Genomic DNA, 103861 nt, shown 5'->3' with positions numbered 1-103861 from the left:
TACGGCTACCACAACCCACAAGCCCTCATCACCATGGCCATGCTCCGCCGAGGAGGCCTCTGCCCACCCCTACCCGGACGACCATGAACCCACGACAACGTCAGTAGACCCCAAAAAGCGATAACAAGGGGCCCTTCCTTACAGCAGGACCAGGTCGTCGCGGTGGACGACCTCGCGCTCGTAGGCCGGGCCGAGGGTGGCCGCCAGCTCCGGGGTGGACCGGCCGAGCAGCCCGGGCAGTTCATGAGCGTCGTAGTTCACCAGCCCGCGGGCCACCGGCGCGCCCGCCGTGTCCACCAGGTCAACGGGGTCGCCCGCGGTGAACGCGCCGTCCACCGCGGTGATCCCGGCCGGCAGCAGCGATTTGCGGCGGCGCACCACCGCCTGCACGGCGCCGGCGTCCAGGTGCAGCCGCCCGCGCGGCGCGGTCGCATGGGCCAGCCAGAACAGCCGGGCCGCCGGCCGCCGTTCCGCCGGGTGGAACAGGGTGCCGACGGGCTCGCCGGCCAGCGCGGCCGCGGCCAGCGGCGCCGCGGTGAGCACGACCGGGATGCCGAACCCGGTGGCGATCCGCGCCGCCTCCACCTTGGTGACCATGCCCCCGGTGCCGACGCCGGCCCGGCCGGTCCCGCCGATCCGCACCTGGGCCAGGTCGCTGTCGTCCCGGATGTCGGCGATCCGCCTGCTGTCCGGCCAGGCCGGATCGCCGGTCCACAGCGCGTCCACGTCGGACAGCAGGACCAGCAGGTCGGCCTGGATGAGCGCCGCCACGAGGGCCGCGAGCCGATCGTTGTCGCCGAACCGGATCTCGTCGGTGGCCACCGTGTCGTTCTCGTTGACGATCGGCACGGCGCCCAGGTCGAGCAGCTTGCGCAGGGTGCGGTACGCGTTGCGGTAGTGCGCGCGCCGGGTCACGTCGTCCACGGTCAGCAGCACCTGGCCAACCGTGTGCCCGTGCCGGCCGAAGCTGTCCGCGTACCGGCCGATGAGCAGGCCCTGGCCGACGCTGGCCGCCGCCTGCTGGCTGGCCAGGTCGCGCGGCCGGCGGGTCAGTCCGAGCGGGGCCAGCCCGGCGGCGATCGCGCCGGAGGAGACCAGCACCACCTCGCCGCCGCGCGCCCGGGCATCGGCCAGGGCGGCGGTCAGCCGGTCCACGAGGGCGGCGTCCAAACCGCCGCCCCGGGCGGTCAGCGAGGACGAGCCCACCTTCACCACGACCCGCCGGGCGCCGGTCACCACGTCACGCACCCGCCCATTCTGGTACGGGCGTTCCGATCCGGCCCGGGTGCTTCCCATATCCTGGCTCGATGTGACCCCCGAGGAGTACGTCGAGCAGGTGCTGAGCCTCGTCGAGCGGATCCCGCCGGGGCGGGTCATGTCGTACGGGGCCATCGCCGACCAGCTGGCCGAGCGGTCCGGCCGGGAGTCGGCCCGGCTGGTGGGCACGATCATGGCCCGGCACGGTGGCGGGGTGCCGTGGCACCGCGTGGTCAACTCGGCCGGCCGGCTGCCGCCGGGACACGAGCGGCGGGCCCGGGAGCGGCTGGTCGCCGAGGGCACGCCGCTGCGCGGCGACCGGGTCGACATGTCCCGCGCCGCCTGGACACCCGGGCTTTCGGACGATCCAGCCGGGCCAGAAGACGCCAGCCACCCCATCCGGTCGCGGTGAGGTGGCTGGCGTATCCGTGGCGTCGCGGGCTCAGCTGGCGACGGCCGGTTCCCGGCTGCCGTCGAGCGGCTCGCCGGTCCGGTCCGGAACGGCACCCCGGCCGGTCATCCGGGCGATGAGCCGGTCGAGCGAGTACGGGCCGCCGCCGAAGACCGTGATGATCAGGAACGACCAGCAGAACATCGCGGCCAGCTCGCCGCCGTTGCGGATGGGCAGCAGCGCCTTCTCCTGGTGTACGGAGAAGTACGCGTAGGCCATGGAGCCGGAGGCGATCAGCGCGGCGGGCCGGGTCGCCAGGCCGACCAGCACCAGAGCGCCGGCGATGAGCTGGATCAGGGCGGCGTACCAGCCGGGCCAGGTGCCGGCCGGGACGGAGTGGCCGGTGCCCTGGTTGCCGCCGAGCACGCCGAAGATGCTGGCGATCCCGTGGCACAGGAACAGGAGCCCCGCCACGGCCCGGAACAGGGAGAGCACGGCGGCGTTCAGTTGAGGAGGCATCGACATCGACCTACCAAAACGGGGAAGTCAGGTGACGTTCATCGATGAACGTCGATAGATGACCCGGATCCTAGGGTAGGCATTCAAGGAAATCAATATATGTGCTTCGATGGTCCGGATGCTGGTAACGATCGGTTGCTCAGCGCTCAGTCGCGCACCGCGTCGTGGTGGGACCGGTCGCGGCCGCCACGCCGGACGCCGTTCCGGCGCTGCGTGGCGGCCTCGTACAGCACCACGGTGGCGGCCGTGGCCGCGTTGAGCGAGCTGGCGGCCCCGGTGATCGGGATCCGGACCAGGTCGTCGCAGGCCGCCCGCCACCCGGCGCTCAGCCCGTGCGTCTCGTTGCCGATCAGGACGACGAGCGGGCCGGTCAGGTCCGCCGTCGCGGCCTCGGTGTCGCCGTGCTCGTCGGTGCCGACGATCCGCAGTGGCACGCCCCGGCCGCGCAGCGTGGCCACCCAGTCCAGCACCTCCGCCGGACCGTCGACCCGCACGGTCGGCATCGCGAACAGCGAACCGGTGCTGGCCCGTACGGTCTTGGGGTCGTACGGGTCGGCCGCGTGCCCGGTCACCACCACTCCGGACGCCCCGAACGCGTCGGCGGACCTGATCACGGTGCCCAGGTTGCCCGGTGTGGTGGGCCGGTCGAAGACCACCACCAGGGCGTCCGGGCGCACCGGTATCCGGTCCAGCCGGTCGGCGGGCATCCCGACGACGGCCACCAGCTCCGGCGGCCCCTCCGCCTTGCCGCCCAGCTCGGCGAGCAGCTCCGGGGCCATCGCCACCCGGGTGGCCGTCGGCACCCGGTCGAGGAGATCGCGGGCCCAGCCCGACAGCGGCCCGGTCCCGGCGTACAGCAGCGCCGAGACGCGCCAGCCGTGCTCGACGGCCAGCGTGATGGGGCGGACGCCCTGCACCAGGAACTCGCCGCTCCGGTGCCGCTTGGTGCGGTTGCCGAGCAGCGCCTGCCACTGCTGGAAGCTGGCGTTCCGACTGGTGACCCGGACGGTTCTGGACACGCGCTGCGGGTTCCCTCTGCTCGGCATGGCTGTCCCGGCCATGCTAATCGGTTGCCCGCTGCCGACTCCGCGGCGAGGATGCCTGGCACCACCAAGGCGGACGGCGGGAGACCCGACATGGACATCCGGAGGGCCGTCCCGGCGGACGCGGCCGGGATGGTGGCGGTACGCGCGACGGTCGCCCCGTACCTGGTCCGGGGGGTCGAATCGACCCGCCGGATGCTGGCCGAGCCGGCCCCGGGCGAGGACGCCGCCGTGTTCGTCGCGGTGACCACCGACGAGCCGGCGGCCCGCGCGGAGCCGGCGGCGCGCGCGGAGCCGACGGCCCGCGCGGAGCCGGCTGCGCGTGCGGAGGCGGCGGCCCGCGACGAGGCGGCCCGCCGGGCGCCGGCGGCGGGCGGTGCGCTGGTGGCCGGCGGTGTGCTGGTGGCGACGGCCTCCGCGCACCGCGTCGCCACGAGCGCGGCGGGCGACCTCGGTGGGGTGGCCGTCCTGGTGCGACCCGACCACCGTGGCCGGGGCATCGGCGCCGAGCTGCTCTCGGCCGCGCTCGACCACCTGCGCGGCCTCGGCCTGCGCCGGGCCCGCGCCTTCGCCCAGACCGGGTCGGTGGACTTCGCCCGCCGGCACGGCTTCGAGCCGAGCCGGGAGGTCCGGTTTGCCGGACTGTCGCTGCGCCCCGCGCCGGCCGCCCCGTCGCCACCGGCCGGGGTACGCCTGGCCCCGCTCACCGGCTGGGATCCGGCCGAGTTCTTCCCGCCGTACCGGGCCGCCGCGGCCGACGAGCCCGGTGACGAGCCGATCGACGCGCTCGACTACGCCGGCTGGCGGTTCGACGTGTGGGACGAGGTCGACCTGGCCCGGGACCTGAGCGTGGTGGCCACCGTCGACGGCGCGGTGGCGGCGTTCACCCTGGTCCGCCGGGACGGCGCGCGGATCTGGTCGGACATGACCGCGACCGTCCCGGCGTACCGGGGTCGGGGGCTCGCGGGCCTGGTGAAGCGGGCGGCCCTGCACCGGGCGGCCGGCGCCGGCGTGGCGATGGCCTACACCGCGAACGACGAGGCGAACGCGCCGATGCTGGCGGTCAACCGCCGGCTCGGCTACCGCCGGGTCGCCGCCCAGTGGTCCTGCCTGGCCGACCTGCGCTGAGGCCGCGCGGCGACCGGCCGGCGGTCCCGGGCGGGACCGCCGGCCGGCGGGGTGATCGGTCAGTCGAACCGGACGGGCGTTACGACGTCGCTGTCCGCCGGGTTCAGGTCCTTCCACAATCGGGCGCTGCTGTCGAATCTCTCTGCCATGACGCGCACCTTGAGGCCGCCCGCCGGCGGCGGATCCTGGTAGGTGACCGGGAAGGTGTACGAACGCTGCTCGCCGGCGGCCAGCTTCGGCAGCACGCAGGTGGGTACGTGATCGATAATCTTCGGCAACGTGCCGCAGGCCGACCACGCGCCGCCGTCGGGCTTGCCCCAGTCGGCCGTGGCCGATTCGCTGGACAGGTCCAGCACGACGTAATCGGCGTCCAGCGGACCCTTGTTGGTCACGGTGATGGCCAGCGAGCCGTGCCGCTTCCCGTCGGTGTCCGGCGGGCCGTACGCCAGCGGGCCGGCGGTGACCACGAGGTCGGTGAGCCGGGTGTCCGGCCCCCAGCCGGTCGGCCCGGCGGTCTGCCGGAAGCCGTGCCCGGTCCAGCCGTACGTCCGCCACTGCTTGCGGGCCCAGTATTCCGGCGTGCTGCAGCAGGGCTGGAGGTCGGCCACCTGCACCCGGAGCGAGCCGGGGCCGTTGTCGGCCACCGCGGTGATCCAGGCGATCTCGTTGGGCGCGGGGTCGAGCGTCTCGGTGCGGGCCACCTGGCCGAGCGTCACGACGTTCCCGTCGGAGTCCCGGTCGAGGGCCACCACCTGCTGGTACGCGGCCTCGCCCGGGCGGCAGCCGACCGTGACCACCGTCTCCTGCGCCCCGTCGGCGTCGACGTCGGCGTACAGCAGGTCCATCAGCTCGATCCGGCCGATGGATTGGCCGGCGATGACCCGCACGTGCCGGGTCGCGCAGTTGGCGTAGGCCGCCCGCGCCGGCCACGGCGGAAGGTCGAGCCGGGTCCGCAGCAGCTGCGCGCGCCCGATCCGGCCGTCCGGCGCGGGCGGCTCGCTGGTGGGAGCGGCGGACGGGCTGCCGCTGGTCGGGCCGGCGGACGGGGTCGGTGAGCCGGTGGTCGCGGTCGGCGCCGGGGTGGCGGTGCCGGCCGGCGTCGGTGCCGCCTTGTGGTCCAGCGCCGCGTACGCGGCCACCGGCCCCACCACCAGGGCCAGGCCCGTCGCGGCGGCAACCGCCATGACGGTACGCCGGCGGCGGCGGACGGTACGCCGGACCGCGTCGGGCCCGGCCGGCGCGACGCACGGCAGCACGGCCGCGCGGAACGCCTCGAATTCGGCGTCGAGCGGTGCGGTCGGCTCAGGCATGACGCTGCTCCTCGGTGTGCTCCGTCAGTTGCGCGGCGAGCGCCGCCCGGCCGCGGTGCAACCACGACTTCACGGTGCCCTCGGCCACCCCCTCCTGCAGGGCGATCTCCGCGACCGGAATGTCGGCCAGGTGGTGCAGGACGACGGCGCGCCGGTGGTTGGCCGGCAGGGTGGCCAGCGCGGTGGCCAGCGCCACCCGGTCGGGCGTCGGGCCGGCCACGTGTTCCTCGCGCTGCCGGCGCAGGTAGTTCTGCGCGGTTCGCAACCGCCGCCAGCGGCTGGTGGCGAGGTTCCAGGCGACCCGGCGGACCCAGGCCACCGGATCGTCGAAGCCGACCACGGCCGACCAGCGGGCGAACGCCCGGCAGAACGCCTCCTGCGCCAGGTCCTGGGCCTGCTGCAGGTCGCCCGTGTAGCCGTAGAGCTGCACGGTCAGCGACCGGAAATGGGCATGGTAGAACTCGTCGAACGAGATCTCCGGGGCTCTCGCCGGTTGTGCCGGGAGGTGGTCCAGCGCCGGCGGGTCGCCGGCGCTGGGTGGACCACCGCGGTCCCGGTCTGCTGTCACCGTCACACTGCCTCCCCCGTTGCGGCCGGGCCGATGCCCGGACATCCGTTAACACGCCTCGGGCTCACATCCAGTTGCGCCGATCCGGCCGTCGCGGGGTGGGTTAGGGTCGGGTAACGGACAGCGGGAGGGGGCGGCGGGGGTGCAGTTGCCGGAGGTGCTCGGCGAGCCGATCCGGTTCGTGCTGAACTGGGGTCGGCGCTACTCACTCTGGGTGTTCAACTTCGGGCTGGCCTGCTGCGCCATCGAGTTCATCGCCACCAGCATGGGCCGGCACGACTTCATCCGGCTCGGCGTGATCCCGTTCGCCCACGGTCCCCGGCAGGCCGATCTCATGGTGGTCTCCGGGACGGTCACCGACAAGATGGCGCCGGCCATCAAGCGGCTGTACGACCAGATGCCGGAGCCGAAGTACGTGATCTCGTTCGGCGCCTGCTCCAACTGCGGCGGCCCGTACTGGGACTCCTACTCGGTGACCAAGGGCGTCGACCAGATCATCCCGGTCGACGTGTACGTGCCGGGCTGCCCGCCCCGCCCGGAGGCCCTGCTGCACGGCATCCTGCGGCTGCAGGACAAGATCGCCGCCGAACGGTCCGGTCCCGGCGGGGTGTCCCGGCCGGACCCGCTGGCCGCGCCGGCCGGCGAGGTGCCGGCGCCGCCGGCCGGCGGCCTCACCGCCCCCCTCGTACGCCCGCCCGAGGCGTAAGGAAGGGCCCCTTCTTATCGTTTCCGGTATAGGAAGGGCCCCTTCTTAACGGCCCGCCGGCGTGACGGCCCGCCGGCGTGACGGCCCGCCGGCGTGACGGCGCCGGCGTGACGGGCCGCCGGCGTGACGGCGGCTCGGTGCGGCGCGGCGGGCTCAGGCCGTGAAGTCGAGGACCACCTTGATGTCGCCGTCGGCGTGCTCGTACGCCGCGGCGAAGTCGGCGACCGGGACCCGGCGGGTGATGAGCGAGGACAGCCAGCCCGGGTCGGCCTTGCTGAGCGCCTCGGCGGCCAGCTGCCAGTGCCGCCGGTTGGCGTTGACCGAGCCGAAGACCACGTTGTTCTCCAGCACCAGCGCGCGGTTCAGCGCTCCCGCGTCGAAGTCGATGCTGCGGCCGCCGCTGGAGACGCCGGTCAGGCAGACGATGCCGTTGTTGCCGGCCCGGCACATGCTGTCCAGCACCAGGGCCGGCGCCCCGGTGCACTCGACCACGATGTCCGGCTCGAAGTCCAGGTCGGCGAGGTCGGAATGGTAGGACCCACCGAGCGCCCGCACCAGGCCCGGCTTCGGCCCTCCGGTGACCCGGTCCAGCACGTGTACGTCGTACCCCCGCTGGGCGGCGAGCAGCGCGGCCAGCAGCCCGATCGGGCCGGCGCCGGTCACCAGCACGGTCCGCGGCTCCCAGGTGGCGCGCCGGCCGATCCGTTCGATGTGGTCCCATGCCTTGGCCACCACGCTGGTCGGCTCGAGCAGCACGCCGACCTGCTCCAGCGCCGGGTCCAGCGGCACCGCGTACGACGGCTCGATCCGCCACCGTTCGCGGGCGAAGCCGGGCAGCCCCTTGATGCCGTGCTCGGTGTAGCGACCGTTGCGGCACATGTCCCACTCGCCGACCGCGCAGTTGGGGCAGGGCACCGGGTCGGCGTGCCGGACGATGCCGGCCACCAGGTCACCGGGGCGCAGCGTGCCGGTGGAGTCCTCCAGCACCCGGCCCAACGACTCGTGGCCGAGCACCAGCACGTCGCTGCCCGGCTGGGCCTCGCCGTACTGGCCGTCGATGATCTCGTGGTCGGTGCCGCAGATGCCGACGGCCAGCGCCTCGACGAGCACGGCGCCCTCCCGCGGGTCTGGCTCGGGGAATTCCTCGTCGAGCCGCAGCGAGTGGGCCGTACCCGGGGTGATCGTGATGGCGCGCACGCCGTCATCTTTCCCGCGTACCGCGCGCTTCACCCCTCCAATGTCCAATTAACCACCGTGGCGGGCAAAGAACAAGACTTGATCTTGGCGGCCCGGCGGCGCACCCTCGGGCCATGACCTGGGACCCCTTCGGCACCCTCGGCAACGCGCTCTGGATCGGCGGCGGCCAGTGGGCCGGCAAATCGACAGTGGCCAACCTGCTCGCCCACCGGCACGGCCTCACGGCGTACCACTATGACTACGCCGACGCGCGCGGCCGGGAGGACCGGCGGATCGCCCGGGCGGTACGCGCCGGCACCACCTTCGCCCGCGACTTCGAGGCCATGTTCGTGACCGGCCCCCCCGAGAGGATGGCCGCGGACGTGCTGGCCGACTTCGCCGCCGGCTTCGAGTGGGTGCTGGACGATTTGCGGGCGCTCGTCTCCGGCCGGCCGATCCTGGCCGAGGGCTATGGGCTGCGGCCGGAACTCGTGGTGCCGGCCGTCGCGCCGCCCGGACGGATGGTGGTCATGGTGCCCACGCCCGAGTTCCAGCTGCGGCAGGCCCGCGAGCTGCCCCGCGCCGGCGCCATCTCGGCACCCACCAGCGACCCCGAGCGGGCGCAGCGCAACCGGCTGGCCCGGGATCGGCTGCTGGCGCAGGACGCGGCGCGCTCCGCGCGGGCGCTGGGCGTGCCGGTGATCGAGGTGGACGGGGAGCGGTCCGTGGAGCAGATCGCGGACGAGGTGGCGAAGCTCTTCGGGCCTTGGCTGCCCGCGCTCGACGGGCCCTAGGATCGACGCATGACCCCGGACGAGATCGGCGAACGGCTGGTCGCGGCGCTCGCCGCGCCGGAGGGGACGACCCGCGCCGGTACGTCCGGTGGCCAGGCGTACGCGCGCGCCACCGTGGACGTACCGGTGGATCGGTGGCGGGCGGCCCTGCTGGCCGCCCGGGACTCGCCCGAGCTGGGCTTCGACTATTTCGACTGGCTGTCCGCCGTGGACGAGCTGGCGGACGGGTTCGACGTGGTGGTCCACCTGTGGTCGACCCGGCACCGGCACGGGCTGCTGATCCGGACCCGGGTGCCCCGGGAGGCGCCCGAGGTGCCGTCCGTGCTGGACGTCTACCCGGGCGCCGACTGGCACGAGCGGGAGACGTACGAGATGTTCGGGATCGGCTTCACCGGCCGGCCCGCGCCGGCGCCGCTGCTGCTGCCGCCGGAGTTCGAGGGCCACCCGCTGCGCAAGGAGTTCGTGCTGGCGTCCCGGGTGGCGAAGCCGTGGCCGGGCGCCAAGGAGCCCGGCGAGTCGGAGGCCGGGGTGGCCCGCCGGCAGCCGATGCGGCCGCCGGGCGTACCGGCGCCGGGCGAGTGGGGGCTGCCCGCCGCGCCGGCCGGCCCGGCCCGACGGCCCGGCGCCGCCCGTCCGGACCGGCCCGCCCGTCCCGGCCCGGCGGACCGGGCGGTACGCCCCGAGCGGCCGACCCGGGCCGACCGGCCAGTGCCGCCCGGCGGCGACGTGGCGGTCAACCCGGCTGGCGCGCCCGCGGACCCGTCGGCGCCCACGACCGGGCCGGCCGGCGCCTCCGGCGCGTCGGCGACCCCGGCCGAGCCGCCGTCCGCGGGCGAGCCGCCGTCCGCCGATCCGGGCGGATCGGCCGACCGGGGGGAGCGGTCCTGATGCCGGCTTGGCTGGAACTGGCGCTGCGGGTGGTGTGCGTGCTGGCGGCGTTCCTGACCCTGCCGCTGGTGGTGGGGCAGGCCGAGCACAAGGTGATGGCGCACATGCAGGGCCGGCTCGGTCCGATGTACGCGGGCGCCTTCCACGGCTGGGCGCAGCTCATCGCCGACGGCGTCAAGTTCGTGCAGAAGGAGGACGTCACGCCCGACGGCGCGGACCGGCCGGTGTTCCGGCTGGCGCCGGTGATCGCGCTGCTGCCGTACCTGCTGGCGTTGCTGGTGATCCCGCTCGGGCCGCACGGTCTGGTCGCTCAGCCGCTCGACGTGGGGCTGTTCTTCGTGCTGGCCGTGGTGGGCATCGGCGTGGTCGCCGTGCTCATGTCGGCCTGGGCCTCGGCCAACAAGTACAGCCTGCTGGGCGGCCTGCGCGGGGCCGCGCAGCTGCTCGGGTACGAGTTGCCGCTGGTGCTCGCGGCCGCGAGCGTGGCCATGGCCGCCGGCACGCTGAGCCTGCCCGGCATCGTCGAGGCGTGGCGGCCGTGGTGGCTGCTCTGGCAGGCCCCGGCCCTGGTGGTGTTCTTCGTGGCCGGGCTGGCGGAGATCCGCCGGCCGCCGTTCGACATGCCGATCGCCGACTCGGAGCTCGTGTTCGGCTACCTGACCGAGTACACCGGTCTGCGCTTCGCCTTCTTCCTGCTCGCCGAGTACGTCGGGATCGTGGTCATCGCGGCGCTCACCACCGTGCTGTTCCTGGGCGGCTGGCGGGGACCGTTCGGGGACGACTACCTCGGTTGGCTGTGGACGCTGTTGAAGCTGTTTGCGGTGGCCTTCGTGATCATCTGGTTCCGGGTCTCCTACCCCCGGCTGCGCGAGGACCAGCTGCAGCGGCTGTGCTGGCTGGTGCTCGTGCCGCTGTCGCTGGGCCAGCTCGTGCTCACGGCGGCGGTCCGGATCGCGTTGTAGGCCGCCGTCGGTGGCTCGGCTCGGCGTCGATCCGGCCGCTCCGGGGCAGCGGCCGGCGCACTAGGCTGCTCGCCGTGCTGGACGCGGAGACGGTGGGTCGCCGGTTGGTGGCCGACGTGTGGAACGGCGGGCGCGAGGAGTCGGCGTACGAGCTGATCGGGCCCGACTGCCCCGGCCTTGGTGGGGTTGGCCCGGAGGCCACCCTGGCCTGGCACCGGGACCGCCGGGGCGCGTTCCCGGACCTGCGTTACAAGCTGGTCGACGTGGTGGCCTCGGCCGATCGCGTGGCGCTGCGCTGGCGGGCCGCCGGCACCCAGCGCGGCCGGTTCGGACCGGTGCCGCCCACCGGTCGGCTGGTGAGCTATTCGGGCGCCACGTTCCTGCGCCTCGACGGGGACGGCCGGATCAGCGACGTGTGGAGCGTCAACGAGCTGTTCCAGGTGCTCCAGCAGCTTGGCGTGGAGATGCTCCCGCCCGCGTGACCGCCGCCCCCGACGCGACGAGCCCATCGAGGGCCCGTCGAGCACGGCTACAGGTGCCGGGGCCGGAGCCGGGCGATCGACAGGTTCATCGGGAACGGCTCACCGGTGTCGACGAACTTGGTCCACCGCCCGGTCTGCGTGTACAGCTCATCGACCGGATCCAACTTGTGGGTGTAGACGACCACTTCGCCGTCCTCGATCTCGATCCGCCAGTAGAACGGGATGCCCACCTTGGCGTAGAGGCCGGGCTTCGTGAGCCGGTCCATGGCCTGGGAGCCCTCGGAGACGATCTCGACGGCCAGCACCACCTCATGCGGTTCGAACTTCGCCGGTCGCCGTTCGGCGGCTACCGCGGTGACCACCAGCACGTCGGGAATGAAGGAGCGCTTGCGACTGATCCTTATCTCGACGGCCTGACCGACGGCAAGGTCGTCGGGACAGTCCTCTTCCAGGGCCACCATCAGGCGGCCTGCGATTATCTGGTGAACCATGGTGGGGGAGGGGGACACGAGCAGCACTCCATCGAGTAGTTCCCGGCGGCGGCCGTCCTCCGGCAGCGCGTCCAGGTCATCGGTGGTCCAGCCGCCATCCGGCGGCGGGTCACCTTGCAACGCGGCGGTCATCGGTCGGTCCTTCCCGGTGTGCTCGTTCTCCCCGCCCGCCAGCGTACCGCCGGCAACCGGCGGGGGGTGGTCGCGCGCGCCGCGCGGAGAGGGCAGGATGAACGGCATGGGTGTGCCGGGAGAAGGACTCGCGAAGGGGCTGGGGATCACGCTGAAGACGATGGTCCGGCCATCGCACACCCAGCAGTACCCGGACGTGCAGCCCGAGCTTCCGCCCCGGTCGCGCGGCGTGATCGCGCTACTGGAGGAGAACTGCACGGTCTGCATGCTCTGCGCCCGGGAGTGCCCGGACTGGTGCATCTACATCGACTCGCACAAGGAGGAGGTCGAGGTCCCCGGGGCCGCCCGGTCCCGCCAGCGCAACGTGCTGGACCGGTTCGACATCGACTTCTCGCTCTGCATGTACTGCGGCATCTGCATCGAGGTGTGCCCGTTCGACGCGCTCTACTGGTCACCGGAGTTCGAGTACGCCGAGTACGACATCCGCGACCTGCTGCACGACAAGGACCACCTGGGCGAGTGGATGGCCACCGTGCCGCCCCCGCCGGCGCACGACCGCAACGGCGAGCCGGCCAAGGAGGAGACCGCGGCCGCGCGCAAGGCCACCGGCCCGGCCCGGCCCGCCGCCGGGGGGAGGGCCACCGCCGGGGGCAGGACCGCAGACCCGTCCCGGCCCGCGACCGATCCGGCCACCCCGGCCGTACGCCCCGAGCGGCCGGCCGACCCGGACGGCGCCGGATGACCGGCTCGGACGTCCTGCTGCTGGCCCTCGGCCTCGTGGCGGTCGGCGCGGGCGCCCTGGTGGTGACCACCCGGCACCTGGTCCGGGCCGGCCTGCACCTGGTCGTCTGCCTGGGCGCGGTGGCCGGCCTCTACCTGGTGCTCGGCGCCGAGCTGGTGGCCTGGGTGCAGGTGCTCATCTATGTGGGCGCCATCGTGGTGCTGCTGCTGTTCGCCGCCATGCTGACCCGGGCCCCGATCGGCGCGTCGACCGAGCATGACCGGCCCGGCTGGGCCGCCGCCCTGGTGGGCGGGGGCGCCGGGCTGGGCCTGACCGGGCTGCTGATCGACGCGTACCGCTGGTCCAGCGTGCCCCGCCCGGTGGCCGGCACCGCCGAGCGGCTCGGCGCGGAGATCTTCCGTGGCTGGGTGCTGCCGTTCGAGGTGCTCTCCGTGCTGCTGCTGGCCGCCCTCGTGGGCGCCATCGTGGTGTCCCGGCCCGAGATCGGCCGCCACCGGTGAGGCCCGTCATCCCGTACGTCACGGCCGCCCTGCTGTTCGGGCTGGGCGCGTACGGGGTGCTGCGCCGGCGCAACGCGGTGCTGCTGCTGATGGCGGTCGAGCTGCTGCTGAACGGGGTCAACCTGATCCTCGTCACCGCCGACACCACGGTCCGGGCCGCCGTGCCGGCCGGCGGGCAGGTGTTCACGCTGTTCGTGATCGTGCTGGCCGCCGCGGAGGTCGGGGTGGGGCTGGCCATCGTGCTGCAGCTCTACCGGCTGCGCGCCGACGTGGCGGTCGACTCGGTGCGCCTGGACGGCCCGCCGCCGGACGTGGTCGCCCTGCCGGACGGCGACGCCCTGCCGGACGGCGATGCCCTGCCGTCGGGCGACGCGGCGCCGGTCGGGGACGCGGTCCCGGGCCGGGGCTGGCCGCCCGGCCCCGACTCGCCGCCGGGCGGCGGGACGTCGACCGGGCAGGTGCGGCGGTGAACCGCTCGGTGCTGCTCGGCGCGCTGCTGCCCGGCGTGCCGTTCGCGGTGGCGCTGGCCGGGTTCCTGCTGCCGCCGTCGCCCCGGGGCCTGCCGACGGGCTCGGTCGTGGCCCGGTCCCGGACCGTGCCGGTGGTCCTGGGCGTTGCCGGCGCGGCGGTGGCGCTGGTGGCCTCGGTGGCGCTGCTGGCCACCGTCGGCGCCGGGGTGGACGCCGGCACCCGGTGGATCGACCTGGGTGGCCTCGCCGTGACCCTCGGACTCCGGCTCGACCCGGCCGCCGCGCTGGTGGCGGTGGCGGTGTCGGCCGTGGCGCTGGCCGTGCAGGTCTACTCGCCCGCCTACCTGCGTCGGGACGCCGAGGGCGACGTGGACCACCGGTACGCCCCGTACGCGGCCCAGGTGAGCCTGTTCACCGCGGCCATGCTGCTGGTGGTGGTGGCCGGCGACCTGGTCATGCTGCTGGTCGGTTGGGAGGTGATGGGCCTCTGCTCCTACCTGCTCATCGCGCACGACCGGCGGCTGCCGGAGGCGCCCGCCGCGGCCGTGAAGGCGTTCCTGGTCACCCGGGTGGGCGACGTCGGGTTCCTGCTCGGCATCGCGCTGCTCGGGGTGGGCGCCGGCAGCTTCCGGATCGCCGACGTGCTGGCGCACGACTACTCCGCCGGCACGCTCACCGCGGCCTGCCTGCTCCTGCTGGCCGGCGTGGCCGGCAAGAGCGCCCAGTTCCCGCTGCACACCTGGCTGCCGGACGCGATGGCCGGCCCCACGCCGATCTCCGCGCTGATCCACGCGGCCACCATGGTGGCGGCCGGGATCTACGTGGTGACCCGCCTCTACCCGCTGTTCCTGGCCGCGCCCGTGACGCTCGCCGTGCTGGGGGTGATGGCCGCCGCGACGCTGCTGCTGGGCGCGCTGGCGGCCACCGCGCAGGACGACCTCAAGCGGGTGCTGGCCTGGTCCACCGTCTCGCAGATCGGCTACATGGCCGGCGCGCTCGCCGTCGGCTCGCCGGCCGCGGCGCTGTTCCACCTGCTCACCCACGCGGCGTTCAAGGCGCTGCTGTTCCTCGGCGCCGGCGCGGTGATCCACGCGGTGGGCAGCACGCTGCTGCCGGCCATGGGCGGGCTGCGCCGGAACATGCCGGCGACGTTCTGGGCGATGGCGGTGGGTCTCGGCGCGCTGGCCGGGCTGCCGCCGCTGTCCGGCTTCTGGAGCAAGGACGGCATCCTGGTGGTCGCCCAGGACGCGGCCCTGCACGGCGCCGGGCCGGCGGCCGCCTGGGTCGGCTGGCTGGTCTGGCTGGCCGGGCTCGTCGGCGTCGCGGTGACCGCCTGGTACGCCACCCGGCTGCTGCTGCTCACCTTCGCGGGCGACAATCGCAGCCCGGCCGCGCACCCGCATGACCCGCCGCCGTCGATGCGCTGGCCGATCCTGCTGCTCGCGGTGCCGGCCGCGCTGCTCGGGCTGGCCGGCTTCGCCGGTGGGTTCCGCGACCGGCTCACCGGCTCGGCCACCCTCGCCGGCACCGGCCCGGCCGTCCCGGCCGCGCCGGTCGGCCGGGCCGAGCTGATCCACGTCGGGCCGGGGCTGCTGCTGCCGCTGGCGCTGCTCGTGATCGGGGCGGCGGCCGCCGGTGCGGCCTGGCGACGCGACCGGTCCGGCGATCCGGCCGCGACCCTGGGCCCGCTCCGGTCGCTGTTCGCAACCGGCTTCCGGCTCGACGACGTCCAGCACGCCCTCGTGGTACGTCCGGTCCGGGCGCTCGCCCGGGCGGTGCGCCGCGCCGACGAGGGCGTGGTGGACGGCGCGGTCGAGGGGACCGGGCGGGTCGCGCTCCGCTTCGGCGGCCGGCTGGGCGCGCTGCACCGGGCCGGCCTGCCCCGGGCCGCCACGGCCGTGCTGGCCGGCGCGCTGCTGCTCGCCCTCTTCGCCGCCACCCTGGGCGCCGCCGCATGACCGCACCCGAAGGAAGGGCCCCTTCTTATCGTTGCCGGTATAGGAAGGGCCCCCTCTTAACACCTCCACCTCCCGGGAGCGGGTCATGATCGGCGGCGGGCAGGTGGGGCTGGTGGCCGTGCTCGCGGTGCCGGCGCTCGGCGCGGCCGTGCTGGCACTGCTGCCGGCCCGGGCCGACCGGGCCGCCCGGGGGGTCGGTACGGCCTTCGCGGCGGTCACCTTCGGCATCACGGTGCTGCTCGGGGCACGCGGTCCGGTGGTCACCGACGGCAGGCTGCTGGGCCCGCAGGACCCGGTGGGCTGGTTCAGGTACGGCAGCGGCGCCGGGCCGCCCGCCGTGTTGCCCTGGCACCAGCTCGATCTGCCCTGGGTGCCCGCCCTCCAGCTCCGGTTCCATCTGGGCGTGGACGGGATCTCGTACCCGCTGGTGGTCCTCACCGGGCTGCTCACCCTGCTCTGCTGCGCGTACACCATGTCGAAGGCGCCGGGCGGCCGGTCCGGGCGGTCGCTGGTGGCGCTGCTGCTGGTCGTGGAGGTCGGCATCCTCGGCACCTTCCTCGCCCTCGACCTGGTCCTGTTCTTCCTGTTCTTCGAGGTCGTGCTGCTGCCGATGTACGCGGTCATCGCCGGGTGGGGCGGCGACGACGCCGGCATGCCGCGCCGGTACGCCGACTACCTGCCGTCGCCCTCGGGCGTCGGGGTGGCCGTCCCGAGCGGCGCGGCCCGGGCCGCGGCGCGCAAGTTCGCGCTGTACACGCTGTTCGGCTCGGTGCTGCTGCTGGTCGGCGTGTTCACCGTGGTGGCCGCCGCCGGCACCGCCGACATCGTGACGCTGACCGGCGGGTCGGGGCTGTCCCACGGCGTCCAGCTGGCCGCGTTCACGCTCTTCGCGCTGGCCTTCGCGGTGAAGAGCCCGCTGTGGCCGCTGCACAGCTGGCTGCCCGACGCGCACACCCAGGCGCCCACCGTGGGCAGCGTCATCCTGGCCGGGGTCCTGCTCAAGATGGGGACGTACGGGCTGATCCGGATCGGCGTGGGGGTGACCCCGCAGGGGGTCCGGTGGGCCGGGCCGGTGCTCGCGGTGCTCGCGGTGGCCGCGATCGGCGTGGGTTCGCTGGTCTGCCTCGCGCAGTACGAGCTGAAGCGGCTCATCGCGTACTCCAGCGTCGGGCACATGGGCTTCGTGCTGCTGGGCATCGCCACCGGAACGGCCACCGGGATCTCGGCCGCGCTGATCGGCAACGTGGCGCACGGGGTCATCACCGGCCTGCTGTTCTTCCTGGCCGGCGGCATCAAGGACCGCACGCACACCGGCGACCTGGCCGAGCTGGGCGGGCTGCGCGAGACCAACCCCCGGCTGGCCGGCCTGCTCGGGTTCGCCGCCGTGGCCTCGCTCGGCCTGCCCGGGCTGGCCGGCTTCTGGGGCGAGGCCTTCGCCGTCTTCGCGGCCGTCCGCCGGGGCGGCCCGTTCTGGCTCACCCTCGCGGTGCTGGCCGCGATCGGCGGCGCGCTCACCGCCGCGTACTTCCTCCGGCTGCTGCGCCGGGTCAGCCACGGCACCGCCACCCCGGTGGTCGCCGGGCTCGGCCCCGGGGTGGCCGCGGTGGAGTGGCTGGCCTGGGCCCCGCTGGTGCTGCTGGCGCTGGCGGTCGGGCTGGTCCCGGCCCTCGTGCTCGGAATGGCCGGCGACCCGGTCCGGGCCCTCCTCTCGGCGGTGTCACCATGACCGTCGACCACCTGGCGCTGCTGCCCGCGTACCTGGCGGCCGGCACCGCGGTGCTGGTGCTGCTGGTCGACCTGGCGGTCGACCGGTGGGGCGCCACCGTGCTGGCGGCGGCGGCCGGCGCGGTGGCCACGGCGGCGGCGGCGCCGCTGGCCGGGCGCGGCGCCGACCGCCGTACGTTCTGCGCCGGCGACGCCTGCTCGTACCTGTTCACCGGCCGCTCGGCGCTGGTGGCGACGCTGTTCGCGATGCTCACCCTCGGGGTGCTCGCGCTTTCCGTGCCGCTGCTGCGCGCCGGGGCGGTGCCGGCGGGGGAGTACTGCTTCCTGCTCGCCTGCTCGATGACCGGCGGCGTGGCGCTGGGCGCGGCCGGCGACCTGATCACCCTGATCGTGGCGCTGGAGACGCTCACCCTGCCGCTGTACGTGCTGGTGGCCGCCCGCCGGACCATCCGGGCCGGCGCCGAGGCGGCGGTGACGTTCTTCGTGGTGAGCGTCGTGGCCACCGCCGTGACGCTGCTCGGCGCCGCGCTGCTGTACGCCGGCACGGGCCGGATCCACCTGAACGGGCTCGCCGCGGCGCTCGACCCCGGCGGCGCGGCGCCCCGGCTGCCGCTCACCACGGTCGCGGTCGCGCTGGTGGTGCTGGGGCTGGCCTTCAAGGTGGCCGCCGTGCCGTTCCACGCCTGGGCGCCGTCCACCTACGACGGCGCGCCGCTGCCGATCGCCGGCTACCTCTCCACCGCCTCCAAGCTGGGTGGCGCCGTGGCGCTGCTGGCGGTCGCCGCCAACGCCTGGCCGGGGGGCGTCGCCGGGCCCGCGCTGCCGGTCCGGATCACCGGACCGGTGCTGGCCGTGCTGGCGGTGCTGACCATGACCGTGGGCAACCTGGTAGCGCTCCGGCAGACCCGGATGGTGCGGCTGCTGGCCTGGTCCTCGGTCTCCCAGGCCGGCTATTTCCTCGCCCCGCTCGGTGCGCTCGCCGTGCACCGGGACGCCGGTGCCGGGTCCGCGCTCGGCGGGGCCGTCCTGGCGTACGTGGTCTTCTACGTGCTGCTGGAGTTCGCGGCGTTCGCCGCCGTGGTGGCGCTGCGGCCGGCCGACGCCGATGGCGGCCCGATCGCCGGCTACCGTGGCGCGGCCCGGCGGCACCCGCTGATCGGTGCGGCCTTCGTGCTGGCCCTCGTGGGACTGGCCGGCCTGCCGCCCGGGCTGGCCGGCCTGTTCGCCAAGGTGGTGGTGGTCCGGTCGCTGCTGGTGGGTGGCGCCGGCTGGCTGGCCGTCGTGGTGGCGCTGAACGCGGTCGTCGGGCTCGCCTTCTACCTGCGGGTGGCCGCCACCCTCTACTCGCCCCTCCCGGTCGATGCTCCGGCGGGCGCCGCCGCGGGCTGGTTCCGGCCGGGCCGCGTCGAGCCGACCGGCGCGTCCGCGGCGGTGGGTGCGTCTGAGCCGGCCGCGGCGGTGGGTGCGTCTGAGTCGGCCGCGGGGGTGGGTGCGTCTGAGCCGGCCGCGGCGGCGGTGCTGCACGCGCCGGCACGGTCGGTGGTCGTGGCGCTGATGATCGCCACCGTTGTCGCGGTGGTCATCGGCTTCGCGCCGCAACTGGTGCTGGACGTCGTCGCCCGCTAGCGGCCCGTCAAACCACCGTCGTTCAGCCATTTCTCAGCTATATCCGGATGATGGACGGGTAGCCGGGTGTTGCACCGGTTGGCGGGCCGGCCTTCGGTCCGCGCACCGAAGGAGTGATCGTGCACAGCCATCGAAACGGTCTCAAAACGGCCGCTTTGCTCGGCCTGCTCACCGCGTTGATCCTCGGCGTCGGTTACTGGTTCGGCGGCAGCGCCGGCCTGGTCATCGCCGTCGGAATCTCACTGGTCATGAACGCCGTGACCTACTTTTTCTCGGACAAGCTGGCGCTGCGCTCGATGGGGGCCCAGCCGGTGAGCGAGGCACAGTTCCCCGCGCTCTACCAGATGGTCCGGGAGCTGTCGACGGCCGCCAACCAGCCCATGCCGCGGCTGTACGTCAGCCCGACCATGCAGCCCAACGCCTTCGCCACCGGTCGGAACCCGGCCAACGCGGCCGTCTGCGTGACGCAGGGCATCACCCAGATCCTGGATCAGCGCGAGCTGCGTGGGGTGATCGGGCACGAGCTGTCGCACGTCTACAACCGGGACATCCTGATCTCCAGCGTGGCCGCCGGGCTGGCCGGGATCATCACGGCGCTCGCCCAGCTCATGTGGTTCATCCCGCTCGGCGGTGGCAGCAACGACGATGACGGTCCGAACCCCGCCGTCCTGCTGGCCATGCTGATCCTCGGCCCGATCGCCGCGACGGTCATCCAGCTGGCGATCAGCCGGAGCCGGGAATACCAGGCCGACGCCTCCGGCGCCGAGCTGACCCGGGACCCGATGGCGCTGGCCAGCGCCCTTCGCAAGATCCATATGGGTACCCAGCGGCTGCCGCTGCCGGCCGACCGGCAGCTCACCAGCACCGCGCACCTGATGATCGACAACCCGTTCCGGGGTGGCGGTCTCGCGGCCATCTTCTCCACCCACCCGCCCATGGAGGAGCGGGTACGGCGGCTGGAGCAACTGGCCGGCAACAACGGCCCCATCCAGTACCTGCGCTGAGCCGCCCTGCCCCGCCGGCCGACCGGGCCGGCGGGGCAGCGCCGCGCCGGGGGCGCCAAGCCAGCGCCGTGCCGGGGGCGCCAAGCCAGCGCTGTGCCGGGGCGCCAAGCCAGCGCTGTGCCGGGGGACACGTGTTCATCGGGTGGAAAGTCGGCTGACCGGTTGTCCACCCGGCGTTAGGGTCGAGGCAGATCCCCGATCCTTACCCGGAGGCTTCGCCGTGGCCGCGTTCCGTCCGTACCTCGACGTCTGGCGCATTCCCGGCGCGCCGATGCTGCTGGTCGTCGGCATCGTGGCCCGGCTGGGCATCGGGATGACGCCGCTGGCCCTGCTGCTGGTCGTGGCGGACGTCACCGGCCGGTACTCCCTCGCGGCGGTGGCCGGCGGCTGCTACGCGCTGGCCGGCGCGGCGCTCAGCCCCATCGCCGGCCGCATCGCGGACCGGACCGGCCCGACGCCGGTGCTGCTGGTGACCGGGGTGGCCCACCCGCTGGCGCTGGTCGGCCTGCTGGCGGCCAGCCGGGGCGGCGCGGGCGCCGCCGGGCTCATCGACGTGGCCGCCGCGCTGGCCGGGTCCACCTTCCCGCCGCTCACCGCCGCCATCCGGGGCGCCTGGAACGGCCTCACCGAGCCCCGCACCGGCCGGTCCGGGCTGCGCAACGCCGCCATCGCCGCCGAGACGTCGCTGTTCGAGCTGGTCTTCGTGCTCGGCCCGCTGCTGGTGGCCGGCTTCGTGCTGGTCGCGGACGCGTCGGCCGCGCTGCTCGGCGCGGCCGCGGTCACCCTGGTCGGCACGCTCGGGGTGGCGCTCGGCCGGGCCATGCGGGGCTGGCGGCCGCAGCCCGGGGACGCCCGCGCGAAGGGCCTCGGCCCGCTGCGCATCCCCGGCTTTTCGGCGCTGCTGGTCTGCGTGGCGGGGCTCGGCATCGCGTTCGGCGCCGCCGGCGTCACCGTGCCCGCCTTCGCGGACGCGCACTCCGGCGGCGACGGCGAGAGCCTGGCCGGGGTGCTGCTCGGGATCTGGGGCGTGGGCAGCGCCCTCGGCGGGCTCTGGTTCGGCACCCGGCCCGCCGCGGCCAACATGACCCGCCGGTTCGGCTGGCTGCTCGGGGCCGTGGCGGCCACCTTTGCCGTATTTGCCCTGATGCCGGGACCGCTGGCCCTCGGGCTCGCGCTGGCGGTCGGCGGCGGAGCGATCGCGCCCGCGCTCACCCTGGAGAACAACCTGGTCGGCCGGATCACCCCGGGCAGCATGCTGAACGAGGCGTACACCTGGGTGGTGACCGTGTCGGTCGGCGCGAGCGCGGGCGGCGGCGCCCTGGCCGGGGTGGTCGTGGACCGGCCCGGCGGCGTCCCGTGGGCGTTCCTGCTCGCCGGCGCCGCGGTCGCCGTCGCGGCCGGGGTGGCCGCGCGGCCAGCGGGTCCGATCGCCCGGGCCGAGGAAACCGCGACGGTACGCCAGGAGCGGGCGCTCGCCACCGACCGCGCCTAGGTTGCGGCAGGCTTTTCGGAGGCACGCCCGGCGTTCCCGGCGTACCTCCGAGCCGCCGGTCAGCGGTAGTTGGTGAACTGCAGGGCCACGTCGAAGTCGGCGCCCTTGAGCAGCGCGATGACGGCCTGCAGGTCGTCCTTCTTCTTTCCGGTCACCCGGAGCTGGTCGCCCTGGATCTGCGCCTGGACCCCCTTCGGCCCCTCGTCCCGGATCTTCTTGCTGATCTCCTTGGCCTTGTCGGACGCGATGCCCTGGATGACCTTGCAGTCGATCCGGTAGACCTTGCCGGACTGGCGCGGCTCGCCGCAGTCCAGCGACTTCAGCGAGATGGTCCGCTTGACCACCTTCTCCTTGAAGACGTCCAGCGCGGCCTTGGCCCGCTCCTCCGTTTCGGCCTGGATGGTGATGGCCTCCTCGCCGGCCCAGGAGATCTGCGCGCCGGTACCCCGGAAGTCGAAGCGCGAACCCAGTTCCTTCTCGGCCTGGCGCAGGGCGTTGTCCATCTCCTGCCGGTCGACCTTGCTCACGATGTCGAACGACGGGTTCGCTGCCATGATCATGCTCCCGGAGTCGGTGTCTGGGTGGGTCTACGGCCGCCCCGCGGGCGGCACATCCAGCCGACGGTACCCGGTTGCGCCGGCGGCGGGGACAACCGCTATTCTTGCTGTCGCCGCCGCGCCTTGGCGTGGTGGCACGCCCTGGCGGGTTGCCCGAGCGGCCAATGGGAGCGGACTGTAAATCCGTCGCGAAAGCTACGAAGGTTCGAATCCTTCACCCGCCACCAGGTGCGGCTGCGGCCCCGGATCGGCACCAGATGCCGACCGGGGCCGTTGCCGTCGGCCTACGAATTCCGGTATCTCTCTCGGCGGGTCCCGGCGAATGCCGCCACCCGCCCCGAGCGTCCACTCACGGTTGCCGAGCCGTGCCGTCCGAAGCCTCGAAGCTGGGTAAAGACAACGTTGTGCCGCGGTCACTCGTCTTCCTCAATGCGCGGCACCGATGCGAGCCGCCCGGCGGGGGGAGACACATGAGGAAAGCGACCACGGACCGGTCCCGGTCGCGCGGCCGTGCCCTGCTGCCGCTGCTGGCCCTGTTGCTGGGCGCGGCCGTCGGCGGCTGTTCGCGACCGGCGGCGGAGCACCGGGCAGCCGGCGACCGGGCGGCGCCGGCGGTGCGCCAGCCACCGACCCCGGTCGGCGGCCAACCGGCCACCGGCGAGCGGGAAGCGCCGGCGGTTCCGGCCGCCGCGGCGGCCGGGCCGGCGCGGCCCGAGCCGGCCCGACCGGCCCCGGCTCGGCCGGACCCCGCTTGGCCGGAGGTCGGGCGGCCGGAACTGGCCCGGCCGGGACCGGCCCGGTACGCGCCGGTGGCGATCAGCTATCCGGCCGCCGGCGGGAACCGGTGGCACGGCGCCGGCCCGGAGTCGCCGGCCGGGCCGGGCCGGGGGCGGCTGCTGCGCTACCGGGTGCTGGTCGAGCAGGACATCCGCGGCCTGACCGTGGCGGACTTCGCGGCCGAGGTGGCCGGCGCGCTGCACGACCCGCAGGGCTGGACGGCGGGGGGCCGGCTACGGCTGCTGCGGGTCGGCTGGAACCAACCGGCCGACTTCACCATCTTTCTGGTCACCCCCGGCACCCGGGACCGGTTGTGCCGGGGCGCCCCCGACGGGTACACCTCCTGCCGCAACCGGGACCGGGTGGTGTTGAACGTGGCCCGCTGGATGAAGGGGGTGCCGGGCTACGGGGCCGACCTGGCCACCTACCGGCGATACATGATCAATCACGAGGTCGGGCACCGCCTCGGCCTGGGCCACGAGCGGTGCCCGGGACCCAACCGGCCGGCGCCGGTGATGCAGCAACAGACGCTGGGCCTGCACGGGTGCGTCGCGAACGCCACGCCGTACCAGCACGGTGCGCGCTACTCCGGGCCGTCCGGCGTGTACGACGATCCGGTCCCGCCCCGCGACCGCGGCCAGGCCGGTTGACGGGCGTCAGTCGTGCCGGGTGCTGGGGTCCAGGCGCAGCCGGGCCAGGAAGTCGCTGCAGGCGCCGGCCTCGGTGGGGAACACCTTGAGGTTCGCCTTGGTGCCGGAGTCGCTGTAGTAGACCTCCCAGCCGGCCGGCGCGTGGTCGATCACGTAGCAGTGGCCCACGCCCTCCCCGCCGTACAGCCGGTAGCACTCGGGCCGGAAGCCCTCCTCGGGAAGGAGCGTCTCCAGGTCGGCGCGCGTCTGGGCGTCCGGATCCACCATGCGGGTCATCATGCCGGCTGATCGGCGCGGCCGCTCGCCGGCCACACCGGCGAGGGTTCGACCGGCTGCCCGATTTCTACCAAAGGCGCACTGGGTCCGCACCGTCGTTCATGAAAGGATTTGACGGCGTTGCGACCCTTTAAGCTTCTTGTTACTTAGATGTGATCTTGCTGTTTGGCCAACCGTCCGCTAAGCCGAATTTAAAGGTAATGGGTCCGGCTGGGGGATACCGTACCTGCCGAACGGGCTGAAGTCTCCGCCATGACTGCGAAGCAGGGCCGCTCCGGCTTTGCGGCGCGTTTCCACTGTGGCACCATCATGGAACCTCCACCGTGTGTTCCACACCCTCGCTCAGCACCTTGATAGGAGCCATCGATGTGTACTCGACGGCTTAGCCGAATCCTCGGCGTCACCATGGCACTCGCGGTAATCGTGGCATTGGCCGCCTTTGCGACGGATACGCCAATGCTGCTCGGGATCGACTGGAGCGCCAGCTTCGGCGCCCTACTCATCCCGTAACCCTCGATCTGGCTCAGCCGGCGGACGTGGACGGGCCCCGGCAGACGGGAGGCCGATGCGAGCCCGTACGTCGTCGCGGCGGAAGTCGGACCTTGCCTGGCTGATCACTGGCCCGCTCGCGGTCGTGGCCGTGCTGGCCTGCGTCCTGCTCGGCGTGCTCAACCCCGCACCGTCCGAGTACTGGACGCAGTCGACCTTGGCCACCCACCTGATCCTGCTGCTCGGGCTTCTGACCGCGCTGGTGCTGGCCGGCATTCCGACGCTCAACCTCGTCGTCCGGCGGCAGGCAGTCACCATCTCCATCACCGAGATCCCGATCGTCGTCGCGCTGCACTATCTGCCGGCGCTGCTGGTCGTGGTGCTGGTCATGTGCGCGACCCTGATGATTCAGCTCCGCCGGCGGATGAGCCGGGTAAAGCTGTGGTTCAACGTCGCCCACTCGGCGGCGGCCATCTCGCTGGCCGGCCTCGTGCTGACCGGATTGCCAGGGCACTCGGGCGTCGGTCCGGTCGCCTGGGGCGTGCTCTGCGTGGCGCTGGCCGTCTACGAGCTGGTGAGTCTCTCGGCCGTCTGCGGCGTGATCAGTCTCGTGCAGGGCTGGCAGGCCGGCCGGGAGGTGCTCGGCTCGGCCCGGCTGGTGCTGGTCACCACGGGGCTCAACACCGCCGTCGGCCTCGTCATCCTGCTGGCCGTTGATGCCACCTGGTGGTCGCTGCTGCCGCTCGCGGCGCTGGCCGCGGCCCTGGGACTCGTCTACCGCTCGTACGCGATGTCGCTGCGGCAGCACCGCACGCTCGAGAACATGTACGAGCTGACCCGGGTGATGACCGAGCGGGGCCAGGACGGCACGCTGGTCGACGCCATGCTCGGCCGGGTTCGTGCGCTCATGCAGGCCGAGTACGCGACGCTGTGGCTGCCTGCCCAGGGTCGCCACCCGGAGGTGCTGCTGTCGGCCCGGGTGGACGATTCGGGGCTGCTGGACGTGGCGCCGATCCCGCCGACCGTGCGGGAGTTGGCCATCCGCGAGCGGCGCACCCTGGCCATCGGCAGCCGGCTGGCCGACGAGGACGGGCTCCGGACCCGGCTGCGCGGCACCGGTGTCAAGGACGCCCTCGTGGTGCCATTGCGGTCGGGCTCGGCGGTGATCGGCACGCTGGAGGTGGTCAACGGGCTCAGCGAGATCGGGCACTTCCGCCCCGGTGACGTGCCCGTCTTCGAGACGGTGGCCGCGCACACGGCGGTGGCGCCGGAGAACTCCCGCCTGGTCGACCGGCTGCGCTTCGACGCGTACCACGATGGGTTGACCAAGCTGCCGAACCGCCGGCGGATGACCGCGGCGCTCGGGGACGCCGTGCAGGTCCGGGCCCCCGGCGAGGTGGTGGCCATCCTGCTGTTTGACGTGAACGACCTGCGCCGGGTCAACGAGACGCTCGGGCACGCGGCCGGCGACCAGGTGCTGGTCGAGGTGGCCGACCGGCTGCGCGGCTCCGCGCCGGCGTCGGCGCTCGTCGGGCGGATCGGCGGCGACGAGTTCCTGGTGCTGCTGCGGCTCGCCGACACGGACGCCGCGCTGGAACTGGCGGGGCGGCTGCGCGAGCAGATCCGGGACCAGATGGTCTTCGGCGAGCTGACCCTGGACGTCGACACGGTGGTGGGGGTGGCGCTGCATCCGGATCACGGTGACGACCCGCACGCTCTTCTGCAGCGGGTCGACCTGGCCGCCACCGCCGCCAAGGCGGTGCCCGGCGGGATCCAGCTGTTCAGTCCGGTGCTGGAGTCCCGGTCGATGCACCGGCTCAGCCTGGCCACCGACCTGCGCCGCGCGCTCGACCAGGATGAGCTGGAGGTCTACTTCCAGCCCAAGGTGACGCTGCACGACCGGCGGCTCGTCGGGGTGGAGTGCCTGGCCCGCTGGGAACACCCCGCGCACGGCGCGGTGGCGCCGGAGGACTTCGTGACGGTGGCCGAGCACACCGGCCAGCTCGGCCGGCTCACCGAGGTGGTGCTCCGGGAGGGGCTGCGGCGCAGCCGGGATTGGCCGCAGGGGCGGCAGCCGCTCAACATCGCGGTCAACGTGGCCGCGCGTACGCTGGCCGACCCGCAGTTCCCGGCCCTGGTGGACGGCCTGCTGGCCGAGTACGGCGTGCCGGCCGAGCGGCTCACCCTGGAGGTACGCGAGTCCGGCGTGCTGGACGGCACCGAGCGGCCGCTGCCGATCCTGCACCGGCTGCGCGAGATCGGGGTGCGGCTCTCGGTGGACGACTTCGGCACCGGCTACGCCTCGCTGTCCTACCTGCGGCGGCTGCCGGTGCACGAGGTCAAGGTGGACCGGTCGTTCGTGCAGGGGATGGCGACCGACCCGGTGGACCTGGCCATCGTGAATGCCGTGGTGACGCTCTCCCAGCAGTTCGGGCTCGCCGTGGTGGCCGAGGGCGTGGAGAGCGAGCTGACGCTCGAGCTGCTGCAGGACATCGGCTGCCAGATAGCCCAGGGCTTCCTGTTCAGCCGGCCGCTGCCGTACGAGCGGCTGGCGGCCTGGGTGGAGGCCCAGGCCGAGCCGGAGCCGCTGACCGCCGCGGACGTTCGCCGGCTGCGCGCGGTGCCCTGACCGGGCCTGACGGTGCGCCGGGAAACGAGCCGGTCATCCGGTTGACGACCCGCTGTCCGGGGTCGGCCCGGCGTGCCGGGGATCCGATTTCACCTCCGGCGCGGCGCCGTGTACTCTTACCTCTGCGCGTCTCCCGGGAGATCGCGCAGGCCCCCTTAGCTCAGTCGGCAGAGCGTCTCCATGGTAAGGAGAAGGTCTACGGTTCGATTCCGTAAGGGGGCTCAGAGGGTTCAGTCGGACCCGCTCACGGCGGTGTAGCTCAGATGGCAGAGCAAGCGGCTCATAATCGCTGTGTCGCCGGTTCAAGTCCGGCCACCGCTACTCTCGGGCGCCGGGCCTATCCCGGCGGATTCCACCGCTCGGACCGCGAGGCCCCGGGCGGCCCGATGCGGCGGGCGCCACAGGCGCCCGCTTTGCGTGTCCGCGTGACTCTCGGCTACGCTGGCACGCCGTAGTAAATACCGTTAGCGAGGAAGGCGCCCCGCCGTGGCCAAGGCGACCGACATCCGTCCAAAGATCACTTTGGCGTGCGTGGAGTGCAAGGAGCGCAACTACATCACGCGCAAGAACCGCCGGAACGACCCGGACCGCATCGAGCTGAAGAAGTTCTGCCCCCGGGACGGCAAGCACACCCTGCACCGCGAGACCCGCTGACGCCGCGCCGGCCCCAGGCCGGCTCCGCAGCCTACGAACGCCGCCCCCGGCACGCGCCCGGGGCGGCGTTCGGCGTGTCCGGCGCCCGTGTAGGTTCGCGGTCATGCCCTTGGACCCTTCCTTCGCCGGGCGGAGCTACCCGCCCACCGCGCCCTATCAGGTGGGCCGGGAGAAGATCCGCGAGTTCGCGGTGGCGATCGGCGCCACCGATCCGGCCTACCATGATCCGGAGGCCGCCCGGGCGCTCGGCCATCCCGACGTGGTGGCGCCGCCGACCTTCCCGTTCGTGGTGTCGATGGCATCCGGGAACCAGGTCGTCGAGGACGCGGAGCTGGGCGTGGACTACAGCCGGGTGGTGCACGGGGACCAGCGGTTCGCCTACACCCGCCCGATCGTGGCGGGCGACGAGCTGGTGTGCGCCAGCACCATCGAGGAGATCACCAGCCGCGGCGGGCACGACTTCCTGACCACCCGCACCGAGATCACCACGGTGACCGGCGAGCCGGTGGTCACCGCCTGGTCCAAGCTCGTCGTCCGCGGGGAGGGCTGAGATGGACCTGTCGCCCAGGACGTACCGGATCACCCGGGCCGACCTCGTCCGTTACGCGGGCGCCTCGGGGGATTTCAACCCGATCCACTGGAGCGAGCGGTTCGCCACCGGGGTCGGCCTGCCGGGCGTGATCGCCCACGGCATGTTCACGATGGCGCTGGTCGGCCGCGCCGTCACCGAGTGGGCGGGCGCGCCGGACGCGGTGCTGGACTTCAACGTCCGGTTCACCCGGCCGGTGGCGGTGCCCGACGACGACGAGGGCACCGAGATCCAGGTGAGCGCCACCGTGCGCGAGGTCACCGAGGACGGCCGGACGGTGCTGGACCTGAGCGCCACCTGCCGGGGCGAGAAGGTGCTGGCCCAGGCCCGGGCGACGGTGCGTGCCCGGGGCTGAGCGATCGCGGTCGACGCCGGCGCGGCGGGGACACGCGGGGATCGGCGGAGGTACCGGTTGGGAAACTCGTGCCCTTACCCGTACACTGGTCCGCCGTGGGGTAAGCGACCCCCGCTCAGGCGTGCGTGCCCGGGTGGGGTGGCTGACCCGCACAGGGGTGTAGCTCAATTGGCAGAGCAGCGGTCTCCAAAACCGCAGGCTGCAGGTTCAAGTCCTGTCACCCCTGCGCCTGGGGCCTGACCGTTCCGTGGGGTCGGAGTTCCGCCGGCTGTCGTCGGGACGGCGTTCGACAAGCAGGGTGCGTCGCCGACGTACCAAACCATCACCCCGCGACGGAGGGCGAAGTGGCCGACAGCAATCGGCGTGGCGAGAACGCCGCGGACGATCGTGACGACCAGGTGACCGACGACGTCGTCGAGGGCGACGAGACGGACGACCTCGACGAGGAGCCGGTTTCCCGGGGTGGCACGGCCACCCGATCCCGCAAGCGGGCCGGTTCGGCCGACAGCCGGCCAAAGGCCCGGCCGGACACCGACCGGGTGGGAATCTTCGGCCGCCTGGCCCGGTTCTTCCGTGAGGTGGTCGCCGAACTCCGTAAGGTCATCTGGCCGACCCGGAGCGAGCTGCTGACCTACACCGCGGTGGTGGTGGTCTTCGTGGCCGTGATCCTGGCCATCGTGACGGGCCTGGACTTCGCCTTCGGCAGGGGCGTCCTCTGGGTCTTCGGCGACTGAGCGCCGATCCAGCTGACAGTGACGGAAGTGAGCAAGCGTGCCTGAATACGACGAGACCGCCCAGCCGACCGACGAGCAGTCTCCGGTGGCGACGGCGGCCGATGAGGAGTCGGTCGGGGCCGCCAGCGAGCCGGACGTCGCGACCGCTCCGGAGGTTGACGAGGAGTACGACCCGGTGGCCGAGCTGCGGCAGAAGCTGCGCTACGCCCCGGGCGACTGGTATGTCGTGCACTCCTACGCCGGCTACGAGAACAAGGTGAAGACCAACCTCGAGACCCGGATCACGAGCCTCGACATGGAGGAGTACATCTTCCAGGTCGAGGTGCCGACCCGCGAAGAGGTCGAGGTCAAGAACGGCAAGCGCCTCCAGGTGCAGAACAAGGTCTTCCCGGGCTACATCCTGGTCCGGATGGACCTCACCGCGGAGTCCTACTCCTGCGTCCGGAACACCCCCGGGGTCACCGGCTTCGTGGGCGCCACCGACCGGGCCGACCGGCCGGCGCCGCTGTCGCTGGACGAGGTGCTCAAGTGGCTCGTCCCCGCGGTGCAGACAGCCGAGCAGAAGAAGGCGAAGCCGGAGGTCAAGGTCCTCGACTTCGAGGTCGGCGACTCGGTCACCGTCACGGACGGCGCGTTCGCCTCGCTGCCCGCGACGATCTCCGAGATCAACGCGGACCAGCAGAAGCTCAAGGTCCTGGTGTCGATCTTCGGCCGGGAGACGCCGGTCGAGCTGAACTTCAACCAGGTCGCCAAGATCTGACGCCGGCGCCGGGTCCGTCGTACGCGCCGTCGAGCCGGTGCGTACGGCCGCTCCGGCGGGTACGGCGGGCCTCGGCGGATCGGCCGTCGTCGGGCTGCGCTACCCTAGAACGTCGCCCGCGACACGGTTGACCGTGCCCGTCGCCGGCGGCATCAGGTGCACATCCACCAGATCAAGCCCAGGAAGAGACATGCCTCCCAAGAAGAAGCTCGTCAAGACGTTCACGCTGCAGCTGCCGGCGGGCCAGGCCACCCCGGCGCCGCCGGTCGGCCCCGCGCTCGGCCAGCACGGCGTGAACATCATGGAGTTCTGCAAGCAGTACAACGGGCAGACCGAGTCGCAGCGCGGTGACATCGTTCCCGCCGAGATCAGCGTGTACGAGGACCGGACCTTCACCTTCGTGCTGAAGACCCCGCCGGCCGCCCGCCTGCTGATCAAGGCCGCCGGCGTGGCCAAGGGCTCCGGCGTGCCGCAGAGCGACAAGGTCGGCGCCGTGACCCGGGCGCAGCTGCGGGAGATCGCCGAGAAGAAGATGGCCGATCTCAACGCCAACGACCTGGACCAGGCCGAGAAGATCATCGCGGGCACCGCCCGGTCCATGGGCATCACCGTCAAGGACTGAATTTCCCCATCCGTGGGAGGGCGCGCACCGGCGCGACCCGCCAGACACCACAGGAGCACGAGCACATGCAGCGCAGCAAGAACTACCGCAAGGCCGCCGAGGCCATCGACAAGAGCCGGCTGTACACGCCGGTCGAGGCCGTGAAGCTGGCCAAGGAGACCACCAACGCCAAGTTCGACGCCACGGTCGAGGTCGCCATGCGCCTCGGCGTCGACCCGCGTAAGGCGGACCAGATGGTCCGGGGCACGGTCAACCTGCCGCACGGCACCGGCAAGACCGCTCGCGTCATCGTCTTCGCGGCCGGCGCCAAGGCCGACGAGGCCGTGGCCGCCGGCGCCGACGAGGTCGGCACGGACGAGCTGGTCGCCCGGATCCAGGGCGGTTGGCTGGACTTCGACGCGGCCATCGCCACGCCGGACCAGATGGCCAAGATCGGTCGGATCGCGCGGATCCTGGGCCCGCGCGGTCTCATGCCGAACCCGAAGACCGGCACGGTGACCATGGACGTCACCAAGGCCGTGCAGGACATCAAGGGCGGCAAGATCACCTTCCGGGTGGACAAGCACTCGAACCTGCACCTGATCATCGGCAAGGCCTCGTTCTCGGAGAACCAGCTGGTGGACAACTACGCGGCCGTTCTCGACGAGGTGCTGCGGGTCAAGCCGTCCGCGGCCAAGGGCAAGTACCTCCGGAAGGTCACCCTCACCACCACCATGGGCCCGGGCGTACCGGTCGACCCCAACGTGGTGAAGAACGTGCAGGAGAACGCCGCGGCCTGAGCCGCCGGCGGTAACGACACCCGGACCGGGGCGCCCCTCGTGGGGCGCCCCGGTCCGTCGTCACATGGCAGGCTTACCGGCATGCGGTTACAGGACGTCTGGCTCCGGTACGACCGCCGCGGCCCCTGGGTGCTGCGCGACGTTTGCGTCCAGATGGGACCGGGCGAGGCCGCCATCGTGCTGGGCCGCAACGGGGCCGGCAAGTCGACCCTGCTGCAGCTGGCCGCCGGGGTGTTCCGGCCGGGCCGCGGCGCCGTGCTGGACCGGCCGGACCGGGTGGGTTGGGTGCCGGAGCGCTTCCCGGCCGACCAGCCGTTCACGATCCGGCAGTACCTCACCGGGATGGGCCGGATGGCCGGCCTCACCGCTTCGGCCGTTCCGGCCGCCGTGGACCGCTGGGTCGAGCGGCTGGGCCTGGCGGCGTACCGGGAGGTCCCGCTGCCGCAGCTGTCCAAGGGCACCGCGCAGAAGGTCGGGCTGGCGCAGGCTTTGCTCGTACCCCCGGGTCTGCTGGTCCTCGACGAGCCGTGGGAAGGCCTCGACGCCGAGTCCCGGGAGCTGGTGCCGGAACTCGTCACCGAGGTGCTGACCGGCGGCGGCAGCGTGCTGGTGAGCGATCACCGCGGCGAGACGGCGCGGCTGCCGGGCGCGCTGCGCTGGCTGGTGGCCGACGGCACGGTCCGACCGGCGGACGCGGCCGCCCCGGCGCCGCCCCCGGCGGCGTCTGCCGGGTCGCCGGCGGTGGCGGCCGCGGGGTCTCCGTCTGCGGGGTCGTCGGCGGCGTCTGCCGGGGCGCCGGTGGCGGCTGCGGGGTCGCCGGCGGTGGCTGCGGGGTCGCCGGCGGCGGAGCCCGGCGGCGTGTCGGTGGTCGAGGTGGTGGTGCCGACCGCGCGGGTCGGGGGCACCGTGGCGGCCCTCCGCGCCGCCGGCCACGAGATCCGTCGGGTACGCGAGGAGTCCGCCCGGTGATTCCCCTGCTGCTGATGCGCCTGACCGGCTTCGTCCGGACCGGCCGGGCACTGGCGCCGCTGCTCGCTGGGCTGCTGATCCTCGGGGTGCTCAACGGCGGCGGCCGGTCCCAGGCCGGCGAGGCGTACGCGGTCTCCTCCGTGGTGCTGTTCCCGGTGCTGGCCTGGCAGGCCAAGCTGCTGCTGGACATCGAGCCGGACGTGCAGCGCCGGCTCGCGGTGGTGTCGCTGGGGCGTCGGCGGGAGGCGGCCGCCGGCCTGCTGGCGGCGGTGCTGGTGGGCCTGGTCACCGTGCTGCTGGCCCTGTCGGTGCCCTGGCTGCTGGGCGGGGTGCGGATGCCGTACCGGGCCGCCGACGCGCCGCTGGGCGTGCAACTGGCAGTGGGCGGCTGGGCCCACCTGATCACCCTGCCGGCCGCGGTGGCCCTGGGCGCCCTGGCCAGCCGGGCCGCCACCCGGTCGGTCACGTACGGGCTGGCCGTGCTGGCCTCCGGCGTGGTGGGCGCCATCGTGCTGAGCCTGCCGGCGTCGCCGCTGGCCTGGCTGGCGCCGCCGCTGATGTCCGCGGCCCGGCTCGCGGCTGGCCCGGCGGGCGGACCCGACGCCGCCCGGGTGGTGTTGCTCAGCGTCCAGGCAGTGATCTGGGCCACAGCGGCGCTGACCGGCTACGCCGCGCTGCGCCGCCACCGCCCGTGACATAGCACACGCTCCGGCCCCGCCGACCCGTTAGGAAGGGCCCCTTCCTATACAAAAAGCGATAACAGGGGGCCCTTCCCAACCGGGGGATTTGGCGGGCGCGCGGCGGGGCGCGTACTCTTGCGGCGAAGTTCCACCCAGAGACCGCTGGTCACCGTGCTCCGGCACGGTCGAAGGCCCCGCCACGGGGCGGCCCGCGCAGGGCGGTAAGCGAACACCGGCAGTGCGCATGGTCCGCCGACCATGTCCAGCGGCCCGATCCGACGATCGCGCCCGGCGCCGCCGCCCTCGCCCCGTGCGCCCTGCGCCGGGGCGTTTTCCGTTGTGCGGCTCTCGACCTCCGCGTCCGGGCAGACCCGGTGCGGAGGCCAGCATGACGCAACGAGAGAGGAGGGACATGGCGGACAAGCCGGTTCGGGCCGACAAGGCCACGGCCGTCGCCGAGCTCACCGATCGTTTCCGGGACGCCGGCGCCACCGTGCTGACCGAATACCGCGGTCTGTCGGTCGCCCAGCTGACCCAGCTGCGGCGCTCACTCGGCCGCGAGACGTCGTACACGGTCGCGAAGAACACGCTGGCCAAGCGTGCGGCCACCGACGCGGGCATCGACGGCCTCGACGAGCTGTTCACCGGTCCTACCGCGCTCACCTTCGTCGGCGGCGACGTCGTCGAGGCGGCGAAGGGCCTGCGCGATTTCGCCAAGGCCAACCCGCAGCTCGTGATCAAGGGCGGTGTGTTCGAGGGCCGAGCGATCTCGGCCTCCGAGGTCACCAGGCTCGCCGATCTGGAGTCCCGCGAGGTGCTGCTGGCCAAGCTGGCCGGCGCCATGAAGGGCAACCTGAGCAAGGCCGCGGCCCTGTTCCAGGCCCCCCTGGCGAAGACCGCCCGCCTGGCGGCCGCCCTGCAGGACAAGCGTGCGGAGGGTCAGCCGGCCGAGCAGGCCACCGAGGGTGCCGAGCAGGCGCCCGAGGGCCAGCCTGCGGAGTAGGCGCCCGAGCAAGAGCCAGCCGAGCGCGCCGCCCGACGCGGGACGCTCGCACATCACCCAGCTACAAGATCTTTAGGAAAGGACGCCAGACATGGCGAAGCTCAGCACCGACGAGCTGCTCGACGCGTTCAAGGAGATGACGCTGATCGAGCTGTCGGACTTCGTGAAGCAGTTCGAGGAGACCTTCGAGGTCACCGCGGCTGCCCCGGTGGCCATGGCCGCCGCGGGTGGCGGAGGCGCCGCGCCGGCCGAGGCCGAGCCGGAGAAGGACGAGTTCGACGTCGTCCTCGACGCCGCCGGTGGCAAGAAGATCCAGGTCATCAAGGTCGTGCGCGAGCTGACCGGCCTGGGCCTCAAGGAGGCCAAGGACCTGGTCGAGGCCGCTCCGAAGGCCGTCCTGGAGAAGGCCAACAAGGAGACCGCCGACAAGGCCAAGGCCAAGCTCGAGGCCGAGGGCGCTCAGGTCAGCGTGAAGTAAGTTCCGCGACCGGCCGGTCTGGGCGTACGCTCCCGGCCGCCGTCGCTCGACGGGCGGCGATCCCCACGGGGGTCGCCGCCCGTCGGCGTCCCAGGGTCCCCGCGCGGCCGACGGCCGGCGTCCCAGGGTCTCGCGGCCGGCGTCGCGGGGTCCCCGCGCGGCCGACGCCGCCGGGCCCGCGTCCGGTCGGCGGACGACGTCGCCGGGTCTCGCGCGCGGCCGACGGCCGAAAGACGGGCCGGACAACCGGCTCGGGCCTTGACGCGGCCCGCGAGGGCAGGCACGCTGACATCAGCAAGACCTTCCGCGCTTGCGACAGCCACCCACTGGGTAATGGCAGCGGCACCGGAGGCGCCCGGCTGGCGCGCCGGTCGGGTGGCTCGCGGGAAGCGTGCGAGAGACGTGCCAGGCGCTCGTTCAGAGCGTCCAGCGACCCAGGTCGCGGCACGTCCGCACCGCAATGCCGTGGCGGGCTGGACAGCGGTTAGCCGCTCGGCTACACTGCTAGTTTGCGCTGCCTTCCGACTTGACCCCTGCTCGGAATGTCCGAATTTGGGCGTTTGGAGTGGGGCCATTGGAGTGCACGCGTACCAGCCGTTCTGCAGCACCGGTCCTCGGAAGGACGCATCTTGGCAGCTTCCCGCCCTGCGAAGACCAGTCGTACGTCGAGCGCTTTCGCTCCCCGCCGAGTTTCCTTCGGCAGGATCACGGAAAACCTCGAGGTCCCCAACCTCCTCGCCATCCAGACCGAGTCCTTTGACTGGCTGGTCGGCAACGAGGCATGGCAGGGCCGATCGACGGACGACCCGCACGCCCGCTCGGGTCTCGCGGAGATCCTCGAAGAGATCAGTCCCATCGAGGACTTCTCCGGCACCATGTCACTGTCCTTCTCCGCCCCGCGCTTCGACGAGGTCAAGGCCTCGATCGAGGAGTGCAAGGAGAAGGACCTGACCTACTGTGCCCCGCTGTTCGTCACGGCGGAGTTCACCAACAACACCACCGGCGAGATCAAGAGCCAGACGGTGTTCATGGGTGACTTCCCGATGATGACGCCCAAGGGCACGTTCATCATCAATGGCACCGAGCGCGTCGTGGTCAGCCAGCTCGTCCGGTCTCCGGGCGTCTACTTCGACAAGCAGCCGGACAAGACCTCCGACCGCGATCTCTCCAGCGTCAAGGTGATCCCCAGCCGGGGCGCCTGGCTGGAGTTCGACATTGACAAGCGCGACACCGTCGGCGTCCGCATCGACCGCAAGCGCCGCCAGGCCGTCACCGTTCTGCTCAAGGCCATCGGATGGTCCAACGAGCAGATCCGGGAGCGGTTCGGGTGGTCCGAGCTGATGATGACCACCCTGGAGAAGGACCACATCGCCGGGGCGGACGAGGCGCTGCTCGACATCTACCGCAAGCTCCGGCCGGGCGAGCCCCCCACCCGGGAGAACGCCCAGACCCTGCTGGACAACCTGTTCTTCAACCCGAAGCGGTACGACCTGGCCAAGGTCGGCCGGTACAAGTTCAACAAGAAGCTCGAGATCAACGTCCCGATCACCACGGGCACGCTGACCGAGGACGACATCGTCGCCACCGTGGAATACCTCTGCCGGCTGCACGCCGGTGAGGACAGCTACGAGGCCGACGACATCGACCACTTCGGCAACCGTCGCCTGCGCACGGTCGGCGAGCTCATCCAGAACCAGGTCCGGGTCGGCCTGTCCCGGATGGAGCGGGTCGTCCGCGAGCGGATGACCACGCAGGACGTCGAGGCCATCACGCCGCAGACCCTGATCAACATCCGCCCGGTGGTGGCGGCGATCAAGGAGTTCTTCGGCACCTCGCAGCTGTCGCAGTTCATGGACCAGACCAACCCGCTCGCGGGTCTGACCCACCGGCGCCGGCTCTCGGCGCTCGGCCCGGGCGGTCTGTCCCGAGAGCGCGCCGGCATGGAGGTCCGGGACGTCCACCCGTCGCACTACGGCCGGATGTGCCCGATCGAGACGCCGGAAGGCCCGAACATCGGCCTCATCGGCGCCCTGTCGGCGTACGCCCGGGTCAACCCGTTCGGCTTCATCGAGACGCCGTACCGCAAGGTCGTCGAGGGTCGGGTCACCGACCAGATCGACTACCTGACGGCCGACGAGGAGGACCGGTTCGTCAAGGCCCAGGCCAACGCGCCGCTGCGGGCCGACGGAACGTTCGCCGAGGACCGGGTGCTGGTCCGCCGGAAGGGCGGCGAGACCGAGGACGTGGCGCCGAACGCCGTGGACTACATGGACGTCTCGCCGCGGCAGATGGTGTCGGTGGCGACCGCCATGATCCCGTTCCTCGAGCACGACGACGCCAACCGGGCCCTGATGGGCGCGAACATGCAGCGTCAGGCCGTACCGCTGGTCAAGGCCGAGTCGCCGCTGGTCGGCACGGGCATGGAATACCGTGCCGCGGTCGACGCCGGTGACGTCGTGGTGGCCGAGGTCGGCGGCGTGGTCGAGGACCTGTGCGCCGACTACATCACCGTGCACCAGGACGACGGCCACCGCCGGACCTACCTCCTGCACAAGTTCCGCCGGTCGAACGCGGGCTCCTGCGTCAACCAGAAGCCCGTGGTGTTCGAGGGCGACCGCGTCGAGGCCGGCCAGGTCATCGCCGACGGTCCGTGCACCGACGAGGGCGAGATGGCGCTCGGGCGCAACCTGCTCGTGGCCTTCATGACCTGGGAGGGGCACAACTACGAGGACGCCATCATCCTGTCCCAGCGACTGGTGCAGCAGGACGTCCTCACCTCGATCCACATCGAGGAGCACGAGGTCGACGCCCGGGACACCAAGCTGGGCCCGGAGGAGATCACCCGCGACATCCCGAACGTCAGCGAGGAGATGCTCGCCGACCTGGACGAGCGGGGAATCATCCGGATCGGCGCCGAGGTGGTGCCGGGCGACATCCTGGTCGGCAAGGTCACCCCGAAGGGTGAAACCGAGCTGACCCCGGAGGAGCGGCTGCTCCGCGCGATCTTCGGTGAGAAGGCGCGCGAGGTCCGCGACACCTCGCTCAAGGTTCCGCACGGCGAGAACGGCACGGTCATCGGTGTCCGTACCTTCTCCCGCGAGGACGGCGACGAGCTGCCGCCGGGCGTCAACGAGCTGGTCCGGGTGTACGTCGCCCAGAAGCGCAAGATCCAGGACGGTGACAAGCTCGCGGGCCGGCACGGCAACAAGGGCGTCATCTCCAAGATCCTGCCGGTCGAGGACATGCCGTTCCTCGAGGACGGCACTCCGGTGGACATCGTGCTCAACCCGCTGGGTGTGCCGAGCCGGATGAACATCGGCCAGGTTTTGGAGACCCACCTCGGGTGGGTGGCCAAGACCGGGTGGAAGGTCGAGGGCGAGGACACCGACTGGAAGAAGTCGCTCCGGTCGATCGGCGCGGACACCTCGGAGCCGGACACCAACGTGGCCACGCCGGTCTTCGACGGGGCCAAGGAGGAGGAGATCCACGGTCTGCTGGCGTCGACCCTGCCCAACCGGGACGGCAACCAGATGATCGGGTCGACCGGTAAGGCGTGGCTGTTCGACGGCCGGTCCGGTGAGCCGCTGCCGGACGCGATCGCGGTCGGCTACATCTACATCCTCAAGCTGAACCACCTGGTCGACGACAAGATCCACGCTCGGTCGACCGGCCCGTACTCGATGATCACGCAGCAGCCGCTGGGTGGTAAGGCGCAGTTCGGTGGCCAGCGGTTCGGTGAGATGGAGTGCTGGGCCATGCAGGCCTACGGCGCGGCCTACGCGCTGCAGGAGTTGCTGACCATCAAGTCCGACGACGTTCTCGGCCGGGTGAAGGTCTACGAGGCCATCGTCAAGGGCGAGAACATCCCCGAACCGGGAATCCCGGAGTCGTTCAAGGTGCTGCTCAAGGAGCTGCAGTCGCTGTGCCTCAACGTCGAGGTGCTGTCCAGTGACGGCGTGGCCCTGGAAATGCGCGAGACCGACGACGAGGTCTTCCGGGCCGCCGAGGAACTCGGCATCGACCTGTCCCGTCGCCCGAACGAGGGCGTCAGCAGCGTCGAAGAGATTTGATGTTGTGTTGACGGGGGCGGGCCTGGCGTCCGCCCCCGTCCACCAGCCGAGTGAGCCTGATAGATATACGAGACGACAGAGGGACACATAACGTGCTCGACGTCAATTTCTTCGACGAGTTGCGCATCGGTCTGGCGACCGCTGACGACATCCGGCAGTGGTCGCACGGCGAGGTCAAGAAGCCTGAGACGATCAACTACCGCACCCTGAAGCCGGAAAAGGACGGGCTCTTCTGCGAGAAGATCTTCGGTCCGCAGCGGGACTGGGAGTGCTACTGCGGCAAGTACAAGCGGGTCCGGTTCAAGGGCATCATCTGTGAGCGCTGCGGCGTCGAGGTGACCCGGTCCAAGGTCCGCCGCGAGCGGATGGGCCACATCGAGCTGGCCGCGCCGGTCACGCACATCTGGTACTTCAAGGGTGTGCCGAGCCGGCTGGGCTACCTGCTCGACCTGGCGCCCAAGGACCTCGAAAAGATCATTTACTTCGCCTCGTACGTGGTCACCGGGGTGGACGTCGAGGCGCGTCACCGCGACCTGTCCACGATCGAGAACGAGATCCTGGCCGAGAAGCGGCAGGCGGAGAACAGCCGCGACTCGGAGATCGAGAAGCGCGCCGCCAAGCTGGAGGCCGACCTCGCCGACCTGGAGTCGGAGGGCGCCAAGGCCGACGTCCGCCGCAAGGTCAAGGAGGGCGGCGAGCGGGAGATGCGCCAGATCCGCGATCGGGCGCAGCGCGAGATCGACCGCCTGGACGAGGTGCTGGACACCTTCCGCAAGCTGGAGCCGAAGCAGCTGGTCACCGACGAGCTGCTCTACCGGGAGCTGCGCGACCGGTTCGGCGAGTACTTCACCGGCGGCATGGGCGCCGAGGCGATCAAGGCCCTCGTTCAGCACATGGACCTGGACGCCGAGGCCGACAACCTGCGGGAGATCATCCGGTCCGGCAAGGGCCAGCGGAAGATCCGGGCGCTCAAGCGGCTCAAGGTCGTGGCGGCGTTCCAGAACACCCGCAACTCACCGCTGGGCATGGTGCTCGACTGCGTACCGGTGATCCCGCCGGACCTGCGGCCGATGGTCCAGCTCGATGGTGGCCGCTTCGCCACCAGCGACCTGAACGACCTCTACCGTCGCGTGATCAACCGGAACAACCGGCTCAAGCGGCTGATCGACCTCGGCGCGCCCGAGATCATCGTCAACAACGAGAAGCGGATGCTGCAGGAGGCCGTCGACGCGCTGTTCGACAACGGCCGCCGCGGCCGGCCGGTCACCGGCCCGGGTAACCGCCCGCTGAAGTCGCTGTCCGACATGCTCAAGGGCAAGCAGGGCCGGTTCCGGCAGAACCTGCTCGGCAAGCGCGTCGACTACTCCGGCCGTTCGGTCATCGTGGTCGGCCCGCGGCTCAAGCTGCACCAGTGCGGCCTGCCCAAGCAGATGGCGCTGGAGCTGTTCAAGCCGTTCGTGATGAAGCGGCTGGTCGATCTGAACCACGCGCAGAACATCAAGTCGGCCAAGCGCATGGTCGAGCGGCAGCGGCCGGTCGTGTGGGACGTGCTCGAAGAGGTCATCACCGAGCATCCGGTGCTGCTCAACCGGGCGCCGACCCTGCACCGTCTGGGCATCCAGGCGTTCGAGCCGCAGCTGGTCGAGGGCAAGGCCATCCAGATCCACCCGCTGGTCTGCACGGCGTTCAACGCCGACTTCGACGGTGACCAGATGGCGGTGCACGTGCCGCTGTCCGCCGAGGCGCAGGCCGAGGCGCGGATCCTGATGCTGTCCTCGAACAACATCCTCAAGCCGGCCGACGGCAAGCCGGTGACCATGCCCACCCAGGACATGGTGATCGGGCTCTACCACCTGACGCACCTCACGCCGGGTGGCAAGGGCGAGGGTCGGGCGTTCAGCTCCGACGCCGAGGCGCGGATGGCGTTCGACGCCGGCGAGCTGGACCTGCAGGCGCCGGTCAAGATCCGCCTGCGGGACATCGAGGGCGAGGGCGTGGACAACGGCCGGGGCGCCGCGCAGTGGACCGCTCCCGAGGGCTGGGCCCCGGGTGAGCCGCTGACCGTGGAGACCACCCTGGGTCGGGTGCTGTTCAACGAGACCCTGCCCAAGGGCTACCGGTTCGTGAACTACGAGATCCGCAAGGGTCAGCTCTCGGCGATCGTCAACGACCTCGCCGAGCGGTTCCCGAAGGTCGCGCTGGCGGCGACGCTGGACGGCCTCAAGGAGGCGGGCTTCCACTGGGCCACCTGGTCCGGCGTCACCATCGGCATGGGCGACGTCATCGCTCCGCCGCGCAAGCGGGAGATCCTGGAGCGGTACGAGAAGGAAGCCGACCGGATCGACAAGCAGTACCAGCGTGGTCTGATGACCGCCGAGGAGCGTCGCGGCGAGCTCATCGAGATCTGGACCAAGGCCACCAACGAGGTGGCCAAGGAGATGGACACCGCGCTGCCGCAGGAGAACCCGCTGTGGAAGATGATCAACTCGGGTGCCCGCGGTAACCTGCTGCAGCTCCGGCAGATCGCGGCGATCCGTGGTCTGGTGGCCAACCCGAAGGGCGAGATCATCCCGCGGCCGATCAAGGCCAGCTACCGGGAGGGTCTGTCCGTGCTGGAGTACTTCATCTCCACGCACGGCGCCCGGAAGGGTCTCGCCGACACGGCACTGCGGACCGCCGACTCGGGTTACCTGACCCGTCGTCTGGTGGACGTCTCGCAGGACGTGATCATCCGCGAGGAGGACTGCGGCACCGACCGGGCCATCCCGATGCAGATCGGCGAGTACGTCGACGGCAAGCTCGTGGTGCACGAGCACGCCGAGACCGGCGTGCACGCCCGGACGCTCGCGGACGACATCAAGGGCCCGGACGGCACCGTGGTGGCCGAGCGGGGCGTGGACATCAACTCGATCATTGTCGACCGGATCGTGGCGGCCGGCGTCGAGACGGTGCGCGTCCGCAGCGTGCTGACCTGCGAGTCCAAGCTGGGCGTCTGTGGCGCCTGCTACGGGCGGTCGCTGCCGACCGGCAAGACCGTGGACGTCGGCGAGGCGGTCGGCATCATCGCCGCCCAGTCGATCGGTGAGCCGGGCACGCAGCTGACGATGCGTACCTTCCACACCGGTGGCGTCGCGGGTGAGGACATCACTCAGGGTCTGCCCCGGGTCCAGGAGATCTTCGAGGCCCGTATCCCGAAGGGCAAGGCGCCGATCGCCGACACCCCGGGCCGGGTGCGGATCGAGGACGGCGAGCGGTCGCGGAAGATCATCGTGGTGCCGGACGACGGCAGCGACGAGATCGTCTACGACAAGATCTCCAAGCGGGTCCGGCTGCGGGCCCACGACGGCGATCACGTGGACGTCGGGGAGAAGCTCACCGAGGGCACCATCGACCCGCACGAGCTGCTGCGCATCCTCGGCCCGCGGGCCGTCCAGGTCCACCTGACCCAGGAGGTCCAGGAGGTCTACCGGTCGCAGGGTGTGCTCATCCACGACAAGCACATCGAGATCATCATCCGCCAGATGCTCAAGCGGGTGACGGTCATCGACTCCGGCTCGAGCGAGTTCCTGCCGGGTGTGCTGGTCGACCGGGCGGTCTTCGAGTCGGAGAACCGGCGGCTGGTGTCCGAGGGCGGCGAGCCCGCGGCCGGTCGTCCGCAGCTGATGGGCATCACGAAGGCGTCGCTCGCGACCGACTCGTGGCTGTCGGCGGCCTCCTTCCAGGAGACCACGCGGGTGCTCACCGACGCGGCGATCAACGCCCGGAGCGACTCGCTGATCGGTCTCAAGGAGAACGTCATCATCGGAAAGCTCATCCCGGCCGGTACGGGCATCAGCAAGTACCGCAACATCCGGGTGGAGCCGACCGAGGAGGCGAAGGCCAAGGTCTACTCGATGACCGGCTACCCGGAGACCGACTACGGGTTCGGGCCGGCCAGCGGGCAGGCAGTGCCGCTGGACGACTTCGACTTCGGGTCGTACCGCTAAGCACGGAACACGGACGCCAGGCGTCCCGTCCGCCGTCACCACGACGGCGGGTGGGGCGCCTGGCGCCTTTTTGTAGGCTGGCGGCGTGCAGAGCATCCCCGGGCCGGGAACGGCCTGGCCGCGTCACCCGCTGGACCCGGATCCGGTCCGGTCCACCAAGGCGCCCACCGTGCTGGCGCTCGGCCTGGTCGCCATGCTCACCGGCCTGTTCGTCGGCGGCGTGGTGCCGGCCACCCTCGCCCTGCTGCTGGCCCGCCAGGCCCGCCGCCAGGCGTACGCCTCGGGCGGCTACCTGACCGGCGCGGCGCTGCTGCGCCGGGGCGAGCGGTTCGCCTGGATCGGGTTGGTGCTCGCCGCCACTGCGGTGGCGGCCGCGCTCATCCTCGGAGTGCTGCACGTGGTCGACGCGGGCGGCCGGGACTACGGTCCGGCCGTCAACTGAGCCGGGCGCCCGCCCTCGGCGAGCCGGCGCCGGCGGTAACCTGAACCCGAATATCGGGCCGGGCAGGGGAGGATCGTTGGCGCAGGACGATCGGCAGGACCCCCCGCCGGAACCCAGCCCGTGGGCTCGCCCGGATCCCAGCCAGCTCGCGGAGCGCCCGACCGACCAGGGCGGGCCACCGTCGGTCCGGCCGGCGGCCCCGCCGGCGTACGGTCCCGGTCCGGGCTACGGCTCGGGTCCGGCGTACGGTCCCGGCCCCGGCTCGGGTGGGGCGTATGGCCACGGTCCCGGCCCGGCGTACGGTCCTGCTCCGGCGTACGGTCCCGGCCCGGCGTATGGTCCTGGCCCGGCGTATGGTCCCCGTCCGGCGTTCGGTCCTGGCCCGGCGTACGGTCCCGGCCCGGCGTATGGTCCCGGTCCGGCGTACGGTCCCGGCCCGGGTTACGGCCCGGCGGCGCCGTTCGGGCAGCCCGGCCACGGCGCGACGATGGCGCCGGCCGGCGGGATCATGGCACCGGCCGGCGGGCCGCTGCCGCCGCGGGTGCCGCCACCGCCGGCAGAGGCGGTCCGGCCGCCGCGCCGGGTCGATCCGGTGCCCGGTACGCCGTTCGGAGTCGTTCAGTTGGATGTGCCGCCCGTCACATCCGGGCCGGCGATCGGCTCCCTGCTGGCCGGGATCGGCTCGATCCTGGTGGCGTTGCTGGTCGGCTGCTTCGGTCTGAGTGGCGCCCGCGCCGGCTGGGGCGCCTGGGCGGCGGGGGCCTTCGCGGTGCTGAGCGCGCTGGCCGGGCTGGCCGGGATCGTGCTGGGGCTGGTGGGGCGCCGGCAGATCGGTCGGCCGGCCGACCCGCCGGCGGTCCGGTTCACCGGTCGCGGCCTGGCGGTGGCCGGCATCAGCTGCGGCGCGGCCGGCCTGGGCCTGACCGTGTTGGCCTTCATCGCCAGCCTCGTGGCCACCTTCGCCTGAGCCCACCCCTTTGCCCCCTTGCCGGCGTGCGGGTTGTGGGCGTGCCGGCGTACCGGCGTGCCGGCGTGCGGGCGTGCGGGCGTGCGGGCGTGCGGGCGGCTTCTCCCGGCTGGACGGCGCCCGCCGTACGACCCGGGCCCCGCGCCGGGGAACGCGGACCTCTTGATCAAGGCGGTCGGGAGGTGGGGCCGGGGTTGATTCGCCCGGTTGGGCGGCGTGCCGGGTTGAGCGTTACAATTGGGAACTGGAGCCGCCCATGATGGGGTTGGCACGGCGATCCGGGCCGGACGAGAGCAATCGCACACTCTCCCCGGGCATCCCGTTTTGACCTGTGCCCGTCGGATGGGTACGCTTTTCCTGCGCTCGGGTTCGCCCGAGCAATTCGCGCGTGCGCTCGTGCCGGCAAGACCGCCACGCCGCAGGCGGCGCGCGACAGCCACAAGGACGCGCGCCGGTGGGCGCGCCGAGAAGATCCCGAGCAGGTGCGAACGTGTGAGGGAACCGTGGACCGGGCGACACGCCCGACCGCGGGTGCCGGGACCGCCGCCTCGGGGGTCTCGGTTCGGAATGTAGGAGGGTCCACCCCGGACGGGGTGACCAAGGCAGCACGGCGCGGCCACCGCGGTGGCCGAAGGGAGCGGAGAAACCCGGTGCCAACGATCCAGCAGCTGGTCCGCAAGGGCCGCCAGGCAAAGACGACGAAGACCAAGACGCCGGCGCTGAAGGGCAGCCCGCAGCGGCGCGGCGTGTGCACGCGCGTTTACACCACCACCCCGAAGAAGCCCAACTCGGCGCTGCGCAAGGTCGCTCGTGTCAAGCTGAGCAGCCAGATCGAGGTGACCGCGTACATCCCGGGCGTGGGGCACAACCTGCAGGAGCACTCGATCGTGCTCGTCCGCGGTGGCCGGGTGAAGGACCTCCCCGGCGTGCGTTACAAGATCGTTCGCGGCTCGCTCGACACCCAGGGTGTCCGCAACCGCAAGCAGGCCCGCAGCCGCTACGGCGCCAAGAAGGAGAAGAGCTGACATGCCGCGTAAGGGCCCCGCTCCGCGCCGACCGCTGGTCGCTGATCCGGTGTACAACTCGCCGCTGGTCACCCAGCTGGTGAACAAGGTTCTCCTTCGTGGCAAGCGCCAGCTCGCCGAGAAGATCGTCTACGCCGCCCTCGAGGGTTGCCGGGAGAAGTCCGGCACCGACCCGGTCGTCACCCTCAAGCGCGCGATGGACAACGTGAAGCCGACCCTCGAGGTCCGCAGCCGCCGCGTCGGTGGCGCGACGTACCAGGTCCCGGTCGAGGTCCGGCCGGCCCGCGCCACCACTCTGGGGCTGCGCTGGCTGATCTCCTACTCCCGGGCCCGCCGCGAAAAGACCATGGTCGAGCGCCTGATGAACGAGCTGCTCGACGCGAGCAACGGCCTCGGCGCCGCCGTGAAGCGACGCGAGGACACGCACAAGATGGCCGAGTCCAACAAGGCCTTCGCGCACTACCGCTGGTGAAACCAGTTCTCGAGACGACGATAAGTAGGGATTGAAGTGGCCGCCGCAGACGCGCTCGCCAAGGTACGCAACATCGGCATCATGGCGCACATCGATGCCGGTAAGACCACCACCACTGAGCGGATCCTGTTCTACACCGGCATCACCTACAAGATCGGTGAGGTCCACGAGGGCGCCGCCGTCATGGACTGGATGGAGCAGGAGCAGGAGCGGGGGATCACCATCACCTCCGCCGCCACCAAGTGTGAGTGGAAGGGCCACACGATCCAGATCATCGACACGCCCGGCCACGTCGACTTCACGGTCGAGGTCGAGCGGTCGTTGCGGGTGCTGGACGGCGCGGTCGCGGTCTACGACGGCGTTGCCGGCGTGGAGCCGCAGACCGAGAACGTCTGGCGGCAGGCGGACAAGTACAACGTCCCCCGGATGTGCTTCGTCAACAAGCTCGACCGGACGGGCGCGGACTTCTTCCGCTGCGTGCAGATGATGATCGACCGGCTGAACGCCACCCCGCTGGTGCTGCAGGTGCCGATCGGGCTCGAGTCCGAGCACATCGGTGTCGTCGACCTGATCGGGATGCGTGCCCTCACCTGGCGCGGCGAGACCGCCAAGGGCGAGGACTACGCGGTCGAGGAGGTGCCGGCCGACCTGGCCGACAGCGCCGCCGAGTGGCGCGAGAAGCTGATCGAGACGCTCGCCGACGTGGACGACTCGATCATGGAGAAGTACCTCGAGGGCGAGGAGATCTCGGTCGACGAGATCAAGGCGGCCATCCGCCGGGCGACCATCGCCGGCAAGGCCAACCCGGTGCTCTGCGGCTCGGCGTTCAAGAACAAGGGCGTCCAGCCGATGCTCGACGCGGTCATCGACTTCCTGCCCTCGCCGCTGGACATCCCGGCCATCGAGGGTACGGCGACCGACGGCGAGACGCCGATGCAGCGGAAGCCGTCCCCGCAGGAGCCGTTCTCCGGTCTCGCGTTCAAGATCCAGACCGACAAGCACCTCGGCAAGCTCACCTACGTCCGGGTCTACTCCGGCGTGGTCGAGACCGGGACCCAGGTGGTCAACTCCACCAAGGACCGCAAGGAGCGGGTCGGCAAGATCTACCAGATGCACGCGAACAAGCGTGAGGAGCGCGGCAGCGCCCAGGCCGGCGACATCATCGCCGTCCAGGGTCTGAAGCAGACCACCACCGGTGACACCCTCTGCGACCCGGCGAACCCGGTGATCCTGGAGTCGATGACCTTCCCTGAGCCGGTCATCGAGGTGGCGATCGAGCCCAAGACCAAGGCCGACCAGGAGAAGCTCAGCACCGCCATCCAGCGGCTCGCCGAGGAGGACCCGACGTTCCGGGTCAAGCTCGACGACCAGACCGGTCAGACGGTCATCTCCGGCATGGGCGAGCTGCACCTGGACATCCTGGTCGACCGGATGCGCCGCGAGTTCAACGTCGAGGCCAACATCGGTAAGCCGCAGGTGGCGTACCGCGAGACCATCCGCCGCAAGGTGGAGAAGGTCGAGTACACCCACAAGAAGCAGACCGGTGGTTCGGGCCAGTACGCGCGGGTGATCGTCAACCTGGAGCCGCTGCCCATGGGCAACGACTCGCCGACGTACGAGTTCGCCAACGAGGTCACCGGTGGCCGCGTGCCGCGGGAGTTCATCCCGTCGGTGGACGCCGGCGCCCAGGACGCCATGCAGTACGGCATCCTGGCCGGCTTCCCGCTGGTCGGCGTGAAGCTGACGCTGACGGACGGCCAGTACCACGAGGTCGACTCGTCGGAGATGGCGTTCAAGATCGCCGGTTCGATGGTGCTCAAGGATGCGGCCCGCAAGGCCGACCCGGCGCTGCTCGAGCCGATGATGGCGGTCGAGGTCACCACGCCCGAGGAGAACATGGGCGACGTGATCGGGGACCTGAACTCCCGCCGCGGCATCATCCAGGCGATGGAGGAGCGCAGTGGCGCCCGCGTCGTCCGGGCCCTGGTGCCGCTGTCCGAGATGTTCGGCTACGTCGGCGACCTGCGGTCGAAGACCCAGGGCCGGGCGAGCTACAGCATGCAGTTCGACTCCTACGCCGAGGTTCCGGCCAACGTGGCGAAGGAGATCATCGCGAAGGCGACCGGCGAGTGAGCCTCCGGGCGTCACTCGCGGGTTCACCGGGTCGGTGATACCGCACTGGTCGCGGGCGGGTAACCTCGCCCGCGACCGGAGCCAGTGCTTGCCGGTCCGTCAGGGCCGGAAGGGCTGTCGACAGAGTCCCAACGCCGAACGGCGGCCGGGCGTACGAACCAAGAAGTCCTTGAGGAGGACACCAAGTGGCGAAGGCGAAGTTCGAGCGGACTAAGCCGCACGTCAACATCGGCACCATTGGTCACATCGACCACGGTAAGACGACGCTGACGGCGGCCATCACCAAGGTCCTGCACGACAAGTACCCGGACATCAACCCGTACACGCCGTTCGACGAGATCGACAAGGCGCCGGAGGAGAAGGCCCGGGGCATCACGATCTCGATCGCGCACGTCGAGTACCAGACCGAGGCGCGGCACTACGCGCACGTGGACTGCCCCGGTCACGCCGACTACATCAAGAACATGATCACCGGTGCCGCGCAGATGGACGGCGCGATCCTGGTGGTGGCGGCGACCGACGGCCCGATGCCGCAGACCCGTGAGCACGTGCTGCTGGCCCGCCAGGTCGGCGTGCCGTACATCGTGGTGGCGCTGAACAAGAGCGACATGGTGGACGACGAGGAGCTCCTCGAGCTCGTCGAGCTTGAGGTCCGCGAGCTGCTCTCGTCGCAGGAGTACCCGGGCGACGACCTGCCGGTCGTGCGCGTCTCGGCGCTGAAGGCGCTCGAGGGCGACCCGGAGTGGACCGAGCGGCTCATGGAGCTGATGAACGCGGTCGACACCGCGATTCCGCAGCCCGAGCGGGAGACCGAGAAGCCGTTCCTCATGCCGATCGAGGACGTCTTCACGATCACCGGTCGCGGCACGGTCGTCACCGGCCGCGCCGAGCGGGGCATCCTCAAGCCGAACGAGGAGGTGGAGCTCGTCGGCATCCGCGAGAAGTCGATGAAGACCACCTGCACCGGCATCGAGATGTTCCGCAAGCTGCTCGACGAGGCCCGCGCGGGCGAGAACGTCGGTCTGCTGCTGCGTGGCGTGAAGCGCGAGGACGTCGAGCGCGGCATGGTGGTCGTCAAGCCGGGCACCACCACCCCGCACACGGAGTTCGAGGCGACGGTCTACATCCTCTCCAAGGAGGAGGGCGGCCGCCACACCCCGTTCTTCCAGAACTACCGTCCGCAGTTCTACTTCCGGACCACCGACGTCACCGGTGTCGTCACGCTGCCCGAGGGCACCGAGATGGTCATGCCGGGCGACAACACCTCGATGAGCGTCAAGCTCATCCAGCCGATCGCGATGGAGGAAAACCTCAAGTTCGCGATCCGTGAGGGTGGCCGGACGGTCGGCGCGGGCCGCGTCACCAAGATTGTCAAGTGAGCAAGGTAACCCCGATTAGCGCTGCCGTGCGGTAGTACGGCATACTGGTCAGGTTGCGTAAGCGACGGGTGGTTGGCTGCCCAGGTGGCCAACCACCCTCGCTCGGCGTCCGGGTTCAGGCACGAGGTTCCCGGCGCTCCCGACCCCAAGCTCGGGCCTCGGGCCGCTCCACGGAGCGGCCGGCGGGCCGCGGTGCACCGGGCCGCCCATGGCGGTGGGCCGGAACCGATCGCGAATATCCGGCATTGCCGGAGTGCGAAGCAAGGACGCGACACGCCCGACCGCGGGGGTCGGCGGAGCGGGGTCCGGCCAGCAGGCGGACGCTCGCACAACAGCGGCATCGAGAGAAGGAACAGAAGCCACCATGGCGGGACAGAAGATCCGCATCCGGCTCAAGGCCTATGACCACGAGGTCGTCGACTCCTCGGCGCGGAAGATCGTCGAGACGGTGACGCGTACCGGGGCGCAGGTCGCGGGCCCGGTGCCGCTGCCCACGGAGATCAACCGTTTCTGCGTGATCCGTTCGCCGCACAAGTACAAGGACTCGCGCGAGCACTTCGAGATGCGCACGCACAAGCGTCTGATCGACATCATCGACCCGACCCCCAAGACGGTCGACTCGCTCATGCGCCTCGACCTTCCGGCTGGCGTCGACATCGAGATCAAGCTGTAGGGACCGGACTAATGGACAGGCAAGTAAAGGGCATCCTGGGCGCCAAGCTCGGCATGACCCAGCTCTGGGACAACAACCGCGTTGTTCCGGTGACCGTGGTGCAGGCCGGCCCGTGCGTCGTGACCCAGGTCCGTACCGCCGACAAGGACGGCTACTCCGCGGTCCAGTTGGCGTACGGCGCGATCGACCCGCGGAAGGTCAACAAGCCGGAGGCCGGGCACTTCGCGAAGTCGGGAGTCGCTCCGCGCCGGCACATCGTCGAGCTGCGGACCACCGACGCCAGCGAGTACGAGCTGGGCCAGGAGGTCACCGTCGAGGCCTTCGAGCCGGGCGGCGCCATCGACGTGACCGGCCGGACCAAGGGCAAGGGCTTCGCCGGTGTGATGAAGCGGCACGGCTTCCACGGCCTGCGCGCGAGCCACGGCGTGGAGCGCAAGCACCGCTCGCCGGGCTCCATCGGCGGCTGCGCCACCCCGGGTCGCGTCTTCAAGGGTATGAAGATGGCCGGCCGGATGGGTCGCGTCCGCTTCACCGTGCAGAACCTGCGGATCCAGGCGGTCGACCCCGAGAACAACCTGATCCTGGTCCGGGGCGCGATCCCCGGCCCCAAGGGCGCCATGGTGCTGGTCCGCTCGGCGGCCAAGGCCCAGGTTAAGAAGGGCGGTGCGAGCAAGTGACCAGCGTTGACGTGCTGAACGCCGAGGGCGCCAAGAGCGGCTCGGTCGAGCTGCCGGCGGACATCTTCGACGTGCAGGCCAACATGCCGCTGATGCACCAGGTCGTGGTGGCCCAGCTGGCCGCCGCGCGGCAGGGCACGCACAAGGTGAAGACCCGCGGTGAGGTTTCCGGCGGCGGCGTCAAGCCGTACAAGCAGAAGGGCACCGGTCGGGCCCGGCAGGGCTCGATCCGCGCGCCGCAGTTCGCCGGCGGTGGCGTCGTGCACGGTCCCGTGCCGCGCGACTACAGCCAGCGGACCCCGAAGAAGATGAAGGCGGCGGCCCTGCGCGGCGCCCTCTCCGACCGGGCCCGCGCGGGCCAGGTGCACGTGGTGGAGGCGTTCGTGAGCGGCGAGAAGCCGTCGACGAAGGGCGCCCTGACCATGCTGCGCAAGGCCACCGAGGCCCGGCGGGTGCTGGTCGTGCTGAGCAGCGTCGACGAGCTGAACTGGCTGTCGCTGCGGAACGAGCCGTCGGTGCACCTGATCGAGGCGGGCCAGCTCAACACGTACGACGTGCTGGTGGCCGACGACGTGGTCTTCACCAGGGACGCGCTGGACGAGTTCCTCGGCGTCCCGGCCGAGACCGCTGAGGAGGATGGCAAGTGACGACCATCGCGGACCCGCGCGACATCATCGTGGCGCCGGTCGTCTCGGAGAAGAGCTACAGCGAGCTGAACCGCAACTGGTACACCTTCCTGGTGCACCCGGACGCCAACAAGACCGAGATCAAGATCGCCATCCAGCAGATCTTCGACGTCCGCGTCCTGACGGTGAACACCCTCAACCGCGAGGGCAAGCGCAAGCGGAGCCGCACCGGCTTCGGCAAGCGCAAGAACACCAAGCGGGCGATGGTGAAGCTGGCTGACGGAGACCGTATCGAGGCCTTCGGCGGCCCGGTCAGCTGAGGGGTATAGACAATGGCTATCCGTAAGTACAAGCCGACCACGCCGGGCCGCCGCGGCTCCAGCGTCGCCGACTTCGCCGAGATCACCCGGTCCACGCCGGAGAAGTCGCTGCTCGCGCCGCTGCCCAAGAAGGGCGGCCGGAACGTGCACGGCCGGATCACCGCTCGACACCAGGGCGGCGGTCACAAGCGGCAGTACCGGATCATCGACTTCAAGCGGGTCGACAAGGACGGTGTGCCGGCCAAGGTCGCGCACATCGAGTACGACCCGAACCGGACCGCCCGGATCGCGCTGCTGCACTACGTCGACGGCGAGAAGCGGTACATCCTCGCCCCGCGTGACCTGAAGCAGGGCGACGCGGTGGAGTCGGGCCCGAGCGCCGACATCAAGCCGGGCAACAACCTGCCGCTGCGCAACATCCCGGTGGGTACCACCATCCACGGCGTGGAGCTGCGCCCGGGCGGCGGGGCCAAGCTGGCCCGCTCGGCCGGCGTCGGCATCCAGCTGCTGGGCCGGGAGGGCGCGTACGCCACCCTCCGGATGCCCTCCGGCGAGATCCGCCGGGTCGACGTGCGCTGCCGGGCCACCGTCGGCGAGATCGGCAACGCCGACCAGTCGAACATCAACTGGGGCAAGGCCGGCCGGATGCGGTGGAAGGGCAAGCGCCCGACCGTCCGTGGTGTGGCCATGAACCCGGTCGACCACCCGCACGGTGGTGGTGAGGGCAAGACCTCCGGTGGTCGCCACCCGGTGAACCCGCAGGGCAAGCCCGAGGGTCGTACCCGGCGCAAGGGTCAGCCGAGCGACCGGATGATCGTCCGCCGCCGCTACGCCACGCGTAAGCGCGGCTGAGGGAGATAAGAGATGCCTCGCAGCCTGAAGAAGGGCCCGTTCATCGACGACCACCTGCTCAAGAAGGTGGAGACGCAGAACGACAAGGGCTCGAAGAACGTCATCAAGACCTGGTCGCGGCGCTCGACGATCATCCCGGAGATGCTCGGGCACACGATCGCCGTGCACGACGGCCGCAAGCACGTCCCGGTGTTCGTCACCGAGGCCATGGTCGGGCACAAGCTCGGCGAGTTCGCGCTGACCCGGACGTTCAAGGGTCACGAGAAGGACGACCGCAAGAGCCGTCGGCGCTGACGCCGCGGGCATACGGATAGAGGAACAAGGGGTTACAGCGATGCCAGTTAAGGGCGACGCTCCGGTGCTTCCGGGCGCGCGGGCGGTTGCGCGGTACGTGCGCATCTCGCCGACCAAGGCGCGCCGGGTGGTCAACCTCGTCCGCGGTCTGCCCGCGAAGGAGGCGCTCACGGTGCTCCAGTTCGCGCCGCAGTCCGCCAGTGAGCAGGTGTACAAGGTGCTCGCGAGCGCGATCGCCAACGCGGAGAACAACGAGCGGCTGGACCCCGATGCCCTGCTCGTCAGCGAGGCGTTCGTCGACGAGGGTCCGACCATGAAGCGGTTCCAGCCGCGGGCGCAGGGCCGGGCGTACCGGATCCGCAAGCGGACCTGCCACATCACGGTCGCGGTCGAGGCCGTCGCGCCGCAGGCGCCGGCCAAGAAGGCCGCGCCGGCGAAGAAGGCCGCCGCCAAGAAGGCCCAGCCGGCGCAGCAGGCTCAGCCGGCTGCCGCGCCCGAGCAGGCCACGGACGCGCAGACGCAGAGCAACACGGAAGGTGCCGAGTAATGGGTCAGAAGGTCCACCCGCACGGGTTCCGGCTCGGCATCTCGACCGACTGGAAGTCCCGCTGGTTCGCGGACAAGCTCTACAAGGACTACATCGGCGAGGACGTCAAGATCCGCCGGATGATGTCCAAGGGCCTGGAGCGGGCCGGCATCTCCAAGGTCGACATCGAGCGGACCCGCGACCGGGTCCGGGTCGACATCCACACCGCACGGCCGGGCATCGTCATCGGCCGTAAGGGCGCGGAGGCCGACCGGATCCGGGGCGAGCTCGAGAAGCTGACCGGCAAGCAGGTCCAGCTCAACATCCTCGAGGTGAAGAGCCCGGAGTCGGACGCGCAGCTCGTCGCGCAGGGCGTGGCCGAGCAGCTGTCCAGCCGGGTGAGCTTCCGGCGGGCGATGCGCAAGGCCATGCAGTCGGCCATGAAGAACCCGGTCTGCAAGGGCATCCGGGTGCAGGTTTCCGGCCGCCTGGGCGGCGCGGAGATGAGCCGTACGGAGTTCTACCGCGAGGGTCGGGTTCCGCTGCACACGCTGCGGGCGAACATCGAGTACGGCTTCTTCGAGGCGCGTACCACGTTCGGCCGGATCGGCGTGAAGGTGTGGATCTACAAGGGCGACGCCGTACCCGGTCGGGAGGCCCCGGCCGAGACCGGTCCGGCGCGGCCGCGCCGCGACCGCGGTGACCGGCCCGATCGTCCGCGTCGTGGCCGTTCCGGCTCGTCCGGTACGACCGCGGGCGGCACCGAGGCCGGGCGGGCCGCCGCGGCCGCGCGGGGTGGCGACGCCCCGGCGCGGGGTGGCGACACTCCCACCGCTGAGTCGGTCGACAGCGCTGCCGTGGCCGCTGCTCCGGCTCCGGCAGAACAGCAGCAGGAGGGCTGAAGAAATGCTGATGCCGCGCAAGCCCCCGAAGGGCTTCCGCAAGCCGCACCACCCCGGCCGCAGTGGCGCGTCGAAGGGCGGCAACCGGGTGGTCTTCGGCGAGTTCGGGATCCAGGCGCTTGAGCCCGCCTACGTGACGAACCGGCAGATCGAGTCGGCCCGTATCGCCATGACCCGCCACATCAAGCGTGGCGGCAAGGTGTGGATCCAGGTGTTCCCGGACCAGGCGCTGACCAAGAAGCCGGCCGAGACCCGGATGGGTTCCGGCAAGGGCTCGCCCGAGTGGTGGGTGGCCAACGTGAAGCCGGGTCGCATCCTGTTCGAGATGTCGTTCCCGAACGAGCAGATCGCGCGAGAGGCGATGCGTCGCGCGATCCACAAGCTCCCGATGAAGTGCCGCATTGTTACGCGCGAAGTGGGTGAATCCTGATGGCAGCGGGCGTTAAGGCCGGTGAGCTGCGCGAACTCTCCGAGGAGGAGTTGGTCGCTCGGCTGCGGGAGGCCAAGGCGGAGCTGTTCAACCTCCGCGTGCAGGGTGCGACCGGTCAGCTGGACAACAACCGCCGGCTGCAGGTCATCCGGCGGGACATCGCCCGGATCTACACGATCATGCGTGAGCGTGAGCTTGGGCTTTCGGCCGCGCCGACTGAGGTGACTGGATCATGAGCGAGAACACTGAGAACACCGCTGTGGTGCGGGGCCGGCGCAAGGTGCGCGAGGGCCTCGTGGTCAGCGACAAGATGGAAAAGACCGTGGTCGTCGAGGTCGAGGACCGCGTCAAGCACGCGCTGTACGGCAAGGTCATGCGCCGTACGAGCAAGCTGAAGGCGCACGACGAGCAGAACTCGGCCGGCATCGGCGACCGGGTGCTGATCATGGAGACCCGCCCGCTGTCCGCCACCAAGCGGTGGCGGATCGTGGAGATTCTCGAGAAGGCCAAGTAAGAGCGCGCATCAGCAGGCTCATCGGTTCCGCCAAGCTCGACCGGCGCCGCCGGTCGAGAACTGGCAGACATAGGAGATAGACGTGATTCAGCAGGAGTCGCGACTGCGCGTCGCCGACAACACGGGTGCCCGGGAGATCCTGTGCATCCGGGTGCTCGGCGGCTCCGGTCGGCGCTACGCGAGCATCGGCGATGTCATCGTGGCCACGGTCAAGGACGCCATCCCGGGCGCGGGCGTTAAGAAGGGCGACGTCGTCAAGGCCGTCGTCGTCCGCACCGCCAAGGAGAAGCGGCGCCCGGACGGCTCGTACATTCGCTTCGACGAGAACGCGGCCGTCATCATCAAGGATGGCGGGGACCCCCGCGGCACCCGCATCTTCGGCCCGGTGGGCCGGGAGCTGCGGGACAAGCGGTTCATGAAGATCATTTCTCTCGCTCCGGAGGTGTTGTGACCGTGAAGATTCGTAAGGGCGACACGGTCGTCGTCATCGCCGGCAAGGACAAGGGCGCCAAGGGCAAGGTCATCGCGGCCTACCCGCGGCAGGACAAGGTCCTGGTCGAGGGCGTGAACCGGGTCAAGAAGCACACCCGCATCACCACCACCCAGCGTGGCGCGAAGACCGGTGGCATCGTCACCCAGGAGGCCCCGATCCACGTCTCGAACGTGATGATCCTGGACTCCGACGGCAAGCCGACCCGGGTCGGCTACCGGTTCGACGACAACGGCCAGAAGGTCCGCATCGCGCGTAGCACCGGTAAGGACCTGTGATGACCACGGCTACCGAAACCAAGACCATGCCGCGGCTCAAGGAGCGGTACCGCAACGAGGTCGTGGCCAAGCTGCGCGAGCAGCGCGAGTACGCGAACCCCATGCAGGTGCCCGGCCTCGTGAAGATCGTCGTCAACATGGGTGTCGGCGAGGCCGCCCGGGACGCCAAGCTGATCGACGGCGCCGTCCGGGACCTGGCCACCATCACCGGGCAGAAGCCGCAGGTACGTCGGGCCACCAAGTCCATCGCGCAGTTCAAGCTGCGGGAGGGCATGCCGATCGGTGCGAAGGTGACCCTGCGCGGCGACCGGATGTGGGAGTTCCTCGACCGGCTGCTGTCGATCGCGCTGCCGCGTATCCGCGACTTCCGCGGGTTGGACGGGCGCAAGCTGGACGGCAATGGCAACTACACGTTCGGCCTGACCGAGCAGTCGGTGTTCCACGAGATCGACCAGGACCGGATCGATCGCCAGCGGGGCATGGACATCACGGTGGTCACGACCGCCAAGACCGACGATGAGGGCCGGGCGCTGCTCAAGCTCCTGGGCTTCCCGTTCAAGGAGAACTGAGCCATGGCCAAGAAGGCGCTGATCCTCAAGGCGGCCGCGAAGCCGAAGTTCTCGGTTCGCGCCTACACCCGCTGCCAGCGGTGCGGGCGTCCGAAGGCGGTCTACCGCAAGTTCGGGCTCTGCCGGGTCTGCATCCGGGAGATGGCCCACCGCGGTGAGCTGCCGGGTGTCTCCAAGGCTTCCTGGTAACGCCGAGTCCGCAAGTTGACGCTGTAACACCTCTTCGCCGTAGGCCCACCGGCGCAACGCCCGGGAACCCCGGCGAGAAAGGCTGACGAAATCCATGACGATGACCGACCCGATCGCAGACATGCTCACGCGTCTGCGTAACGCCAACCAGGCGTACCACGACCGGGTGACGATGCCCTACTCGAAGCTCAAGGCGAACATCGCCGAGGTGCTCAAGTCCGAGGGGTACATCAGCACCTGGGCCGTCGAGGAGCCCGCAGAGGGTGTCGTCGGCAAGCGACTGATCGTCGAGCTGAAGTACGGCCAGAACCGCGAGCGGAGCCTGGCCGGCATCAAGCGCGTGTCCAAGCCCGGTCTCCGGGTGTACGCCAAGTCGGATGAGCTCCCGCGGGTGCTCGGTGGGCTGGGCGTCGCGATCATTTCGACGTCCCAGGGGCTGCTGACCGATCGGCAGGCCCGCAAGCGGAGCGTTGGCGGGGAAGTCCTCGCCTTCGTCTGGTAACGGGAGACTGGTAGAAATGTCGCGTATTGGACGTAGGTCGATCCCGGTACCCGCCGGCGTCGACGTCACGATCGAGGGCCAGACCGTCAAGGTCAAGGGCCCCAAGGGCGAGCTGTCGCACACGTTGCCCGGCCCGATCTCCGCCGAGCGGGGTGAGGACGGCACGCTGTCGGTGAACCGGCCGGACGACGAGCGCCGCTCCAAGGAGCTGCACGGGCTGAGCCGCACCCTGGTGGCCAACATGATCGTCGGGGTGACCGAGGGGTACCGCAAGACCCTCGAGATCTCCGGCACCGGTTACCGGGTCACGGCCCGGGGCAAGGACCTCGAGTTCGCCCTCGGTTTCTCGCACCCGGTGACGGTCCCCGCGCCGGACGGCATCACCTTCACGGTGGAGCGTCCCACGCTGTTCCACATCGCCGGGATCAACAAGTGGCAGGTCGGCGAGGTCGCTGCCAACATCAGGAAGATCCGCCCGCCGGAGCCGTACAAGGGCAAGGGCGTCAAGTACCAGGGCGAGGTCATCCGCCGCAAGGCCGGAAAGGCAGGTAAGAAGTGAGCGCGACCCTGCTCAAGCGCCGTCGCGGCGTCGCCGCCAAGCGCGCCGTCGGGCGGGCTCGTCGGCACTTCCGCGTGCGCAAGAACGTCAGCGGTACGGCCGAGCGTCCGCGTCTGGTCGTCACCCGCTCGCTGCGGCACATCACGGTCCAGGTCGTGGACGACACCAAGGGGCACACCCTGGCGTCCGCCTCGACCATGGACGCGTCGCTGCGCGGCGCCGAGGGCGACAAGAGCGCCCTCGCCGGTAAGGTCGGTGCGCTGCTGGCCGAGCGGGCCAAGGCAGCCGGTGTCGAGAAGGTCGTCTTCGACCGCGGTGGCAACCGGTACGCGGGGCGGATCGCCGCGCTTGCCGACGCCGCCCGCGAAGCCGGGCTCAAGTTCTAGTAACCCCGTCACGAGAGAGAAGGAAGGCTGCTGATGCCAGGTCAACAGCGCCGTGGCGGCGGGTCCGGTGGCAACGAGGGTGGTCGCCGCGACAACCGCCGTGAGGGCGGCCGCGGAAACGCGCCCGTCGAGAAGACGCCGCACCTCGAGCGGGTCGTCGCGATCAACCGGGTCGCGAAGGTCGTCAAGGGTGGTCGTCGGTTCAGCTTCACCGCCCTGGTGATCGTCGGCGACGGCGAGGGCACCGTGGGCGTGGGCTACGGAAAGGCCAAGGAGGTGCCCGCGGCCATCGCCAAGGGTGTCGAGGAGGCCAAGAAGCACTTCTTCAAGGTGCCGCGGATCGCTTCGTCGATCCCGCACCCGGTGCAGGGCGAGGACGCCGCGGGCGTCGTGCTGCTCAAGCCGGCCAGCGCCGGTACGGGCGTCATCGCCGGTGGCCCGGTGCGCGCCGTGCTGGAGTGCGCGGGCATCCACGACGTGCTCTCCAAGAGCCTCGGCTCGTCCAACCCGATCAACATCGTGCACGCGACCGTCGCGGCCCTGAAGGGTCTCGAGTCGCCGGAGGACGTCGCCAAGCGGCGCGGCCTGCCGGTCGAGGACGTCGCACCGGCCGCGATGCTCGCGTCGCGGGCGGGGGTGGCGTCCTGATGGCACGGCTCAAGGTCACCCAGCTCCGGTCCGAGATCGGGGCCAAGCGCAACCAGCGTGAGTCGCTGCGGTCGCTCGGCCTCAAGCGGATCAACGACGTGGTGGTCAAGGAGGACCGTCCCGAAATTCGGGGCATGATCTTCGCTGTGAACCACCTCGTGAAGGTCGAGGAGGTCGACTGATGACCATCAAGGTTCACCACCTGCGCCCGGCGCCGGGGGCCAAGACCGAGAAGACCCGGGTGGGTCGCGGTGAGGGCTCCAAGGGCAAGACCGCCGGTCGCGGCACGAAGGGCTCGAAGGCGCGGCGGAACATCCCCGCCGGTTTCGAGGGTGGGCAGATGCCGATCCACATGCGGCTGCCCAAGATGAAGGGTTTCCGGAACAAGTTCAAGGTGGTCTTCCAGGTGGTCAACCTGGACCGGCTCGCCGAGCTGTTCCCGAACGGCGGCCAGGTCGGGCCGGCCGAGCTGGTCGAGGCGGGCGCGGTCCGCAAGGGCCACCCGGTCAAGGTGCTCGGCACCGGCGACCTCGGCGGGGTCGCGATCCAGCTGTCGGCGCACGCGTTCAGCGCGTCGGCCAAGGAGAAGATCGCCGCCGCCGGTGGCTCGGCCACCGAGCTGTAGGACGTACCGTCGTCGTGGCGCCCGCTCAGTTTTCGCTGGCGGGCGCCGCGACGTCTGACCGGGATGGCGGCCCGGCCTGGGCGCGTCGTCCGGGGCCTGCCGGCCGGCCTTGTGACATAGGACCTGATGTATGTTGCCGGGCACACCTGCCCGCAGCCGCAAGGGACTGTTAGAGTCCGAATCCCAGCCATGGATATCGGGTAGTCGCCCGACAACCGCCCCGTCCCGCCACAAAGCACCGGCGGGCCGCTTCGCGCAGGAGGAAGAAGTTGCTCTCCGCCTTTGTCAGTGCGTTCAGGACGCCTGACCTGCGCAAGAAGCTGCTGTTCACGGTCGCCATCATCGCGGTCTACCGGCTCGGGGCCACGCTGCCCAGCCCCGGCGTCTCGTACGGCAACGTGCAGAAGTGCCTGGACGCGACGAAGTCCGCCGACCAGACCGGCTTCGTGACGCTGCTGAACCTCTTCTCCGGTGGGGCGCTGCTGCACCTGTCGGTCTTCGCGCTGGGCATCATGCCCTACATCACCGCCTCGATCATCCTGCAGCTGCTCACCGTGGTGATTCCGCGGTTGGAGCAGCTCCGCAAGGAGGGCCAGGCCGGTCAGGCGAAGATCACCCAGTACACCCGGTACCTCACCCTGGCCCTGGGCATCCTGCAGGCCTCGGCGTTCGTGGCGCTGGCCCGCTCGGGTCAGCTGTTCAACGGCCTCTGCGACCAGTACCAGATCATCCCGGACGGCAAGGGCCTGCCCACCTGGCTCACCCTGGCCACGCTGGTGATCACCATGACCGCCGGCACCGGGGTGGTCATGTGGCTCGGCGAGCTCATCACGGACCGCGGCGTCGGCAACGGCATGTCCGTGCTGATCTTCACCTCGATCACCGCCCGCCTCCCCGGTGAGGGCTGGCAGATCAAGCAGTCCAAGGGCTGGGGCTGGTTCCTGCTGGTGCTCGCCCTGGTGATCGTGATCATCACGCTGGTCGTCTTCATCGAGCAGGCGCAGCGCCGGATCCCGGTGCAGTACGCCAAGCGGATGATCGGCCGGCGGATGTACGGCGGCACCTCCACGTACATCCCGCTGAAGGTGAACCAGGCCGGTGTCATCCCGGTCATCTTCGCCTCGTCGCTGCTCTACCTGCCGCAGTTGATCCTGCAGTTCTTCGACCGGAACAACCTGCACGGCTGGCAGCTCTGGGTGCAGAACAACCTGGCCAAGCCCCAGGCCGTCACCTACATCACGGTCTACTTCCTGCTGATCATCTTTTTCACGTACTTCTACGTCTCGATCACGTTCAACCCGACCGAGGTCGCGGACAACATGAAGAAGTACGGCGGCTTCGTCCCGGGCATCCGACCGGGCAAGCCCACGGCGGAATACCTCGACTTCATCCTCAGCCGGATCACCCTGCCGGGCGCGCTCTACCTGGGCCTCATCTCGATCCTGCCGAACTTCTTCTTCATCTGGCTGGACACGCAGCAGTACCAGAACTTCCCGTTCGGAGGTACGGCAGTGCTGATCATGGTTGGTGTCGGTCTGGAGACCGTGAAGCAGATCGAGAGCCAACTCATGCAGCGCAACTACGAAGGGTTCCTCCGGTAGATGCGACTCGTTCTGGTTGGTCCCCCCGGGGCGGGAAAGGGGACCCAGGCCGAGTTCATCGCCGCCCACCTGGCCGTGCCCAAGATTTCGACCGGAGACATCTTCCGGGCGAACGTCTCGCAGGGCACGCCGCTGGGTGTCGAGGCCAAGCGCTACATGGACGCCGGCAAGCTGGTTCCGGACGAGGTGACCATCAACATGGTCCGGGACCGGCTGGCCGAGCCGGACGCCGGTGAGGGCTTCCTGCTGGACGGCTTTCCCCGGACGACCCCGCAGGCGGCGGCGCTGGACAAGCTGCTGGCCGACCTCGGTACGGCGCTCGACCTCGTGATGGAGCTCGTGGTCGACGACGACGAGGTCATCCGGCGGCTCTCGGGCCGGCGCACCTGCCGGGGCTGCGGCAAGATCTGGCACATCGAGTTCGACGCCCCGAGCCGGTCCGGGCTGTGCGACCGGTGCGGCGCCGACCTGTTCCAGCGCGACGACGACAAGCCGGAGACCATCGCCGAGCGACTGCGGGAGTACGGCGCCAAGACGGCGCCGCTGGTGGACTACTACGGCGCCCAGGGCAAGCTCGTGGGCATCGACGCGACCGGGCCGGTGGAGGACGTCACGGTCCGCGCGATCGACGCGCTGCGCTCGTACGGGGGATAGGCTCGAACAACCGGCCGGTGGCGACCCCGGTCGCCGGCTGCCCCGCGAACGAGCGACGAAAGGCAGAGAAGCACATGCGCCGTCAGCAGCTGGACATCCAGCTGAAGACCCCGGAGCAGATCGGCAAGATGCGCGCGGCCGGCCTGGTGGTGGCCGCGGCGCTGGCCGCGATGCGGGACGCCGTCCGCCCCGGCGTCAGCACGGCGGATCTGGACGCGATCGCCGAGTCGGTGATCCGGGAGGCCGGCGGCGTGCCGTCGTTCCTGGGCTACCACGGCTATCCGGCGTCGATCTGCTCCTCGGTCAACGAGCAGGTGGTGCACGCCATCCCGTCGCCCCGGCAGCAACTGGCCGAGGGTGACCTCATCTCGATCGACTGCGGCGCGGTGCTGGACGGTTGGCACGGCGACGCCGCCATCACGGTCGGGGTGGGGGAGGTGGACCCCAAGCTGCTCCGGATGGCCGAGGTGGCGCAGGACGCGATGTGGGCGGGCATCACCGCCGCGGCGCGCGGGACGGCCGCCGGCACCGGCCGGCTCACCGACATCTCGCACGCGGTGGAGACCGCGGTCCGCGCCGGCGGCCGGTACGGCATCGTCGACGGGTACGGCGGGCACGGCATCGGCACCGAGATGCACCAGGATCCGCACGTGCTCAACCACGGCCGGCCGGGGCGAGGACCGCGGCTCGTACCCGGGATGGCCCTCGCCATCGAGCCGATGATCACGATGGGCTCGCCGCGCACGGCGGAGCTGTCCGACGGCTGGACGGTGGTCACCCGGGACGGCTCGGTGGCCGCGCACGTCGAGCACTCGATCGCGCTGCTCTCCGACGGCGTCTGGGTGCTCACGGCCGTGGACGGCGGCCGCGGCCGGCTGGGCGACCTGGTCACGGCCCGCCAGCCGGTCTCCTCGCCCTCCTGACCGATTCACTTCCGACCCCCCGGTGCGGCCACCCGCCCGCCGCCGTGGCCACGCCCTCCGGGTGCTGCCACGCCCCCCGGCGTTGCCCACGCTCTGTCGGCGGGAACGACTCCCCGCGGGCCCGCACCGGCCGCCGCCGGCGCGGCCCGGCCACTCGCGCCCGGTGGCGCCCTGGTGGCATGCTCGACGGTATGAATTCGCGTTCCGACATGCGGGCCTCGGACGCCGACCGCGAGGCCGTCGCCGAGCAGCTGCGGGGCGCCCTCAACGAGGGCCGGCTCGACCTGCGTGAGTACGACGAGCGCCTGCAGCGGACGTACGCGGCGCGCACCTACGGGGACCTGGACGGCCTGCTCACCGACCTGCCCGGGACGGTGCCGCCGCAGCGGTCCCAGGTGGCGCGCCCCCAGCCGCCCGAGCCGCCGGCCCCGGCCGCCCCGGAGGGCGATGCCGGCACCCGGCAGGCCGCCACCCGCGGGTGGCTGCTGGCCACCTGGAGCAGCTACTTCAGTGTGGTGGGGATCACCTCGGCCATCTGGCTGGTGTCCTGCATCGCGTCCGGCCATCTGCACTACTACTGGCCCGTCTGGGTGGCCGGCCCCTGGGGGGTCGTGCTGCTGATCTCGACGATCACCGGCCTGCTCGGCGGCGCGCCGCAGCGGCACTGGGGCCATCAGGCTCACCGGGATGCCTGGCAGGCCCGCAACGCCGCCCGGTACGCCACCCGGGAGGCCCGGTACGCCGCCCGGGACGCCCGCCGGCGCGCCCGGGGCCGCTAGCCCGCCCCGGGCCGCCGCGCCGAGCCCGGCGGCCCGCCCCGCCGAGCCTGCCGGCCCGGCCCGTCGGCTCGCCGGCCCGCCCCGCCGCCGATGCGTGACCCGCCCGGCGGCCCGGGCCGCGGGCCAGACGGGCGTGACGCAGCCGACCGGGGGCCTCGGTTTGGAGTCGACCCTGCGGCGGCGTACACTGGCTATTCGGCGCGCAGCGTCCACTCCGGCATGCCCATCCAGCGCTTCGATGGATGCCGGAGCCGCGGCTGGCCCGGGCTCCTCGGCCCGGGAAATGGCGTTGTGAGCCATCCCGAGACACCGACGTCAGGACAGCGGAGGACATGCCGAAAAAAGACGGAGCCATCGAGATCGAAGGTCGGGTCATCGAGCCCCTCCCGAACGCGATGTTCCGGGTGGAGCTGGCCAACGGCCACAAGGTGCTGGCTCACATCAGCGGCAAGATGCGGCAGCACTACATCCGCATCCTGCCCGAGGACCGGGTCGTCGTCGAGTTGTCGCCATACGACCTGACCCGCGGGCGCATCGTCTACCGCTACAAGTAAACCGATCCTGATGACGGCCGGGACGTCCCGTGTCCGTCCTTGAGAACCGGCGGCGCACCGCGTCGTCGGCGCGATGGAAAGTAAGGCACACCGTGAAGGTCAAGCCGAGCGTCAAGCGGATCTGCAACAAGTGCCGGGTGATCCGCCGGCATGGCCGGGTCATGGTCATCTGCACCGACCCGCGCCACAAGCAGCGCCAGGGCTGACACCAGTCCCAGCCGCAGCAGACCGCATCACAACACAAGCTCGTCCCAGCCACGGGCACCGAGGCGCCGTTCGTACTCGTTGTCGTGGCCGACCCCCGGTCGGAGGCCGGGGCCCGTTCGGGCAACGGCCGTTCCAGGTCGTGGCGCTGACCAGCGCCCACCAGGGATGGCCGGAACGGGGTGGGTCGGGTCCAGACCTCCGCGACACAGAGGAGTACGCCCACACATGGCACGTCTAGCCGGCGTGGACCTCCCCCGCGACAAGCGGATGGAGATCGCGCTCACGTACATCTTCGGGATCGGCCGCACCCGCGCGGTCGAGATGCTGACCGCCACCGGCATCTCGCTGGACAAGCGGGCCCGCGACCTCACCGACGAAGAACTGCTGCAGCTGCGGAATCACATCGAGGGCAACTACAAGGTCGAGGGTGACCTGCGCCGCGAGGTCGCCGCGGACATCCGCCGGAAGGTGGAGATCGGCTGCTATGCGGGCATCCGGCACCGCCGTGGACTGCCCGTCCGAGGCCAGCGCACGCGCACCAACGCGCGCACCCGCAAGGGCCCGAAGCGGACGGTCGCCGGCAAGAAGAAGGCCGGCAAGAAGTAATCCCGGTCTCATGCCGGACAGCCGCGATTTTTCATAGGAGCGCACACACTCATGCCACCGAAGGCTCGCGCCGGAGCCGCCGTAAAGAAGGTTCGGCGCAAGGAACGCAAGAACGTCGCCCACGGGCAGGCGCACATCAAGAGCACCTTCAACAACACCATCGTGTCCATCACGGACCCGACCGGTGCGGTCATCTCCTGGGCCTCCGCCGGCCAGGTTGGCTTCAAGGGCTCCCGCAAGTCGACTCCGTTCGCCGCGCAGCTGGCCGCCGAGGCCGCCGCGCGTCGGGCCATGGAGCACGGCATGCGCAAGGTCGACGTGTTCGTCAAGGGCCCCGGCTCCGGCCGGGAGACCGCCATCCGTTCGCTGCAGGCCGTCGGGCTGGAGGTCGGGCAGATCTCCGACGTCACCCCGCAGCCGCACAACGGGTGCCGTCCGCCGAAGCGTCGTCGGGTCTGAGAGGTTAGGAAGAGATGGCTCGTTACACTGGCCCCGATTGCCGTCGTTGCCGTCGGGAGAAGATGAAGCTGTTCCTCAAGGGCAGCAAGTGCGATGGCCCGAAGTGCCCGTTCGAGTCCCGGCCGTTCCCGCCCGGGCAGCACGGCCGCGGCCGCACCAAGGAAACCGAATACCTGCTCCAGCTTCGCGAGAAGCAGAAGGCCCGCCGCGTGTACGGCGTGCTGGAGAAGCAGTTCCGGGGTTACTACGAGGAGGCCGTGGCCAAGCAGGCCAAGACCGGTGAGGTCCTCCTGCAGATCCTCGAGTCGCGGCTCGACAACGTGGTCTACCGGGCCGGGTTGGCGAAGTCCCGGGACCACGCCCGGCAGCTGGTCAAGCACGGTCACCTGACCGTGAACGGCCAGAAGGTCGACATCCCCTCGTACCGCGTCAAGGAGCACGACATCGTCGAGGTCCGTGGCAAGTCCAAGGAGATGACGCCGTTCGTCGTGGCGCAGGCCGAGGCCGGTTCCCGGCCCGTGCCGGCCTGGCTGGAAATGATCCCCAGCCAGCTCAAGGTTCTGGTCCACTCGCTCCCGGCCCGCCAGGTCATCGACACCCAGGTCCAGGAGCAGCTGATCGTCGAGCTCTACTCGAAGTAGCGCTCGGGGCGTGGGGCGGCGGTCACCGCCGCCCCACGTCAACGCCGCCGGCTCGCCGGCGGCTCGCACGCCAGTTTGGGCATCAAATAGCGGGTGCCCCGAACGAAAAGAGAAGTCATGCTCATCAGTCAGCGGCCCTCGTTGTCCGAGGAGTCCATCAGCGAGACCCGCTCCCGGTTCGCCATCGAGCCGCTCGAGCCGGGATTCGGCTACACCCTGGGGAACTCGCTCCGGCGTACCCTGCTCTCCTCGATCCCGGGCGCGGCGGTCACCTCGATCAAGATCGACGGTGTGCTGCACGAGTTCACCACGATCCCGGGCGTCAAGGAGGACGTGGTCGAGCTCGTCATGAACATCAAGGAGCTGTGCGTCAGCTCCGAGCACGACGAGCCGGTCAGCATGTACCTGCGCAAGCAGGGCCCGGGCGACGTCACCGCGGGTGACATCCAGCCGCCGGCCGGGGTCTCGGTGCACAACCCGGACCTCAAGCTCGCCACCCTGAACGGCAAGGGCCGGCTCGACATGGAGCTGACCGTCGAGCGGGGTCGCGGGTACGTCACGGCCGCGCAGAACAAGCAGGCGGGCGCCGAGATCGGCCGGATCCCGGTGGACTCGATCTACTCGCCGGTGCTCAAGGTCACGTACCGCGTCGAGGCCACCCGTGTCGAGCAGCGTACGGACTTCGACCGGCTGGTCATCGACGTCGAGACCAAGGCGTCCATCGGCCCGCGTACGGCGCTGGCGTCCGCCGGCTCGACCCTGGTCGAGCTGTTCGGCCTGGCCCGCGAGCTGGACGAGACGGCCGAGGGCATCGACATCGGCCCTTCGCCGCAGGACGCTCAGCTGGCCGCCGATCTGGCGCTGCCGATCGAGGAGCTGGACCTCACCGTCCGCTCCTACAACTGCCTCAAGCGCGAGGGCATCAACACCGTTGGTGAGCTCATCGGGCGGACCGAGGCCGACCTCCTCGACATCCGGAACTTCGGTCAGAAGTCGATCGACGAGGTCAAGATGAAGCTGGCCGGGATGGGTCTGGGGCTGAAGGACTCGGCTCCGAACTTCGACCCGGCGCAGGTCGTGGACACCTTCGGCGAGGCCGACTACGACACCGACGACTACCGCGAGACCGAGCAGCTCTAGTCCGGCTGCCGCCACCACTGAGGAGCACCAAGAATGCCCACGCCCACCAAGGGCCCCCGCCTCGGCGGCAGCCCCGCGCACGAGCGGCTGATGCTGGCGAACCTGGCCACCGCGCTGTTCCAGCACGGCAAGATCCAGACCACCGAGACGAAGGCCAAGCGGCTCCGTCCCCTCGCCGAGCAGCTGATCACGAAGGCCAAGCGGGGCGACCTCGCCGCGCGTCGTCGGGTGCTGGCCGTCGTGCGGGACAAGGACGTGGTCTACGCGCTGTTCGACCAGATCGCGCCGCGGTACGCCAACCGCAACGGCGGCTACACCCGGATCGTAAAGACCGGTCCGCGCAAGGGTGACGCCGCTCCGATGGCGATCATCGAGCTGGTCGAGGAGTTGGCCGTCGCGGCGCCGGCCAAGTCGACCCGGAAGGCGACGGCCCGCAAGGCCGCGCAGCAGGACAAGGTCGAGGCGCTGGCGCCCGAGGAGCAGCCGCCGTCGTCGGCCGCCGAGGCCGCCGCCGCGGACCAGGACGCCGAGGCGCCCGAGTCGGTCTCCGGCGACACGGCCGCGGCCCGCGAGGACGCCGACGAGGCCGACACCAGCAAGTCCTGACCTCGCGTACGCCCCGGCGGCGCGCGTGACGAACCGGGCCCGGCACCCCTCACGGGTGCCGGGCCCGACCCGTCCCGGCCCGATGGGCATCGACGTGGTGCGGCCGCGCAAAACACCGGCGGTGAGGGAGAAACGAGCGTGGAGCGGATCCGGGTGCGGCTGGATGTGGCGTACGACGGGGGTGGGTTCTCCGGGTGGGCCGTGCAGCCGGGGCGGCGTACGGTGGCGGGCGCACTCGTCGAGGCGCTGGACCGGCTCCTCGGGCCCGGCGCCGCCACCGGCCTCACGGTGGCCGGCCGGACGGACGCGGGGGTGCACGCCACCGGCCAGGTGTGCCACGTCGACCTCGCCGACGCCGCCTGGGCGCCGGTGGCCGGCACGCTGCTCCGCCGGCTCAACGCCGTGCTGCCGACCGACGTCCGGGTCCGGGCCGTGGCCGCGGTGCCGGCCGACTTCGACGCCCGGTTCTCCGCCACCTTCCGCCGGTACGAGTACCGGGTGACCGACGCGGCGTTCGGCGCCGACCCGCTGCGCCGGCACGAGGTGCTGGCCTGGCCGCGTCCCCTCTACCTGGCGGCACTGACCGAGGCGGCGCGCGGGTTGCTGGGTGAGCACGACTACGCGGCGTACTGCCGGCGCAAGGAGCACGCCACCACCGTCCGGGAGCTGACCCGGCTCGACTGGCGGCGCGACCCCGACGGCCTGCTCGTCGGCACCGTCCAGGCCGACGCGTTCTGTCAGTCGATGGTGCGTAGCCTGGTGGGCGCCATGCTGATGGCCGGCGACGGGCGGCGACCCACCGACTGGCCGGGCTCGCTGCTGCGCCGGCGGGAACGGGCCGGCGAGGTGCCGGTGGTCCCGCCGCACGGCCTCACCCTGGTCGCCGTCGGCTATCCGGACGACCCGACGGAGTACGCCCGCCGGGCCGACGCCACCCGCCGGCTGCGGCTGCCGGCCGAGGCCTGAGGGGAGCAGACGATGACCGCCGACCACTACTTCAGCGCCGAGCCGGGCTCACCGGCCCGGGAGCGGGAGGTCGAGTTCCGGGTCGCGGGGCGGGACTACACGCTGACCACCGCGGCCGGGGTCTTCTCCGCCGACCGGCTCGACCCGGGCACCGCCGTACTGCTGCGCAAGGCCGACCTGCCCGGGCCCGGCGCGGCCGGTCCGTTCCTGGACCTGGGCTGCGGGTACGGCCCGATCGCCTGCGTGCTGGCCGGCGCGGCGACCGCGGCCACCGTCTGGGCGGTGGACGTCAACGCCCGGGCCCGGGAGCTGGCCGCCGGCAACGCCCGCCGGCTGGGCCTCGCCGACCGCGTCCGGGTGGCGGACCCCGACGACGTCCCCGCCGGGATCGAATTCGCCGAGATCTGGTCCAACCCGCCCATCCACGTCGGCAAGGCGGAGCTGCACGCGCTGCTGCGGCGCTGGCTGCCCCGGCTCGCGCCGGACGGGGTGGCCTGGCTGGTGGTCGGCCGCAACCTCGGCGGTGATTCGCTGCACCGCTGGTTGGTCGAGCAGGGCTGGACGGTCGAGCGCCGGGCCAGCCAGAAGGGCTTCCGGGTGCTGCGCGTCGCGCGGTAGCGGTCGATGACCCCGCCCGGTAGCGGTCGGTAATTGGGTGGGCGGTGCCCCGCCTTCTCGGGCACCATTCCGGCGTGGGTTACATCGACGTGGCCGGGGTCGGGCATGTGCTGCCGGACGGCCGGGAGCTGTTCGCCGACGTCTCGTTCCGGGTGGGCGAGGGCGCCAAGGTCGCCCTGGTCGGCCCGAACGGCGCCGGCAAGACCACCCTGTTGCGCATGATCGCGGCCGACCTGCCGGTGCGGACCGGCGCCATCGCCCGGTCCGGCGGGCTGGGCGTGATGCGGCAGTTCATCGGCATGATCGGCGACGAGACCACGCTGCACGACCTGGCGCTCAGCCTCGCCGACCCGGCCCTGCGGGCCGCCGGCGAGCGGCTGACCGGGACCGAACGGGCGCTCCAGCAGGCCGAGCGCCGCGGCAAGTACAGCACCGCGGCCGGCAGGGCCCAGCTCGGGTACGCCGACGCGCTGGCGGCCTGGGGCGAGGCCGGCGGGTACGACGCCGAGGTGCTGTTCGACACGGTGGCCACCATCGTCCTCGACCTGTCCTGGGAGGACTGCCGGGACCGGCCGGTGCGTACCCTCTCCGGCGGCCAGCAGAAGCGCTTCGCCCTGGAGCTGCTGCTGCGCGGCGCCGACGAGGTGCTGCTGCTGGACGAGCCGGACAACTTCCTCGACGTACCGGGGAAGCGTTGGCTGGAACGGCGGCTGCGGGAGTCGACCAAGTCGGTGCTGTACGTCTCGCACGACCGGGAGCTGCTGGCCCAGTCCAGCGAGCGGGTGGTGACCGTGGAGGGCGGTTCCGCCTGGATCCACCCGGGTAGCTTCGCCGGCTGGCACGCGGCCCGGGTGGCCCGGCACGCCAGGCTGGACGAGCAGCGCCGGCGCTGGGACGAGGAGCACCAGAAGCTGCGCGAGCTGATGCTCATGTACAAGCAGAAGGCCGCGTACAACTCCGACATGGCCTCCCGCTACCAGTCGGCGCAGACCCGGTTGCGCAAGTTCGAGGAGGCCGGGCAGCCGCCCGTACCCCCGAAGGACCAGGACATCCGGATGCGCCTGCGCGGCGGTCGTACCGGCAAGCGCGCGGTGGTCTGCGAGCAGCTCGAGCTCGACGGCCTGACGTACCCGTTCGACCTGGAGCTCTGGTATGGCGACCGGCTCGCGGTGCTGGGCGCCAACGGCACCGGCAAGTCGCACTTCCTGCGGCTGCTGGCCCGCGGCGGCAGCGACCCGGACCCGGCCAACGAGCCGGTGGATGCGGGCGGGGCGCTGATGCCGGTGGCGCACGACGGCGTCGCCCGGCTCGGCGCCCGGGTCCGGCCCGGGCACTTCTCGCAGACCCACGACCGACCGGAGCTGATGACGAAGACGCTGGTCGACGTGCTCTGGCGGGGGGACGAGCACCGCGCCGGGATGGACCGGCACGCGGCCATGGCCGCGTTGAGCCGGTACGAACTGGCCGGCCAGGGCGATCAGCTGTTCGGCTCGCTCAGCGGCGGGCAGCAGGCGCGGTTCCTGGTGTTGCTGCTGGAGCTGTCCGGGGCCACCCTGCTGCTGCTCGACGAGCCCACCGACAACCTGGACCTGGCCTCGGCCGAGGCGCTGGAGGCCGGTCTCGCGGCGTTCGAGGGCACGGTGGTGGCGGTGACCCACGACCGGTGGTTCACCCGGTCCTTCGACCGGTTCCTGCTGTTCGCCGGCGACGGTGAGGTGAAGGAGACGGTCGAGCCGGTCTGGGACGTCGGATGAGCCGCGCGGCCCCGGTGCCGGCGGATCCGATGGCGGCGGGACCGGTTCCGGCGGACCTGCCGGAGCGGCTCTGCGCGGTCGGTGGCGTGGTGGCGGTGGCCCTCGGCGGCAGCCGGGCGCGCGGTCGGCACCGGCCGGACTCGGACTGGGATCTGGGCCTCTACTACCGGGGCGCGTTGGACGTGCCGGCGCTGCGGGCCGTCGCGGCGTCCGTGGCGGACCGTCCGGCCGAGCTGACCGAGCCCGGCGGCTGGGGGCCGTGGGTGAACGGCGGCGGCTGGCTGCGGATCGGCGGCGCGGCGGTGGACCTGATCTACCGGGATCTGGACCGGGTGCGCCGGGTGTGGGCGGACTGCCGGGCCGGCCGGTACGAGGTGGGCCAGCAGGCCGGGCACCCCCTCGGCTTCTACTCGTCCGCCTATCCCGGCGAGGTGGCGCTGTGCCGGGTGCTGGCCGACCCGACCGGTGAGTTGGCGGCGCTGCGTGCCGAGACGGCCGCGTACCCGCCGGCCCTGGCCGACGCGCTGGAGCGCGGCGGGTGGGAGGCCGGGTTCCTGCTCGACATCGCCGGCAAGGGCGCCCGGGCCGGCGACGCGGCGTACGTGGCCGGCTGCCTGTTCCGGGCGGTGGGCGTGCTGGCCCAGGTGCTGCATGCCCGGGCCGGCAGGTGGGTGATCAACGAGAAGGGCATGGTCGCCGGCGCGGGCACGCTGCCCGGCTCGCCAGCCGACTTCACGGTCGAGGTGGACCGGCTGCTCGGCGCGGCCGGTCGTACCCCCGAGGAACTGGCCGCGACGATCGCCCGGGCCCGGCGCCTGGTCCGCGCGGTCCTGCCGTAACCACGCGGTTGCGGACCTGGCCCCCCGCGCGCCGCGGTGGCGGGCGGCGCGGCGGCGGGCGGCGGGCGGCGGGCGGCGCGGCGGACCTTGGCGCGCGCCGTCGCCCGGCGGCCACCGCGGACCCGGGCATAGGGTTGATCGCGTGACTGAAATGACCTATCGCCGGCTGGGCGACTCGGGGCTCGTGGTGTCCGTGGTCGGTATCGGCTGCAACAACTTCGGCCGGAAGCTCGACACGGACGGCACCCGGGCCGTGGTGGACGCCGCGCTGGACGCCGGGATCAACTTCTTCGACACGGCCGACATCTACGGTGAGCCGCACGGCGCCTCCGAGGAACAGCTCGGGGCGGCGCTGCGCGGACGCCGGGACGACGTGGTGGTGGCCACGAAGTTCGGCATGGACATGTCCGGGATGAACGGTCCGGACCACGGCGCCCGGGGAGCCCGCCGGTACATCGCCCGCGCGGTGGAGGCGTCGCTGCGTCGGCTCGGCACCGACCACATCGATCTCTACCAGATGCACGAGCCCGATCCCGGTACGCCGATCGACGAGACCCTGGCCGCGCTGGACAACCTGGTGCGCGCCGGCAAGGTCCGCTACCTCGGCAACTCCAACTTCGCCGGCTGGCAGATCGCGGACGCCGACTGGACGGCCCGGTCCGGTGGCTACACCCCGTTCATCAGCGCGCAGAACCACTACAGCCTGGTCGAGCGCGCCGTCGAGACCGAGGTGAGCCCGGCCTGCGAGCGGTTCGGGCTCGGCCTGCTGCCCTTCTTCCCGCTCGCGAACGGCCTGCTCACCGGCAAGTACCGCCGCGGTGAGACGCCGCCTGCGGGCAGCCGGTTGGCCGGTGGCGGCCGGTACGCCGAGCGGTTCGCGGCGGCGCCGTGGGACACCATCGAGGGCATCGAGAAGTACGCGGCCGAGCGCGACCTCTCGATGCTCCAGGTCGCCATCGGCGGGCTGGCCGCGCAACCGGCCGTCACCTCGGTGATCGCCGGCGCCACCACGCCGGAGCAGGTCCGGGCGAACGCCTCGGCCGGCACCTGGGCGCCCGACGAGGAGGATCTCGCCGCGCTGCGCGAGCTTCTCTGACTCGGCTCGCCGCTCGGTCATCGGCGCTAACCTTGGTGGGGGCTTTTGCCCGTTAAGGGGGATATTGCCGATGGCCGAGCCGTTCGTCATCGACGGGGTGTGCCACCCGTACAACCTGGCGCCGGAGAACCAGCGCGGTGACTTCGGTCGGGCGTACACGAACGTGCTCTGGAGCTTTCACGACATCGTCAACCCGCACCGCCGGATGGACCGCGCCACCTGGGAACGGGACTGGCAGGTGGAGGAGTTCCTGCGCACCATGCTCCTGGAGAGCGACACGGACATGGTGTGCGTGCACTCGATCCCGGTGTTCGACGCGTACCACGACGGCCTGGTCTCGGTGGCCAAGGGGGCCGAGCTGAAGCGGCGCTGGCCGGACCGGGTGCTCTGGTACGGCACCGCCGACATCTTCCAGGGCCTTCCGGCGCTGGAGTCGCTCCGTCACCAGGTCACCGAGCTGGGCGCGGACGGCATCAAGCTCTATCCGGCGCAGTACTACGCCGGGCGCACCCGGTACTGGCGGTTGGACGACTACACGGTGGCGTACCCGGTGCTCGAACTGGCGATGGAACTCGGCGTCCGCAACGTGGCGGTGCACAAGGCGCTGCCCATCGGACCGATCGCCACCGACTCGATGCGGATCGACGACATCGGGCACGCGGCCGCGGCGTTTCCGGAGATCAACTTTCAGATCGTGCACGCCGGCAGCATGTTCCTGGATGAGACGAAGATGCTGCTGCTGAACCACCCGAACGTGTTCGCCACGCTCGAGGTGTCCTTCCTGTTCTGCCTGCTCGACCCGCCCGGGTTCGCGCAGCTGATGGGGGAGCTGCTGGCCTACGGCGGGCCGGAGAAGGTGATCTACGCCTCCGCCGCGGTCAATCCGCACCCGCGCCCCCTGCTGGAGGCGTTTGCGGGGTTCGCCATGCCATCGGAGAGCCGCATTCAGCTCACCCCCGAGATCCGCGCGGCGATCCTGGGCGGGAACCTGGCCCGGCTGCACGGGATCGATGTCGAACAGCGCCGCGCCGAGCTGGCCGGCGACGGTTTCGCGCGGGAGCGGGAGCGCCACGGGCTCCGACCGTCCTGGAGCGAGCGCCTGGGGGTGCCGGCATGACCGCCGAGGACCCACCGGCAGCGGGACCGCTGCCGGGGTCGCTCGGGGCCGACTCTTCGTCGGCCCAGCTCTCCGCGGAGGAGCGGGTCCGCGTCGCGTTGCGCACCGTGGTCGACCCGTGCCTGTACGCCGCCGGCCACGACCTGTCCATCGTCGACCTCGGACTGGTCCGGGGAGTAGACGTGAGCGACGGCGTCGCGACGGTGCGCCTCACGTTCACCGAGCCGGGCTGCCAGTTCACCCACCACGTGGTGCTCGGCGTCACCGCGGCGGCCGCGGCGGTCGACGGGGTGCGGTCGGTGCGGGTCGTTCCCGAGTGGCTGCCGGTCTGGTCCCCGCGGGAGCTGTCACCGGTGGCGCGGGCGGCCTTCGCCGAGGCTCGTCGCGGGTACGGCGGCTTCCCCCTGTTGCGAATCGGCCCGCGCCGCGGCTAGGCCGTCCGGTCTGTTGGGTGTGCTGTCCGTTGAGGGTCCGGTCCGTTGGCTGTCCGGTCCGTTCGACGTCCCCGATTGGGTGTCCGGTCCCGCCGCTGGCCGGGCGGGCCGCCCCGCCCGGCTCGGCTACTCCGGATCCGGCCGGGCGGACGACCGCAGGGAACGCCGGGGACCCGGATCCCGCGGCGGCGGCTCGGACGTGTCGCGGGCCAGCCCGGTCACCCAGTCCACGTACTCCTCCTCCCGGGCCTTCCGAGCACGACCCCAACCGCGCCGTGCCGGGGCGGCGGCCGGAGGATCCTCGCTCTCGGCGGACCCGGTGGCGGCGGCCCGGCCGCCGTCCTTCGAGGGCCGGCTGTCGTCCTTCGCGGGCCGGCTGTCGTCCTTCGCGGGTCGGCCGTCGTCCTTCGCGGGTCGGCCGCCGTCCTTGGGCGCCGGTTGGGACCCGTCGGCGTCCGCCTCGGCACGGTCGCCGTCGGCCTCCGGGGAGACCGACCGGCTGCGCCGGAACAGCCCTCGCCGCCGGTCGGACCTCGCGGCCGTCCCGTCGCGGTCGTCGTCCCCGGGACGCTCATCGGTGCCGTCCGTCGATGACGGCTGGGCGGCCGACTCGACCGGCGCCCGGTCGGTCGGCTTCCCGCGGTCCGTCAGCTTGCGGTCGCTCGCCTTGCCGGCGGTCGCTCCTTCCCGGTCGGTGGGTTCCTCGCGATCGGTCGGTCCCTGGCGGTCCCTCGGTTCACCGTGGGTCGGCTGCTCGCGGTCGGCCGGTCCTTCGCGGTCGGTAGGTCCGCGGCGCGGCGGTTCGGCGCGGTCGGCCGGTCCTTCGCGGTCGGTTGGTTCGCGGCGCGGCGGTTCCGCGCGGTCGGTCGCCCCGCCGGCTTGGGACCGCGTCCTGCCGGCACGGGCCGTCCTGCCCCCGGCCCCGGCGGACGGCGGGCTTTCGACCGGGGCCTCAGCCGCAGGTTCGGGCACCGCGGCGGGCGCGCCCCCGGAGCCGGCGGGCCGGGCACCGGCGGCGGCGATCTTGGCGCGTGGCGTCCCGGCTACTGGGAGCTCGGCCGGCGGTGCTTCAGCCGGTGGGATCTTGGCGGGCGGCGCCTCGCCGGCCGGAATCTCCGTCGGCGGCACCTCGGCGAGTGGGGCCGGGACCGGCGGGGTAGCGGCCCGGGTTGGCAACGGATCGGGGCGCCCGGCCGCGCCAGCCGGCCCGGGCTCGGAACGCTCGCCTGCCGGGACGCCGTCATCCCGTTCCGGCCCGCCACCCCCACCGCCCGGTGCCGCCGGCCGGCCGGCGCCGTCCGGTACGGCGGCGGAGCCGGCGAGCCGGTCAGGGCGAGCCGGCGCCGGTCCGTCACCGGGCACTACGGCCGATTGATCGGCGGCCGGTTGGTCGCGGGCGGGTCGGTCACCGCCGCTTCCGGCCGGTTGGTCACCGGTCGGTCGATTACCGGTCGGTCGATTACCGGTCGGTTGGTCACCGGTCGGTCGGTCACCGGTCGGTCGGTCACCGGCCGGTTGGTCACCGGCGCCTCCGGCCGGTGGGTTGCCGGGCGGCGTCGCTCCGGGGGTAGCCGAAGCCGCCGGGGTGGCGGGTTCGGCGGGGGATCGGGTACCGGCGGGCGCCTCGGGCCGTACGTCGTCCGCAGCCTGGCCGGCCGGCGCCGCGTTGCGCCCGCGGCCCGGTCGCCACCAGGCCGGCCGCTTGCGGGAGCCGCGCGGGGCCGGCTCGGGCGGGGCCGGCGCGGCTTCGGGCGTGGGCTCGTCGTCCCGCGTCGACTCGCCGGCGCCGGGCTGCCGCACGGCCGCCGTTGCATCCGGGCGGACTGCTGGCCGGGACGGGCTGGCATCCGCCCGCTCCGGCCCCGCGGGAGGGACGGCTGCCGGTTCGTCCGGCCTCGCGGGAGGGACGGCTGCCGGGTCGGCGACCTCGGAACGGCCCGCAGCCGCCCCGCCGGCGTCGCCCGGCCACACCGGGACGGCGGGCGTCGTCGACGCCGGCCGGCCGGCCGCGGGCGGCTCGGCGGGTACGACCGGCGATCCACCGGCGCCTTCCGCGGCGGACCTTTCGGAGCGTACGGATCGGTTGGCGGCGAAGGTGTCCCAGCTGCCGGCCCGCGGGGACGGGGGAGCGTCGGCGGCGAACGGGGCGCCATCGGGCCAGAAGTCCTCCGTGCGGGGCGGACGACCGCCCATCGACCCCCAGGCGGGCAGCTGCGGCGCGCGGGACGTTTCCGCCGTACCGTCCGCGGCTGTCCGACCCGCGCCGTCGCCCGCGGGGTCGCCGCCGCTCGCCGCGCTCCCGGTGGAGGCCCGGGCGCCGCTGTCGGTGTCGGAATCGGCCAGCGCCGGCGCCTCCTCCGGCCCGGCGTGCCGGGGCACGTGCCAGCCCGGACGACGGCCGGCCGGGACGCGATCACCGGGGATCGGGCGCAGGATGTCGGTCGGCTCGATCGCGTCCGCCGCGCCGGCGTCCGACTCCGCCGCGGCCGCCGCGTCGTCCGTCGCGTTCCGGGGGCGCCGGAGGGCGGGCCAGGAGCGTACGGCGAACGGCGCCGCCCCGGCCGCACCGGCCAGGACCGCGACGAGCGCCCCCCACCAGGGTGCCTGGGCGTGGCCGCCGCCAACGGCGATCAGGTACGCGGCGGCCGGCAGGGCCGGGCCCGCGAGCCCGGCGGTCGCCACCAGTGGGGCCGGTTCACCCCGCCGCCGTGCGAACAGGGCCGTGCCGGCGCCGGCCAGCAGGGCGATCACCGGCAGCAGCAGCACGGCCAGTCGTTGGGTCGTGCCGTTGGCCAGCCCCGGCAGATCGAGCGCGCCCAACCGGACGTCCGGGAAGGGATCGCCCGGCCCGACCGACGACAGCGCGGACACCAGCGCCAAGGCCCAGAGCGCGCCAGTGACGGCCGCGATGTCCACGGCCACGGTCCGGCGCAGCAGCAGGGCGGCGAGCGCGGCGAGCGCGCCGACGGCCGCCCCCAGCACGGCGGCGAGCCCGGCCGCCCGGGTCGCGTCGACGCCCGGCACGACGGCCAGCCGGGCCGGAAGCATGCACAGCGGGGCCACGCCGGCCGCGCCGACGCCGGCCGCCACGGCCGTGGCCGCGTGCGTCAGCGGACCACCGACGCCGCCGGACCGGGCGACCAGCCAGCGGGCGCCGAGCGCCCCGAGCACCGCGGCCACGGCGGCAAACCAGGCCACCCAGGCGAGCTGAGTAGACCACCCGAGGTGGCCGGCGCCGTCGAACGCGCGCGCGAACCGCAGCAGTCCGAAGCCGTACGCGAGGCCCAACTGGCCCGCCCCGGCCAGCAGACCGAAGCCCAGGGCCAGCGCCGGTGGCCGGCTCGCCGCCGGGGCGCGAAAGCCAATCACGTCCGGCAGGTTACGGCCCGCCGGAGGCGACCGCCACCCTCCGTAGACCCGCTTGCCGAGCCGGTACGACGGCGCGGGCCGGCTGCGGATACGGTTGGTGTGCCGTACGGCCGGTGCTGTCCGTGGCGGATGGCGGCGCGCAGCCGGGCCGGTACGCCCCGTCGCGACCTTGGCGAGGTGACCGGCCACTGTGGCATGATCAGGCGCCGTCACATGGATCACACCCGGCGCGGCGCCGGATCGGTACCCCGGATCCCACCGTCGCCCGGCGTGACCTGCCTCGGTCGGTTCGCCCACGCCGTCCGGCGGCAACCGCATCCGTCAGCGAAGGAGACGAGCGACATGAACAGGCCACCGGCGATGCAGGACATGGGCTGGCTGCTGAGCAACTTCGCCGACAGCGTGGCGGGCATCGCGCACGTGGTGGCGGTCTCGGCGGACGGCCTGCTGCTCGCGCAGTCCCGGGATCTTCCCGCGGACCGGGCCGACCAGCTCGCGGCCATCACCTCGGGCGTGGTCAGCCTGACCGAGGGCGCGGCCCGGATGTTCAGCGCGGGCGGGGTGTTGCAGACCGTCATCGAGATGGACAGCGGCTACCTCTTCCTCATGTCGATCAGCGACGGCTCGTCCATGGCGGTCCTCGCGGCCCGCAGCTGCGACGTGGGGCAGGTCGGCTACGAGATGGCCCTGCTCGTCGAGCGGGTGGGCGCCGCGCTGTCGCCCAAGCCGCGGGAAAACAGCCACAGCTGAGCCCGACCCGGGCGCTCGGATGACCGCTGGTCATACCGGGGGTACGCTGGACGGCATGACGGCCAAGGTGACGCTCTCGTTCTCGGACGAGACGATCGAGGATGCCAAGCGCCTCGCCCGCCAGGAGGGCATGTCGCTGTCGGCCTGGATCGATCTGGCCGCCCGAGAGAAGGCGCTGCGGGAGGTCTTCGCGGCGCACGCCGACGCGCTCGGCCGGGCCGGGCTCGACCTGGAGTCGGCTGCCCTGGCCGACGAGCGTGAGGTCGAGATGGTGGACGCGGCGCTGTTCGGCCCGACGGGCGGCCGCGGGCGCCGGCGTGCTGCGTAGGGGCGAGATCTGGCGCATCGACGGCGCGCGGCAGCGGCTCGGCCTGGTGATCAGCTCGGACGTCTACAACGGCACGGACGTACCGATAGTGATCGTGGCGGAGGTGGTCGCCGAGGAGTTGCTGCGCGATTCGCCGCTCGCGGTCCGGATGGGCGATTTCGTGATCATGCCGGACCGGATCTCCTCGCCGATGAAGAAGTGGTTCACCGAATGCGTGGACATCGCCGACAGCGACACGATGAACCGGATTTCCCGGGCATTGCGGACGCTACAGAATCTGTGACGGACGCCCCGCCCGACCCGTTTTGACCCGGCGGCGCACCCCCGGGTATCGTTGCCTGCTGGTGTGCAAAACCCAGAGCGTGCCCCTCAGGTACGCTTGGTCGCCTCGGCGTGCCTGGTGTGTTCCGGCGCGCGACCTCCAGACCGACGACGAGACAAGGTAGACCTGTGCGTACGTACAGCCCGAAGCCGGGTGAGATCGAGCGTCAGTGGCACGTGATCGACGCTTCCGATGTCGTGCTGGGCCGTCTGGCCACCCATGTCGCCACGCTGCTGCGCGGCAAGCACAAGCCGACTTTCGCGCCGCACGTCGACACCGGTGACTTCGTCGTCATCGTGAATGCCGGCAAGGTGGCCCTGACCGGCAACAAGCGGCAGCAGAAGATCGCCTACCGGCACTCCGGTTACCCGGGCGGCCTCAAGCAGGTCGGGTACGAGGAGCTGCTGACCAAGCGGCCCGAGCGGGCGGTCGAGCTGGCCGTCAAGGGCATGCTCCCGCACAACAAGCTCGGCCGTCAGCTGATCAAGAAGCTGAAGGTCTACGCCGGTGCCGAGCACCCGCACGCCGCGCAGCAGCCGGTGCCGTTCGAGATCAAGCAGATCGCGCAGTGAGCGCGGACGAAGGAACCAGCATGACCGACATCAGCGCGACCGCAGTTGCCGACTCCGACTCCGATTCCGTGGCCGAGGCCCCGGCGCCCGCCGTCACGGCCGCCCCGGTCGCCCGCCCCCGCGGTGACCGCCCGATCCAGACCGTCGGCCGCCGCAAGGAGGCCATCGTCCGGGTCCGCATCGTGCCGGGCAGTGGCAAGATCACCTGCAACGGCCGGGACCTCGAGGCGTACTTCCCGAGCAAGGTGCACCAGCAGCTCATCCGCGAGCCGCTCGTGACCACGGAAAAGGCCGAGGCCTTCGACGTGATCGCCAACCTCCGCGGCGGCGGCATCACCGGCCAGGCCGGCGCGCTGCGGCTGGGCATCGCCCGCGCGCTGATCGCGAACGAGCCGGACGACCGGCCGTCGCTGAAGAAGGCCGGCTTCCTCACCCGGGACGCCCGGGTCAAGGAGAGCAAGAAGTACGGCCTCAAGAAGGCGCGCAAGGCGCCGCAGTACTCGAAGCGCTGATCGCACAGCGACATTCGATTTCCGTACGACGAAACGGCTGGGCCCCCCTCCCAACGGTGGTGGGCCCAGCCGTTTCGCTTTCCCCCCACGGTCACGGCGGAGGTTGCGCGCATGGCGCGGTTGTTCGGCACTGACGGCGTACGCGGACGGGCGAACGCCGACCTGACCCCGGAGCTGGCCATGGCGGTCGCGGTCGCGGCGGCGCACACGCTCGCGGAGAAGGACAAGACCCACCCGCCGCTGGCGCTGGTCGGCCGGGATACCCGGGCCAGCGGCGAGATGCTGGAGGCCGCCGTGGTGGCCGGGCTGGCCAGCGCGGGCGCGAACGTGCTCCGGGTGGGCGTGCTGCCGACCCCGGCCGTGGCGTTCCTGGTCAGCGAGGCGAAGGCCGACTTCGGCGTGATGCTCTCCGCCTCGCACAACCCCATGCCGGACAACGGGGTGAAGATTTTCGCGGCGGGCGGTCAGAAGCTTCCCGACGAGGTCGAGCTGCAGATCGAGGCGGCGGTCGAGGCCAACAGCACGCCGACCTGGGAACGCCCGACCGGCGCCGACGTCGGCCGGGTGCATGACCTGATCGACGGCGCCGAGCACTACGTCCAGCACCTCGTCGGCTCGATTGGTCCGTCGCTCAACGGCCTGAAGGTCGTGGTGGACTGCGCGAACGGCGCGGCCTCCGAGGTGGCGCCCGCGGCGTACCGGAAGGCCGGGGCGGAGGTGGTCGCCCTGAACGCCGAGCCGGACGGCATCAACATCAACGACGGCTGCGGGTCCAACCACCTGGACGGGCTCCGCGCCGCGGTCGTGCGGCACGGCGCGCACCTCGGGCTCGCCCACGACGGCGACGCCGACCGGTGCGTGGCGGTGACCGCCGACGGCGCAGAGGTGGACGGTGACCAGATCATGGCGATCCTCGCGCTCGCCATGCACGAGGCCGGAACCCTCACCGGGGACACCCTGGTCGCGACCGTGATGAGCAACCTCGGTCTGCGCCTGGCGATGTCCGCCCGGGGCATCCGGCTGGTCGAGACCAGGGTCGGCGACCGGTACGTCCTCGACGAGCTGCGTGCCTCGGGCCTCGCGCTCGGCGGCGAGCAGAGCGGACACATCGTGCTGCCCGCGTACGCGACCACCGGCGACGGGGTGCTGACCGGCCTGCAGCTGATGGCCCGGATGGTGGCCACCGGCCAACCGCTGGCCGAGTTGGCGTCGGCGATGACCAAGCTGCCGCAGATTTTGATCAACGTGCCGGTGGCCGACCGCGCGGTTGGCGCCGGTGCGCCCGCCGTGCTGGCCGCGGTGGCCGACGTGGAGGCCGCGCTGGGCGAGACGGGCCGGGTGCTGCTCCGCCCGTCCGGCACCGAGCTGCTGGTCCGGGTGATGGTGGAGGCGGCCACCCAGGAGGTCGCCGAGGCCGCCGCCGAGCGGATCGCCGCCGAGGTCCGGCTCGCCAGCCCGGCGGTGCCCTCGTCCTAGCCGGACAGCCCCTCGGCGTCAGCAGTCTGTGTGACGGGCGTGTCGTGTCCGGGCGCGATGGGGGCCGCGTACCGCGAATGGCCCCACACCGCTGGCTCGCGACTTAGGCTTGCGCGGGAAGCTGCAGAAATCCTCGAGCTCCCGCCGGGCCTTCGTGCTCGGCGTCGGCCTCGGCCTGACCAGCAGCCGCACGTGCTGCACGGTTGTTCCGCGACGGCCCAAGACAAGGTCGGCCGCGTGCTCCAACGGTGAACGCAGGTGCCAGTCGTGCGTCCGCGAAGCCGGTCCCACCGCGCCTGGGAGGCACGAAATGAGCGAACCGATCAGCCCGGACCCGGTGCGCGAATGGCGCCCCGACCACGTGCCGGTCTACGTGTCCAACGGCCTGATCGGGCTGCGGTTCGAGGTGGCGCCGCTGCGTGGCGTGGCGACGGTCAACGGCTTCGTCGGGGCCGACCCCCGCGACAAGGTGGAGTCCCTCCTGCCCATCCCGTACCCGCTGGTCGGCGACGTGTCGGTCGACGGGACCCCGATCTCGTCGGTTCCGTTGGGGGCACTCCTGCGCGAGCAACGGTACGACTTCGCCCGCGGCGAGGTGCACACCGCGTTGACCTTCACCACCGGCGGCGTACGCGCTGACATCGACATCCTCACCGTCTGCAACAAGGCGTGCCCGACTATCGCCATGCAGGAGGTGACCGTCCGGGTCGACGGCCGTTGCGAGCTTGAGCTGACCGCTGGCGTGGACGCCGGCGGGCCCCTGGGCATCCCGTTCCTGGTCGAGCTGGGCTCGGGCGGCCGGTACGGGTCCGCGGACGGCGTGCTGGGCTGGCGCGGGCCGGGCGACGTGTCCTCCTGCGGCATCACCTGGGCGACCGAGTTGGCCGGCGCCGAGGGCTGCACCCCGGAGTTCCGACACACCGTCACGGGCCGCACGGCGACCGCCTACCGGGTCACCGCGCGGCCCGGGCGGGAGTACCGGCTGCGCCAGCTCACCAGCGTGGTGACCGACGCCTTCCACTGGGAGCCGCATCTGCACGCCGTCCGGATGCTCGACGACGCGCGGCAGCGCGGCTTCGAAGCGCTGCTCGCCGAGCACGCCGAGCGGTGGGCGCAGTTATGGCGTGGCCGCATCGAGTTGCTCGGCGCCCCGAGTCGGTGGCAGGCGCTGACCGACGCGGCGTTCTTCTACCTGCACACCTCCGTGCACCGCGCGTCGCCGAGCCACACCTCACCGTTCGGCATGGCGTACTGGCCGGACTATCACTACTACCGCGGCCACGTGATGTGGGACATCGAGACCTTCGCGGTGCCGGCCCTGCTGCTGACCCAACCGGACACGGCGCGGTCACTGCTGGGCTACCGCCGTTCCCGCCTCGGCGGTGCGCGTTCCAACGCCGAGGCGCAGGGATACGCGGGGGCGCAGTTCCCGTGGGAGAGCGGCCCCCGCACCGGCCAGGAGGCCACCCCGATGGGCGGGGAGGCCCCGACCACCGAGCACCACGTCAGCGCGGACGTGGCGCTGGCATTGGCCCGGTACGTGCATGCCACCGGGGATGACGAATTCGCTCGCGAGGCGGCCTGGCCGGTGCTGTTCGAAATCGCCCGGTGGGTGGCCAGCCGCGTGCGGCACACCGGGCGGGGCTACGAGATCCAGCGGGTGCAGGGGATCGCCGAGACCGGTGGACCGGTGGACAACAACGCCTTCGTCAACATGTCGGCGGCGATGGCGCTGCGCGAGGCGGCAGCTCTCGGCCCTGCGCTGGGCTTGCGCGTGAACGATGTGTGGGCCCGCATCGCCGACAACCTCGTGCTGCCGCGGAACGAGGACGGCGCGATCATCAACCACGACGACTACCGACCGGACGAGCCGAAGGGATCCACCCCGGAGGCCGCCGCCGGGATCTTCCCCGGCGGCTATCCGGTCGATCCGGAGACGGAACGGCGCACCTTTTCCGCGGCGGTGGACAACGTCGACGGGTACCTGGGCTCGCCCATGCTCTCGGCCATGACCGGTGTATATGCGGCACGCCTGGGGGAACGGGACCGGGCGCTCGAGCTGTACGAGCGCGGCTTCGCCGAGTTCGTGGCCCAGCCATACTGCGTCGTCACCGAGTACAGCCCGTCGGTCTACCCGGACCTCCCACGCGCCGGGCCGTTCATCGCCAACCTCGGCGGCTTCCTGACCGGCTGCCTGTACGGGCTCACGGGGATGACCCTGCGCGAGGGGGATCCCGCGGGCTGGTGCGACCGACCGGTGACGATGCCGCAGGGCTGGGATGGCGTGCACGTCGAGCGGCTGTGGGTCCGCGGACGCCCGGCGACGCTGACGGCTGTGCACGGTGAGGACCGCGCGAGGCTTGATCTCGCGTGACCGCGCACAGATCCTCGCGCCCTAGCCGGCGGGGGTGCGGAGGGTGGCCTCGGTGCGCTGCCGCAGGGCGGTGAAGTCGACGCCGGCGTCGGCGAGGATGCGGGCCGCCAGCCCGCCGTTCTCGCGAAGCAGGCCGAGCAGGATGTGCTCGGTGCCGATGTGCCGGTGCCCGAGCCGCAGGGCCTCGCGCAGCGACAGTTCCAGCACCTTCTTGGCGCGCGGCGCGAACGGCAGGCGCCAGCCGGGCTCCACGGATCCGCTGGCCCGACCCCGGCGCGCCCCCAGCCACCGGCGCGCCCGGCCGGCCGTACCGGAAAACCGCCGCGACGGCTCGTCGGTGGGCGGCTCGAGGGCGTCCGGCCCGAAGGTGTGCTCCAGCCGGTCGCGGATGGCGGCCAGGTCGATACCGATCGTCCGCAGCGCGGCCGCGTCCGTCTCGCCGAGCGTGCCGGGCGCGTCATCGTGCAGCCGCACGATGGCCGCCTCGACGCCGTCGGCGGTCACCCCGGCGTCGTGCAGTGCCTCGGCGGTGCCGTCGTGCTGCCGGAGCAGCGCGAGCAGAAGGTGCTCGGTGCCGATCCGCCGGTGCCGCAGCCGCCGGGCCGCCGCCTGGGCCTCGACCACGGTCGTCCGGGCCGGTTGGGTGAACCGCTCGAACATCAGGACCTCCCGGAATGCTTCTTGTGAACGGCCTGCTTGCTGACTCCGAGCGCGTCCGCTATCTCCTGCCAGGACCAACCGTTCCGGCGGGCGTTGTCCACCTGCAGTACCTCGAGGGCGTCGGCGAGGCGGTGCAGGGCGACCACGGCCCGCAGCCCGGTGGCGGGGTCGGCACTGCTGGCCGCCGCGGCGACCTCGGACGCGTTCTCCATGCCGTCAACATTAGTTGACACCAAGGACACTGTCAACAGAAGTTGACGCCCTGGCTGTCGAGGGTGGGCGAAGCGACGGCGGGGTCAGGTGGTCGGGCGGAGCCCGTGCAGTCGGGTGACCGCCTCGGCCAGCACCTCGGGGCGCTTGCAGAAGGCGAACCGGATGATCCGCCGCCCGGCCTCGACGTCGTCGTAGAAGACCTGGGTGGGCACCGCCACCACTCCGCACCGGGCCGGCAGCTCCCGGCAGAACTCGATGCCGTCGCGGCCGCCGAGCGCGTCGATCCCGGCCGTGACGAAGTATGTCCCGTCCGGCCGCAGCACCTCGAAGCCGGCCTCTCGCAGGCCGGCCACCAGGCGGTCCCGGCGCTGGAGCTGGCCGGCCAGGAACTCGGTGAAGTAGCTGTCGGGCAGGCCCAGCGCCACCGCCACGGCCGGTTGCAGCGGCGCCCCGCCGGCGAAGGTGAGGAACTGCTTTACCCGGAGGGTCGCCCCGACCAGTGGTGCCGGACCGCTCACCCAGCCGATCTTCCAGCCGGTGCAGGAGAACGTCTTGCCCGCCGAGGAGATCCGTAGCGTGCGCTCGCGCATTCCGGGCAGCGTGGCCAGCGGGATGTGCGGCGCCGCGGCGTCGGGAAACACCAGGTGCTCGTACACCTCGTCGGTGAGCGCCACGGCGTCGTGCTCCTGGCACAGCTCGGCGACCTGCCCGAGTTCCGCGGCCGTGAACACCTTGCCGGTCGGGTTGTGCGGCGAGTTGAGCAGGACCAGCCTGGTCCGCGGCCCGAAGGCGGCACGCAGCGCCGCCGGGTCGAAGCCGTATCGGCCGTCGTCGGTCGGGTGCAGCGTCACCGGCCGGCGGACCGCGCCGGCCAGGGCGATCGACGCCGCGTACGAGTCGTAGTACGGCTCGAAGCAGACGACCTCGTCGCCCGGCTCGCAGAGGGCGAGGATCGCGGCGGCGATCGCCTCCGTGGCGCCCGCGGTGATCAGCACCTCGCCGTCGGGGTCGTAGTCGAGTCCCCAGAACCGGCGCTGGTGAGCGGCCACGGCGGCACGCAGGCCCGGCGTGCCCGGGCCCGGCGGGTACTGGTTCGCCCCGTCCCGGATGGCCGCCGCGGCCGCCGCGAGCATCTCGGGCGGTCCGTCGGTGTCCGGAAAGCCCTGGCCCAGGTTCACGGCGCCGGTGCGGACGGCGAGCGCCGACATCTCCGCGAAGATCGTCGTGCCGAACGGGCGCATCCGAGCGACCAGGGGATCCGATCCGGTCATCGTCACGCCGCCCAGCCTAAGCAGCGATCGCTCGACCGGCTATGGTCGCCAGCCTGGCCCGTGGCCGGCCGGCGTCGGGCGACGAGGTGGGACACACCAACCAAAGGCAGGACTGCGTCGACAACTGACCGATTTGTCACACCCGGTCGGTAAGCGAGCAGAAACGCTGATTGTTTCGGCGGCTTTCGCGCAGGCGTGGTGAGCGAAACTCGGCTAGGCTGCGGGCCATGTGTGGAATCGTGGGGTACGCCGGTGGTCGGCCGGCGCTGGGGATCGTCCTGGACGGGCTGCGGCGACTCGAATATCGCGGCTACGACTCGGCGGGCGTGGCGGTCATCTGCGCCGACGAACTGCTCACCGAGAAGCGCGCCGGCAAGCTGGCCAACCTGGAGAAGGCGCTGCACGAGCGGGTGGCCGAGGACTCCGATTCGCAGCGGTGCGCCCAGGGCGGCGGCATCGACACCGGCACGACGGCCATCGGGCACACCCGGTGGGCGACCCACGGCGGCCCAACCGACCGGAACGCCCACCCGCACACCGACCCCGCCGGCCGGGTCGCGGTCATCCACAACGGCATCATCGAGAACTTCGGCAAGCTGCGGGCGGAACTCGAGGCCGACGGGGTCGTCTTCAGCAGCGACACCGACACCGAGTGCGCCGCGCACCTGCTCGCCGGGGCGCTGGCCCGGCTGCGCGCCGACGGTGAGCAGGACGGACCGCGCCTGCTGGCCGAGGCGATGCGCGAGGTGAGCCGGCGGCTGGAGGGCGCGTTCACCCTGCTCGCCGTCGACTCGGCGGTGCCCGGGGCGGTGGTCGGGGCGCGTCGCAACTCCCCCCTGGTGGTCGGCCGGGGCGCGGGGGAGAACTACCTGGCCAGCGACGTGGCGGCGTTCATCGAGCACACCCGGGAGGCCATCGAGCTGGGTCAGGACCAGGTCGTGCTGATCACGGCCGACGAGATCGAGATCACCGACTTCGACGGGCAGCCCGCCACGGGCAAGGACTTCCACATCGACTGGGACGCCTCGGCCGCCGAGAAGGGCGGCTACGACTGGTTCATGCTCAAGGAGATCGAGGAGCAGCCGGCCGCCATCGCCGACACGCTGCTGGGCCGGCTCACCGAGAACGGCGAGATCATGCTGGACGAGGTGCGGCTGAGCGACCAGGACCTGCGCGACGTGGACAAGGTGTTCATCGTGGCCTGCGGCACGTCCTATCACGCCGGGCTGGTGGCGAAGTATGCCATCGAGCACTGGACGAGGATCCCCTGCGAGGTCGAGCTGGCCAGCGAATTCCGCTATCGCGACCCGGTGCTCGACCGGTCGACGCTGGTGGTGGTGATCTCGCAGTCCGGCGAGACCATGGACACCCTGATGGCGCTGCGGCACGCCAAGGAGCAGAAGGCCCGGGTCCTGGCCATCTGCAACACCAACGGCTCGACCATCCCGCGCGAGTCCGACGCCGTGCTCTACACCCACGGCGGCCCCGAGATCGCGGTGGCGTCGACCAAGGCCTTCCTCACCCAGGTCGTGGCCTGCTATCTGATCGGCCTGCACCTGGCCCAGGTGCGCGGCATCAAGTACGCCGACGAGGTGAGCGCCGTGGTCGAGCAGCTCAACCAGGTGCCGGGCAAGCTGCGCGACCTGCTCGAGCGGATCGAGCCGGTACGCGAGCTGGGCCGGGACCTCAAGGACGCGCGGACGGTGCTGTTCATCGGGCGGCACGTCGGCTACCCGGTGGCGCTGGAGGGGGCGCTCAAGCTCAAGGAGCTCGCCTACATGCACGCCGAGGGCTTCGCGGCGGGCGAGCTCAAGCACGGCCCGATCTCGCTCATCGACCAGGGCACCCCGGTCGTCTGCGTGGTGCCCTCCCCGGCCGGCCGCGGCATGCTGCACGACAAGATCGTGTCGAACATCCAGGAGGTGCGTGCGCGCGGCGCCCGGACCATCGTCATCGCCGAGGAGGGTGATGAGGCCGTGCTCCCGTACGCGGATCACGTGATCCCCGTGCCGCGCACCCCCACGCTGCTGGCGCCGCTGCTCACCACCGTGCCGTTGCAGGTGCTGGCCGCGGAGATCGCCGCCGCCCGCGGGCACGACGTGGACCAGCCGCGGAACCTCGCCAAGTCGGTGACCGTGGAGTGAGCCGGGCGCGCCGGCGCCGCCCAGCCGCGACGCGGGGGCTCGGCGTGCCGGGAACGACGCGGGGGCTCGGCGTGCCGGGAACGGCGCGGGGGCTCGGCGTGCCGGGAACGGCGCGAGGGCTCGGCGTGCCGGGAACGGCGCGGGCTGGCCCCTCACGGGTGGCCGCCGAGGACGATCCGGGCCATCCCGTCCAGCGCCGGGTTGCCGGCGTCCCAGTAGCCGCCGTGCCCATGCGGCGTGCCGGCGAAGACGCCCGCGCCGAAGGCCGGGTCCACCGGGTTCCGCCCGAACCACAGCTCCCGGCCCGGGGCGGCCAGCGCCCACCCCGGCGGTAGGTCCGGCGGACCAACCGGGCGGAGCGCGTCGCCGAGCAGGCCGGCCGGTCGCCGCGCGGCGTACTGGATCGGGTCGTCGCCGGCCGTGGTCGCCCAGACCCGGCCGGCCGGCAGCCCGAGGTCGGCGGCGTGCTCGACGCCCACTCCGGGCGAGCCCACCAGCACCAGCGCGTCGGCGGCGAAGCCGGGCAGCCGCGCGGTCGAGCCGACCACCAGCGAGCCGTAGCTGTGGCCCAGCACGGTCAGCCGGACCGGACCGCCGTCGTGGCCGGCCCGCAGCCCGGCCACGAACCGGTGCAGCCCCGGCGCCGCCGTGTCCGCCGGGGCTCGCCGGGCGGCCTCGTCGAGGAAGTCCGGCGCGTCGTAATCCAGCCACAGCACCCCGGCGGCGCCGTCGGCCGGCGCCAGTTCGGCGCACCGGTCCACGACCCGCTCGACCCGGCTCAGCTCACCGGCCGCGTCGGCCAGGTCGGCGGTCATCCCGGGAACGTAGGTGAGCACGGTGTCGGCCGCGTCCGGATCGCCCACGGCCACCACGGCGCGCCCGTCGGCCGAGGCGTCGAGGCCGAGCAGGTAGGCCCGCCGACCCGGCGCGGCCAGCCGGGTGGACAGCGCGTCGAGGCCGGCCAGCGACCGGGACAGGCGGCTCAGCTCGACGGCCACCCAGGGCGGCCGATGTCCGGTCAGCAGCCGGAGGCGGCGGGTCAGCAGTTCGGCTCGCAACGCGCCCAGCAGCAGCCGGTTGGCCCGGTCCCGGACCGCCGCGGGCAGCCCGTCGAGCCGGCCGACCAGCGCCGGCGCCCGGGCCACGAACCAGGCCCGCGCGGCGTCGCCCAGACCGTCCCACCAGCGGCATACGGCGGCGGGTGCGGCGCCCGGCGCGGGCGCACCGGCCGGCGCGTCCGCGGGCAGCTCCGGGCCCGTGCGGCGGGCGAGCGCCGTCAGCCGGCCGGCCGTCTCGGCATCCGCGTCGCCGGCCAGGGTGAGCGCGGCGCGGATCTGCTCGACCGCCCGGGCCCGGCCCGGTTCCGCCCCGGTCGGCGCGGCCGGCCCGAACGACACCGCGCCCCGCGGGTCCACGGCCAGCCCTTCGCCCTCGGCCGCCGACACGGCCGTGCCGAGCAGCGCCCTGGCCCGGTCCAGCCGGTCCGCGAACCGGCTGAGCAGCTGGTCGGCCTCCAGCAGCGCCGGTCGACCGTCGGACATCGCCCGGCCCAGCCCGTCGAGCCGGCCCAGCGCGGCGCGTCCGGCCGGACCGGTCCAGTCACCGGCCAGCCGCCGGCCGACGCTGGCCAGCTCCGCCTCGCGGCGATCCAGGGTCCCCACCCCGGCCCGCCAGTCCCCGGCGGCCGCCCGCCAGGCGTCCGGGTCGGCGGCCCAGAGCTGGGCGTAACGGATCATCGCCGCTGCGCCAGCCGGGCCGCCGCGCGCTCGTCGGCCCGGTCGTAGCCGTCGGCCGCGGCGCGCAGCGCGTCGGCCGTGCCACCGACCCGGGCCGCCAGCCCGGCCAGCCAGTCCCGCACCGCGGCCTCCAGCCCGGCCAGCGCGGTCGCGGTGGCCCAGCCCGGGGCCGGAACCGGCGGGGGCGCTCCCGGCGGCCCGGACCGCAGCCGCGCCGAGACGCCGACCAGGTCGACGGCGGCGTCCCGCACCGCGCCGGTGCGTACCGAGATGGGGTCGTCGGTCATGCGCTCCTCCAGGTGCCCGTACGTCGATGCGGGTCCGACGCTAGGCGCCCGGACGGGCGGCCGGGCGGCCCTGTGGACGAGCGGACCGGTCGGCACCCCACGGCCATCCACAGGGCTTGCGGGGGCTGGCGCCGCCGCGCTACCGTCCGCCGCCCCGGTCGCCGGCAGGGGTTCCCGGGACGGGTCCGGGGCGGGCGGGTCCGGGCCGCTAGGGTGAGGTGGTGATCGTGGCAGTCGGTATCGACGTGGTTCTCGTCGATCGCTTCGCCCGTGCCCTGGCCCGGACGCCGCTGCTGGGCGACCGGCTCTTCACCGAGGCGGAACGGACCACCGGCTCGGGCAATCCGCGCTCCCCGGAGTCGCTGGCCGCGCGGTTCGCCGCCAAGGAGGCGGTGGCCAAGGCGCTCGGCGCGCCGGCCGGGCTGCGCTGGCACGACTGCGAGGTGGTCGCCGACCCGGACGGTCGGCCCTGGCTGACCGTCTCCGGCACGGTGGCCGCCGCGGCCACCGAACGCGGCGTCAACCGCTGGCACCTCTCGCTCTCGCACGATGGCGGGATCGCCTCTGCCATGGTGGTGGCGGAGCGATGAGGGCCGCCTGGCGGGTCGCCGACGTACGCGCGGCGGAACGGGCCCTGCTCGCCACCGTGCCACCGGACACCCTCATGCACCGGGCCGCCGCCGGGCTGGCCCGGCGGTGTGCGCTGCTGCTGGCCGAGCGCGGCGGGGTCTACGGGTCCCGGGTCCTGCTGCTGGTCGGGTCGGGTGACAACGGGGGCGACGCGCTGTTCGCCGGGGCCCTGCTGGCCGGCCGCGGCGTCGCGGTGTCGGCGCTGCTGCTCCGCCCCGACCGGACGCACCCGGCCGGGCTGGCCGCGCTGCGGGCCGCCGGCGGTCGGCCGGTCGCGGACCTGCCGGACCGGGCCGACCTGGTGCTGGACGGCATCGTCGGGATCGGTGGGCACGGCGGGCTGCGGGACGACGCCGCCCGGCTGGTGGCCGGGCTGGCCGGCCTGGTGGACCGGGACGGCGCCCGCCCGCCCGTGGTGGCCGTCGACGTCCCCAGCGGCGTCGAGGTGGACAGCGGGGACGTGCCGGACGACGGGGACGGTGCGCCGGCGGCCGTGACCGCGGACGTGACGGTGACGTTCGGCTGCCACAAGCCGGCCCTGGTGGTGGGACCGGCGGCCGCACGTGCCGGCGAGGTCGAGCTGGTGGACATCGGGCTGGGCCCGTGGCTGCGCGCCGAGCCCGCGCTGCGGGTCCCGGAGTGGGCCGACATCCTCGACTGGTGGCCCGAGCTGACGGCCTCGTCCGAGAAGTACAACCGGGGCGTGGTGGGCGTGGCCACCGGGTCGGCCACCTATCCCGGCGCGGCCGTGCTCTCGGTCGCCGGCGCGCTGGCCGGGCCGACCGGCCTGGTCCGGTACGCCGGCGGCGCCAAGGCCGAGGTGCTGCACCACCACCCGTCGGTGATCGCCACCGAGCGGGTGGCCGACGCGGGCCGGGTGCAGGCCTGGGTCTGCGGCTCCGGGCTCGGCTCGGGCGACGACGCGAGCGCGGCGCTGCGTACCGTGCTCGCGGCGCCGGTCCCGGTCGTGCTGGACGCCGACGGGCTGAGCCTGCTGGCCGACGATTCGGGCCCGGACCGGCTGCGGGACCGGGACGCCCCGACGGTGGTCACCCCGCACGACCGGGAGTTCCGCCGGCTCGCCGGCGAGCCGCCCGGCGCGGACCGGGTGGCCGCCGCGCACCGGCTGGCGGCCCGGCTGAACGTCGTGGTCCTGCTCAAGGGCGACCGCACGGTCGTGGCCACCCCGGACGGCCGGGCGTACGCCAACCCCACCGGCACCCCGGCGCTGGCCACCGGCGGCACCGGGGACGTGCTGTCCGGCCTGCTCGGCTCGCTGCTGGCCGCCGGGCTGGCGCCGGAGCGGGCCGCCGTGGCCGCGGCGTACCTGCACGGGCTGGCCGGCCGGACGGCGGCCCGGCGCGGCCCGGTGACCGCGCCCGACGTGGCCGCCGCGCTGGCCGACGTGGTGCCCTCGGCCGTGCCGAGCGCTGGATAGGCTGGGTGCATGTGGCAGGCTGAGGTGCGGGTCGATCTTGACGCGATCCGGGAGAACGTGGCCCGGTTGCGCGCCGGCACCACGGCCGAGGTGATGGCGGTGGTCAAAGGCGACGGGTACGGCCACGGCATGCTGCCGGCGGCCCGGGCGGCGCTCGACGGCGGCGCCACCTGGCTGGGGGTTTGCACCCTCGACGAGGCCCTCACGCTGCGCCGGGAGGGCGTCACCGCGCCCGTGCTGGCCTGGCTGCTGGCTCCCGGGCTGCCGCTGCACGAAGGCGTCGAAGCGGACATCGACCTCAATGCCGCCAGCACCGACCAGCTCGCCGAGCTGGTGGCGGCGGCCGATCGGGCCGGCAGGCCGGCCCGGGCGCACCTGAAGATCGACACCGGGTTGTCCCGCGGCGGCGCCACCGCGGCCGACTGGCCGGCGCTGGTCGAGGCCGCCGCGAAGGCCCAGGCCGCGGGCTCGGTCGAGGTGGTCGGGGTGTGGAGCCATTTCGTGTACGCGGACGCGCCCGGCCACCCGACCATCGACCGGCAGCTGGCGGCGTTCCACGAGGCGCTGGCGGTGGCCGAACGGGCCGGGTTGCGGCCCCGCTACCGGCACCTGGCCAACTCGGCGGCCACGCTGACCCGCCCGGACACCCACTTCGACCTGGTCCGGCCGGGCATCGCGGTCTACGGGCTGTCCCCGGTGGCCGGCGATACGTACGGGCTGCGGCCCGCGATGACCGCCCGGGCCCGGGTGATCGTGGTGAAGCGGGTGCCGGCCGGCACGGGCGTCTCGTACGGGCACACCTACCACACGGAGCGGGAGACGACGCTGGCCGTGGTGCCGCTCGGCTACGCCGACGGGGTGCCCCGGCACGCCTCGAACGCCGGCCCGGTGCGGTTGGCCGGCCGGAACCGTACCGTGGCCGGGCGGGTCTGCATGGACCAGATCGTGCTGGACTGCGGCGACGACCCAGTGGCCGCCGGCGACGTGGCGACGCTGTTCGGCAGCGGCGCCGACGGGGAGCCGACGGCCGACGACTGGGCGGCCGCGGTGGGCACCATCAACTACGAGATCGTCACCCGGTTCGGCAGCCCCCGGGTGCCCCGGGTCTACGACGGGCTCCGGGCGTGACCGGCGCCGACCAGCAGCCGGCCGGCGTCGCGCAACGGACCGTCGGGGCGGCGCAGCGGGCCGCAGAGGCGGGTCAGCGGGTCGCCGAGACGGGACAGCGCGGACGGCCGCGATCCGGGATCCCCGCCCCCCGCTCCGCGGTCCGGGTGGCCGGGATGGTGGGCGCCGCCGTGGGCGTGGCCGCGGCCGGGATGGCCGCGGGCATCGCCGCGGAACGGGCGGTGGTACGCCGCTCCAAGCGCGGCGCCGACCCGTACGCGGACGAGGTCTTCGGCCCGCAGGCCCGGGACGAGGAGCTGTCGGTCGAGTTGCCGGACGGCACCGACCTGCACGTGGAGATCGTGCATCCGCGGCAGCCCGACGCGGCCCGGCCGACCCTGGTCTTCGTGCACGGCTTCTGCCTGGACATGGGGACCTTCCACTTCCAGCGCACGGCCCTCGCCCGGCGCGGCGACCACCGGATGGTCTTTTACGACCAGCCCGGCCACGGCCGGTCCGGCTCGCTGCAGACCGGCGAGTACGACCTGGCCCGCCTCGGCGACGCCCTGCAGGAGGTGATCAGCCGGACGGCGCCGGCCGGGCCGCTGGTGCTGATCGGCCATTCGATGGGCGGGATGACCATCATGGCGCTGGCCGAGCGGCATCCCGAGCTGTTCGGGGACCGGGTGGTCGGCACGGTGCTGATGGCCACCTCGGCCGGCCGGCTGCGGCAGAGCCGGCTGGGCCTGCCGGCCGTGCTGGGCAAGGCGGGGGCGCCGCTGCTCGGCCGCGCGGGCGTTCCGTTGCTGCCGGTCCTGGACAATGCCACCCGACTCACCGGAGGCGTCTTCGACCGGGCCCGCCGGGCCACCTCCAACGTGGCCTGGCTGCTCACTCGCCGGTACGGCTTCGGCACCGACCGGCCGAGCCCGGCGCTCGTCTCCTATGTGGAGGAGATGAACAGCCACACCACCACCGAGACGGTGGCGCGCTACCTGCGTACCCTTTACATGCACTCCCGCTACCCGGCGCTGGCGGCGCTGGCCGGCGCCCCGGCTCTGGTGATCGTGGGTGACAAGGATGTGATCACGCCGCCCGAGCAGTCCGCGGAGATCGTCCGCCGGCTGCCGGACGCCGAGTTCGTCACGGTGCCGGACAGCGGTCACGTGGTGATGCTCGAGCACGCGGACGTCGTGAACGCCGCCCTGCTGGACTTCCTGGACAGGTTGGAGAAGTGAACCGTACGGTGCGGACATTGCCCACGGTCGAGGACACCCACGCGTACGGTCGGGCGCTGGCCGGCCGGCTGCGGGCCGGCGACCTGCTGGTCCTCACCGGCCCGCTCGGCGCCGGCAAGACGGCGCTGGTCCGCGGGATCGGCGCGGGGCTGGGGGTGGCCGGCGAGGTGACCTCGCCGACCTTCGTGATCGCCCGGGTGCACCGGCCGGACCCGGCGCGTGGCGGCCGGGTCGCGCTGGTGCACGCCGACGCGTACCGGCTGGGCGACGCGGCCGACCCGCGGGCCGAGATCGACGACCTCGACCTGGACGCCTCGATGGACGAGGCGGTCACCGTGGTCGAGTGGGGCGAGGGGATGGTCGAGCAGCTGGGCGACGCGCACCTGCGGGTCCGGATCGACCGGCGCGACGACGACATCCGGCTGGTGGAGCTCGAACCGGTCGGCGGCGACTGGGCGGCCCGGTTGGCCGGGATGGACTGAGCCGAGGCGGAGGCCGGCGTCGGGCGCAGTGTCGTAGCCCCGCCGTAGCCTCCGGCATGTCCCGGACCCGCCCGACCGCCCCGCTGATCCGACCGGAGAACCTCGCCGATGACCACTGCCGTTCCGGCACTCGACCTGCCCGCGCTGCTGCCCGCCTCCTGGCGGGCGGCGCTGGCGCCGCACCTGGACCCGGCCGGCACGGCCGAGCTCGGCGAGTTCGTGGCCCGGGAGTACGCCACCCGCCGCGTCTACCCGCCGGTGGAGGACCTCTTCGCCGCCTACCGGCGTTGCGCGCCGGAGGACTGCCGGGTGCTCCTGCTCGGGCAGGATCCCTACCACCGGCCGGGGCAGGCGCACGGGTTGAGCTTCAGCGTGCGGCCCGGCGTACGCGTTCCGCCGTCGCTGCGGAACGTCTTCCGGGAGCTGGCCGCCGACCTGGGGGTGACGCCGCCCACCGGCGGCGACCTCACCGGCTGGGCCGCGCAGGGGGTGCTGCTGCTCAACTCGGTGCTGACCGTCCGGGAGGGCAGCCCCAACTCGCACGCCGGGCACGGCTGGGAGGCGTTCACCGACGCCACGATCCGGGCCCTGGACGCCCGCGACCAGCGGATCGTCTTCCTGCTGTGGGGCGGCTACGCCCGGCGCAAGCGCGGGCTCATCACCAACCCGGGGCACGTGGTGCTGGAGGCCGGGCATCCCAGCCCGCTCAACCCGCGTGGCTTCCTGGGCTGCCGGGCGTTCAGCGCCACCAACAAGGCCCTCGCCGACGCCGGCCGGCCCACCATCGACTGGACCCGGTCAGCCGGCTGACCCCGCCCGGTCCGACGCGGCCGGCGTTGGTTCCTCGGCCGACGTGGCCGGCGTTGGCTCCTCGGGCAGTGCGGCCGATTTCTGCCCCTGGTCCGGCGCGTGCTGCTCGCGGTAGCGCCGCAGCAGCGCCGCGACCGCGGGATCGGCGATCTGCAGCGGGGCGAGCGGGACGACCCGGTAGGTCGTCGCCCCGTGGCGTACCTCGATCGGTTTGGGCAGCCGTCAATCGACTTCGGCGTCCAGCGGCTCGACACCGACGGTCAGCTGACTGCCGAGGACGGCGAGCAGCCGGCCCACCATGGCGAGGCTGGGTGAGCGGTCGCCGGTCTCGACCCGTGCCACCGTCGCCTGGCTGACGCCCGCGCGAGCGGCGAGCTGGGCCTGGGTCAGCCGGTGCAGCTCACGCTCGCGCCGCAGCGTGGTTCCGATGATCTTCTGGAGTCGGTCCGCCATCCGGTCAGGATGCGCCCGGACCGGCGGGAGCCATACCACCCAGTCATATCTATGACTGGGTGGTATGGCTCCCGCCGAGAAGCTCGATTCCCCCATGGTCACGCCGCATGGCGATCGCCCGGGTCGACGTGATCGATCGCCGGTCGCATGCCGGTGTCGACCGTCGGGTCAGGCGCGGGGCCGACCGTCGGTGCTGGGTGCCGGGTAACGGCGAGCGCCGATCCGGTGGGAGCTAGGGTTCTTCTCGTGCTCGTACTCGTGGTGGATTCGTCGACCCCGGCCGTCACGGCGGCGCTGGCCGAGCTGCCCGCGGGCCCCTCCTGGCCCGTCGACCCGGCGGCGGTCGGTGACCCGGCGGCTGCCGGTGTGCCGAGCGGTGGCGAGGTGGTGATCCGGGCCGAACGGCGGACCGTCGACGCCCGCGCCCATGGCGAGCTGCTGGCGCCGGAGATCGAGGCGGTCCTCGCCGAGGTGGACGCGCGGCCGGCGGACCTGCGGGCGATCGTGGCGGGCACCGGGCCGGGACCGTTCACCGGCCTGCGGGTCGGGCTGGTCACGGCCGCGACCATGGGCCAGGTGCTGAACATCCCGACGTACGGGGTCTGCTCGCTGGACGCGATCGGCCGGGCCGCCGCGGCCGGCCAGCCCGTGTTGGTGGCGAGCGACGCCCGGCGCCGGGAGATCTACTGGGCGGTCTATGACGGGGTGGGGATCCGGCTGGCCGGCCCCGAGGTGGGCCCCGCGGAGGCGGCCGTCGACGCGGCCCGCGAGCTGGGCGCGGTGGCCGCGGTGGGTGAGGGAGCGCACCGGTACGCCGACCGGATCGACCTCCCGCTGCTGGCCGACCCCCGATTCCCGCCGACCCTGGCGCTCGGCGAGCTGGCCGTCGCGCGGCTCAGGTCCGGGGCGTCCACCGAGCCGCTCACGCCGCTCTACCTGCGCCGCCCGGACGCGGTGGCGGCCACCGCGCGCAAGCCGGTGCTGCCCTGAGAAGCCCCGCGGAGATGACAACCGCGCCCAGCGACGCCGTCCGCATCCTGCCGATGCGGTGGTGGCACATCGAGGACATCCTGCCGATCGAGGACGACGCGTTCGGCGCCGACCGGTGGTCGCCGGCGATGTTCTGGAACGAACTGGCGAACCGTCACCACTACCTGATCGCCGTGGAGCCGCCCACCGGGCGGCTGGTGGGCTACGCGGGCCTGGCGCTGCAGCCCCCCAGCGAGGCGTGGGTGCAGAGCATCGCGGTGCGCCGGGACAGCCGGCGCTCGGGGGTGGGCCGGGCGCTGCTGACCGAGCTGCTGCGGGTCGCCCAGGACGCGGGCGCCCGCAGCGTGCTGCTGGAGGTGGCCGTCGACAACGCGCCGGCCCAGCGGCTGTACGCGGCGTACGGCTTCGAGCCGCTCGGCATCCGGCGCGGCTACTACCAATCGAGCAACACCGACGCGCTGGTGATGGAGCGACATGGCTGACGAACCGCTGATCCTCGGCATCGAGACGTCCTGCGACGAGACCGGCGTGGGCATCGTCCGCGGGCACACCCTGCTGGCCGATGCGATCGCCTCCAGCGTCGAGGAGCACGCCCGGTTCGGCGGGGTGGTGCCGGAGGTGGCCAGCCGGGCACACCTGGAGGCGATCGTGCCCACCATGCGGCGCGCGCTGGCCGAGGCCGGGGTCACGATCGCCGACATCGACGCGATCGCGGTCACCGCCGGCCCGGGCCTGGCCGGCGCCCTGCTGGTGGGGGTGGCCGCCGCCAAGGGCTACGCGCTGGCGGCCGAGAAGCCCGTGTACGGCGTCAACCATCTCGCCGCGCACGTGGCCGTGGACACGCTGGAGCACGGGCCGCTGCCGGAGCCGGCCGTGGCGCTGCTGGTGTCGGGCGGCCACTCGTCGCTGCTGCTCGTCGACGACCTGGCCCGCGGCGTGACCCCGCTGGGCGCCACCATCGACGACGCGGCCGGCGAGGCGTTCGACAAGGTGGCCCGGCTGCTCGGGCTGCCGTTCCCCGGCGGGCCGCCGATCGACCGGGAGGCCCGGGCCGGCGACCCGGCGGCGATCGCCTTCCCGCGCGGGCTCACCGCGCCGAAGGACCTGGCCGCGCACCGGTTCGACTTTTCGTTCTCCGGTCTCAAGACCGCGGTGGCGCGTTGGGTCGAGGCCCGGCAGCGGGCCGGCGAGCCGGTGCCGGTGGCCGACGTGGCCGCGTCCTTCCAGGAGGCCGTCTGCGACGTGCTGGCCACCAAGGCGATCGACGCGTGCCGGACGAACGGCGTGGAGACCCTGGTGATCGGCGGCGGCGTGGCGGCCAACTCGCGGCTGCGGGCGGTGGCGCAGGAGCGGGCCGCCCGGTACGGCATCCGGGTCCGGGTGCCGCGGCCGAAGCTGTGTACCGACAACGGCGCCATGGTGGCCGCCCTCGGCGCGCACCTGGTGGCCGCGAACGTGGCGCCGAGCCGGCTCGACCTGCCGGCCGACAGCGCGCTGCCGTTGACCGTGGTCAGCGTGTAGGAGGACGACCGGATGATCGTACGGATGTGGGAGGCGCGGGCCGAGCCGAAGGGGTTCGCCGACCTCATCGACTGGGTCTGCGACGTGGCGCTGCCCGAGTTCGAGCACGATCCGCGGCACGCGGGCAGCGAGGTGTTCACCTCGACCGACGAGCGCGTGGTGGTGATCTCCCGGTGGCGGGGCGACCCCCGGCCGCTGCCGGAGCCGCCCGCGCGCCTGCTGGCCCGCCCGCCGCACGAGTGGGACTTCACCCCGGTCGACCGGTGAGGAAGGGCCCCCTTTTATCGTTTCCGGTATAGGAAGGGTCCCCTCCTAACCGGGATCGCCTGCTCGGGGCTAAATCGGTGGCGACCGGCAGGTTCGGTTCGTACCGTCCGAGGGGTGCGCGCCCTCCCCGTCGCCGATCCCGGCGTACCCGATGCCCGGTCCCCGCTCCGGCTGCTGTGCTGGCTGGCGGCCCGGGCCTGGCCGTCGCTGGTCGCCGGCATCGTCTTCGGCGTCGTCTGGACGGTGAGCCAGGCGCTCATGCCGGCCGCCCTCGGCCGGGCGGTCGACGGCATCGCGGCCGGGGACGAGGCCGGCCTGCTGCGGTGGAGCGTGGTGCTGCTCGTACTGGGGCTCGTCCAGGCCGGCACGGGCATCCTCCGGCACCGGATGGCGGTCTACAACTGGCTGTCCGCCGCGTACCGGGTGGTGCAGGCGACCATCGACCAGGCGAACCGGGTCGGCGCCACCCTGCCGCGGCGGATGGCCGCGGGCGAGGTGGTCAGCATCGGCACCTCCGACATCAGCCACGTGGGCGGCGCGCTGGAGATCACCGCGCGGGGCACCGGCGCGGTGGTGGCGATCGGCACGGTCACCGCGATCCTGCTGCACACCTCGGTCCGGCTGGGCCTGGTGGTGCTGCTCGGCGTGCCGCTGCTGCTGGCCGTCGTGAGCCTGCTGATCCGTCCGCTGCACCGCCGGCAGAAGGCGTACCGGGACCAGCAGGCCGCGCTGGCCACCCGGGCCGGGGACATCGTGACCGGCCTGCGGGTGTTGCGCGGCGTCGGCGGAGAGCCGGTGGTCTCGGCCCGGTACGCCCTCCAGTCCCAGCTGCTGCGCGAGCGGGGCGTACGGGTGGCCCGGATCGAGTCGCTGCTCGCGGGTGCGGAGGTCCTGCTGCCCGGGGCGTTCGTCGCGCTGCTCACCTGGTTGGGCGCCCGGTTCGTGCTGCGCGGCGAGATCACACCCGGACAGCTGGTGGCCTTCTACGGGTACGCCGCCTTCCTGGTCAGCCCGCTGCGCGCGATCACCGAGGCCATCGACAAGATCACCAAGGGCCACGTGGCCGCCCGCCGGGTGGTCGAGCTGCTCCGGTTGCGGCCGGAGATCGCCGACCCGGCGGCGCCGGTGACGCCGCCCAGCGGTCCGGGTGAGCTGGTGGACGACCGCTCGGGCCTGGTGCTCCGGCCGGGGCGGTGCACCGGGCTGGTGACCACGCCGGCGGCCGAGGCGGCGCGGCTCGCCGACCGCCTCGGCCGGTACGTCGACAGCGTCGACGGTCAGGACGACGTGACGCTGGACGGCGTACCGCTGCGGGACCTGGAACTGGCGACGGTCCGGCGCCGGATCCTGGTGGCCGACAACGACGCCGTCCTCTTCTCCGGACCGCTGCGCGCGGAGCTGGACCCGCGGGACGAGGCCGGGGACGAGCGGATCATGGCGGCGCTGGTGGCCGCCAGCGCCACCGACATCATCGAGGCGCTGCCCGACGGGCTGTCCGCTCCGGTGGCCGAGCGCGGGCGGGAGTTCTCCGGCGGCCAGCAGCAGCGGCTGCGGCTGGCCCGCGCGCTGGTCGCGGACCCGGAGATCCTCGTGCTGGTGGAGCCGACGAGCGCGGTCGACGCGCACACCGAGGCGCGGGTGGCCGACCGGCTGCGGTCGGCGCGGGCCGGCCGGACCACGCTGGTCTGCACCAGCAGCCCGCTGGTGCTGGACCGGACCGACCACGTGGTGTTCGTCCGGGACGGCCGGGTGGCGGCCGAGGGGAGCCATCGCGAGCTGCTGGCCGGGGTGCCGGCGTACCGCGCCGCGGTGAGCCGGGCCGAGGCCGAGGACGAGCAGGCCGGCGGGGTGGCCCCGCGCCGGGAGACGGCGGAGGTACGGGCATGAGCGGGCAGGCCCTCCCGGTAGCGGACGGCCGGCAGGTGCGACGGTACGCCCGAGCGGTCGTCCGCCGGCATCCCCGGGCGCTCGGGCTGGCGCTCGGCCTGCACGCGCTGGCCGCGATCGCCGGGTTGGCCGCGCCGCGGCTGCTCGGCGACCTGGTCGAGGCGGTGTCCCGGGGCACCGGCACGGTCACCGTGGACTGCATCGCGCTGGCCATTGGCGGCTTCGTGGTGGTCCAGTCGGTGCTCACCCGGTTTGCGTACTTCGCCTCGGCCCGGCTCGGTGAGCGGGTGCTGGCAGAGCTGCGCGAGGAGTTCGTGGACCGGGTGCTCGCCATCCCGCTGTCCACCGTGGAGCGCGCCGGCACGGGCGACCTGCTCACCCGCACCTCCCGGGACGTGTCGGCGCTGTCCCAGACGGTCCGCTTCGCCGTACCGGACACGCTGATCGCGCTGGTCACCATGCTCTTCCTGGTGGGCGCGCTGATCCTGGTTGGGCCGCTGCTGGCGCTGTCCTGCCTGGTGGCCGTGCCGCCGCTGTACGCCGTCATGCGCTGGTACCTGCGCCGGGCGCCGCAGGGCTACCTGCGGGAGAACGCCGCGTACTCGGACGTCACCGACGGGATCAGCGAGACCGTCGACGGGTCGCGCACCACCGAGGCGCTGGGCCAGCAGGCGCGCCGGCGGGCCCGCACCGACGCGGACATCGGACGCTCGTACGCGGCCGAGCGGTACACCCTCTTCCTGCGCTCGGTGGCCTGGCCGGTCTCCGAGGCGAGCTACGTGCTGCCCGTGGTGGTGACCCTGCTGCTGGGCGGCTGGCTGCACCTGCGCGGCTTGGCCACCCTCGGCCAGGTGACCGCGGCGGCCCTGTACGCGCAGCAGCTCATCGAGCCGCTGGACCGGTTGCTGTCCTGGATGGACGAGTTGCAGGTGGGCGGCGCCTCGATGGCCCGGCTGCTCGGCGTGGCCAGGCTGCCCGGCGACGACGACCGCCGGTCCCGCGACGCTGCCGGCAGCGGTGCGGGGGCCGACGCCGGCTCGCGCGGCGGCGGCGGTTCGCGGGATGGCGCCGGTTCGCCGGATGGCGCCGGCTCACGCGGCGGCGCCGGTTCGCGCGGCGGCGCCGGTTCGCGCGATGGTGCCGGCTCCGGCGTCGATGCTGGCAGCGACGCGCCCGGGGGCGCGGAGCCGCGGCCGGCGTCCAGCGCCCGGGCCTCGCTGCAGGCCGAGGAGGTCCGGTACGCGTACCGGGCCGGTCGGGACGTGCTGCACGGGGTGACCCTGCGGCTGCGACCCGGTGAGCGGCTCGCCATGGTGGGCCCGTCCGGTGCTGGCAAGTCAACCCTGGGCCGGCTGCTGGCGGGCATCCACGAGCCGCGGTCCGGCTCGGTCACCGTGGGCGGCGCGTCGCTGCACGAGCTGCCGCTGGCCGACCTGCGCCGGGAGGTGGCGCTGGTCAGCCAGGAGCACCACGTCTTCCTCGGTACGGTGCGGGACAACCTCACGATGGTCCGCCCGGAGGCCACCGAGCGGGAGGTCCGGGAGGCGCTGGCGGCCGTCGACGCCCTGGACTGGGTGCTCGCCCTGCCGGCCGGCCTGGACACCGAGGTGGGCACCGGGCGGCACCAGCTGGGTGCGGCCCAGGCGCAGCAGCTGGCGCTGGCCCGGCTGGTGCTCGCCGATCCGCACACGCTCGTGCTCGACGAGGCCACCTCGCTGATCGACCCGCGCGCCGCCCGACACCTGGAACGGTCCCTGGCCGGGGTGCTGCACGGCCGGACGGTGGTGGCCATCGCGCACCGGCTGTTCTCGGCGCACGACGCGGACCGGGTCGCCGTGGTGGAGGACGGCCGGATCACCGAACTCGGCTCGCACGACGAGCTGGTCGCGGCCGGCGGCTCGTACGCCTCGCTCTGGCGCTCCTGGCACGGCTGACGCGCCTCCCGGGCGTTAGGAAGGGCCCCTTCCTATACAAAAAGCGATAAGAAGGGGCCCTTCCTTGCGGCCGTCAGCGGCGGATCAGGCGGACCGTGGCGACGCCGCCGGCGGCCAGCGCGACGACCAGGACGACCCAGATCATGGTGCTGTTCACCGGGGCGCCCGAGCCGGCGTTGGCGCGGGCCCGGGCGAACATGCCCTCGTTCTGCATGGCGGGGACGGCCGGCGGCGGCAGCTCGGCGTACCGGACCAGGCCGGTGCTCTCCAGCATCTTCATGTGGTTCATCACGAAGATGTTGGCCGCGTCGGCCAGCTTGCGGACGTCCTCGTTCCGGGTGCTGGCCCGGACCGCCCCGATCACCGGGAAGATCTTGCCGTGCGCCGTGCGGAGCCGGGTGACGAAGGTCTGGTCGAACCGGTCACCCTCCGCCTTCTGCATCTCGGTGAGCCAGCCCTGCTGGTCGGGCCGCGGCGTGGGGGGGATCCGTACGCCGAGCTTGTTGGCGGTGTCCACCACCATCTGGTCCAGCTGGACGTGCTGCTTGGCGATCTCGGCCCCGACCTCGCGTACCCGCTGCCGCTTGCCCTTCTCGGCGGCCATCTGGCCGGCGGGCATCTCCCACAGCCCGGCCTGGCGTACCCCGTCGAGCAATGCCTGGTCGGCCGCGTTCAGCTGGGCGGGCGCCGGCTCCGCGGACGCCGCGGACGGCATCAGCGCCAGGCCCGCGGCCAGGCCCGCCAGGGCGGCCGCGACCCACCGGGTCGTCCTCGACGGTCCGGTCCCGGTCCGCGCCCGTCCGTGGGTACGTCGAGACCCTTGCTCCGGCATGCCTGCCACCACCTCTGTGATCCGGGGTTGCGCTCGAAGGGTGGTACGGCGGACGCCGTCGATCCGTTCATCCATGCACGCTTTTTCTCGCGCCCCCCGCCCGCCCCTTTCGGCGATCTTGCACTTTTGGCCCGGGCAAATCATGTCGTAAGCGATATATACGTGGCCCAAAGTGCAAGATCGCCCGGGGAGTCAGTCCTGGGCGGGGATGTCGGCGCCGGGGGGGCGGGATGAGGTTGCCCAGTGCTGCCACCAGGCGGGCTCCGATGGCTCGCCGGCGGCCAGGACGAGGGCATCCATGAGGTCCGCGGGGGTCCGTCTGGCCTCGGCCGGTACGGCGGCGAGCAGCCGGCGGAGCTCGGCGG

General features: G+C 72.5%; 112 protein-coding genes, 4 tRNA genes and 1 pseudogene (1 of these 117 running past the window's edge). 99 read left to right on the top strand and 18 right to left on the bottom strand.

Annotation, left to right across the window (positions count from 1 at the left end):
- Positions 1-138: 138 nt before the first annotated feature.
- A complete protein-coding gene (gene proB, locus ACFFHU_RS01535) occupies positions 139-1248 on the bottom strand; it encodes a glutamate 5-kinase (RefSeq protein WP_377334847.1) in 1110 nt (369 codons plus the stop codon).
- A 61-nt stretch (positions 1249-1309) separates the two neighbouring features.
- Here proB and ACFFHU_RS01530 point away from each other — a divergent pair, with 61 nt between their 5' ends.
- Complete coding sequence (locus tag ACFFHU_RS01530; protein ID WP_377334845.1) at positions 1310-1669, top strand: MGMT family protein; 360 nt, start codon at positions 1310-1312, stop codon at positions 1667-1669.
- 30 nt (positions 1670-1699) lie between these two features.
- Here ACFFHU_RS01530 and ACFFHU_RS01525 read toward each other — a convergent pair whose 3' ends face one another.
- Positions 1700-2167, bottom strand: a complete 468-nt coding sequence (locus ACFFHU_RS01525; protein WP_377334843.1) for a DoxX family protein — start codon at positions 2165-2167, stop codon at positions 1700-1702.
- Positions 2168-2313: 146 nt separating this feature from the next.
- Positions 2314-3186 (bottom strand): RNA methyltransferase, encoded by an 873-nt coding sequence (locus ACFFHU_RS01520; RefSeq protein WP_377334841.1) that lies wholly within the window; start codon positions 3184-3186, stop codon positions 2314-2316.
- A 117-nt stretch (positions 3187-3303) separates the two neighbouring features.
- On the opposite strand from ACFFHU_RS01520, the gene ACFFHU_RS01515 reads away from it, so the two are divergent.
- Complete coding sequence (locus tag ACFFHU_RS01515; RefSeq protein WP_377334839.1) at positions 3304-4338, top strand: GNAT family N-acetyltransferase; 1035 nt, start codon at positions 3304-3306, stop codon at positions 4336-4338.
- Positions 4339-4397: 59 nt separating this feature from the next.
- On the opposite strand, the gene ACFFHU_RS01510 is transcribed toward ACFFHU_RS01515, so the two are convergent.
- Both ACFFHU_RS01510 and ACFFHU_RS01505 read right to left on the bottom strand, forming a co-directional pair.
- Entirely contained in the window at positions 4398-5648 is a 1251-nt protein-coding gene (locus ACFFHU_RS01510) for a hypothetical protein (protein ID WP_377334837.1), read from the bottom strand.
- On the bottom strand, positions 5641-6222 hold the full coding sequence (locus tag ACFFHU_RS01505) for a SigE family RNA polymerase sigma factor (protein WP_377334835.1): 582 nt from the start codon (positions 6220-6222) through the stop codon (positions 5641-5643). Before ACFFHU_RS01505 ends, ACFFHU_RS01510 begins: the two co-directional genes overlap by 8 nt.
- A gap of 136 nt (positions 6223-6358) precedes the next feature.
- On the opposite strand from ACFFHU_RS01505, the gene ACFFHU_RS01500 reads away from it, so the two are divergent.
- Positions 6359-6922: an NADH-quinone oxidoreductase subunit B gene (locus ACFFHU_RS01500; protein ID WP_377334833.1), complete on the top strand. Its 564-nt coding sequence runs from the start codon at positions 6359-6361 to the stop codon at positions 6920-6922.
- 153 nt (positions 6923-7075) lie between these two features.
- On the opposite strand, the gene ACFFHU_RS01495 is transcribed toward ACFFHU_RS01500, so the two are convergent.
- Complete coding sequence (locus ACFFHU_RS01495; RefSeq protein ID WP_377334831.1) at positions 7076-8119, bottom strand: glucose 1-dehydrogenase; 1044 nt, start codon at positions 8117-8119, stop codon at positions 7076-7078.
- 113 nt (positions 8120-8232) lie between these two features.
- Here ACFFHU_RS01495 and ACFFHU_RS01490 point away from each other — a divergent pair, with 113 nt between their 5' ends.
- From ACFFHU_RS01490 to ACFFHU_RS01475, 4 genes and pseudogenes are all read left to right on the top strand, one after another.
- The gene (locus ACFFHU_RS01490; RefSeq protein ID WP_377334829.1) at positions 8233-8892 is read left to right on the top strand and encodes a hypothetical protein; all 660 of its coding nucleotides are present in this window, start codon (positions 8233-8235) and stop codon (positions 8890-8892) included.
- Between the two features lie 9 nt (positions 8893-8901).
- A pseudogene (locus ACFFHU_RS01485) lies at positions 8902-9498 on the top strand (NADH-quinone oxidoreductase subunit C); the annotation flags it as partial.
- Positions 9499-9779: 281 nt separating this feature from the next.
- A complete protein-coding gene (locus tag ACFFHU_RS01480) occupies positions 9780-10742 on the top strand; it encodes a complex I subunit 1/NuoH family protein (protein WP_377334827.1) in 963 nt (320 codons plus the stop codon).
- Between the two features lie 74 nt (positions 10743-10816).
- The gene (locus ACFFHU_RS01475) at positions 10817-11224 is read left to right on the top strand and encodes an ester cyclase (RefSeq protein WP_377334825.1); all 408 of its coding nucleotides are present in this window, start codon (positions 10817-10819) and stop codon (positions 11222-11224) included.
- Positions 11225-11271: 47 nt separating this feature from the next.
- Here ACFFHU_RS01475 and ACFFHU_RS01470 read toward each other — a convergent pair whose 3' ends face one another.
- Positions 11272-11847, bottom strand: a complete 576-nt coding sequence (locus ACFFHU_RS01470; protein WP_377334823.1) for a Uma2 family endonuclease — start codon at positions 11845-11847, stop codon at positions 11272-11274.
- Positions 11848-11944: 97 nt separating this feature from the next.
- Between ACFFHU_RS01470 and ACFFHU_RS01465 the strand changes: the two genes are divergently transcribed.
- The 8 genes from ACFFHU_RS01465 (at position 11945) to ACFFHU_RS01430 (ending at position 21364) form a co-directional block, all read left to right on the top strand.
- The gene (locus tag ACFFHU_RS01465) at positions 11945-12589 is read left to right on the top strand and encodes a NuoI/complex I 23 kDa subunit family protein (RefSeq protein ID WP_377334821.1); all 645 of its coding nucleotides are present in this window, start codon (positions 11945-11947) and stop codon (positions 12587-12589) included.
- Entirely contained in the window at positions 12586-13089 is a 504-nt protein-coding gene (locus ACFFHU_RS01460; RefSeq protein WP_377334819.1) for an NADH-quinone oxidoreductase subunit J family protein, read from the top strand. The genes ACFFHU_RS01465 and ACFFHU_RS01460 overlap by 4 nt, the downstream gene beginning before the upstream one ends.
- Entirely contained in the window at positions 13086-13559 is a 474-nt protein-coding gene (nuoK, locus tag ACFFHU_RS01455; RefSeq protein WP_377334817.1) for an NADH-quinone oxidoreductase subunit NuoK, read from the top strand. The genes ACFFHU_RS01460 and nuoK overlap by 4 nt, the downstream gene beginning before the upstream one ends.
- Positions 13556-15517, top strand: coding sequence for an NADH-quinone oxidoreductase subunit 5 family protein (locus ACFFHU_RS01450; protein WP_377334815.1), 1962 nt, complete (start codon positions 13556-13558; stop codon positions 15515-15517). The genes nuoK and ACFFHU_RS01450 overlap by 4 nt, the downstream gene beginning before the upstream one ends.
- Positions 15518-15602: 85 nt before the next feature.
- Positions 15603-17243 (top strand): complex I subunit 4 family protein, encoded by a 1641-nt coding sequence (locus ACFFHU_RS01445; protein ID WP_377334813.1) that lies wholly within the window; start codon positions 15603-15605, stop codon positions 17241-17243.
- A complete protein-coding gene (locus ACFFHU_RS01440) occupies positions 17240-18868 on the top strand; it encodes an NADH-quinone oxidoreductase subunit N (RefSeq protein ID WP_377334811.1) in 1629 nt (542 codons plus the stop codon). The genes ACFFHU_RS01445 and ACFFHU_RS01440 overlap by 4 nt, the downstream gene beginning before the upstream one ends.
- A 119-nt stretch (positions 18869-18987) precedes the next feature.
- On the top strand, positions 18988-19872 hold the full coding sequence (htpX, locus tag ACFFHU_RS01435; RefSeq protein WP_377334809.1) for a zinc metalloprotease HtpX: 885 nt from the start codon (positions 18988-18990) through the stop codon (positions 19870-19872).
- A 220-nt stretch (positions 19873-20092) separates the two neighbouring features.
- Positions 20093-21364, top strand: coding sequence for an MFS transporter (locus ACFFHU_RS01430; RefSeq protein ID WP_377334807.1), 1272 nt, complete (start codon positions 20093-20095; stop codon positions 21362-21364).
- Positions 21365-21423: 59 nt separating this feature from the next.
- Here ACFFHU_RS01430 and ACFFHU_RS01425 read toward each other — a convergent pair whose 3' ends face one another.
- A complete protein-coding gene (locus tag ACFFHU_RS01425) occupies positions 21424-21918 on the bottom strand; it encodes a YajQ family cyclic di-GMP-binding protein (RefSeq protein WP_377334805.1) in 495 nt (164 codons plus the stop codon).
- 146 nt (positions 21919-22064) lie between these two features.
- Between ACFFHU_RS01425 and ACFFHU_RS01420 the strand changes: the two genes are divergently transcribed.
- Positions 22065-22148, top strand: a tRNA-Tyr gene (locus ACFFHU_RS01420).
- A gap of 243 nt (positions 22149-22391) precedes the next feature.
- Complete coding sequence (locus ACFFHU_RS01415) at positions 22392-23348, top strand: DUF3152 domain-containing protein (RefSeq protein WP_377334803.1); 957 nt, start codon at positions 22392-22394, stop codon at positions 23346-23348.
- A gap of 6 nt (positions 23349-23354) precedes the next feature.
- Here ACFFHU_RS01415 and ACFFHU_RS01410 read toward each other — a convergent pair whose 3' ends face one another.
- Positions 23355-23615 carry a hypothetical protein gene (locus ACFFHU_RS01410; protein ID WP_377334801.1) on the bottom strand — a complete coding sequence of 87 codons (261 nt, stop codon included), beginning with the start codon at positions 23613-23615 and terminating at the stop codon, positions 23355-23357.
- A 574-nt stretch (positions 23616-24189) separates the two neighbouring features.
- Here ACFFHU_RS01410 and ACFFHU_RS01405 point away from each other — a divergent pair.
- The 62 genes from ACFFHU_RS01405 to ACFFHU_RS01100 all read left to right on the top strand — a co-directional run bounded on the left by ACFFHU_RS01405 (position 24190) and on the right by ACFFHU_RS01100 (position 73893).
- The gene (locus tag ACFFHU_RS01405) at positions 24190-26742 is read left to right on the top strand and encodes a putative bifunctional diguanylate cyclase/phosphodiesterase (protein WP_377334799.1); all 2553 of its coding nucleotides are present in this window, start codon (positions 24190-24192) and stop codon (positions 26740-26742) included.
- 149 nt (positions 26743-26891) lie between these two features.
- Positions 26892-26964, top strand: a tRNA-Thr gene (locus ACFFHU_RS01400).
- A gap of 26 nt (positions 26965-26990) precedes the next feature.
- Positions 26991-27063: transfer RNA gene (locus ACFFHU_RS01395), tRNA-Met, on the top strand.
- A 165-nt stretch (positions 27064-27228) separates the two neighbouring features.
- Positions 27229-27396, top strand: a complete 168-nt coding sequence (rpmG, locus tag ACFFHU_RS01390) for a 50S ribosomal protein L33 (protein ID WP_095563668.1) — start codon at positions 27229-27231, stop codon at positions 27394-27396.
- A gap of 103 nt (positions 27397-27499) precedes the next feature.
- Positions 27500-27946, top strand: a complete 447-nt coding sequence (locus ACFFHU_RS01385) for an FAS1-like dehydratase domain-containing protein (RefSeq protein ID WP_377334797.1) — start codon at positions 27500-27502, stop codon at positions 27944-27946.
- A 1-nt stretch (position 27947) separates the two neighbouring features.
- The gene (locus tag ACFFHU_RS01380; protein ID WP_377334796.1) at positions 27948-28340 is read left to right on the top strand and encodes a MaoC family dehydratase; all 393 of its coding nucleotides are present in this window, start codon (positions 27948-27950) and stop codon (positions 28338-28340) included.
- Positions 28341-28493: 153 nt separating this feature from the next.
- Positions 28494-28566, top strand: a tRNA-Trp gene (locus tag ACFFHU_RS01375).
- Between the two features lie 118 nt (positions 28567-28684).
- A complete protein-coding gene (secE, locus tag ACFFHU_RS01370) occupies positions 28685-29074 on the top strand; it encodes a preprotein translocase subunit SecE (protein WP_377334794.1) in 390 nt (129 codons plus the stop codon).
- A 37-nt stretch (positions 29075-29111) separates the two neighbouring features.
- On the top strand, positions 29112-29834 hold the full coding sequence (gene nusG / locus ACFFHU_RS01365; RefSeq protein ID WP_377334792.1) for a transcription termination/antitermination protein NusG: 723 nt from the start codon (positions 29112-29114) through the stop codon (positions 29832-29834).
- A 190-nt stretch (positions 29835-30024) separates the two neighbouring features.
- Complete coding sequence (gene rplK, locus ACFFHU_RS01360) at positions 30025-30456, top strand: 50S ribosomal protein L11 (RefSeq protein ID WP_377334790.1); 432 nt, start codon at positions 30025-30027, stop codon at positions 30454-30456.
- A 65-nt stretch (positions 30457-30521) separates the two neighbouring features.
- A complete protein-coding gene (gene rplA, locus ACFFHU_RS01355; RefSeq protein ID WP_377334788.1) occupies positions 30522-31235 on the top strand; it encodes a 50S ribosomal protein L1 in 714 nt (237 codons plus the stop codon).
- An 81-nt stretch (positions 31236-31316) separates the two neighbouring features.
- A complete protein-coding gene (locus ACFFHU_RS01350) occupies positions 31317-32204 on the top strand; it encodes an ABC transporter ATP-binding protein (RefSeq protein WP_377334786.1) in 888 nt (295 codons plus the stop codon).
- The gene (locus tag ACFFHU_RS01345; RefSeq protein ID WP_377334784.1) at positions 32201-32899 is read left to right on the top strand and encodes a hypothetical protein; all 699 of its coding nucleotides are present in this window, start codon (positions 32201-32203) and stop codon (positions 32897-32899) included. Before ACFFHU_RS01350 ends, ACFFHU_RS01345 begins: the two co-directional genes overlap by 4 nt.
- A gap of 397 nt (positions 32900-33296) precedes the next feature.
- Entirely contained in the window at positions 33297-33887 is a 591-nt protein-coding gene (gene rplJ / locus ACFFHU_RS01340; protein ID WP_377334879.1) for a 50S ribosomal protein L10, read from the top strand.
- A 91-nt stretch (positions 33888-33978) separates the two neighbouring features.
- Positions 33979-34365 (top strand): 50S ribosomal protein L7/L12, encoded by a 387-nt coding sequence (gene rplL, locus ACFFHU_RS01335; RefSeq protein ID WP_377334782.1) that lies wholly within the window; start codon positions 33979-33981, stop codon positions 34363-34365.
- Positions 34366-34994: 629 nt separating this feature from the next.
- Entirely contained in the window at positions 34995-38435 is a 3441-nt protein-coding gene (gene rpoB / locus ACFFHU_RS01330; RefSeq protein ID WP_377334780.1) for a DNA-directed RNA polymerase subunit beta, read from the top strand.
- Between the two features lie 92 nt (positions 38436-38527).
- Entirely contained in the window at positions 38528-42421 is a 3894-nt protein-coding gene (locus ACFFHU_RS01325) for a DNA-directed RNA polymerase subunit beta' (protein ID WP_377334778.1), read from the top strand.
- Between the two features lie 85 nt (positions 42422-42506).
- Entirely contained in the window at positions 42507-42863 is a 357-nt protein-coding gene (locus ACFFHU_RS01320) for a hypothetical protein (RefSeq protein ID WP_377334776.1), read from the top strand.
- A gap of 487 nt (positions 42864-43350) precedes the next feature.
- Complete coding sequence (locus ACFFHU_RS01315; RefSeq protein WP_377334774.1) at positions 43351-43830, top strand: hypothetical protein; 480 nt, start codon at positions 43351-43353, stop codon at positions 43828-43830.
- 650 nt (positions 43831-44480) lie between these two features.
- A complete protein-coding gene (gene rpsL, locus ACFFHU_RS01310; protein ID WP_007465318.1) occupies positions 44481-44855 on the top strand; it encodes a 30S ribosomal protein S12 in 375 nt (124 codons plus the stop codon).
- 1 nt (position 44856) lies between these two features.
- Complete coding sequence (gene rpsG, locus ACFFHU_RS01305; protein WP_377334772.1) at positions 44857-45327, top strand: 30S ribosomal protein S7; 471 nt, start codon at positions 44857-44859, stop codon at positions 45325-45327.
- Between the two features lie 36 nt (positions 45328-45363).
- A complete protein-coding gene (gene fusA, locus ACFFHU_RS01300; RefSeq protein ID WP_377334770.1) occupies positions 45364-47460 on the top strand; it encodes an elongation factor G in 2097 nt (698 codons plus the stop codon).
- Positions 47461-47645: 185 nt separating this feature from the next.
- Positions 47646-48839: an elongation factor Tu gene (gene tuf, locus ACFFHU_RS01295; RefSeq protein ID WP_377334768.1), complete on the top strand. Its 1194-nt coding sequence runs from the start codon at positions 47646-47648 to the stop codon at positions 48837-48839.
- A gap of 364 nt (positions 48840-49203) precedes the next feature.
- On the top strand, positions 49204-49512 hold the full coding sequence (rpsJ, locus tag ACFFHU_RS01290; RefSeq protein WP_007073037.1) for a 30S ribosomal protein S10: 309 nt from the start codon (positions 49204-49206) through the stop codon (positions 49510-49512).
- Between the two features lie 11 nt (positions 49513-49523).
- Entirely contained in the window at positions 49524-50189 is a 666-nt protein-coding gene (rplC, locus tag ACFFHU_RS01285) for a 50S ribosomal protein L3 (RefSeq protein WP_377334766.1), read from the top strand.
- The gene (gene rplD, locus ACFFHU_RS01280) at positions 50186-50836 is read left to right on the top strand and encodes a 50S ribosomal protein L4 (protein ID WP_377334764.1); all 651 of its coding nucleotides are present in this window, start codon (positions 50186-50188) and stop codon (positions 50834-50836) included. The genes rplC and rplD overlap by 4 nt, the downstream gene beginning before the upstream one ends.
- Positions 50833-51135, top strand: a complete 303-nt coding sequence (gene rplW, locus ACFFHU_RS01275) for a 50S ribosomal protein L23 (protein WP_377334762.1) — start codon at positions 50833-50835, stop codon at positions 51133-51135. Before rplD ends, rplW begins: the two co-directional genes overlap by 4 nt.
- 12 nt (positions 51136-51147) lie before the next feature.
- The gene (rplB, locus tag ACFFHU_RS01270) at positions 51148-51987 is read left to right on the top strand and encodes a 50S ribosomal protein L2 (RefSeq protein ID WP_377334760.1); all 840 of its coding nucleotides are present in this window, start codon (positions 51148-51150) and stop codon (positions 51985-51987) included.
- Between the two features lie 12 nt (positions 51988-51999).
- On the top strand, positions 52000-52281 hold the full coding sequence (rpsS, locus tag ACFFHU_RS01265) for a 30S ribosomal protein S19 (RefSeq protein ID WP_088647003.1): 282 nt from the start codon (positions 52000-52002) through the stop codon (positions 52279-52281).
- A gap of 40 nt (positions 52282-52321) precedes the next feature.
- Positions 52322-52828 carry a 50S ribosomal protein L22 gene (gene rplV / locus ACFFHU_RS01260; protein ID WP_377334758.1) on the top strand — a complete coding sequence of 169 codons (507 nt, stop codon included), beginning with the start codon at positions 52322-52324 and terminating at the stop codon, positions 52826-52828.
- Positions 52828-53709, top strand: a complete 882-nt coding sequence (gene rpsC / locus ACFFHU_RS01255; protein ID WP_377334756.1) for a 30S ribosomal protein S3 — start codon at positions 52828-52830, stop codon at positions 53707-53709. Before rplV ends, rpsC begins: the two co-directional genes overlap by 1 nt.
- 4 nt (positions 53710-53713) lie before the next feature.
- Entirely contained in the window at positions 53714-54139 is a 426-nt protein-coding gene (rplP, locus tag ACFFHU_RS01250) for a 50S ribosomal protein L16 (protein WP_377334754.1), read from the top strand.
- Entirely contained in the window at positions 54139-54375 is a 237-nt protein-coding gene (gene rpmC, locus ACFFHU_RS01245; RefSeq protein WP_377334752.1) for a 50S ribosomal protein L29, read from the top strand. The genes rplP and rpmC overlap by 1 nt, the downstream gene beginning before the upstream one ends.
- Positions 54372-54653 (top strand): 30S ribosomal protein S17, encoded by a 282-nt coding sequence (rpsQ, locus tag ACFFHU_RS01240; RefSeq protein WP_377334750.1) that lies wholly within the window; start codon positions 54372-54374, stop codon positions 54651-54653. The genes rpmC and rpsQ overlap by 4 nt, the downstream gene beginning before the upstream one ends.
- 82 nt (positions 54654-54735) lie before the next feature.
- Entirely contained in the window at positions 54736-55104 is a 369-nt protein-coding gene (gene rplN, locus ACFFHU_RS01235; RefSeq protein WP_007073026.1) for a 50S ribosomal protein L14, read from the top strand.
- On the top strand, positions 55101-55421 hold the full coding sequence (gene rplX / locus ACFFHU_RS01230) for a 50S ribosomal protein L24 (protein ID WP_377334748.1): 321 nt from the start codon (positions 55101-55103) through the stop codon (positions 55419-55421). The genes rplN and rplX overlap by 4 nt, the downstream gene beginning before the upstream one ends.
- Entirely contained in the window at positions 55421-55990 is a 570-nt protein-coding gene (gene rplE, locus ACFFHU_RS01225; protein WP_377334746.1) for a 50S ribosomal protein L5, read from the top strand. Before rplX ends, rplE begins: the two co-directional genes overlap by 1 nt.
- A gap of 3 nt (positions 55991-55993) precedes the next feature.
- Entirely contained in the window at positions 55994-56179 is a 186-nt protein-coding gene (locus ACFFHU_RS01220) for a type Z 30S ribosomal protein S14 (protein ID WP_007073023.1), read from the top strand.
- A 94-nt stretch (positions 56180-56273) separates the two neighbouring features.
- Positions 56274-56681, top strand: a complete 408-nt coding sequence (gene rpsH, locus ACFFHU_RS01215) for a 30S ribosomal protein S8 (RefSeq protein WP_377334744.1) — start codon at positions 56274-56276, stop codon at positions 56679-56681.
- A 16-nt stretch (positions 56682-56697) separates the two neighbouring features.
- Positions 56698-57240 carry a 50S ribosomal protein L6 gene (gene rplF / locus ACFFHU_RS01210; protein ID WP_377334742.1) on the top strand — a complete coding sequence of 181 codons (543 nt, stop codon included), beginning with the start codon at positions 56698-56700 and terminating at the stop codon, positions 57238-57240.
- Positions 57237-57626, top strand: a complete 390-nt coding sequence (gene rplR / locus ACFFHU_RS01205; protein WP_446686800.1) for a 50S ribosomal protein L18 — start codon at positions 57237-57239, stop codon at positions 57624-57626. The genes rplF and rplR overlap by 4 nt, the downstream gene beginning before the upstream one ends.
- Before the next feature lie 33 nt (positions 57627-57659).
- Positions 57660-58274, top strand: a complete 615-nt coding sequence (gene rpsE / locus ACFFHU_RS01200) for a 30S ribosomal protein S5 (protein ID WP_377334740.1) — start codon at positions 57660-57662, stop codon at positions 58272-58274.
- Positions 58274-58456, top strand: a complete 183-nt coding sequence (gene rpmD / locus ACFFHU_RS01195) for a 50S ribosomal protein L30 (protein WP_377334738.1) — start codon at positions 58274-58276, stop codon at positions 58454-58456. Before rpsE ends, rpmD begins: the two co-directional genes overlap by 1 nt.
- Complete coding sequence (rplO, locus tag ACFFHU_RS01190; protein WP_377334736.1) at positions 58456-58899, top strand: 50S ribosomal protein L15; 444 nt, start codon at positions 58456-58458, stop codon at positions 58897-58899. The genes rpmD and rplO overlap by 1 nt, the downstream gene beginning before the upstream one ends.
- 269 nt (positions 58900-59168) lie before the next feature.
- Positions 59169-60500 (top strand): preprotein translocase subunit SecY, encoded by a 1332-nt coding sequence (gene secY, locus ACFFHU_RS01185; protein ID WP_377334734.1) that lies wholly within the window; start codon positions 59169-59171, stop codon positions 60498-60500.
- Entirely contained in the window at positions 60501-61154 is a 654-nt protein-coding gene (locus ACFFHU_RS01180) for an adenylate kinase (RefSeq protein ID WP_377334732.1), read from the top strand.
- A 74-nt stretch (positions 61155-61228) separates the two neighbouring features.
- On the top strand, positions 61229-62077 hold the full coding sequence (gene map / locus ACFFHU_RS01175) for a type I methionyl aminopeptidase (protein ID WP_377334730.1): 849 nt from the start codon (positions 61229-61231) through the stop codon (positions 62075-62077).
- Positions 62078-62268: 191 nt separating this feature from the next.
- On the top strand, positions 62269-62856 hold the full coding sequence (locus ACFFHU_RS01170) for a DUF1707 SHOCT-like domain-containing protein (protein ID WP_377334728.1): 588 nt from the start codon (positions 62269-62271) through the stop codon (positions 62854-62856).
- 332 nt (positions 62857-63188) lie between these two features.
- Entirely contained in the window at positions 63189-63410 is a 222-nt protein-coding gene (infA, locus tag ACFFHU_RS01165) for a translation initiation factor IF-1 (RefSeq protein ID WP_007073013.1), read from the top strand.
- 92 nt (positions 63411-63502) lie between these two features.
- Positions 63503-63616 (top strand): 50S ribosomal protein L36, encoded by a 114-nt coding sequence (rpmJ, locus tag ACFFHU_RS01160; protein WP_012184307.1) that lies wholly within the window; start codon positions 63503-63505, stop codon positions 63614-63616.
- A 226-nt stretch (positions 63617-63842) separates the two neighbouring features.
- Positions 63843-64223, top strand: a complete 381-nt coding sequence (gene rpsM, locus ACFFHU_RS01155; RefSeq protein ID WP_377334726.1) for a 30S ribosomal protein S13 — start codon at positions 63843-63845, stop codon at positions 64221-64223.
- A 51-nt stretch (positions 64224-64274) separates the two neighbouring features.
- The gene (gene rpsK / locus ACFFHU_RS01150) at positions 64275-64682 is read left to right on the top strand and encodes a 30S ribosomal protein S11 (protein ID WP_007073011.1); all 408 of its coding nucleotides are present in this window, start codon (positions 64275-64277) and stop codon (positions 64680-64682) included.
- A gap of 14 nt (positions 64683-64696) precedes the next feature.
- On the top strand, positions 64697-65323 hold the full coding sequence (rpsD, locus tag ACFFHU_RS01145; protein WP_377334724.1) for a 30S ribosomal protein S4: 627 nt from the start codon (positions 64697-64699) through the stop codon (positions 65321-65323).
- A gap of 117 nt (positions 65324-65440) precedes the next feature.
- Entirely contained in the window at positions 65441-66463 is a 1023-nt protein-coding gene (locus tag ACFFHU_RS01140; protein WP_377334722.1) for a DNA-directed RNA polymerase subunit alpha, read from the top strand.
- Between the two features lie 33 nt (positions 66464-66496).
- Positions 66497-67069 carry a 50S ribosomal protein L17 gene (rplQ, locus tag ACFFHU_RS01135; protein WP_377334720.1) on the top strand — a complete coding sequence of 191 codons (573 nt, stop codon included), beginning with the start codon at positions 66497-66499 and terminating at the stop codon, positions 67067-67069.
- Positions 67070-67207: 138 nt separating this feature from the next.
- Entirely contained in the window at positions 67208-68035 is an 828-nt protein-coding gene (truA, locus tag ACFFHU_RS01130; protein ID WP_377334718.1) for a tRNA pseudouridine(38-40) synthase TruA, read from the top strand.
- A gap of 12 nt (positions 68036-68047) precedes the next feature.
- Positions 68048-68653 carry a class I SAM-dependent methyltransferase gene (locus tag ACFFHU_RS01125; RefSeq protein WP_377334716.1) on the top strand — a complete coding sequence of 202 codons (606 nt, stop codon included), beginning with the start codon at positions 68048-68050 and terminating at the stop codon, positions 68651-68653.
- 74 nt (positions 68654-68727) lie between these two features.
- A complete protein-coding gene (locus ACFFHU_RS01120) occupies positions 68728-70407 on the top strand; it encodes an ATP-binding cassette domain-containing protein (protein WP_377334714.1) in 1680 nt (559 codons plus the stop codon).
- Positions 70404-71246, top strand: a complete 843-nt coding sequence (locus ACFFHU_RS01115) for a nucleotidyltransferase domain-containing protein (protein ID WP_377334712.1) — start codon at positions 70404-70406, stop codon at positions 71244-71246. Before ACFFHU_RS01120 ends, ACFFHU_RS01115 begins: the two co-directional genes overlap by 4 nt.
- A gap of 151 nt (positions 71247-71397) precedes the next feature.
- The gene (locus tag ACFFHU_RS01110) at positions 71398-72342 is read left to right on the top strand and encodes an aldo/keto reductase (RefSeq protein ID WP_377334875.1); all 945 of its coding nucleotides are present in this window, start codon (positions 71398-71400) and stop codon (positions 72340-72342) included.
- A 70-nt stretch (positions 72343-72412) separates the two neighbouring features.
- On the top strand, positions 72413-73459 hold the full coding sequence (locus tag ACFFHU_RS01105) for an amidohydrolase family protein (protein ID WP_377334710.1): 1047 nt from the start codon (positions 72413-72415) through the stop codon (positions 73457-73459).
- Positions 73456-73893, top strand: coding sequence for a metal-sulfur cluster assembly factor (locus ACFFHU_RS01100; RefSeq protein WP_377334708.1), 438 nt, complete (start codon positions 73456-73458; stop codon positions 73891-73893). Before ACFFHU_RS01105 ends, ACFFHU_RS01100 begins: the two co-directional genes overlap by 4 nt.
- A 126-nt stretch (positions 73894-74019) precedes the next feature.
- Here ACFFHU_RS01100 and ACFFHU_RS01095 read toward each other — a convergent pair whose 3' ends face one another.
- Positions 74020-77262 (bottom strand): hypothetical protein, encoded by a 3243-nt coding sequence (locus tag ACFFHU_RS01095; RefSeq protein WP_377334706.1) that lies wholly within the window; start codon positions 77260-77262, stop codon positions 74020-74022.
- A 342-nt stretch (positions 77263-77604) separates the two neighbouring features.
- Here ACFFHU_RS01095 and ACFFHU_RS01090 point away from each other — a divergent pair, with 342 nt between their 5' ends.
- The 7 genes from ACFFHU_RS01090 to ACFFHU_RS01060 all read left to right on the top strand — a co-directional run bounded on the left by ACFFHU_RS01090 (position 77605) and on the right by ACFFHU_RS01060 (position 83596).
- On the top strand, positions 77605-78012 hold the full coding sequence (locus tag ACFFHU_RS01090; protein ID WP_377334704.1) for a roadblock/LC7 domain-containing protein: 408 nt from the start codon (positions 77605-77607) through the stop codon (positions 78010-78012).
- A gap of 55 nt (positions 78013-78067) precedes the next feature.
- On the top strand, positions 78068-78340 hold the full coding sequence (locus ACFFHU_RS01085; protein ID WP_377334702.1) for a DUF6364 family protein: 273 nt from the start codon (positions 78068-78070) through the stop codon (positions 78338-78340).
- Entirely contained in the window at positions 78330-78623 is a 294-nt protein-coding gene (locus ACFFHU_RS01080; protein WP_377334700.1) for a type II toxin-antitoxin system PemK/MazF family toxin, read from the top strand. Before ACFFHU_RS01085 ends, ACFFHU_RS01080 begins: the two co-directional genes overlap by 11 nt.
- 167 nt (positions 78624-78790) lie before the next feature.
- Positions 78791-79234 (top strand): 50S ribosomal protein L13, encoded by a 444-nt coding sequence (gene rplM / locus ACFFHU_RS01075; protein ID WP_377334698.1) that lies wholly within the window; start codon positions 78791-78793, stop codon positions 79232-79234.
- 20 nt (positions 79235-79254) lie between these two features.
- The gene (gene rpsI, locus ACFFHU_RS01070; protein WP_377334696.1) at positions 79255-79746 is read left to right on the top strand and encodes a 30S ribosomal protein S9; all 492 of its coding nucleotides are present in this window, start codon (positions 79255-79257) and stop codon (positions 79744-79746) included.
- 111 nt (positions 79747-79857) lie between these two features.
- Positions 79858-81222, top strand: a complete 1365-nt coding sequence (gene glmM / locus ACFFHU_RS01065; RefSeq protein ID WP_377334694.1) for a phosphoglucosamine mutase — start codon at positions 79858-79860, stop codon at positions 81220-81222.
- A 310-nt stretch (positions 81223-81532) separates the two neighbouring features.
- Complete coding sequence (locus ACFFHU_RS01060) at positions 81533-83596, top strand: glycoside hydrolase family 65 protein (protein WP_377334692.1); 2064 nt, start codon at positions 81533-81535, stop codon at positions 83594-83596.
- Positions 83597-83617: 21 nt separating this feature from the next.
- Here ACFFHU_RS01060 and ACFFHU_RS01055 read toward each other — a convergent pair whose 3' ends face one another.
- The 3 genes from ACFFHU_RS01055 to ACFFHU_RS01045 form a co-directional block, all read right to left on the bottom strand.
- Entirely contained in the window at positions 83618-84256 is a 639-nt protein-coding gene (locus ACFFHU_RS01055) for a Clp protease N-terminal domain-containing protein (RefSeq protein WP_377334690.1), read from the bottom strand.
- Entirely contained in the window at positions 84256-84468 is a 213-nt protein-coding gene (locus tag ACFFHU_RS01050; protein WP_377334688.1) for a helix-turn-helix domain-containing protein, read from the bottom strand. The genes ACFFHU_RS01055 and ACFFHU_RS01050 overlap by 1 nt, the downstream gene beginning before the upstream one ends.
- 84 nt (positions 84469-84552) lie before the next feature.
- Positions 84553-85746: a pyridoxal phosphate-dependent aminotransferase gene (locus ACFFHU_RS01045; protein WP_377334686.1), complete on the bottom strand. Its 1194-nt coding sequence runs from the start codon at positions 85744-85746 to the stop codon at positions 84553-84555.
- 221 nt (positions 85747-85967) lie between these two features.
- On the opposite strand from ACFFHU_RS01045, the gene glmS reads away from it, so the two are divergent.
- Entirely contained in the window at positions 85968-87884 is a 1917-nt protein-coding gene (glmS, locus tag ACFFHU_RS01040; protein WP_377334684.1) for a glutamine--fructose-6-phosphate transaminase (isomerizing), read from the top strand.
- Between the two features lie 152 nt (positions 87885-88036).
- Here the strand turns inward: glmS and ACFFHU_RS01035 are convergent, their stop codons facing one another.
- Together ACFFHU_RS01035 and ACFFHU_RS01030 are read right to left on the bottom strand one after the other, a co-directional pair.
- On the bottom strand, positions 88037-89620 hold the full coding sequence (locus ACFFHU_RS01035; protein WP_377334682.1) for an alpha/beta hydrolase: 1584 nt from the start codon (positions 89618-89620) through the stop codon (positions 88037-88039).
- On the bottom strand, positions 89617-89907 hold the full coding sequence (locus ACFFHU_RS01030) for a hypothetical protein (protein WP_377334680.1): 291 nt from the start codon (positions 89905-89907) through the stop codon (positions 89617-89619). Before ACFFHU_RS01030 ends, ACFFHU_RS01035 begins: the two co-directional genes overlap by 4 nt.
- A 221-nt stretch (positions 89908-90128) precedes the next feature.
- On the opposite strand from ACFFHU_RS01030, the gene ACFFHU_RS01025 reads away from it, so the two are divergent.
- The 6 genes from ACFFHU_RS01025 (at position 90129) to ung (ending at position 95612) form a co-directional block, all read left to right on the top strand.
- The gene (locus tag ACFFHU_RS01025) at positions 90129-90497 is read left to right on the top strand and encodes a holo-ACP synthase (RefSeq protein WP_377334678.1); all 369 of its coding nucleotides are present in this window, start codon (positions 90129-90131) and stop codon (positions 90495-90497) included.
- Complete coding sequence (locus ACFFHU_RS01020; RefSeq protein WP_377334676.1) at positions 90494-91975, top strand: NAD(P)H-hydrate dehydratase; 1482 nt, start codon at positions 90494-90496, stop codon at positions 91973-91975. The genes ACFFHU_RS01025 and ACFFHU_RS01020 overlap by 4 nt, the downstream gene beginning before the upstream one ends.
- A 9-nt stretch (positions 91976-91984) precedes the next feature.
- The gene (gene alr / locus ACFFHU_RS01015) at positions 91985-93103 is read left to right on the top strand and encodes an alanine racemase (RefSeq protein ID WP_377334674.1); all 1119 of its coding nucleotides are present in this window, start codon (positions 91985-91987) and stop codon (positions 93101-93103) included.
- A gap of 155 nt (positions 93104-93258) precedes the next feature.
- Positions 93259-94320, top strand: a complete 1062-nt coding sequence (locus ACFFHU_RS01010) for an alpha/beta fold hydrolase (protein ID WP_377334873.1) — start codon at positions 93259-93261, stop codon at positions 94318-94320.
- 8 nt (positions 94321-94328) lie between these two features.
- Positions 94329-94802 carry a tRNA (adenosine(37)-N6)-threonylcarbamoyltransferase complex ATPase subunit type 1 TsaE gene (tsaE, locus tag ACFFHU_RS01005; protein ID WP_377334871.1) on the top strand — a complete coding sequence of 158 codons (474 nt, stop codon included), beginning with the start codon at positions 94329-94331 and terminating at the stop codon, positions 94800-94802.
- 108 nt (positions 94803-94910) lie between these two features.
- Positions 94911-95612, top strand: coding sequence for a uracil-DNA glycosylase (gene ung / locus ACFFHU_RS01000; RefSeq protein WP_377334672.1), 702 nt, complete (start codon positions 94911-94913; stop codon positions 95610-95612).
- 222 nt (positions 95613-95834) lie between these two features.
- Here the strand turns inward: ung and ACFFHU_RS00995 are convergent, their stop codons facing one another.
- Positions 95835-96065, bottom strand: a complete 231-nt coding sequence (locus ACFFHU_RS00995) for a helix-turn-helix domain-containing protein (RefSeq protein ID WP_377334670.1) — start codon at positions 96063-96065, stop codon at positions 95835-95837.
- A 246-nt stretch (positions 96066-96311) separates the two neighbouring features.
- Here ACFFHU_RS00995 and tsaB point away from each other — a divergent pair, with 246 nt between their 5' ends.
- The 6 genes from tsaB to ACFFHU_RS00965 all read left to right on the top strand — a co-directional run bounded on the left by tsaB (position 96312) and on the right by ACFFHU_RS00965 (position 102664).
- Complete coding sequence (gene tsaB, locus ACFFHU_RS00990; protein WP_377334668.1) at positions 96312-97055, top strand: tRNA (adenosine(37)-N6)-threonylcarbamoyltransferase complex dimerization subunit type 1 TsaB; 744 nt, start codon at positions 96312-96314, stop codon at positions 97053-97055.
- Between the two features lie 14 nt (positions 97056-97069).
- Complete coding sequence (rimI, locus tag ACFFHU_RS00985; RefSeq protein ID WP_377334666.1) at positions 97070-97537, top strand: ribosomal protein S18-alanine N-acetyltransferase; 468 nt, start codon at positions 97070-97072, stop codon at positions 97535-97537.
- Positions 97530-98576, top strand: coding sequence for a tRNA (adenosine(37)-N6)-threonylcarbamoyltransferase complex transferase subunit TsaD (gene tsaD / locus ACFFHU_RS00980; RefSeq protein ID WP_377334664.1), 1047 nt, complete (start codon positions 97530-97532; stop codon positions 98574-98576). Before rimI ends, tsaD begins: the two co-directional genes overlap by 8 nt.
- A 12-nt stretch (positions 98577-98588) precedes the next feature.
- Positions 98589-98843 (top strand): hypothetical protein, encoded by a 255-nt coding sequence (locus ACFFHU_RS00975; protein WP_377334662.1) that lies wholly within the window; start codon positions 98589-98591, stop codon positions 98841-98843.
- 114 nt (positions 98844-98957) lie between these two features.
- The gene (locus tag ACFFHU_RS00970) at positions 98958-100730 is read left to right on the top strand and encodes an ABC transporter ATP-binding protein (protein WP_377334660.1); all 1773 of its coding nucleotides are present in this window, start codon (positions 98958-98960) and stop codon (positions 100728-100730) included.
- Positions 100727-102664, top strand: coding sequence for an ABC transporter ATP-binding protein (locus ACFFHU_RS00965; protein ID WP_377334658.1), 1938 nt, complete (start codon positions 100727-100729; stop codon positions 102662-102664). Before ACFFHU_RS00970 ends, ACFFHU_RS00965 begins: the two co-directional genes overlap by 4 nt.
- Positions 102665-102737: 73 nt before the next feature.
- Here ACFFHU_RS00965 and ACFFHU_RS00960 read toward each other — a convergent pair whose 3' ends face one another.
- Together ACFFHU_RS00960 and ACFFHU_RS00955 are read right to left on the bottom strand one after the other, a co-directional pair.
- Positions 102738-103496 carry a DUF4142 domain-containing protein gene (locus ACFFHU_RS00960; protein ID WP_377334657.1) on the bottom strand — a complete coding sequence of 253 codons (759 nt, stop codon included), beginning with the start codon at positions 103494-103496 and terminating at the stop codon, positions 102738-102740.
- Between the two features lie 192 nt (positions 103497-103688).
- On the bottom strand, positions 103689-103861 hold the 3' end of the coding sequence (locus ACFFHU_RS00955; protein WP_377334655.1) for a MarR family winged helix-turn-helix transcriptional regulator. The gene runs 349 nt beyond the window's last position; only the last 173 of its 522 coding nucleotides appear in the window; the start codon falls outside the window, past its right edge — the gene reads right to left on this strand; its stop codon occupies positions 103689-103691.

Source organism: Plantactinospora siamensis, assembly GCF_042434095.1.
Classification (GTDB): Bacteria; Actinomycetota; Actinomycetes; order Mycobacteriales; family Micromonosporaceae; genus KBS50.
The sequence above is the reverse complement of the archived record's forward strand: the minus strand, read 5'-3'. Positions and strand labels throughout refer to the sequence as shown.

Coding starts and splice junctions, on each gene's coding strand:
- ACFFHU_RS01060 (WP_377334692.1), top strand. CDS start 81,533: ATGAGCGAACCGATCAGCCCGGACCCGGTGCGCGAATGGCGCCCCGAC.
- rpsG (WP_377334772.1), top strand. CDS start 44,857: ATGCCGCGTAAGGGCCCCGCTCCGCGCCGACCGCTGGTCGCTGATCCG.
- tsaD (WP_377334664.1), top strand. CDS start 97,530: ATGGCTGACGAACCGCTGATCCTCGGCATCGAGACGTCCTGCGACGAG.
- ACFFHU_RS01100 (WP_377334708.1), top strand. CDS start 73,456: ATGACCGCCGAGGACCCACCGGCAGCGGGACCGCTGCCGGGGTCGCTC.
- rpsI (WP_377334696.1), top strand. CDS start 79,255: ATGACCGACATCAGCGCGACCGCAGTTGCCGACTCCGACTCCGATTCC.
- rplL (WP_377334782.1), top strand. CDS start 33,979: ATGGCGAAGCTCAGCACCGACGAGCTGCTCGACGCGTTCAAGGAGATG.
- rplV (WP_377334758.1), top strand. CDS start 52,322: ATGCCAGTTAAGGGCGACGCTCCGGTGCTTCCGGGCGCGCGGGCGGTT.
- rplJ (WP_377334879.1), top strand. CDS start 33,297: ATGGCGGACAAGCCGGTTCGGGCCGACAAGGCCACGGCCGTCGCCGAG.
- rimI (WP_377334666.1), top strand. CDS start 97,070: ATGACAACCGCGCCCAGCGACGCCGTCCGCATCCTGCCGATGCGGTGG.
- rplB (WP_377334760.1), top strand. CDS start 51,148: ATGGCTATCCGTAAGTACAAGCCGACCACGCCGGGCCGCCGCGGCTCC.
- ACFFHU_RS01415 (WP_377334803.1), top strand. CDS start 22,392: ATGAGGAAAGCGACCACGGACCGGTCCCGGTCGCGCGGCCGTGCCCTG.
- map (WP_377334730.1), top strand. CDS start 61,229: ATGCGCCGTCAGCAGCTGGACATCCAGCTGAAGACCCCGGAGCAGATC.
- ACFFHU_RS01055 (WP_377334690.1), bottom strand. CDS start 84,256: ATGTTCGAGCGGTTCACCCAACCGGCCCGGACGACCGTGGTCGAGGCC.
- rplQ (WP_377334720.1), top strand. CDS start 66,497: ATGCCCACGCCCACCAAGGGCCCCCGCCTCGGCGGCAGCCCCGCGCAC.
- ACFFHU_RS01125 (WP_377334716.1), top strand. CDS start 68,048: ATGACCGCCGACCACTACTTCAGCGCCGAGCCGGGCTCACCGGCCCGG.
- infA (WP_007073013.1), top strand. CDS start 63,189: ATGCCGAAAAAAGACGGAGCCATCGAGATCGAAGGTCGGGTCATCGAG.
- ACFFHU_RS01350 (WP_377334786.1), top strand. CDS start 31,317: ATGCGGTTACAGGACGTCTGGCTCCGGTACGACCGCCGCGGCCCCTGG.
- glmS (WP_377334684.1), top strand. CDS start 85,968: ATGTGTGGAATCGTGGGGTACGCCGGTGGTCGGCCGGCGCTGGGGATC.
- ACFFHU_RS00960 (WP_377334657.1), bottom strand. CDS start 103,496: ATGCCGGAGCAAGGGTCTCGACGTACCCACGGACGGGCGCGGACCGGG.
- ACFFHU_RS00995 (WP_377334670.1), bottom strand. CDS start 96,065: ATGGCGGACCGACTCCAGAAGATCATCGGAACCACGCTGCGGCGCGAG.
- rpsK (WP_007073011.1), top strand. CDS start 64,275: ATGCCACCGAAGGCTCGCGCCGGAGCCGCCGTAAAGAAGGTTCGGCGC.
- rplF (WP_377334742.1), top strand. CDS start 56,698: ATGTCGCGTATTGGACGTAGGTCGATCCCGGTACCCGCCGGCGTCGAC.
- ACFFHU_RS01425 (WP_377334805.1), bottom strand. CDS start 21,918: ATGGCAGCGAACCCGTCGTTCGACATCGTGAGCAAGGTCGACCGGCAG.
- ACFFHU_RS01180 (WP_377334732.1), top strand. CDS start 60,501: ATGCGACTCGTTCTGGTTGGTCCCCCCGGGGCGGGAAAGGGGACCCAG.
- rpsC (WP_377334756.1), top strand. CDS start 52,828: ATGGGTCAGAAGGTCCACCCGCACGGGTTCCGGCTCGGCATCTCGACC.
- rpsJ (WP_007073037.1), top strand. CDS start 49,204: ATGGCGGGACAGAAGATCCGCATCCGGCTCAAGGCCTATGACCACGAG.
- ACFFHU_RS01315 (WP_377334774.1), top strand. CDS start 43,351: ATGGCGCCGGCCGGCGGGATCATGGCACCGGCCGGCGGGCCGCTGCCG.
- ACFFHU_RS01410 (WP_377334801.1), bottom strand. CDS start 23,615: ATGGTGGATCCGGACGCCCAGACGCGCGCCGACCTGGAGACGCTCCTT.
- ACFFHU_RS01020 (WP_377334676.1), top strand. CDS start 90,494: ATGAGGGCCGCCTGGCGGGTCGCCGACGTACGCGCGGCGGAACGGGCC.
- rplA (WP_377334788.1), top strand. CDS start 30,522: ATGCAGCGCAGCAAGAACTACCGCAAGGCCGCCGAGGCCATCGACAAG.
- rpmD (WP_377334738.1), top strand. CDS start 58,274: ATGGCACGGCTCAAGGTCACCCAGCTCCGGTCCGAGATCGGGGCCAAG.
- ung (WP_377334672.1), top strand. CDS start 94,911: ATGACCACTGCCGTTCCGGCACTCGACCTGCCCGCGCTGCTGCCCGCC.
- glmM (WP_377334694.1), top strand. CDS start 79,858: ATGGCGCGGTTGTTCGGCACTGACGGCGTACGCGGACGGGCGAACGCC.
- rpsQ (WP_377334750.1), top strand. CDS start 54,372: ATGAGCGAGAACACTGAGAACACCGCTGTGGTGCGGGGCCGGCGCAAG.
- rpsE (WP_377334740.1), top strand. CDS start 57,660: ATGCCAGGTCAACAGCGCCGTGGCGGCGGGTCCGGTGGCAACGAGGGT.
- ACFFHU_RS01110 (WP_377334875.1), top strand. CDS start 71,398: ATGACCTATCGCCGGCTGGGCGACTCGGGGCTCGTGGTGTCCGTGGTC.
- ACFFHU_RS01050 (WP_377334688.1), bottom strand. CDS start 84,468: ATGGAGAACGCGTCCGAGGTCGCCGCGGCGGCCAGCAGTGCCGACCCC.
- ACFFHU_RS01445 (WP_377334813.1), top strand. CDS start 15,603: ATGATCGGCGGCGGGCAGGTGGGGCTGGTGGCCGTGCTCGCGGTGCCG.
- ACFFHU_RS01380 (WP_377334796.1), top strand. CDS start 27,948: ATGGACCTGTCGCCCAGGACGTACCGGATCACCCGGGCCGACCTCGTC.
- rplO (WP_377334736.1), top strand. CDS start 58,456: ATGACCATCAAGGTTCACCACCTGCGCCCGGCGCCGGGGGCCAAGACC.
- ACFFHU_RS01140 (WP_377334722.1), top strand. CDS start 65,441: ATGCTCATCAGTCAGCGGCCCTCGTTGTCCGAGGAGTCCATCAGCGAG.
- ACFFHU_RS00965 (WP_377334658.1), top strand. CDS start 100,727: ATGAGCGGGCAGGCCCTCCCGGTAGCGGACGGCCGGCAGGTGCGACGG.
- ACFFHU_RS01170 (WP_377334728.1), top strand. CDS start 62,269: ATGAATTCGCGTTCCGACATGCGGGCCTCGGACGCCGACCGCGAGGCC.
- ACFFHU_RS01035 (WP_377334682.1), bottom strand. CDS start 89,620: ATGATCCGTTACGCCCAGCTCTGGGCCGCCGACCCGGACGCCTGGCGG.
- ACFFHU_RS01115 (WP_377334712.1), top strand. CDS start 70,404: ATGAGCCGCGCGGCCCCGGTGCCGGCGGATCCGATGGCGGCGGGACCG.
- rplK (WP_377334790.1), top strand. CDS start 30,025: ATGCCTCCCAAGAAGAAGCTCGTCAAGACGTTCACGCTGCAGCTGCCG.
- rpsM (WP_377334726.1), top strand. CDS start 63,843: ATGGCACGTCTAGCCGGCGTGGACCTCCCCCGCGACAAGCGGATGGAG.
- ACFFHU_RS01220 (WP_007073023.1), top strand. CDS start 55,994: ATGGCCAAGAAGGCGCTGATCCTCAAGGCGGCCGCGAAGCCGAAGTTC.
- ACFFHU_RS01030 (WP_377334680.1), bottom strand. CDS start 89,907: ATGACCGACGACCCCATCTCGGTACGCACCGGCGCGGTGCGGGACGCC.
- ACFFHU_RS01105 (WP_377334710.1), top strand. CDS start 72,413: ATGGCCGAGCCGTTCGTCATCGACGGGGTGTGCCACCCGTACAACCTG.
- ACFFHU_RS01490 (WP_377334829.1), top strand. CDS start 8,233: ATGACCTGGGACCCCTTCGGCACCCTCGGCAACGCGCTCTGGATCGGC.
- ACFFHU_RS01510 (WP_377334837.1), bottom strand. CDS start 5,648: ATGCCTGAGCCGACCGCACCGCTCGACGCCGAATTCGAGGCGTTCCGC.
- ACFFHU_RS01385 (WP_377334797.1), top strand. CDS start 27,500: ATGCCCTTGGACCCTTCCTTCGCCGGGCGGAGCTACCCGCCCACCGCG.
- ACFFHU_RS01090 (WP_377334704.1), top strand. CDS start 77,605: ATGAACAGGCCACCGGCGATGCAGGACATGGGCTGGCTGCTGAGCAAC.
- ACFFHU_RS01085 (WP_377334702.1), top strand. CDS start 78,068: ATGACGGCCAAGGTGACGCTCTCGTTCTCGGACGAGACGATCGAGGAT.
- ACFFHU_RS01480 (WP_377334827.1), top strand. CDS start 9,780: ATGCCGGCTTGGCTGGAACTGGCGCTGCGGGTGGTGTGCGTGCTGGCG.
- rpsS (WP_088647003.1), top strand. CDS start 52,000: ATGCCTCGCAGCCTGAAGAAGGGCCCGTTCATCGACGACCACCTGCTC.
- ACFFHU_RS01405 (WP_377334799.1), top strand. CDS start 24,190: ATGCGAGCCCGTACGTCGTCGCGGCGGAAGTCGGACCTTGCCTGGCTG.
- ACFFHU_RS00975 (WP_377334662.1), top strand. CDS start 98,589: ATGATCGTACGGATGTGGGAGGCGCGGGCCGAGCCGAAGGGGTTCGCC.
- rplC (WP_377334766.1), top strand. CDS start 49,524: ATGGACAGGCAAGTAAAGGGCATCCTGGGCGCCAAGCTCGGCATGACC.
- ACFFHU_RS01470 (WP_377334823.1), bottom strand. CDS start 11,847: ATGACCGCCGCGTTGCAAGGTGACCCGCCGCCGGATGGCGGCTGGACC.
- alr (WP_377334674.1), top strand. CDS start 91,985: ATGTGGCAGGCTGAGGTGCGGGTCGATCTTGACGCGATCCGGGAGAAC.
- rpsH (WP_377334744.1), top strand. CDS start 56,274: ATGACGATGACCGACCCGATCGCAGACATGCTCACGCGTCTGCGTAAC.
- rplE (WP_377334746.1), top strand. CDS start 55,421: ATGACCACGGCTACCGAAACCAAGACCATGCCGCGGCTCAAGGAGCGG.
- rpsD (WP_377334724.1), top strand. CDS start 64,697: ATGGCTCGTTACACTGGCCCCGATTGCCGTCGTTGCCGTCGGGAGAAG.
- rplP (WP_377334754.1), top strand. CDS start 53,714: ATGCTGATGCCGCGCAAGCCCCCGAAGGGCTTCCGCAAGCCGCACCAC.
- ACFFHU_RS01440 (WP_377334811.1), top strand. CDS start 17,240: ATGACCGTCGACCACCTGGCGCTGCTGCCCGCGTACCTGGCGGCCGGC.
- ACFFHU_RS01460 (WP_377334819.1), top strand. CDS start 12,586: ATGACCGGCTCGGACGTCCTGCTGCTGGCCCTCGGCCTCGTGGCGGTC.
- ACFFHU_RS01465 (WP_377334821.1), top strand. CDS start 11,945: ATGAACGGCATGGGTGTGCCGGGAGAAGGACTCGCGAAGGGGCTGGGG.
- ACFFHU_RS01525 (WP_377334843.1), bottom strand. CDS start 2,167: ATGCCTCCTCAACTGAACGCCGCCGTGCTCTCCCTGTTCCGGGCCGTG.
- rpmC (WP_377334752.1), top strand. CDS start 54,139: ATGGCAGCGGGCGTTAAGGCCGGTGAGCTGCGCGAACTCTCCGAGGAG.
- ACFFHU_RS01010 (WP_377334873.1), top strand. CDS start 93,259: ATGGTGGGCGCCGCCGTGGGCGTGGCCGCGGCCGGGATGGCCGCGGGC.
- ACFFHU_RS01515 (WP_377334839.1), top strand. CDS start 3,304: ATGGACATCCGGAGGGCCGTCCCGGCGGACGCGGCCGGGATGGTGGCG.